Source organism: Daejeonella sp. JGW-45 (genome assembly GCF_029360805.1).
Classification (GTDB): domain Bacteria; phylum Bacteroidota; class Bacteroidia; order Sphingobacteriales; family Sphingobacteriaceae; genus Daejeonella.
In genome coordinates, this window is sequence record NZ_JARKNC010000008.1 from 402550 (window position 1) to 517892 (window position 115343).

At 42.7% G+C, this 115343-nt stretch carries 117 protein-coding genes, 1 tRNA gene and 1 other RNA gene (1 of these 119 running past the window's edge); 71 read left to right on the forward strand and 48 right to left on the reverse strand.

Annotation, left to right across the window (positions count from 1 at the left end; all coding sequences use genetic code 11):
• From P2W76_RS11270 to P2W76_RS11365, 20 genes are all read right to left on the reverse strand, one after another.
• On the reverse strand, window positions 1–256 hold the start of the coding sequence (locus tag P2W76_RS11270) for an RNA-directed DNA polymerase (protein WP_276347937.1). It extends 1418 nt beyond the left edge of the window; 256 of the gene's 1674 nt are visible here — the first part of the coding sequence; the start codon lies at window positions 254–256; its stop codon lies off the left edge, out of view.
• Between the two features lie 10 nt (window positions 257–266).
• Window positions 267–2021, reverse strand: a complete 1755-nt coding sequence (locus P2W76_RS11275) for an ATP-binding protein (RefSeq protein WP_276347938.1) — start codon at window positions 2019–2021, stop codon at window positions 267–269.
• A complete protein-coding gene (locus P2W76_RS11280) occupies window positions 2011–3249 on the reverse strand; it encodes an SIR2 family protein (protein WP_276347939.1) in 1239 nt (412 codons plus the stop codon). The genes P2W76_RS11275 and P2W76_RS11280 overlap by 11 nt, the downstream gene beginning before the upstream one ends.
• A gap of 129 nt (window positions 3250–3378) precedes the next feature.
• On the reverse strand, window positions 3379–4419 hold the full coding sequence (locus P2W76_RS11285) for a hypothetical protein (RefSeq protein WP_276347940.1): 1041 nt from the start codon (window positions 4417–4419) through the stop codon (window positions 3379–3381).
• Window positions 4420–4424: 5 nt separating this feature from the next.
• Complete coding sequence (locus P2W76_RS11290) at window positions 4425–4970, reverse strand: DUF4138 domain-containing protein (protein ID WP_276347941.1); 546 nt, start codon at window positions 4968–4970, stop codon at window positions 4425–4427.
• 10 nt (window positions 4971–4980) lie between these two features.
• On the reverse strand, window positions 4981–6114 hold the full coding sequence (gene traM, locus P2W76_RS11295; RefSeq protein ID WP_276347942.1) for a conjugative transposon protein TraM: 1134 nt from the start codon (window positions 6112–6114) through the stop codon (window positions 4981–4983).
• 11 nt (window positions 6115–6125) lie between these two features.
• Window positions 6126–6341: a hypothetical protein gene (locus tag P2W76_RS11300; protein WP_276347943.1), complete on the reverse strand. Its 216-nt coding sequence runs from the start codon at window positions 6339–6341 to the stop codon at window positions 6126–6128.
• Between the two features lie 11 nt (window positions 6342–6352).
• Window positions 6353–6976, reverse strand: a complete 624-nt coding sequence (gene traK, locus P2W76_RS11305) for a conjugative transposon protein TraK (RefSeq protein WP_276347944.1) — start codon at window positions 6974–6976, stop codon at window positions 6353–6355.
• A gap of 16 nt (window positions 6977–6992) precedes the next feature.
• Entirely contained in the window at window positions 6993–8201 is a 1209-nt protein-coding gene (gene traJ / locus P2W76_RS11310) for a conjugative transposon protein TraJ (protein ID WP_276347946.1), read from the reverse strand.
• Between the two features lie 11 nt (window positions 8202–8212).
• Window positions 8213–8842, reverse strand: coding sequence for a TerB family tellurite resistance protein (locus P2W76_RS11315; RefSeq protein WP_276347947.1), 630 nt, complete (start codon window positions 8840–8842; stop codon window positions 8213–8215).
• Window positions 8826–9443: a hypothetical protein gene (locus P2W76_RS11320; protein WP_276347948.1), complete on the reverse strand. Its 618-nt coding sequence runs from the start codon at window positions 9441–9443 to the stop codon at window positions 8826–8828. Before P2W76_RS11320 ends, P2W76_RS11315 begins: the two co-directional genes overlap by 17 nt.
• A gap of 31 nt (window positions 9444–9474) precedes the next feature.
• Window positions 9475–10155 (reverse strand): conjugal transfer protein TraI, encoded by a 681-nt coding sequence (locus P2W76_RS11325; RefSeq protein WP_276347949.1) that lies wholly within the window; start codon window positions 10153–10155, stop codon window positions 9475–9477.
• A gap of 10 nt (window positions 10156–10165) precedes the next feature.
• Window positions 10166–10531 carry a hypothetical protein gene (locus tag P2W76_RS11330; protein ID WP_276347950.1) on the reverse strand — a complete coding sequence of 122 codons (366 nt, stop codon included), beginning with the start codon at window positions 10529–10531 and terminating at the stop codon, window positions 10166–10168.
• A 2-nt stretch (window positions 10532–10533) separates the two neighbouring features.
• A complete protein-coding gene (locus P2W76_RS11335; protein ID WP_276347951.1) occupies window positions 10534–13011 on the reverse strand; it encodes a TraG family conjugative transposon ATPase in 2478 nt (825 codons plus the stop codon).
• A 1-nt stretch (window position 13012) separates the two neighbouring features.
• Window positions 13013–13333: a DUF4133 domain-containing protein gene (locus tag P2W76_RS11340; protein ID WP_276347952.1), complete on the reverse strand. Its 321-nt coding sequence runs from the start codon at window positions 13331–13333 to the stop codon at window positions 13013–13015.
• 1 nt (window position 13334) lies between these two features.
• Window positions 13335–13652, reverse strand: coding sequence for a DUF4134 domain-containing protein (locus P2W76_RS11345; protein WP_276348373.1), 318 nt, complete (start codon window positions 13650–13652; stop codon window positions 13335–13337).
• A gap of 47 nt (window positions 13653–13699) precedes the next feature.
• Entirely contained in the window at window positions 13700–14248 is a 549-nt protein-coding gene (locus P2W76_RS11350) for a hypothetical protein (RefSeq protein ID WP_276347953.1), read from the reverse strand.
• A gap of 32 nt (window positions 14249–14280) precedes the next feature.
• On the reverse strand, window positions 14281–15156 hold the full coding sequence (locus P2W76_RS11355; RefSeq protein WP_276347955.1) for an RteC domain-containing protein: 876 nt from the start codon (window positions 15154–15156) through the stop codon (window positions 14281–14283).
• A gap of 223 nt (window positions 15157–15379) precedes the next feature.
• On the reverse strand, window positions 15380–16306 hold the full coding sequence (locus P2W76_RS11360; RefSeq protein WP_276347956.1) for a helix-turn-helix transcriptional regulator: 927 nt from the start codon (window positions 16304–16306) through the stop codon (window positions 15380–15382).
• 22 nt (window positions 16307–16328) lie between these two features.
• Window positions 16329–16931, reverse strand: coding sequence for a GNAT family N-acetyltransferase (locus P2W76_RS11365; protein WP_276347957.1), 603 nt, complete (start codon window positions 16929–16931; stop codon window positions 16329–16331).
• A 91-nt stretch (window positions 16932–17022) separates the two neighbouring features.
• On the opposite strand from P2W76_RS11365, the gene P2W76_RS11370 reads away from it, so the two are divergent.
• From P2W76_RS11370 to P2W76_RS11385, 4 genes are all read left to right on the forward strand, one after another.
• Window positions 17023–17334: a DUF6660 family protein gene (locus P2W76_RS11370; protein ID WP_276347958.1), complete on the forward strand. Its 312-nt coding sequence runs from the start codon at window positions 17023–17025 to the stop codon at window positions 17332–17334.
• 65 nt (window positions 17335–17399) lie between these two features.
• Window positions 17400–21734 (forward strand): CusA/CzcA family heavy metal efflux RND transporter, encoded by a 4335-nt coding sequence (locus P2W76_RS11375; RefSeq protein ID WP_276347959.1) that lies wholly within the window; start codon window positions 17400–17402, stop codon window positions 21732–21734.
• 8 nt (window positions 21735–21742) lie between these two features.
• Window positions 21743–22951, forward strand: a complete 1209-nt coding sequence (locus P2W76_RS11380; protein WP_276347960.1) for an efflux RND transporter periplasmic adaptor subunit — start codon at window positions 21743–21745, stop codon at window positions 22949–22951.
• Between the two features lie 81 nt (window positions 22952–23032).
• The gene (locus tag P2W76_RS11385; protein WP_276347961.1) at window positions 23033–25006 is read left to right on the forward strand and encodes a heavy metal translocating P-type ATPase; all 1974 of its coding nucleotides are present in this window, start codon (window positions 23033–23035) and stop codon (window positions 25004–25006) included.
• A 213-nt stretch (window positions 25007–25219) separates the two neighbouring features.
• Here P2W76_RS11385 and P2W76_RS11390 read toward each other — a convergent pair whose 3' ends face one another.
• A complete protein-coding gene (locus P2W76_RS11390) occupies window positions 25220–25807 on the reverse strand; it encodes a metal-dependent transcriptional regulator (protein WP_276348374.1) in 588 nt (195 codons plus the stop codon).
• A gap of 81 nt (window positions 25808–25888) precedes the next feature.
• On the opposite strand from P2W76_RS11390, the gene P2W76_RS11395 reads away from it, so the two are divergent.
• From P2W76_RS11395 to P2W76_RS11600, 42 genes are all read left to right on the forward strand, one after another.
• Window positions 25889–26197 carry a hypothetical protein gene (locus tag P2W76_RS11395; RefSeq protein WP_276347962.1) on the forward strand — a complete coding sequence of 103 codons (309 nt, stop codon included), beginning with the start codon at window positions 25889–25891 and terminating at the stop codon, window positions 26195–26197.
• A gap of 218 nt (window positions 26198–26415) precedes the next feature.
• Window positions 26416–26847: a hypothetical protein gene (locus P2W76_RS11400; protein WP_276347963.1), complete on the forward strand. Its 432-nt coding sequence runs from the start codon at window positions 26416–26418 to the stop codon at window positions 26845–26847.
• 173 nt (window positions 26848–27020) lie between these two features.
• The gene (locus P2W76_RS11405) at window positions 27021–27686 is read left to right on the forward strand and encodes a DUF305 domain-containing protein (protein WP_276347964.1); all 666 of its coding nucleotides are present in this window, start codon (window positions 27021–27023) and stop codon (window positions 27684–27686) included.
• A gap of 32 nt (window positions 27687–27718) precedes the next feature.
• Window positions 27719–28711 carry a DUF2231 domain-containing protein gene (locus P2W76_RS11410; protein WP_276347965.1) on the forward strand — a complete coding sequence of 331 codons (993 nt, stop codon included), beginning with the start codon at window positions 27719–27721 and terminating at the stop codon, window positions 28709–28711.
• Window positions 28712–28737: 26 nt separating this feature from the next.
• The gene (locus P2W76_RS11415) at window positions 28738–31020 is read left to right on the forward strand and encodes a multicopper oxidase domain-containing protein (protein WP_276347966.1); all 2283 of its coding nucleotides are present in this window, start codon (window positions 28738–28740) and stop codon (window positions 31018–31020) included.
• 45 nt (window positions 31021–31065) lie between these two features.
• The gene (locus tag P2W76_RS11420; RefSeq protein WP_276347967.1) at window positions 31066–31683 is read left to right on the forward strand and encodes a DUF305 domain-containing protein; all 618 of its coding nucleotides are present in this window, start codon (window positions 31066–31068) and stop codon (window positions 31681–31683) included.
• Between the two features lie 31 nt (window positions 31684–31714).
• Entirely contained in the window at window positions 31715–32059 is a 345-nt protein-coding gene (locus P2W76_RS11425; protein ID WP_276347968.1) for a four-helix bundle copper-binding protein, read from the forward strand.
• Window positions 32060–32131: 72 nt separating this feature from the next.
• Window positions 32132–32590 (forward strand): DUF305 domain-containing protein, encoded by a 459-nt coding sequence (locus P2W76_RS11430; protein WP_276347969.1) that lies wholly within the window; start codon window positions 32132–32134, stop codon window positions 32588–32590.
• 220 nt (window positions 32591–32810) lie between these two features.
• A complete protein-coding gene (locus P2W76_RS11435; protein WP_276347970.1) occupies window positions 32811–33296 on the forward strand; it encodes a hypothetical protein in 486 nt (161 codons plus the stop codon).
• Window positions 33297–33518: 222 nt separating this feature from the next.
• Entirely contained in the window at window positions 33519–34091 is a 573-nt protein-coding gene (locus tag P2W76_RS11440) for a DUF3347 domain-containing protein (protein ID WP_276347971.1), read from the forward strand.
• A gap of 1 nt (window position 34092) precedes the next feature.
• Entirely contained in the window at window positions 34093–34557 is a 465-nt protein-coding gene (locus P2W76_RS11445; RefSeq protein ID WP_276347972.1) for a heme-binding domain-containing protein, read from the forward strand.
• Between the two features lie 9 nt (window positions 34558–34566).
• On the forward strand, window positions 34567–34860 hold the full coding sequence (locus P2W76_RS11450) for a DUF6122 family protein (RefSeq protein ID WP_276347973.1): 294 nt from the start codon (window positions 34567–34569) through the stop codon (window positions 34858–34860).
• Window positions 34861–34961: 101 nt separating this feature from the next.
• Window positions 34962–35354 (forward strand): hypothetical protein, encoded by a 393-nt coding sequence (locus P2W76_RS11455; RefSeq protein ID WP_276347974.1) that lies wholly within the window; start codon window positions 34962–34964, stop codon window positions 35352–35354.
• A gap of 94 nt (window positions 35355–35448) precedes the next feature.
• Entirely contained in the window at window positions 35449–35805 is a 357-nt protein-coding gene (locus tag P2W76_RS11460; protein WP_276347975.1) for a heavy-metal-associated domain-containing protein, read from the forward strand.
• A gap of 13 nt (window positions 35806–35818) precedes the next feature.
• Window positions 35819–36889 (forward strand): YncE family protein, encoded by a 1071-nt coding sequence (locus P2W76_RS11465; RefSeq protein ID WP_276347976.1) that lies wholly within the window; start codon window positions 35819–35821, stop codon window positions 36887–36889.
• A gap of 14 nt (window positions 36890–36903) precedes the next feature.
• Window positions 36904–37146, forward strand: coding sequence for a heavy metal-binding domain-containing protein (locus P2W76_RS11470; protein ID WP_276347977.1), 243 nt, complete (start codon window positions 36904–36906; stop codon window positions 37144–37146).
• Between the two features lie 5 nt (window positions 37147–37151).
• Window positions 37152–38456 (forward strand): efflux RND transporter permease subunit, encoded by a 1305-nt coding sequence (locus P2W76_RS11475; RefSeq protein WP_276347978.1) that lies wholly within the window; start codon window positions 37152–37154, stop codon window positions 38454–38456.
• Complete coding sequence (locus P2W76_RS11480) at window positions 38446–40395, forward strand: efflux RND transporter permease subunit (RefSeq protein WP_276347979.1); 1950 nt, start codon at window positions 38446–38448, stop codon at window positions 40393–40395. Before P2W76_RS11475 ends, P2W76_RS11480 begins: the two co-directional genes overlap by 11 nt.
• Window positions 40382–41629: a TolC family protein gene (locus P2W76_RS11485; RefSeq protein ID WP_276347980.1), complete on the forward strand. Its 1248-nt coding sequence runs from the start codon at window positions 40382–40384 to the stop codon at window positions 41627–41629. Before P2W76_RS11480 ends, P2W76_RS11485 begins: the two co-directional genes overlap by 14 nt.
• On the forward strand, window positions 41607–42962 hold the full coding sequence (locus tag P2W76_RS11490) for an efflux RND transporter periplasmic adaptor subunit (protein ID WP_276347981.1): 1356 nt from the start codon (window positions 41607–41609) through the stop codon (window positions 42960–42962). Before P2W76_RS11485 ends, P2W76_RS11490 begins: the two co-directional genes overlap by 23 nt.
• 2 nt (window positions 42963–42964) lie before the next feature.
• A complete protein-coding gene (locus tag P2W76_RS11495; protein ID WP_276347982.1) occupies window positions 42965–44173 on the forward strand; it encodes an efflux RND transporter periplasmic adaptor subunit in 1209 nt (402 codons plus the stop codon).
• Window positions 44174–44218: 45 nt separating this feature from the next.
• Window positions 44219–44386, forward strand: coding sequence for an AraC family transcriptional regulator (locus P2W76_RS11500; protein ID WP_276347983.1), 168 nt, complete (start codon window positions 44219–44221; stop codon window positions 44384–44386).
• An 80-nt stretch (window positions 44387–44466) separates the two neighbouring features.
• Window positions 44467–44679, forward strand: coding sequence for a hypothetical protein (locus P2W76_RS11505; RefSeq protein ID WP_276347984.1), 213 nt, complete (start codon window positions 44467–44469; stop codon window positions 44677–44679).
• 587 nt (window positions 44680–45266) lie between these two features.
• Window positions 45267–45578, forward strand: coding sequence for a hypothetical protein (locus P2W76_RS11510; protein ID WP_276347985.1), 312 nt, complete (start codon window positions 45267–45269; stop codon window positions 45576–45578).
• Window positions 45579–45910: 332 nt separating this feature from the next.
• Window positions 45911–47191, forward strand: a complete 1281-nt coding sequence (locus P2W76_RS11515; protein ID WP_276347986.1) for an efflux RND transporter permease subunit — start codon at window positions 45911–45913, stop codon at window positions 47189–47191.
• 1 nt (window position 47192) lies between these two features.
• The gene (locus P2W76_RS11520; protein WP_276347987.1) at window positions 47193–49139 is read left to right on the forward strand and encodes an efflux RND transporter permease subunit; all 1947 of its coding nucleotides are present in this window, start codon (window positions 47193–47195) and stop codon (window positions 49137–49139) included.
• A 9-nt stretch (window positions 49140–49148) separates the two neighbouring features.
• A complete protein-coding gene (locus P2W76_RS11525) occupies window positions 49149–50405 on the forward strand; it encodes a TolC family protein (protein WP_276347988.1) in 1257 nt (418 codons plus the stop codon).
• A gap of 3 nt (window positions 50406–50408) precedes the next feature.
• Window positions 50409–51746, forward strand: coding sequence for an efflux RND transporter periplasmic adaptor subunit (locus P2W76_RS11530; protein WP_276347989.1), 1338 nt, complete (start codon window positions 50409–50411; stop codon window positions 51744–51746).
• Between the two features lie 3 nt (window positions 51747–51749).
• On the forward strand, window positions 51750–52898 hold the full coding sequence (locus P2W76_RS11535; protein ID WP_090699823.1) for an efflux RND transporter periplasmic adaptor subunit: 1149 nt from the start codon (window positions 51750–51752) through the stop codon (window positions 52896–52898).
• A 38-nt stretch (window positions 52899–52936) separates the two neighbouring features.
• Window positions 52937–55636 (forward strand): cation-transporting P-type ATPase, encoded by a 2700-nt coding sequence (locus tag P2W76_RS11540; protein ID WP_090699826.1) that lies wholly within the window; start codon window positions 52937–52939, stop codon window positions 55634–55636.
• Window positions 55637–55706: 70 nt separating this feature from the next.
• Window positions 55707–55925 (forward strand): hypothetical protein, encoded by a 219-nt coding sequence (locus P2W76_RS11545; RefSeq protein ID WP_090699830.1) that lies wholly within the window; start codon window positions 55707–55709, stop codon window positions 55923–55925.
• Window positions 55912–56187, forward strand: coding sequence for a DUF5676 family membrane protein (locus tag P2W76_RS11550; protein WP_090699833.1), 276 nt, complete (start codon window positions 55912–55914; stop codon window positions 56185–56187). Before P2W76_RS11545 ends, P2W76_RS11550 begins: the two co-directional genes overlap by 14 nt.
• A gap of 42 nt (window positions 56188–56229) precedes the next feature.
• Window positions 56230–57732, forward strand: coding sequence for a thymidine phosphorylase family protein (locus P2W76_RS11555; RefSeq protein ID WP_090699835.1), 1503 nt, complete (start codon window positions 56230–56232; stop codon window positions 57730–57732).
• A gap of 10 nt (window positions 57733–57742) precedes the next feature.
• Window positions 57743–58630: a ribose-phosphate pyrophosphokinase gene (locus tag P2W76_RS11560; RefSeq protein WP_090699838.1), complete on the forward strand. Its 888-nt coding sequence runs from the start codon at window positions 57743–57745 to the stop codon at window positions 58628–58630.
• An 88-nt stretch (window positions 58631–58718) separates the two neighbouring features.
• The gene (locus P2W76_RS11565; protein WP_090699842.1) at window positions 58719–59750 is read left to right on the forward strand and encodes a type II glyceraldehyde-3-phosphate dehydrogenase; all 1032 of its coding nucleotides are present in this window, start codon (window positions 58719–58721) and stop codon (window positions 59748–59750) included.
• A gap of 27 nt (window positions 59751–59777) precedes the next feature.
• Entirely contained in the window at window positions 59778–60449 is a 672-nt protein-coding gene (locus tag P2W76_RS11570; RefSeq protein ID WP_276347990.1) for a hypothetical protein, read from the forward strand.
• Window positions 60450–60461: 12 nt separating this feature from the next.
• Window positions 60462–61553, forward strand: a complete 1092-nt coding sequence (locus P2W76_RS11575; protein WP_090699847.1) for a class I fructose-bisphosphate aldolase — start codon at window positions 60462–60464, stop codon at window positions 61551–61553.
• A gap of 91 nt (window positions 61554–61644) precedes the next feature.
• Window positions 61645–62487: an ATP cone domain-containing protein gene (locus tag P2W76_RS11580; RefSeq protein WP_090699849.1), complete on the forward strand. Its 843-nt coding sequence runs from the start codon at window positions 61645–61647 to the stop codon at window positions 62485–62487.
• A gap of 81 nt (window positions 62488–62568) precedes the next feature.
• Window positions 62569–63948: an MBL fold metallo-hydrolase gene (locus P2W76_RS11585; RefSeq protein WP_090699851.1), complete on the forward strand. Its 1380-nt coding sequence runs from the start codon at window positions 62569–62571 to the stop codon at window positions 63946–63948.
• A 57-nt stretch (window positions 63949–64005) separates the two neighbouring features.
• Entirely contained in the window at window positions 64006–66174 is a 2169-nt protein-coding gene (locus tag P2W76_RS11590; protein ID WP_090699854.1) for a copper-translocating P-type ATPase, read from the forward strand.
• Between the two features lie 29 nt (window positions 66175–66203).
• On the forward strand, window positions 66204–66509 hold the full coding sequence (locus P2W76_RS11595; RefSeq protein WP_090699859.1) for a phosphoribosylpyrophosphate synthetase: 306 nt from the start codon (window positions 66204–66206) through the stop codon (window positions 66507–66509).
• A gap of 175 nt (window positions 66510–66684) precedes the next feature.
• A complete protein-coding gene (locus P2W76_RS11600; RefSeq protein WP_276347991.1) occupies window positions 66685–67713 on the forward strand; it encodes a hypothetical protein in 1029 nt (342 codons plus the stop codon).
• A 114-nt stretch (window positions 67714–67827) separates the two neighbouring features.
• On the opposite strand, the gene mobC is transcribed toward P2W76_RS11600, so the two are convergent.
• From mobC to P2W76_RS11635, 7 genes are all read right to left on the reverse strand, one after another.
• On the reverse strand, window positions 67828–69840 hold the full coding sequence (mobC, locus tag P2W76_RS11605) for a conjugal transfer protein MobC (protein WP_276348375.1): 2013 nt from the start codon (window positions 69838–69840) through the stop codon (window positions 67828–67830).
• 4 nt (window positions 69841–69844) lie between these two features.
• A complete protein-coding gene (locus tag P2W76_RS11610) occupies window positions 69845–71071 on the reverse strand; it encodes a relaxase/mobilization nuclease domain-containing protein (RefSeq protein ID WP_276347992.1) in 1227 nt (408 codons plus the stop codon).
• Window positions 71026–71448 carry a plasmid mobilization relaxosome protein MobC gene (locus P2W76_RS11615; protein ID WP_276347993.1) on the reverse strand — a complete coding sequence of 141 codons (423 nt, stop codon included), beginning with the start codon at window positions 71446–71448 and terminating at the stop codon, window positions 71026–71028. The genes P2W76_RS11610 and P2W76_RS11615 overlap by 46 nt, the downstream gene beginning before the upstream one ends.
• Window positions 71449–71623: 175 nt before the next feature.
• The gene (locus tag P2W76_RS11620) at window positions 71624–71881 is read right to left on the reverse strand and encodes a hypothetical protein (protein ID WP_276347994.1); all 258 of its coding nucleotides are present in this window, start codon (window positions 71879–71881) and stop codon (window positions 71624–71626) included.
• A 72-nt stretch (window positions 71882–71953) separates the two neighbouring features.
• A complete protein-coding gene (locus P2W76_RS11625) occupies window positions 71954–72559 on the reverse strand; it encodes a ParA family protein (RefSeq protein ID WP_276347995.1) in 606 nt (201 codons plus the stop codon).
• A gap of 370 nt (window positions 72560–72929) precedes the next feature.
• Entirely contained in the window at window positions 72930–73262 is a 333-nt protein-coding gene (locus P2W76_RS11630) for a helix-turn-helix domain-containing protein (RefSeq protein WP_276347996.1), read from the reverse strand.
• Window positions 73263–73347: 85 nt separating this feature from the next.
• Entirely contained in the window at window positions 73348–73527 is a 180-nt protein-coding gene (locus tag P2W76_RS11635; protein ID WP_276347997.1) for a hypothetical protein, read from the reverse strand.
• Between the two features lie 240 nt (window positions 73528–73767).
• Here P2W76_RS11635 and P2W76_RS11640 point away from each other — a divergent pair, with 240 nt between their 5' ends.
• Window positions 73768–74553: a hypothetical protein gene (locus P2W76_RS11640; protein ID WP_276347998.1), complete on the forward strand. Its 786-nt coding sequence runs from the start codon at window positions 73768–73770 to the stop codon at window positions 74551–74553.
• 61 nt (window positions 74554–74614) lie between these two features.
• Here the strand turns inward: P2W76_RS11640 and P2W76_RS11645 are convergent, their stop codons facing one another.
• The 3 genes from P2W76_RS11645 to P2W76_RS11655 all read right to left on the reverse strand — a co-directional run bounded on the left by P2W76_RS11645 (window position 74615) and on the right by P2W76_RS11655 (window position 77203).
• Entirely contained in the window at window positions 74615–75607 is a 993-nt protein-coding gene (locus P2W76_RS11645) for a PDDEXK nuclease domain-containing protein (RefSeq protein ID WP_276347999.1), read from the reverse strand.
• Window positions 75608–75646: 39 nt separating this feature from the next.
• Entirely contained in the window at window positions 75647–76867 is a 1221-nt protein-coding gene (locus tag P2W76_RS11650; protein WP_276348000.1) for a site-specific integrase, read from the reverse strand.
• Between the two features lie 262 nt (window positions 76868–77129).
• A tRNA-Ile gene (locus P2W76_RS11655) sits at window positions 77130–77203 on the reverse strand.
• Window positions 77204–77449: 246 nt separating this feature from the next.
• Between P2W76_RS11655 and P2W76_RS11660 the strand changes: the two genes are divergently transcribed.
• The 4 genes from P2W76_RS11660 to P2W76_RS11675 all read left to right on the forward strand — a co-directional run bounded on the left by P2W76_RS11660 (window position 77450) and on the right by P2W76_RS11675 (window position 79540).
• A complete protein-coding gene (locus P2W76_RS11660) occupies window positions 77450–77980 on the forward strand; it encodes a hypothetical protein (protein WP_276348001.1) in 531 nt (176 codons plus the stop codon).
• 65 nt (window positions 77981–78045) lie between these two features.
• Window positions 78046–78297 (forward strand): hypothetical protein, encoded by a 252-nt coding sequence (locus P2W76_RS11665; protein WP_276348002.1) that lies wholly within the window; start codon window positions 78046–78048, stop codon window positions 78295–78297.
• A 106-nt stretch (window positions 78298–78403) separates the two neighbouring features.
• On the forward strand, window positions 78404–79051 hold the full coding sequence (locus P2W76_RS11670; protein ID WP_276348003.1) for an HAD family phosphatase: 648 nt from the start codon (window positions 78404–78406) through the stop codon (window positions 79049–79051).
• 174 nt (window positions 79052–79225) lie between these two features.
• Window positions 79226–79540, forward strand: coding sequence for a phosphoribosylpyrophosphate synthetase (locus P2W76_RS11675; RefSeq protein ID WP_276348004.1), 315 nt, complete (start codon window positions 79226–79228; stop codon window positions 79538–79540).
• A gap of 48 nt (window positions 79541–79588) precedes the next feature.
• On the opposite strand, the gene P2W76_RS11680 is transcribed toward P2W76_RS11675, so the two are convergent.
• Complete coding sequence (locus tag P2W76_RS11680) at window positions 79589–80824, reverse strand: proline dehydrogenase family protein (protein ID WP_276348005.1); 1236 nt, start codon at window positions 80822–80824, stop codon at window positions 79589–79591.
• 230 nt (window positions 80825–81054) lie between these two features.
• Here P2W76_RS11680 and P2W76_RS11685 point away from each other — a divergent pair, with 230 nt between their 5' ends.
• The 6 genes from P2W76_RS11685 to aroC all read left to right on the forward strand — a co-directional run bounded on the left by P2W76_RS11685 (window position 81055) and on the right by aroC (window position 87267).
• The gene (locus P2W76_RS11685; RefSeq protein ID WP_276348006.1) at window positions 81055–81261 is read left to right on the forward strand and encodes an RNA-binding S4 domain-containing protein; all 207 of its coding nucleotides are present in this window, start codon (window positions 81055–81057) and stop codon (window positions 81259–81261) included.
• A complete protein-coding gene (gene aroB, locus P2W76_RS11690) occupies window positions 81258–82313 on the forward strand; it encodes a 3-dehydroquinate synthase (RefSeq protein ID WP_276348007.1) in 1056 nt (351 codons plus the stop codon). Before P2W76_RS11685 ends, aroB begins: the two co-directional genes overlap by 4 nt.
• A gap of 484 nt (window positions 82314–82797) precedes the next feature.
• On the forward strand, window positions 82798–83625 hold the full coding sequence (locus P2W76_RS11695; protein WP_276348008.1) for a prephenate dehydratase: 828 nt from the start codon (window positions 82798–82800) through the stop codon (window positions 83623–83625).
• A gap of 57 nt (window positions 83626–83682) precedes the next feature.
• Entirely contained in the window at window positions 83683–84792 is a 1110-nt protein-coding gene (locus tag P2W76_RS11700) for a chorismate mutase (protein ID WP_276348009.1), read from the forward strand.
• On the forward strand, window positions 84789–86102 hold the full coding sequence (gene aroA / locus P2W76_RS11705) for a 3-phosphoshikimate 1-carboxyvinyltransferase (RefSeq protein ID WP_276348010.1): 1314 nt from the start codon (window positions 84789–84791) through the stop codon (window positions 86100–86102). Before P2W76_RS11700 ends, aroA begins: the two co-directional genes overlap by 4 nt.
• A gap of 52 nt (window positions 86103–86154) precedes the next feature.
• Complete coding sequence (gene aroC, locus P2W76_RS11710; protein WP_276348011.1) at window positions 86155–87267, forward strand: chorismate synthase; 1113 nt, start codon at window positions 86155–86157, stop codon at window positions 87265–87267.
• Between the two features lie 203 nt (window positions 87268–87470).
• Here aroC and P2W76_RS11715 read toward each other — a convergent pair whose 3' ends face one another.
• A complete protein-coding gene (locus tag P2W76_RS11715; RefSeq protein ID WP_276348012.1) occupies window positions 87471–89888 on the reverse strand; it encodes an alpha-ketoacid dehydrogenase subunit alpha/beta in 2418 nt (805 codons plus the stop codon).
• A gap of 193 nt (window positions 89889–90081) precedes the next feature.
• Between P2W76_RS11715 and P2W76_RS11720 the strand changes: the two genes are divergently transcribed.
• The 6 genes from P2W76_RS11720 to P2W76_RS11745 all read left to right on the forward strand — a co-directional run bounded on the left by P2W76_RS11720 (window position 90082) and on the right by P2W76_RS11745 (window position 94894).
• Window positions 90082–90477 (forward strand): DUF1573 domain-containing protein, encoded by a 396-nt coding sequence (locus P2W76_RS11720; RefSeq protein WP_276348013.1) that lies wholly within the window; start codon window positions 90082–90084, stop codon window positions 90475–90477.
• A 61-nt stretch (window positions 90478–90538) separates the two neighbouring features.
• Window positions 90539–91738, forward strand: coding sequence for a pyridoxal phosphate-dependent aminotransferase (locus tag P2W76_RS11725; protein WP_276348014.1), 1200 nt, complete (start codon window positions 90539–90541; stop codon window positions 91736–91738).
• A gap of 62 nt (window positions 91739–91800) precedes the next feature.
• Window positions 91801–92168: a transfer-messenger RNA gene (ssrA, locus tag P2W76_RS11730) on the forward strand.
• A 562-nt stretch (window positions 92169–92730) separates the two neighbouring features.
• Window positions 92731–92895, forward strand: coding sequence for a hypothetical protein (locus tag P2W76_RS11735; RefSeq protein ID WP_276348015.1), 165 nt, complete (start codon window positions 92731–92733; stop codon window positions 92893–92895).
• A 24-nt stretch (window positions 92896–92919) separates the two neighbouring features.
• Complete coding sequence (locus P2W76_RS11740) at window positions 92920–93285, forward strand: dihydrofolate reductase family protein (protein WP_276348016.1); 366 nt, start codon at window positions 92920–92922, stop codon at window positions 93283–93285.
• 127 nt (window positions 93286–93412) lie between these two features.
• The gene (locus P2W76_RS11745) at window positions 93413–94894 is read left to right on the forward strand and encodes a tetratricopeptide repeat protein (RefSeq protein ID WP_276348017.1); all 1482 of its coding nucleotides are present in this window, start codon (window positions 93413–93415) and stop codon (window positions 94892–94894) included.
• Window positions 94895–95020: 126 nt separating this feature from the next.
• Here P2W76_RS11745 and P2W76_RS11750 read toward each other — a convergent pair whose 3' ends face one another.
• The 9 genes from P2W76_RS11750 to xth form a co-directional block, all read right to left on the reverse strand.
• Window positions 95021–95668 (reverse strand): 1-acyl-sn-glycerol-3-phosphate acyltransferase, encoded by a 648-nt coding sequence (locus tag P2W76_RS11750; protein WP_276348018.1) that lies wholly within the window; start codon window positions 95666–95668, stop codon window positions 95021–95023.
• A complete protein-coding gene (locus tag P2W76_RS11755) occupies window positions 95665–96483 on the reverse strand; it encodes an alpha/beta hydrolase (protein ID WP_276348019.1) in 819 nt (272 codons plus the stop codon). Before P2W76_RS11755 ends, P2W76_RS11750 begins: the two co-directional genes overlap by 4 nt.
• Window positions 96476–96877 carry a holo-ACP synthase gene (locus P2W76_RS11760; RefSeq protein ID WP_276348020.1) on the reverse strand — a complete coding sequence of 134 codons (402 nt, stop codon included), beginning with the start codon at window positions 96875–96877 and terminating at the stop codon, window positions 96476–96478. The genes P2W76_RS11755 and P2W76_RS11760 overlap by 8 nt, the downstream gene beginning before the upstream one ends.
• Window positions 96867–97679, reverse strand: coding sequence for an SDR family oxidoreductase (locus P2W76_RS11765; RefSeq protein ID WP_276348021.1), 813 nt, complete (start codon window positions 97677–97679; stop codon window positions 96867–96869). The genes P2W76_RS11760 and P2W76_RS11765 overlap by 11 nt, the downstream gene beginning before the upstream one ends.
• Window positions 97676–99028, reverse strand: coding sequence for a beta-ketoacyl-[acyl-carrier-protein] synthase family protein (locus tag P2W76_RS11770; RefSeq protein WP_276348022.1), 1353 nt, complete (start codon window positions 99026–99028; stop codon window positions 97676–97678). Before P2W76_RS11770 ends, P2W76_RS11765 begins: the two co-directional genes overlap by 4 nt.
• Window positions 99029–99289: an acyl carrier protein gene (locus P2W76_RS11775; protein ID WP_276348023.1), complete on the reverse strand. Its 261-nt coding sequence runs from the start codon at window positions 99287–99289 to the stop codon at window positions 99029–99031.
• Window positions 99289–99861 carry a hypothetical protein gene (locus P2W76_RS11780; protein WP_276348024.1) on the reverse strand — a complete coding sequence of 191 codons (573 nt, stop codon included), beginning with the start codon at window positions 99859–99861 and terminating at the stop codon, window positions 99289–99291. The genes P2W76_RS11775 and P2W76_RS11780 overlap by 1 nt, the downstream gene beginning before the upstream one ends.
• Entirely contained in the window at window positions 99845–100567 is a 723-nt protein-coding gene (locus P2W76_RS11785; RefSeq protein ID WP_276348025.1) for an SDR family oxidoreductase, read from the reverse strand. The genes P2W76_RS11780 and P2W76_RS11785 overlap by 17 nt, the downstream gene beginning before the upstream one ends.
• An 87-nt stretch (window positions 100568–100654) precedes the next feature.
• The gene (xth, locus tag P2W76_RS11790; RefSeq protein WP_276348026.1) at window positions 100655–101434 is read right to left on the reverse strand and encodes an exodeoxyribonuclease III; all 780 of its coding nucleotides are present in this window, start codon (window positions 101432–101434) and stop codon (window positions 100655–100657) included.
• A gap of 163 nt (window positions 101435–101597) precedes the next feature.
• Here xth and P2W76_RS11795 point away from each other — a divergent pair, with 163 nt between their 5' ends.
• On the forward strand, window positions 101598–102680 hold the full coding sequence (locus tag P2W76_RS11795; RefSeq protein ID WP_276348027.1) for an alkene reductase: 1083 nt from the start codon (window positions 101598–101600) through the stop codon (window positions 102678–102680).
• A 169-nt stretch (window positions 102681–102849) separates the two neighbouring features.
• Window positions 102850–103776, forward strand: a complete 927-nt coding sequence (locus tag P2W76_RS11800; RefSeq protein ID WP_276348028.1) for a metallophosphoesterase — start codon at window positions 102850–102852, stop codon at window positions 103774–103776.
• Window positions 103777–103799: 23 nt separating this feature from the next.
• Here the strand turns inward: P2W76_RS11800 and P2W76_RS11805 are convergent, their stop codons facing one another.
• A complete protein-coding gene (locus tag P2W76_RS11805; protein WP_276348029.1) occupies window positions 103800–104285 on the reverse strand; it encodes a hypothetical protein in 486 nt (161 codons plus the stop codon).
• A gap of 23 nt (window positions 104286–104308) precedes the next feature.
• The gene (locus P2W76_RS11810) at window positions 104309–105736 is read right to left on the reverse strand and encodes an AAA family ATPase (protein WP_276348030.1); all 1428 of its coding nucleotides are present in this window, start codon (window positions 105734–105736) and stop codon (window positions 104309–104311) included.
• Between the two features lie 117 nt (window positions 105737–105853).
• Here P2W76_RS11810 and P2W76_RS11815 point away from each other — a divergent pair, with 117 nt between their 5' ends.
• The 3 genes from P2W76_RS11815 to coaD are packed head-to-tail and all read left to right on the forward strand — an operon-like array spanning window position 105854 to window position 107743.
• Window positions 105854–106705: a DUF3822 family protein gene (locus P2W76_RS11815; RefSeq protein WP_276348031.1), complete on the forward strand. Its 852-nt coding sequence runs from the start codon at window positions 105854–105856 to the stop codon at window positions 106703–106705.
• Entirely contained in the window at window positions 106696–107232 is a 537-nt protein-coding gene (locus P2W76_RS11820; protein ID WP_276348032.1) for an RsmD family RNA methyltransferase, read from the forward strand. Before P2W76_RS11815 ends, P2W76_RS11820 begins: the two co-directional genes overlap by 10 nt.
• 46 nt (window positions 107233–107278) lie before the next feature.
• Entirely contained in the window at window positions 107279–107743 is a 465-nt protein-coding gene (gene coaD, locus P2W76_RS11825) for a pantetheine-phosphate adenylyltransferase (RefSeq protein ID WP_276348033.1), read from the forward strand.
• A gap of 55 nt (window positions 107744–107798) precedes the next feature.
• Here the strand turns inward: coaD and P2W76_RS11830 are convergent, their stop codons facing one another.
• Window positions 107799–108410, reverse strand: a complete 612-nt coding sequence (locus P2W76_RS11830; RefSeq protein ID WP_276348034.1) for an NUDIX domain-containing protein — start codon at window positions 108408–108410, stop codon at window positions 107799–107801.
• On the opposite strand from P2W76_RS11830, the gene pyrE reads away from it, so the two are divergent.
• The 3 genes from pyrE (at window position 108409) to clpB (ending at window position 112321) form a co-directional block, all read left to right on the forward strand.
• Window positions 108409–109062 carry an orotate phosphoribosyltransferase gene (pyrE, locus tag P2W76_RS11835; RefSeq protein WP_276348035.1) on the forward strand — a complete coding sequence of 218 codons (654 nt, stop codon included), beginning with the start codon at window positions 108409–108411 and terminating at the stop codon, window positions 109060–109062. The genes P2W76_RS11830 and pyrE overlap by 2 nt on opposite strands.
• A 3-nt stretch (window positions 109063–109065) precedes the next feature.
• Entirely contained in the window at window positions 109066–109464 is a 399-nt protein-coding gene (locus P2W76_RS11840; protein WP_276348036.1) for an SRPBCC family protein, read from the forward strand.
• Window positions 109465–109705: 241 nt separating this feature from the next.
• Window positions 109706–112321 (forward strand): ATP-dependent chaperone ClpB, encoded by a 2616-nt coding sequence (gene clpB, locus P2W76_RS11845; protein ID WP_276348037.1) that lies wholly within the window; start codon window positions 109706–109708, stop codon window positions 112319–112321.
• Between the two features lie 94 nt (window positions 112322–112415).
• Here the strand turns inward: clpB and P2W76_RS11850 are convergent, their stop codons facing one another.
• The 3 genes from P2W76_RS11850 to P2W76_RS11860 form a co-directional block, all read right to left on the reverse strand.
• Window positions 112416–112604 carry a cold-shock protein gene (locus P2W76_RS11850; RefSeq protein ID WP_079703939.1) on the reverse strand — a complete coding sequence of 63 codons (189 nt, stop codon included), beginning with the start codon at window positions 112602–112604 and terminating at the stop codon, window positions 112416–112418.
• Between the two features lie 162 nt (window positions 112605–112766).
• Entirely contained in the window at window positions 112767–113843 is a 1077-nt protein-coding gene (locus P2W76_RS11855) for an aminoglycoside phosphotransferase family protein (RefSeq protein WP_276348038.1), read from the reverse strand.
• Window positions 113844–113896: 53 nt separating this feature from the next.
• The gene (locus P2W76_RS11860; protein WP_276348039.1) at window positions 113897–115099 is read right to left on the reverse strand and encodes a DUF5690 family protein; all 1203 of its coding nucleotides are present in this window, start codon (window positions 115097–115099) and stop codon (window positions 113897–113899) included.
• Window positions 115100–115343: the final 244 nt, after the last annotated feature.

Below are 115343 nucleotides of genomic sequence, written 5' to 3' on the forward strand. Positions count from 1 at the left end.
CATTTACAATTGTATTTGAAAGCCTTATGTAATGAAGTGGGTGTGGAATAGCTAAGTTTCGACGATATCCTTTAATTTTAGGAGTTGAAAATGGAAGAAGCTTTGTAATTAGTTTCTTTTTACGCTTTTCTACCGGATCAAAAGCATCTAAGTTTAAGATGACCTCATCAACAACAATTAATAAGTCATCACTTGTGAAAGGAGGCAAAATCTCTTCCGGAAAATATCCCTTTTTAATTAAATCATTTATTTCCATCAGGTAGAGCCTAAAATTGCGGAGTTTTAGAATTTGGCTCGATGCTAGGCCGATTCACCTTCAAAATCACAGGCATAGGAAAGTCAACTCCCATTAAAATTGCTTCTCCTTCACCCAATATTGGTAAAAATGATAATGAGTTTCTGCTTGCAGACGAACACGCATTCTCAATCGCTTCCTTGTCATAAGGATTTATTAGCCGGTGGACGATAAACGTCCCCATTTGACTCAGTGTGCCAGCGGGAATATCTCTAGGCATTTGGGTTGCCAAGCATAAAAACAATCCATACTTTCTGCATTCTTTGGCTATTTGATCGAAAGCACTCAAACGGGTCAATTCAAAATACTCATCCTTGACATATTTATTTAAATACTGGTGTGCTTCATCAATAAATAAAACTAAAGGCTTAGTCTTGAATTTACCAGATCGCGAAGTCATTAGCAAATATTTACCTATAGCATTGGCTAAAATCTCTCTGATTTGGAAGTCGAATCCAACTGATTCGAATCCTATCCTAAAAAGACAATCGTCGCTGTCTATAAACTTGTTTATATTTTTTATAAGTTCATTATTGTCTGATTTATCTTTGTTCATCCCAAAAATTTTATCAAAACTTTGGTTATGAAGCAGACTATTAGCCCGTAATATTAAGCTTATGCAGTTATTTAAATGGGTATCTTGCTTACCTCCCCATGCCAAATTTTCATTATCCCAAACACATTCTGCTGTAATTTGATCGGATAACTGCCTGATATCAAAATCAGCCAAATCACCTTCGATAACGCTGATAAATCTTCTATAAATACGATTGTATGGTCGCTTTTTTTCTCCTGATTTCTTTATTATACCATTGTGAACTTTAATTTCTTCATAGTTCCCATCGCTAATTTTAATACTAAAAGAACCTGATTCTAATTGCTTAATATTATCATCATCAACGTTCTTTCTTAAAACATCAAGTATTTTTAATGATTTTATTGCATCAAGCAGTTTTGGCGCCTGAACTTGGCCACTTGGTCTAAGTAATACGAAAATATCTTCGATGCTAAGATTGGAATAATGGAAAAAGTTATTCTCCCCGATTATTGAGCTTTCTGCAATTTTCTCTTTGCCATCGAATGAAGCATATTCACCCGTAGCATCTATTAAAATGGCTTTTCCGTTGTGCCTAATAGTTTCCTCTAAACACTTACTGAGGGTCCAGCTTTTACCACCTCCGGTTGTTCCAACGATTGCACAATGACGTCCAAATAGCGCTTGTTGCGCCACCTCTATCGAGGTTGTATTATCAGATGTTAATTTGCCGAAATCAAATAAGGGAGCATTTGCAGCGCTATCCTCTTTTAATCCAAATCTCTTAAAATAGGTTTGGATAAATTCGGATGTACAAACGAATACCTTTGAACCAATATTCGGGTAACAGCTTAAGCCCTTATTTACCTTTTCAACATTAAAGTAGTCGAACGAAAGCAGGATTTCGATTTTACCCGCTGGATGAAAGTCTTTTCGCTGAAAATCGTTTTCATTTAACACCAACCGTTCCTTTTCAGGAAGGGATAACTCCAATATTTTTCCGAGAAAGCCATGATTTTCCCCTTCAATCGTAACATAATTACCTACTAACCCCGCATTAAATTCCTCTCCGGAAAAAATAAATTTATTAAGTAGCACAGAAGAGGGGAAATGAACCCTGACGAAGTCAGGAAAGACCTGGCTGATATAGCCAATAAAATAATTATGGTCAAAAGGCTTTCTAAAGTCCATTTTTAGCAGGTGCCGGATTAAACGCTTCAGTATATACTTTGGAAGTAGGATAGTTCTGAGCGAAATCTTTAAATTCCTCAGCAACTATAGTAACATTAAATTGCTTATTTGCCTTGTCGATAAACCACTGCATTTCTTCTGAATCTCGTATCGACCGGTTTACAATTAGCACTCTGAAACTTGGATTTTGGCTGACGGCTTCCTTAATGGCCGTTACAATATGTTTATCATTTAAGCTAAATCCCACACAGATCAATAATACATTGTCCTTCCGCAGGTTATGCTGAAACCTTGACATCATTTCAAAAAACGGTTGATCATATGAGTTTTCATATTTACTATCCTTAGGATAGATCATCAAAGGGGTTTCGGTTAAATCATTTATAACGATCCTTTCCTCGTTTGTTAGCTCCCAATTAATAGAACCGTGTGGTTTGTATAAATGAAAAACCTTTGGTACAAAGCTCTCTTCTTCCTTAATCCTGCTTTTTTCCCGGTACACTATATCATAATCGAAATTTCTTCCGCTTAAGGTTCTTGGCGACGAAAATGAAAACCCATCAATGACAGTAAAGTTGCCTTTAACTGCGGCCTGTTCAAATAAAGTGTCATAGTTGAGTGTGAACACTTTTACTCGGGGGTCTTTGAGCTTTCGATTGGTAATCTTATTTAAGAAAGATTCGTGCGGAGAGTCATCCTGCAAATCTATTTTGCAATTAGTGCAAATCTCCTTCTCACATATTTTAATGGTATCTGTTATATCAAAGTCTGTCTCAACAAAGCTTTTGGCAGTACTTGCTCTAGAAAGCAGCCTTTCTAAATCTTTGTCCGCATCAGTAAGATTCGCAAATACTGTATCTTCCGGAATGAATTTTACAGCTTTACAAAACTTCTCGAGTACCGGGCTAGTTAACTTTGCTTCTACCTTCTCCCACAACTCTTTCATAGTTTTACCTCCCCAACCTACGGATGATCCAGCACCGGTCAACACAATCAAATTTTCGAAATGAGATTTTAAGAAGGATGAGTAAGCTGCACGTTTTAGCTTATCTGCAAATGCAATTTTTTCTTCGTTAGTCGCTGGAGCTTCATCAACAAACTCGTAAGGTAACCCATTAACCAGAATAGTCGATTGTACAATATCATCATGATCTTTAGTCACCTCGATAGAAATTTCCTGTTGTGCAGAAATAAAAAACTTTGTTACTATTTTATCTGGTACAGGCATAAGTTTTAATTGATTTCTCTAATTTACTATTAAAGTATATGATTCTCTTACGCACAAGATATTTTTCAAAGCCCGGGTATGTTATGCTTCGAAGCGCAAAAAAGCCCGCTTTTCGCGGGCTCCCCAATCCTAAACTTTAACACCTTTCTTTTTGCTCCGCTTATTCTGCACCAGCGGATCTTCTTTCTGGTCGGCGTTCTGTTTTCTGTCCACCGACGCCTTCGGCTCCTGACCTTGCGAAACACTCTCCGACTTCTTAACCTCCTTAATCGTGTCCCGCTTAACCGGATTCATCTTGTGATCGTACACATTCACATTCTTATACTGCGGTGACGCCTCTATGAAATATCGCGCTTCCTTGCCGCCATCACGAACCACAGTCACAGATTGTACATTGCCTCGCTCCAGCGAGCGCATCAGGTCGACCTTCTGATTCGGATCCGCAAGTTCTTTGATCGTAAAACCATCCAGCGCCTTCTCCAGGTCATAGCCGTACTTTTCACCGAACTGCTTGATCTTATGATTACCCGAATCAGTTTTGGTGTCAAAATCCAGCTTTATCCACGCTTTGTATTTAACCTGCTCCTGCGTCTTCAGCTCTTTATGAACGGCACGGCCTTCCAGCAGGTTAAACGCCTCCTTCGCCGTAATAGACGAGCCGTTGTTCACGTAGAAGGTTTGGGATTTGTCTAGCGACGCGTCGCTATGCTTCAACGAAGCATCATACCGGTTAATAAAGTACATATCCGTAGTATCGGATTTACGCAGGTGCAGGGTATAGTCCATGCGGTTATTGAAATGCGGGATCTCGGTTTGAAGCTGAAATTCTTTCAGGCCTTTCTGGATACCTGACGCTAAATCCTTGTTTAGCGTCTCGCCGAAGCCAAAGTTCTTTAGCTGCGATTGTAAAAACTCAACATTTTGTGTATTCATAGCTTTATTGTTTAATTGATTAATAATATCCGGGATGTATTGGTACGTCATCCGGTCATAGTCTGACGTGTTGTCGTGGGCAAACTGGGCCGCATCAAACCGGTCGCTGAAAGTGTGTAGCTGATCAGCGCTCGTTATCGGCATACACTCTTCATAGGCTACCCATTGCTTACCCTGATCGGCCTTGCTTTTTAATAGTTTGCCTATTTCAGTCTGTATATCTTTCTGCAATTTCATGATCGCTATCTTACAGTTCGTGCATCTTCGATATCGGAGCGCGATACCTCTAAGCTCATGTGGCGAGCGCCGTCTTTCTCATACAATTCGATGAAAAGGGCTTTATCATCCGGCAGGGTGAACTTGTTCAATCGGAAGATTTTCATTAGGCGACCCGCCGGTGCTATAGAGGCGGATTCTTGTCCGAAAACCGCATCGGGATAAACTTCTTCTTCCTGGGTGACCGTTCGCTTTGCTGCTTTAAGATCGCGGATGTAAAAGCGAATGAAGTCGATGTCGTAAGGAATGGACGACCGATTACTTAGCCGGAGCTTAAAGTAAAAGCTCCCTTCGTTAATGAGTACGTTGTTCAATTCGGCCTTAGTGTTTCCTTCCTTGTCTCTGGCGAGGCGGGAAAATTTCAGGTCGGCGATTGTGCTGGGTACCTTCGCCGATTGTACAACTTTCGGGTCATTAGGCTCGTTAGCCGGGTGGCCGTAGCTTGCGCCCTGCGCAAATGCACGCCCTGCCAATAGCAGAATGAGCAGCGTAATTAAATGATACGTTTTCATAATGGATAGATTAGTTGTTCCGTTGGTTATTGTCGCGAAGCAGGAGTTTGTATCCCGCCTTTACCTTCACACGTACTTGTTTGGCTTTCTTACTGAACAGCCCCTTTGCAGCCTGAATACCGGCACCGGCCACTTGTGCAGAAACCGACGGATCCATGGATAAAACCTGCAAGCTTTGAATGGCCTCTTCCGTTCCGCTTTTGATGGCATCGCGTGTTATAGCACCGGGTATGTATAGCCCTTCGAGCCCGTCTAAGTCATAGGCTGATAATGCCACCGGCAAAATCGCATTCCGATAGCGCAGGGTAGCTATATTGATTTTCAGTCTTTCGCCCTCAACGGCTGCGATGCCGAACAGGAATTCATTTTTAGGGATCAGTCTTCCTGCAACGTAAATGCTGTCAGAAAGCCGCAATTTTATGACGGAGCCTGATACAATATCTTGGTCTTGATGAATGACGGCATTGACGGCGTTTCCGGCAACGCTCTCCAGCGTGTTCTGATTACTGGCACCCTGTGTGGCTTGCTGGACCGCGAATACCTGCCCTTTACTCTTTGCGGAAGTTAATTTTAACCGCTCTTTAGCAAGACCGGGGTTCTGAATATCCATGATTTTTTCGAGTACTGCGTTGAGCTGCTTCATCTCTGGGTCATCCCCGCCGGTCTGGATAGATTGCATGAGGCTTTCAAGCCGGTTAACATCACCCGAAATGGAAGAACTTCTCGACACATTGCGCGAGGGTGAAGATGTTGGCGCTTGTGGTCGGTTGATCTCTTGTTGCAGCAAAGCAAGGCGCTGCCTGATCTCTGCTTCCTGTTGATCGGCGGGATTGCTTGTCAAAGCATCGAAGCCTGGCTGTGACGAATATTCTCCGACTGAATCCCCCCAGCTCGAATTGTTTAGTTCCTTAAGCGACGCCTCGTAGGCGCTAAGCTTATCATCTTTTTCGTTCCCGGTGAATTTGGCTTCTGGTAGTGCAGTGTTGATCCCACGAGTTTCTAGACTCGCACCGTGCTCGGCATTTCTTGTCTGACCACCGCCCAGCGCCCAAAACGCCATGGTTAAAAACGGAGTGATCAAAAGAGGAAGAACCAATAGGAATTTTCGATGCCTTAAATAGGCTTGTGAATGAATCGTTTTCATAGTCATATTTGTTAAGTGAAAAAAAGCGATGTCACGATCAGGTATATGCAAGTGCCGCCACCAAGAAGACAGACCAGAAACAGCCAGAATTTAAGCTGCTGTGCAGGCAGGCTATTGATCGTTGTATTCATTTTCATTGCAAGACGCCGCTGCCAATGCACGAGGGAATAGGATATCCGCATGGCTAGTTTCTCCTGCCCGCTCGTAAGCTTTACTGATGTCTTCATGCTTCGGAAAATCATGGTCTTGCGTTTTGGAGGGTGGTATCCCGGTTAGTGATAATTTCCCACCGTTCGATCAAAAAACCGTGGGGGTTGTTGTCTGAGCGACTTACGTTTCGCAGTGTTCCTTCAGTTATCAGGTTCCTGCTGGTCGTGGAAGTAGCGCGGATGAGTTTTTGCATCGCGTAGCAACGGAACTGATATGGGTATTCATCCATATTCAATGCGACGCTGTCTACCACTATTTCCTGGCTGATGTTCGCAGAGATCAGGTTCGTATAGTATCCTCCTTCTTTAAGGTTGTCGTATTGAGCCTTAATTGATTGATCGCCGAGGTAGAGTGCCTTCGAGATATTTGTCTGAATGACTTTATCGTCCGGATCGAGCGTGAAGAAAAACTGGTGGAATGTGCGAACGTGATCACGTGCTTCAACCGGAATGTTGTCTTTCCTGCCGGAAGCGAAAGCCTCCAGCGCTTTTCCGCCTGCTAAAATGTATACACGGTCCTGCGCCACTTGTACTGCCTGGTAACTTTTAATTAGTGCGAAGCCTGAGATTAGCACGCAGGCCAGAATGAGCAAAAAGCTGAACAGGCGGATATGCTTAAATGCTTTGTCGATATTTCTTAATTGGCTGAACATATTAGTAGAATTTAGATTAGTTGCCGCTGAGGCGATTTTTATGATAGTCGTTCGTGCTGCCGTTTGCGAAGTATCCGTCTGATACGGAACGTTCGGCCATTCCCTGGCTAGTAGTGGATCGGCCTCCAAAAACGTCTTGCGCCATTCCGGTTGCAGTTCCTGTGATTGTTTGTGTACTGCTGGACACCAGGGTGTTCACCTTTTGCAGCAACGCATTGCCGCCTCCAGCGTGAACGATGTAGTTTGCCACGCTCGGAACGGTGAAATAGCCGACAATGCCGATCACCAGGAAAATGAGATATGCCGTATCCGTGGAACTAAAAAAGGTATCTCCTGACGATTGGACCTGAGAAATGTCCAGCTTGAGCATATTCTCCTGCACCTTGCCTATAATGCTTCCAAAGATGTTGGAGACCGGCAGCCATAAAAAAATGTTAATGTAGCGGCCTAACCAAACCGTTAGCGTATGCTGAAAGCCATCAAAAACAGCAAAACCAAATACAAGCGGGCCCAATATGGCCAGTACGATCAGGTAGAATGTCCGGATGGTGTTAATGCAAAGCGATGCTGCCTGGAAAAGAATCTCTAATACTTCGCTCATCCACTCTTTTATCGAGTTTCGGAAATTGTACGACGCCTTGGCCATTGCGAACTTCATGTCGTTGCCAACGCTCTCGAACATTCCCTCATCGTCGCCGGTGGGATCATCAGGATGCGTATATTTGTACCATTTATCGCGGTCGCCGCTGCCGTCGGTTCCTACATACATCTGCCAGGCATCTGACTTCTTAATGGCCTCTTCTTTCTTTTTTAAAAGTGTAGCGATTGCTTTGTTAGAGTCCTTAACCATTCCACCTGTTGCGGTGACTGTTGGCTGAAGCACCCCGTTTATTAAGGAAAGTACCGCAGGAAACATCAGTACAGCCAAACCTAGGGCGAACGGGCGAAGCAGCGGATAAAAGTCGATTGGTTCAGCGGCGGCGATCTGGCGCCAAACCCTTGAGGCGATATACCACAGGGCAGCGAATCCTGCTATCCCACGTCCAACACCGATCAAGCGGGAACATAACGGGATCATTTCCTGGTATACCCGATCCAGTTCCGCCTGCAATCCGTGGATGCTTCCGCCCAGGTTTTGCGCCTGTAAAAGGGTTGGAAATAAAAGTAATGGGATAATAAGGCCCCCTTTCCCCCGCGGACGGAGGTCATTTTTTTTTATTTTCATGGCTTTGGGATTTAGTAAAGAGATTCTACCCGTTCTATGCTTCGCCGCTCTTTATCACGCTGGATTGCGAGGATGATATTACGTTTGTTGAAGTCACGCAGAAAGCTGAGCTTGTCCTGCATACTGTCGAAGATCCGGTCGATGGACTGCAGCCGTTCATCGTCGCTCATCCGGAGGTCAGAAGAGCTGACCACGGTAGTGAGCTCGTCTAAGTTCTGTAGACTTTCTTTCGTCAGGCGGCTGTACACTTTCCCGAGGTAATCCAGTTCTGTCGGGCCAAAACTCCCCGACTCACGGAATCGATTATAAGCGCTCTTGTATTCGGTAAGCAGCTGTTTTTGAAGAACGATGATATCAGCGACCCTTCTGTATTTCTTAACCGCGGGGCTGGCTTTCATCATACCGTCGAGAAAGACTTCATGCAGATTGAAGTTGCCTTCTGAAATATCCTTTACAGCATTATAGCCTTTACTTACAACCTGGTACCCCTTTTTCATGTCCGTCAGGATATTTTTTAGCTGCGTTAGTTTTTCGGCATTCAGCAAAAGCTGCTCGATTTCATTCGATTGACCTAAGCTTGGAGATAAGTAAGCGATCATCAGAAAACTGGTTAGCCATGCTCGTTTATTTGTCGTTTTCATAAGCTTGATTTAACTGGTAGATAGACTTTTGTTCTTTTATCCGGTTGGCTCCAAGCATCCTAACATCGGCGGCGAAAGATCCACTGAACTGGTAAGTGCTTAAAACATTGGTGTGAAGACTATTGAGCCGGGCAATCCGTTCTTCGTCTTCCATTTGGTATGCCGATGGGGTCGTCAGGGAGATGAGATCGTCAAGATACCCTTCGAGGTCATTTACCACCCGCCGCTTTACTTCTGAAACATATTCAAGATCGTTCGGCTGGAGTCCTTTCGTTTTGCGCAGATTCGAGAACGTTGCTAAAACCTCGATCTGCATTACCAGTATCTCGGAGAGCTTTGCGTTTCGTTTCACGGCCGGACTTATTGCTTTCCGGGAGCCAAGAAAATCTCGATGCAGGGTAAACTCACCATCAGTGATGCTACGGATGGTACCGATCCCATCGCGAGCTACGGTATACCCCCTTTTCAGGTACCCGGAATATACTTTCAGCGCGGCTAGTTGCTCAACAAGGTATCGCCTTTGCGTTTTCTTCTGATTGAAAATTTCGCCAGCCGTTTGTGCTACAGCGATATTGGAAGCTACCAGGACAAGCAGAAACATAAAGTATGGTAAAGTTCTCAGGCAACGCTTTTTAATTTTCGATTCCATAAAACCTCCTCGTTTGTTGAATGTCCCGCTCAGATTTAGCCCTTGTAAGGCTAAGCATGATATTTTGATTATTGAATTGCCTCAGGTCGCTGTAGTTCTCGTCAATCCGGTCGGCAGCAGCATTGATCAGCTCCAGGCGCTTTGCGTCACTCATCTGTGTATTAAAGGAGTTGACAATAAGCAATATTTGGTCGAGGTTCTTTACGCTAGCAGTTAAGATGCCGGAGTAAACCTTCTCCATGTAGTCCAATTCACCTGGTTTGAAGTGCTGGTCTTTACGAAAAAGGTTGTAAGCATGCCGGTATTCCTCTACGAGTGCCCCTTGCTTTTTTGTGATGTCCCTGATCCGCTGGTAATAAGAAATAGCCGCTTTTACTTTCCAAAGCTCCTCGTAGTACTCCCGGTATAGTTCTCGCTGTTTTTCGGTCCAGCCGGCGATTTCAGTGAGTTTCAGCTTGGATAACTCATTTTCGAGAACCTTTTGGGCGTTCTGAAGCCAGATCGTTTCATTCTGCATCCGCTGTATCTTCAAGTCGACGGCTTTGATCGCTTTTTTTACCCCCGCGCGGATCACTTCAAGTATTCCGACTTGTGCGTTCGCCCGCTGTAGCGGAGAAAAGACTGTTAAAGCGGCCAGAACGACTATTATTTTTATGCTTTTCATAAGTAGGCGATTAAGGGAGTCTTCTGTATTCTGATGATTCCATCCGAAGTACGCTATCACCGTCTTTCATGGTGATGATTCTTCCGCGCTTGCTTTCCCGTAGTTGCTGACTTTGGGGATTATAAGTTGCGGTAAGCTCTTCGTGGCGCTGTTCCTTGGGCAGCAACTTTCCTTCACGTATTTTCTGATAACCCGTTGTTCGCGTAATGCTGTACGAGTTTTCGTTAATCTCACGTATTTCAAGCGTATCGTCGGCAATACTGTATTCGCCTTCGGCGTGTTTCACATAAGTCCCGCTGAACTCAGGCTTGTTGTCGTTGCCCCTGCAGGCGCAGAATAGGGAAACGACCATTAGGGCAATCATTTTCTGTTTCATAACTATGCTGATTTTTGGTTAAGTTCACTAGCGAGCGCCGCTATGCCACGCTCTATACCGCCATGCTTGCGGGCATATTCATGCACCTTGGCTTTCTCCGACGATTCCGTAGTATAGGCGAGGTATTCCTCGGTACTTACTTCCGTCCTGTACACTTTTGAGACCTGACCTCCCAAGCTGATAAATACTTCCTTATACTTTCGCCTGGGATCATTGGCTTTATTCATAGATAAAATGAGGGCCTTTTCTTTATCGCTCAATCCAAGCAGTTCCTGCACCATGTCGAACTTGATCTGGTATTTCGATTGGTCGAGCAGGATCTTACAATCGGAATTGTTAATGATCGCTTGCTTGATGATCGGCGAGCTGATAATGTCTTCGATGTCCTGTGTAACCACGATGGCTTCCCCGAAATGCTTCCGAACGGTCTTGAAAAGGTACTTGATGTATTCCGCCATACCGTCGCGTGCTATCGCTTTCCAGGCTTCTTCGATCAGGATGGTTTTTCGAACGTCTTTTGGCAGCTTTCTCATTTTGGAGATGAATGTCTCCATGATGATCAGCGTGACGACCGGGAAAAGGATGGGATGATCTTTTATGTTATCCAGTTCAAATACAATGAAACGCTGGTTCAGCAGATCAAGATTCTTATCTGCATTCAGCAGATAGTCGAACTCGCCGCCTTGATAGTAAGGGCCCAGTACATAAAGCAGGTTATCGAGATCAAAGTCCTTTTCCTTCACTTTGTCTTTCCGGACAACTTCCAGAAATGGGCCGCCCAGGTATTCGTAAAAAGAATTAAAGCATGGAAATATTTCGCAGTCGGCGTTAAGCAGCTCATAGTAGCCCTGAATGGCGTTGGAGAGCGCTACATATTCGGAACGGCCAAATGACTCATCCTCCTTTTTCCAAAGGGCAAGGATCAACGTTTTAAGGCTTTCCTTTTTCTCGGTGTCGAGGATGTCGCCTTGGGCGATATGAAAAGGATTGAAGCAGATCGGGCTTTGTTCATCGTAAGTAAAGTAATAGCCCTTAGAGATATCGCAAAGACCTTTGTATGAATGCCCGACATCTACGATCACAATATGAGCCCCCTGCTCAAAGTAGCTCCGCTCCATGTGGTTAGTGAAAAACGATTTTCCGCTTCCAGATGGACCGAGTATAAACTTGTTTCGATTGGTCGTAATTCCTTGCCGGATTGGCTCGTCTGATATATCTACGTGAACAGGATGGCCTGTGAGCCGGTCGCCGAGGCGTATTCCTATGGGAGATATACTGGAACGGTAGTTCGTTTCGACATTCAAGAAACAGCAAGCCTGTTCTAGAAACGTGTCGAACGTATCGTTCATCGGGAAATCGGCTGCGTTGCCAGGGAGACCTGCCCACCAGATTTGAGCAGCACCATCAGTTTCTTGCTTCGGACTTGCGTCAAGCTGCGCCATTGCAGATGAAACGCGGTTACGAACTTCTTTACGATTATCCGCATCATCCGTCCAGGCAAGTACGTTAAAGTGCGCTTTCACCGGTAACCGTGCCTGGCTGATCGCTTCATTCAGGAATTCCTGTGTTGCGTCACGTGCAATCGCATTTTCGCGAGAGTATGCGGAAAGTGATTGAAGCCGCAGGCGTTTTGCTTCAAGCCGCTTCATCGTCCGGCTAGCATCACCAATAAAGATATACTGGTTGAAAATGTGATTGCAATCCAGCAGCAACCCAAGTGGTGAAGAAAATCCGGTACTGAACTTAGTCCGGTCGGTTGAGTATTTATCATAGTTGACGCGGGATCCACATAACGCCGGAAGTTCTTCGGTGTTCCCAAGCGTAAACAACTGGCAATGCTCGCTTCCGATCCTGATTTCGTCCGCCAAATGGATGTCGCGAATCGCAGCTTTCTCGTTAGGGCCCAGCAGGAAGCAATATTTTTCCAGAATGCCAGGCTGTTTTGTAGTTCCGGACAACTCATCGTCAGTTAACCGTTCCAGTTTGGCCAGGCCGCTGTCATTCAATACGCGTTCGAATTGTCCGCACTTGTCCAGAAAACTGTTTAAGAAACCTACATTAAGGGAATCAGGTGGCACTACGCTCTTTCGGAAAAGCCCGGTGAACGCTGAACTTGCCGGCTTTCGTGCCTCCTGCTTTCTCGTAAGAAAAATATAGCACCGATGGTTCAGGAAAGCCCGTTCGTTAAAAAATCTTTCGCTCGACCTCGACAGAAAGGTCGCTGCATTTTTTTCAAATGCAGCTGCGTGCTGGTCCGCCACAAACCAGTCCTGCTTATGCAGAATAGAATGAGGCGGCAATAAACGGATAGCTTTCAACATCGTCTGGTGAAAGGCTTCGTACTCGGAATCTGACAGCGTAAAGATTTCGGGCAGTGTAACTTCGTACCCAATCGTAATGTCGCCCTGCACAGAAAGCATACAATCATGCTCTATGGCATGAATGGGCAACAACTTTTCAAGATTGATCTTTGCAGCCATGTCATTTGCGTTTTAAATCAGTGAATATTCTGCGTGAGCTTACCCGCAAGTATTGTGGTATGGCTGATTTAGCGGCTTTTTTCATTAATCCGTGCTCACCATATTTATGGCTTAGCCGATAAACCTGAGTGAAGAGGATGAACCCTGATCCACCTATAAGGAACAGGCACAGGTACAGGGACACGCCAATTAGGTAAAGTACCGCGAAGGCAATCAGCAGGAAAACCAGACCAATTGCGAGGTATGCAATGTATTGCGCCTTCAATCCCTTGAATTCAAGGGGCTTATTGATACCCTTATTGATATAGTATACCGACGCCATGTTAAATTCCGAAAAAGGATTGAAGAACAGTAGCTACGACCACTAAAAAGATACAGCTGCCGAACCAGGCGCTCGCAACCTTAGGAGTGTCGGGCTCGCCGCCATTCCATTTTTGATACACCTTAATTGCTCCAATCAGTCCTACTACCGCACCGATAGCATACATCAGATTGGTGCCGGTTTCGAAATAACTTTTGACTTTGTTAGTAGCTTCATTTATCCCGGCATTTCCATCCTGGGCCATTAAAGGCACGGTAATTAGTATAAAGGCGATTGACTGTATACCACGAATACTTAGTTCGAATACTCGCTGCTTCATTTTATCAAATCTTTGGTTTTTCATAACTCTTTATCTTAAGGTGAATACTAAGCAGCTTTTTGCCAGGCCGCTTCGATCTCGGCCTGATCAACGGTAAAGGAAAGGGCATGTGCGTTTTCCAAAACCTGCTCGATCAAAGAGAACCGATCAATTTCAGTTCCTGCGTACCTTGAAAAAATCAGGCTTAGGAGTGAAAGAAATTCATCTTTTTGGTCGAGTCCCTTAAAGGCATTGATCAGCCCCCGCATTTCGTTTATCAGTTCGTCCTGTGCAGTTGGCTCTCCATCGGGGAACTGAAGATCTTCTGCGTTAAGGGACGACTCGCCCGGTTCAGGTTTTATACTACCAATCACTTCACCACCGAACTTGGGGACTGTTGTTGCGGGGAAGGCGGGCTTTGGGTGGACAAACGCTAGCAATTCTCCCCGGTAGTATTTAACCAGCACAATGCCATAATAAGCAAGACCGATAATCACGACGGCCGCAAAATATTGCGGCCAGGAAATAAAGGATAACATAGCTTTGATTCTTAAACTGCCGCTCCATTGCTGCAGTTGCTGGGACAAAATTGAGCCGAACATTAATCTTTTATTCATGCCTCGTTACCGAGGGCTGAAAAGTTTTTCTTTTAATATTGGTTAAATCGTCTCGGACCACTACTTGTCGGTTTTGCTTCCTCGCGATCCTCCATACGACGGATCAGCGCCGCGGTCATCTTATCCATGAATATGGTCCGATTGTTCTTCCGGTTGCACATATCAGTATACTTATGGTAGTAGTTACCGAGATCAACCTGAAAAGCCTTCTCAAACCAAATTACAAAGTTCTTCACGTCGGCATTGCCGTTGTTAAGCACACCGGTGGCAATTAATGAGTAAATGAGTTCTACGGCATCCGTTTTACTGGATGTCCACCGGAAGGGAATATCGACCGGACTTTCACTGCTCACAACACTGCCATTTAGCTTCGCCAACTCGTGACTTAGATAATCCTGGTACCGCTCATTGGCAATAACTTTTGAAAGCTTGTAGTCGTGGCTAGTATTATAGGTGCCGTCCCGTTCGCAATCATCCAGTTCACCGCAGATACGAAAGGGGCCGCGTGTGAAGTATAGTTCGTCCAGGTGGGTGGCATCTGAACGATAATACTGGTAGAATGCATTGTTATGGTCGAAAAAGCGTTTGAGCCCCGACAGTTCGGCAGCAATATACTCCCGCTGCGCGTCATCACTGCCGATAGGCCGCTGAAGCATAAAATTATATACGCTGATGAAATAGATGTACTTGCTGTAAAATTTCGGTTTGATGGTTTTGAAGAAGAAAGCCTCTTCTTCGATGTCGGTAAAGCCGGATTCAATGACGTGTTGCCTAAGATTTCTCAGAGTTTCCTGAACTACCGCTAGGATCTCCGCAAACTTCTTCGTGCTGTTTTCATGTTTTAAGCCTATGATCTCTATGTCCTGTTCCAGACCCGCATAAAGCTTATCGGTAAATTCGATTAACATATACAGAAGTTAAGAAATCCTGCCTTGCCTGTTAACTGGCCACAACTACATCACTTCAGGCAGGAACAAGTAGATAATCTCCCATAGGCGGTAACTTATTACAGAGGCAAAGTTCGGGAGAATATAGGCGCATGTAAATACGCAAAATCAACTAAATCGCTCGAAATGAGGTACGTAAAAAGACGTATTTTGCCTTAAAACAGATGAAAAAGGGGTACGAATCTTATGAATTTAGTTGATCGAGCTTATGTAAGAGCTCAACCTTATTGGACGACTTGGTCTTCTCGAAGGCATTCTGAACGTGCGTGGAAACCGTCCTTTCGGATATAAATAATTTGTTGGCAATTTCTTTGTACTTCAATCCTTGACGGATAAATTGGATAATTTCTACCTCGCGGTTTGTTAGCTGGTATAGCTGGACGTTTTTATCGAACACATAAGGTTGCGTCACTGACGAACTCAGTTCGAGGAACTGTTCATACTCTTCCCTCGCCTTCTTTATGGACCGGGTAATGAATATTACCGTAATGATCACAAATCCACCATTAGTCATAATGACCTCCGCGAGCTGTCCTACGCGAAAATAAGCGAATATGGTTAGTGTTGCCCAGGGAAGTAGTGCACAATAAACGGCGGTCATTTCAAGAAAGTTTATTTTGCCGCGATCTTCAGTATACTTCAACTTTATCGCCCTTAATATGGCCCATAATAGTATAAACGAATAGAAAAATGGAATTATAATGCCATACTTGATGGCCCAGTCCAAATTACCATTGATAGAATAGGCAATGACGAAGAATATAATATAGGGGGCGATTAAGAAGAGTGGCACGCCGTATAAGGCGTGGAAGCGCAGTCTTTTAAGGTTAAATCCTTTGTAAAAGTAATATGGAAAGTACGCAGCGGCAAAAAATCCACTTCCATAGGCAATGATGTTCTGAGTAATAATCGGAATATTAAGTTTTGGATCAGGGAAAAGTCCACCGGTTATATTATAAATGATAAGAAGAAAAAGTAGAATCAAGTACCATTTTCTGCTCTCATCCTGAGGTCTGGACAGATAATAAATCAGCTGGTAAAAGAACATTATGATTTCGAGCAAAGCGAAAACAAATGTCACAATGTGCATTTCTGTACCGAATACCAGCATGTTTATACAAGATAGGTTTAATTTATTTTGTGGCTACTTCTCGTTTAAGAAAGAACAACTTATACCCTAGATCAAGTTCATTGTATATATCAAACCCAAATTTCTTATACCAGGGTAAATTTTTGAGAGTTGAGGTTTCAAGGAAAATTTGTCTTTTTTTACGACTGCTATCTTCGATTATTTCATTAAGTAGCTTGGTGCCAGCTCCTGTATTTTGATATTTCGGATCTACACCAATGAACCACAGGTAATACATTAACTCTTTTGGCTGAAGGTTTTTTATTTTTTCTTCCCTTGATAAGGCTTTCTGGATGTTACTTATTCCAACAGATGAGAGTATCAATTTCACATCCAATAAAATCGATTTAAAGCTTGTCCTTTTTTGATCCGGGAATAACACCAGTGCACAGGCCTTTTTATCGTCTGACAAAAAAACTTCACCAAAAGCATAGCACACTTCAAACGAATAATCCATTAAAGCCTTGATTCTTTTAGATCTATTTTGATCCTGTTGTACGATATAATTGACGCTCTGGTTATCATCAAAAGATTGGGCGAGAATATCCACCACTAGAGCTTTATCACTATAGGTTGCTTTCATCATAGCATAGGTTAGATTCTTCATAAAACGTTATTTTACAGCAATTTGTTTCATTAATAGGAGTCAAATATCAGATGCGCTCGTGGATAATAAAAACTTTGTACCTTTGTGCCGCATGAAGTATATCACCTTTATATTAGCCCTTATAGTCGTTGCTGCGAGCATTGCTCCATGCCTGGACGTAGAAGCAGCTTCATTGAGTGATATTAAAACAGAACTTATAAGTTCTGATACAAATCAGCACCAGGCTGTCGGCGACATATGCAGTCCTTTCTGTACGTGTTCTTGCTGTGTGACCTCTGCTGATGTATTTAGTTGTGTATATAAATTACATACTATTGCAAAAATTCCCATGGATATGCCTGTGTTTAATCAAAACATGATGAAAAATTCAGGTATTTCCTTCTGGCAACCTCCCAAAGTTTAAGTAAAACACTATTCAGGTTATCTCCTGAAGCATAAGCATCCTCGTTTTACTTAAAATCATTTTTCATGTTAGACAGAATTATACGGTTTAGTATCCGTAATAAACTTGTCATTGGCGTGTTTACCCTTGCCCTAATTGTTTGGGGAATTTGGAGTGCTACACAATTGCCGGTCGACGCCTTACCTGATATTACCAATAATCAGGTACAAATCCTTACAAAGGCACCCACTTTAGCTGCTCAGGAAGTGGAACAATTTATTACCTACCCAGTTGAAAAGTCAATGGGTAATCTACCAAATCTCACTGAGATGCGTTCATTCTCACGCTTCGGGATAAGCGTAATTACGCTGGTGTTTGACGAGCCCACAAATATCTATTTCGCACGTCAGCTCATAGCCGAGAAACTAAATGAAGTTCAGGAGAGCATACCCGCTAATTTAGGAAAACCGGAAATGGCACCAGTAACTACTGGCTTAGGTGAAATCTACCAATATATGATTCATCCTAAAAAAGGCAGTGAAGATAAGTATACAGCTATGGATCTTCGGACCCTTCAGGATTGGATCGTCTCGCGTCAATTATATGGTATTCCTGGAGTCGCTGAAATAACAGGCTTTGGGGGTATAACCAAACAATATGAGGTTGCCATTGATCCTGCCCGATTAAAGGCGTTCAATATTTCCGTTCCTGACATTTTCAACGCTCTTGAAAAAAATAATCAAAACACAGGAGGAGCCTATATCGATAAAAAACCGAATGCCTATTTTATTAGAGGTGTCGGACTGATGACTTCTATGGCAGACATCGAAAATACGGTAGTTAAACGATCTGTAAACGGCATCCCGGTGCTGATTAAAAATGTGGCTTCTGTACAGTTGGGATCGCCACCGCGATACGGCGCTCTTACTTATAATGGAGAAAAGGAAGTCGTAGGTGGTATCGTATTGATGACAAAGGGAGCTAACAGCGCCGAAGTTGCCGGAAGAGTAAAGGATCGGATGATCACGATTCAGAAATCACTTCCTGCTGATATAATTGTGGAGCCGTTCCTTGACAGGACGAACTTAATAGACAGGGCAATCTCAACTGTAGAAAGAAATCTAATTGAGGGAGCGTTGATTGTGATTTTTGTTCTGGTACTTTTCCTTGGTAACTGGAGAGCAGGGTTTGTTGTTGCCTCTGCCATACCTCTTTCCCTACTTTTTGCGCTTGCCATGATGAATCTTTTTGGCATTTCAGCCAACCTGATGTCATTAGGGGCTATCGACTTTGGATTAATCGTCGATGGAGCAGTTATTATAGTGGAAGCAACGATGCTCCATCTGGCCCTTAAGAAAAGTAGCGGCAGGTTTACTCAGCAGGAAATGGACGAAGAGGTTTATCAATCCGCATCAAAAATCCGAAATAGTGCAGCTTTTGGAGAGATAATTATCCTCATTGTCTATATACCTATCCTCACGCTTACAGGAGTCGAAGGAAAAATGTTCAGGCCTATGGCTCAGACTGTAGGATTTGCGATTCTTGGGGCATTGATCTTGTCCCTGACTTATATTCCAATGATGTCGGCATTATTTCTATCAAAAAACGCGACCCATAAAAGGAATATATCTGAGCGGATGATGGATTTTTTCCATTCTAAATACGAGCCTGTTTTGAAAGCGGCTATTCGACTCAAGTATGTAGTTATTGGGGCGGCTTTAGCCTTGATGTTAATTACTATTGTGATATTCAGCCGAATGGGCGGCGAGTTTATTCCGCAGTTGGAAGAGGGTGATTATGCGATAGAATTTGTTCTTCCTCAGGGAACTTCGCTTTCTCAAACCACCGAAACGGTTTTGAAAGCTGAAAAAATGCTCCTTAAATATCCGGAAGTTAAAATGGTCGTGGGTAAAACAGGGAGCGCTGATGTGGCGACCGATCCAATGCCTCCCGAAGCGACCGATCTGATGGTGATTTTGAACGATAAAAAGGAATGGACCACCACAGATGATTTCTATGAGCTGGCTGAAATGATGGGTGAAACGCTTGCAGATATTCCTGGTGTCATTGCAGAACCAAGTCAGCCAATACAGATGCGTTTTAATGAACTGATGACAGGTATTCGCCAGGATGTCGCAGTGAAAATTTTCGGAGAGAATTTAGATACGTTAAATTCCCTGGCTACCGAGGTAGCCAATGCAATAAGACCAATTGAAGGGATTACGCAACCCCAGGTTGAACGGGCAAGTGGTTTGCCTCAAATTACTATCCGCTATGACCGTGCCCGAATGGCTGGTTATGGTATGAATATCGAAGATGTCAATCAAATCATCAGTACTGCCTTTGCGGGTGGTGTGGCCGGAGCAATTTACGAGAATGAAAGGCGATTTGACCTGGTAGTAAGGCTGGACAGCACATACCGTAACTCTATTGAAAACGTTAGCGACCTATTTATTCCTACTCCCGATGGAAATCAGGTTCCGTTATCGCAAGTAGCAACAGTTGCTTATGAAACCGGGCCTGCACAAATTAGCCGTGAAGATGGTCGAAGAACTATGGCTGTAAGCTTTAATGTGAATGACCGCGACGTCGAAAGTGTAGTGGAGGATGTCCAGTCCACATTGGATGCCAAAGTGAAACTACCTCCCGGATATTACTTCACTTATGGAGGTACATTCGAAAATCTGCAGAAAGCTTCCAAACGCTTAATGATTGCTGTACCCGGCGCTCTTCTGTTAATTTTCATCCTGCTCTATTTTACATTCAAATCTTTTAAGCAGGCTGCCCTAGTATTTACAGCTATCCCAATGTCCGCTATTGGAGGAGTTTTTGCGTTACTAATTCGGGGAATGCCTTTTAGTATTTCTGCCGGAGTTGGATTTATTGCGCTCTTTGGAGTAGCAGTACTTAATGGTATTGTGTTGATAGGTACTTTTAATCAACTTGCTAAAGAAGGGATAACTAATATTAGAGACCGGATATTTCTTGGAACTAAAGAACGGTTAAGACCTGTATTAATGACAGCTACTGTAGCCTCCCTGGGTTTCTTACCCATGGCCTTATCCTCAAGTGCCGGAGCCGAAGTCCAAAAGCCACTTGCAACCGTGGTGATCGGTGGATTGATTACTGCTACAATTCTAACATTGATTTTATTACCTCTTTTATATATGATATTTAACAAGCCGCGTTCCAATCGTAAAAAAGTATTGCCAAAAGCATTCGTAGTGATGGCGCTTATGTTAGGAAGTCAGATCGCTGAAGCTCAAAGTCAGAACCCTTCTACTCCTATCTCCCTTGATGCAGCCTATAGTATGGCAATACAAAATAACCTCCAGCTTAAGGGCTCGGGAATTCAACTTGAACAAAGCCGCACTATGGCTAAAACAGGATTTGATATTCCCCGGACAGGACTGTTTGTTGAAAATGAGGACCTATCGCCGCTTGACTCAAAGGGAGTTTTAAAGATTGGGCTGAGTCAGAGCATTGATTGGCCTGGATTATATTCTGCCAGGAAAGACCTTCTAAAACAGCAGGTGACTTCGGTAGAACTAGCCGGGCAGATAAAAGCAGCCGAGATTAAAAGAGATCTTGAAAAGATCTATTACAACTTGTGGTACTTACAGAATAAGCAGCAACTCTGGAGGAGATTAGACAGTCTTTATTCTTCTTTTGCTGATGCCGCTGTTCTCAGAGTGCGGACTGGAGAAAGTGCAGGTCTTGACAGCATTTCAGCACAGGCCAAATCAAAGGAAACGAAACTCCAGTTGAAAATACTTGACAGAGATATCCAAACCGGACAGGAACAATTAAAAAGGCTTCTAAACACTGATAAGGCATATCTTCCTGAATCGACTGTATTACCGAAGATCAACATCATTAGTAATACCACCGATTTTACCGAGCATCCTGAAATCAAATGGCAGCAAAATAACGTGGCTCTTGCAGATGCTGAAATACAGCTAAGCAAGCAGAAAGGAATGCCATCTTTTGAAGGGCGATTCTTTTCACAGCGTCTTTATGGGGTTAGCCCAGGGTTCTCCGGCTTTTCGGTTAGCATGGGTATTCCAGTTTTTGGCAGAAGCATTTATAAGAATACCATTAAGGCGGCTGAATTAGAAAAAGATTATCAGCAATCAGTAACAGACTATAGTATTTTATCAATTAACTCAGCATACCTGCAAGCAATGCAACAATTGGAGAAAAACAATGAGCTGATAAACTATTATCAACAGACCGGTCTGACTCAAGCTGAAGCTATCATTAAGGCCGCCAACCTGTCTTATCGATCCGGAGAAATCAGTTTTTCTGAACTTTCACAATTCCTGACCCAGGCGATCGATATCCAAAGAAACTACCTGGACGTGCTGAATGACTATAACCAATCAGCCATACAACTGAACTATTTTATAAAACGAAATTAAACGAAACGATGAAACCATACGTGATATTTTTAAGTCTTGCCTTATTCGCAGCTTCCTGCGGCAGCCCCGCAGTAGTTACGGAAGAAGGAGAAGAGCATGAGGAGAGCGAAAGCTCCATAGTGTCCATTACCCAGCCACAAATAGAAACTGCTGATATAATCATCGGCAGTGTAGAAATGAAGAATCTAAAAACTTCTATTAAAGCCAATGGAACGCTGACAGTTCCTAATCAAAATAAGGCTTTGGTAACTTCTGTAAGTAATGGAGTAATTAAGACACTCCTAGTTCAACCCGGCACCTATGTAAATCAGGGCCAGACTATAGCAACCATCATTAATCCCGATGCCGCTCTAATACAGCAACAGCTCCAGGCCACTAATGCACAAATAAAGCTTTCTGAATTGGAGTATGCCCGTCAGAAGGAACTGGTGAGCGGCAATGCCGCGCCATTGAAGAATGTTCAGCGGGTTGAAGCGGAGCTGGCCACACTACGGTCAACTAAAAACTCACTTCAAAAACAACTCGCCGCACTAGGGATTTCAGCAACGCAGGTTAACAGGGGTAATATCGTCACTACTATTGCAGTACGAGCACCAATAAGCGGAACCATCAGTGAAGTTTCTGCCCAAATCGGATCGAATGTGGACGCTTCTACTCCAATTGCTCAAATCGTAAACAACTCAAGATTACACCTTGATCTGTTTGTTTATGAAAAGGATCTGCCAAGACTCAGTGCAAACCAGACAATACATTTTACACTAACTAATAATCCAGGTAAAGAGTACGATGCTGATATCTACTCTATAGGTACAGCTTTTGCTAATGAGACGAAAACAATTCCGGTACATGCGGTTGTAAAAGGGGATAAAACAGGTTTGATAGAAGGGATGAATATTACTGCTGTGATCAGCGTGGGTGCAGCGGTGGTGAGTGCGGTACCGTCATCTGCTATTGTAAGCTCTGGAGGACAGGACTTTATTTTTATAGTAACCGATCAAAAGCCTGAAGAGCATGCAGATGGTGAGGAAAAGAAAAGTGACAAGCCTGACGCTGGTGAGCCAGAATTGTATTTCGAAAGAGTACCGGTTCAAAAAGGCGTGTCTGATATTGGATATACTGAGATCATTCCTGTTAAAGAATTACCTAAGAATGCTAAAATAGTAACTAAGGGAGCCTTTTTTATCTTGGCCAAAATGACAAATACGGGGCACCACTAGTGGCAGCTAATTTGCCCTTGTTAATAATGAACTATGTGAAAATCATTCCAACCCCATATTTTAAACACTTATATATTATTCATGAAAACAACTAAAAGACACACGGAATGCTGTAGCACTGATGACGAGAAAAAGATAGACGATTCTAAGGATGAATTAGTCGAACACTCAGACGGGGATGGTCACGAGCACGGCGTTGAGAAAACTGGTTGGAGATCTCACTGGGATCTATTACTTTCTCTGGTAATACTTATTTTCATGTTAACCCTGGAATATGGGTTTGATATTGTATTCAACAACGCGATCAATTTAATCGTCTACGGTCTGGCTTATTTACTTGCCGGCTGGAAGGTCCTGGACCTTGCTTTCAGAAAGCTGAAACGCTTTGATATTTTCAACGAGTTCTTTCTGATGAGCGTGGCAACAATAGGTGCCTTTCTGATTGGTGAGTATAGCGAGGGTGTTGCAGTTATGGTATTTTATGCCATTGGCGAATGGTTCCAGGACTCGGCTGTTAACCGTGCGAAGCGGAGTATAAAAGCATTGCTGGATGTTCGGCCGGATGAGGTAACTGTTATAAGGGACGGCGTTGAACAGCGTGTTGATCCAGCAACCGTAGCGTTGAACGAAACGATTCAAATAAAGCCAGGCGAAAAAGTAGCCCTGGATGGACAGTTGATTTCAGAAAATGCATCTTTTAATACTGCAGCCCTCACGGGCGAGAGCAAGCCCGATACAAAATATGCTAAAGAGCCGATACTTGCGGGAATGATCAATCTTAATACCGTCGCGGAAGTTAAAGTTACGGCATTGTTCAGAGACAGCAAACTAAGTAAGATCCTTGAAATGGTTCAGGATGCTACGGCCCGAAAGTCGCAGACCCAATTATTTATCTCAAAATTTGCAAAAGTTTACACTCCCATAGTGTTTTTCCTGGCCGTGCTGGTGTGCTTTCTGCCTTATTTTTTTGTGGACGATTATGATTTTAACACCTGGTTCTATAGGTCACTTGTCTTTCTTGTGATCAGCTGTCCATGTGCACTGGTGGTATCAATCCCTCTGGGATATTTTGGAGGAATCGGACTCGCTTCCAGGAACGGTATTTTATTTAAAGGAGGAAATTTTCTCGACGTAATGACTAAAATTAACGCCGTGGTGATGGATAAGACGGGCACCTTAACCAAAGGTGTTTTTAAAGTTCAGGAAGTTGTTTCTAAAGATATAGCGGAAAAGGAACTGGTAAGGTTCGCGGCTATTCTTGAGAAAAATTCAACCCATCCGGTAGCTAAGGCAGTGGTGGACTATGCCGGGGAAACAGGCAGCACAAAAGCCGAAAAGGTAGAAGAGATAGCTGGCCATGGTTTAAAAGGAATGATTGATGGGAAAGATATTCTTGCCGGTAACCTTAAGCTTTTAAGGAAATTTTCAATCAGCTTCCCGGCCGAAGTGGAGAAGGTTGTGGACACAATTGTTGTCATTGCAATAGACAAAGCTTACGCTGGGTATATTACCATAGCAGACGAAATTAAAGAAGATGCAGCCCAGGCAATAAAGGACATGCATAATCTCAACATTAAAACGGTTATGTTATCCGGGGATAAACAAAGCGTGGTCGACCAGGTTGCAAAAAAGCTGGGTATTGACGAGGCTTTTGGGGATTTGCTTCCGGAAGGAAAAGTAGAAAGGGTTCAGACCTTAAAAGATGGAGGCTTTCGCCTGGCATTTGTAGGAGATGGGGTAAATGATGCTCCCGTAGTTGCTTTAGCTGATGCAGGTATTGCTATGGGTGGCTTGGGGAGTGACGCTACAATTGAAACTGCTGATGTGGTGATACAAAATGACCACCCTTCAAAAATTGTTTCAGCAATCCTCATCGGAAAAATAACCAGAAACGTAGTATGGCAGAATATTATTCTGGCTATGGTAGTTAAGGTTATTGTATTAGGGCTAGGCGCAGGTGGTGTCGCGACGCTATGGGAGGCAGTGATCGCGGATGTAGGAGTGGCCCTGCTTGCTATAGTAAATGCTGTCCGAATTCAAAAAATGCAACTATAGTGCGGTATGGCAAAATTGGCAAAATTTAAAGGCAAGTCAGTAAAAAACAGATTTGTAAAAAGCTAAAAAGCGCGCTTTGGATGAAAACGATTAGAATAGTATTCTTAATATTATTATGCGGGTTAGTTTTGTTAGCGATTATCGCAAAATTCGATCACACTCTGATCCATTGGCGAACTGATTAACAAGCCCTAACTCATTCTAAAAAATGAATCACTCCTCTATAACTAATATACTGTTCACAAATTTGCTGCTCACCACGATCTCCTTTTCATTCTTTAATTGCAACGTATAACTATTGTCGTACTCTTCGATTGATTTGACTCTGATAGGATCACCGAGGGCAAATTCAATCTTGTTCAAGTAAGAAAGAAAAGATGATGAATGATCTATTACCCCAAAAAACTTTGCCTGTTTACCTACAGGTAAGTTCGATAAAGGCCTTGCTTTAGATTTCGCGAACTCACCGTTTACGTTGGGTATCGGATCTCCATGCGGATCGGCATTTGGATGGCCTAAATACTTGTCAAGACGATTTACCAGATCTTCGCTTTGTATATGTTCCATTTGTTCAGCCATATCATGTACCTCATCCCATCCAAAGCCAAGATTATTGACAAGAAAAACCTTCCATATCCGATGGCTTCGGATAATGCTGATAGCTATCTTCTTACCCTTACCGGTAAGTTTAAAGCCTTTTGATTTTTCGTAGGTAATCAGTTTTTTTTGGGTCATCTTTTTAAGCATATCCGTCACGGTTTCTGAATGGATGGATAATGCCTTCGCCAGATCTGAATTTATTACAGTATCCCCTAAGCGCCTTTATTAACCGGAAAAGTAGCCCTACGAAACACCAAGATTGGTGAATTAGGCTTATCCTATATGGGGGGCATTTATAATAAATTTCAGGATGACGGACTCGTTCTTGATGAAAAAAGGCGCTTGAATGTGTTCGCAATAGATTTCAATACCGTTATACCCAAGTTAAACACGTTTATAAATGTCGATGTTCCGGCCACGTACACCGAGCAGTTTGGAAGTAAGCAGCAGGGCGGCTTTATTGATATCGTGCAGCCTTTAATAAAGAAACCCTTGTTCGGCTTTGAACGTGCCGTTTTGAACGCGGCTATCAGAATGGAATACGTCGACTGGAACAAAGGAAATTTTAGCTCCACGGGGGGCAACATTTAAGATCATATTTATTCAATAGTTCCGGTGGTGAGCTTCAGGCCGACCCCTCAAACTGTTATCAGGTTAAATTACCGCTATAATTGGCAAACAGATCTGTTGGGGAATCCAGCGTCTAAGTTAGCAGGAACCCAGTTCGGAATTTCAACTTATTTTCTGAATTAAAAAAAACAAGAACAAAAACAGTTGCTATCTGTATTCCTTTATATGCATAGTTAGGTATGAAAAAAAGCGCAGCAATATTTATGGCAGCATTTTACCTGTTATTAATAACAGGTGGGTATGCGTGCATTATAAGCTGCGGTTCCAACGATTTAATGGAGTTTGTGACATCAAATGATTCTTCTAATGACCATAGCCATAATGGTAAAGAGAAGCACAGCGAAGCTAAAAGTGAAAAACATTGTGATGGCGATGAAGATTGCTCATGCTGTAAGAAACATGGAAACTATTCTGTAAAAGAAAACATTAAGCCTGATACTAATTTCCAGATTCTTGAATTACCTGCCATAGCCATTAATTATAGATTTGGGACTTTTTCTACTATCTATTCTTTCCAACCAACTGCAAATGAATGGCCTAAAAATCATGCACCTCCACCACCTGGTACTTCAGCACCCATTTTTATAAAACTACATTCTCTCCTGATCTGATTCCTTTAGAGCTAACCTTAAGGTTATACCATTAATTTCTATGGTTTTGCCTTGCATTTTCTATTTATGGTTAGCCTCCCCTTTTCCTTTTCAGAATTACCGTAAGGGACAGCTTTTTCATTAAGCTTTTCCGAATATTTAAACCCATTTAATAACTATTAATCAATACAACTATGAAAATTAGCACCTTCTGTATAGGAACACTTGCGCTTGCATTAAGCTTTTCAGCATGTCAGAATAATGCTTCAAAATCAGACAATTCGTCTATGGACATGTCAGATAGCAGCCACATGAATATGGACAGAACAGCTACCAGTTCAGGAATTATGGGAGCTATGGATAAAATGATGAAAGACATGCATCAAATGGAAATGACAGGAAATGCAGACTACGATCTTATATCTATGCTTAAATCTCATCACCAGGGAGCTATAGACATGGCTAAAATTGAATTAGAATCAGGCACTGAACCCAAGCTCAAGCAAATAGCTCAAAATATAGTAGATAAACAGTCCAAAGAGATTCAGATGCTTGACGACATGCTAAAAAGTGCTGATAAATCGAAAAAGGACTACGAACCATCTGACAAGAACAGTGGATTAGGGAAGGACATGGACGCCAATATGATGAAAATGATGGAGATGGATCATGGTACGCCAGGTTCTCTAGACCATGAGTTCGCCAGTATGATGATTAAGCATCACAAGGATGGAATTGATATGGATAACATTATCGTCAAGCATTCAAAAATGGCCGAATTCAAATCCATGGCGCAAAAAATGATTGATGATCAAACAAAAGAAATTGCCGAATTGGAAACAGCAATGAGCCAACACTGAGTGATTTAATTCCACTATTTAAAGCTTCGACCATGTTTAGTGACTTTCCCAACTTACATCCCCTGGTAGTTCATTTCCCTATTGTGTTAATACTTTTAAGTGTTGTACTACAGGGTATACTGCTGTTTAAAGACTATTACCAAATAAAATGGGTAACACTTGCAGTCATGGGAGGAGCTTTTTTAGGTTCCGTTTTCGCAAGCTACGTATTCCATGCTCATATAGGAGAGCTAAACCCCAATGCTACTAGAATCTTTGAGCGGCATGAGCAATTTGCTTTTTATACCGTGTGGATGTCTGGATTAACCTTTCTACTACAAGGAATAGGACTGTTCTATAAATTAAATCAGCGATCATTTGGAGCTTTAGTATTTGTAGCTGCTTTAGCCTCCGCGATTTTGGTTTCCGTAACAGGACATCAGGGTGCTCAATTAGTTTATGTAGAAGGAGTTGGGCCGCAAGGCAAGAATCTAATGAAATTGCATTCCCATTCTGAAGGTATGGAAGATAGTCATGAAGGTATGGATATGAATTCTGGTGATACTACAAAAGGGATGAAAAATATGGATCATCATGGCAATATGAAGATGGATTCTGGAAATACCATGCCCGGCATGGATCATTCTAAAATGGATATGCCTGCTGGCAATAATAGTATGAAAGGCATGGATCACTCTAAAATGAACATGCCAAATAATAGAATCACTAACGAAGGAATGGAAGGGATGGATCATTCCAAAATGAATATGCCAAACAATAAAACCCCTAATAAAGGGATGGAAGGAATGGATCATTCTAAAATGGACATGCCATCCAATAAGACAGATATGTCTGGAATGGACCATTCTAAAATAAATATGCCTAACAGCACCACTAATAAAGGGATGGAAAGTATGGATCATTCTAAAATGGATATGGGTAGCGGTATGAAAGGTATGGGGCAGATGAAATATGACTACCTGATTGATCCAACGAAACCTTATGATAATAATCCTGCCAGGGAGCAAACTAAGCCGAAGCAATAGATACTGGAAATATTAATAAGCTATAAATGAAAAAGATTCCTATTTACATATTGTTGCTTTTACCCTTCGGGATAAATACTCTTTTTGCCCAGGGTAAAGTAGCAAATCCTGCTTCACCGTATAAAGGTAAGAGGGTTGTATATGATTTAACTGTTGCGGATACCATGGTAAATTTTACTGGCAAGCACCGGATGGCTATTGCTGTAAATGGTTCTATACCCGCACCAACGCTAAACTTTACTCAGGGTGATACAGCTGTGATTAGGGTTCATAATAAAATGAAACATGAGACTTCTGTCCATTGGCATGGAATCCTTTTGCCTAATCGTGAAGATGGAGTTCCTTATTTAACTACCGCTCCTATTAAACCCGGAACCACTTACACTTTTACTTTCCCCCTTATCCAAAGCGGAACTTATTGGTATCACTCACATACGATGCTTCAGGAGCAATCAGGACTGTATGGGTCAATTGTTATTAAACGCCCTGATGAACCTCCTATGAAGGATTATGTGCTGTTATTATCTGACTGGACGGATGAAAACCCGCATCAGGTACTTAGATACCTTAAGCGGGGTGCCGAATGGTATACCATTCGCAAAGGCGCCTTGCAGAGTTACGGTGAAGCAATTGCGGCTGGCTACTTTAAAGATAAAGTAAAGCAGGAATGGCAGCGGATGACGCCTATGGATGTTGCCGATGTCTACTACGATAAATTCCTGATAAATGGAAAAGAGAAGACTTACATTAAAGATGTAAAGCCAGGAGAAATCATAAAACTTCGAATAATCAATGGATCTTCATCTACTTACTTCACCACTCAATTTGCCGGAGGTCCCATGCAGGTAGCTTCTGCTGATGGTATAAATGTAAAGCCCTTAATGGTAGATAAAATCGAGTTGGGTACAGCTGAAACTTATGATGTTATTATAAAAATTCCGGAGAGTGGTGCATATGAATTTCGTGCTACATCCTGGGATATAACTGGCCACGGTTCGGTTTTTATTGGTAATGGCATTGAAGTAAAAGCACCCGATTTACCCAGGCTGAATTATTTCGCTATGATGCGGGAAATGAATCAAATGATGAGCAACATGGATATGAGCGGGGGAGGCATGGATATGGGTAATATGCATGGTATGCCAAGCATGAATATGGGCGGTAAAGCCGATTCTACAAAAAAGACATCACCCATGAATCATGAGGGGATGAACATGGAAAATCAAAATAATAACGACCCTAAGCCACAAGCAATGAATCATGGCGATATGAAGATGGATTCGGAAGGTAATATGCCTGGCATGTTCATGCCGCCAATGAATGGAACTGATGTGGTTCTAAACTATAATATGCTGAGCAGCATCAATCCATCAGTCCTAGATTCTACTAAGCAATTCAGGGAAGTAAAGCTCACCCTTACTGGGAATATGCTTCGTTATATCTGGTCTTTCGACAATAAAACTCTTTCACAGTCAGATAACATCCTTATACGGAAAGGAGAAAACGTACGCTTTGTATTAACCAATACTACCATGATGCGCCATCCAATGCACCTACATGGTCACTTTTTCAGGTTTGTAAATGCTAATGGAGCTTATTCACCCATGAAGCATACGTTTGATATAAAACCTATGGAGACAGTAACCATAGAATTTTATGCAAATGAAGAGAAAGATTGGTTTTTCCATTGCCACAACTTGTATCATATGATGAGTGGTATGGCCAGAATAGTCAGTTACGAGGGGAGTGAGAAAAATGAATTTGCCCGGAATGGGAATAAAGAACTGAAAAGAGAAGACACCAAACTATATTCCTGGCTTGACCTTTCCGCACATTCACAAGCCGCATTTGCTAACTATACGCTTTCAGGCAATAGAAGTGCTTTGGAGATAGAAGCCCGAGCGACCTACAAAGGTGATTTCGAAATTGAAAACCATTTTTTGAGATATATAGGAGAACAACAATACTTCGCTCCTTTTATAGGATATGACTTTAGGAGGAATAAAAATCTGGGAGGCTTTTCAAATCCTAATTCAAAAGATGATCGAAGTGTTTTTGATGCTGGCTTTTATTACCTGCTTCCGATGTTGGTCAGGTCTGAATGGCGTGTTGACCACACAGGAAAACTCAGACTCCAATTGGAACGGGAAGATCTTCCGCTTAGCAATAATTTTTTTGCAGACTTAAGAGTAAATACCGATAAAGAATACGCAATAGGGTTTCGATATATGTTCAGCCGCTATCTGTCCCTGAGCACGAATTATGACAGTGATTATAAATGGGGTGCAGGACTGACCTTAGTTTATTAACGCTAAAACTCGAATACATTAATTAACAACTTAAAAGTCGAATCTATGAAAACTACAATTAAAACACTTGCAATGGCAGGATTACTCCTGTTTACCCAGGCCTGCAGCAAAGACAACGATGACCTGATCAAAATTCAGAAGCATGACCAGAATTTGATGATGGGGATTATGCACGCCATGATGGCAAAAATGATGGTTATGCCAATGAGCAAAGACCCGGATGATGATTTTGCTATGATGATGAAAATGCATCATCAGGGAGCCATTGACATGTCTAATGCCGAATTGAAAGACGGAGACGATGCTAAAATGAAAGAAATGGCACAAAAAATCATAGCCGCTCAACAAGCTGAAATCGTACAGTTGGATGCTTTTCTAGCTGTTCATAATCCGCATATGATGTCCATGGAATTTAATGAACAAATGATGAAGGAAATGGGAAAAAACGAAAAACAGGCTGACCTGCAAATTATCAATGGTGATATTGACCACGATTTTGCGATGCTAATGATTGGGCATCATCATGCTGCTATCGAAAATTCCCGTTTGGAATTAATATACGGCCATGATGCAAGTATGAAAGCTATGGCACAAAAAATTATTGATGCACAGCAGGCAGAAATAAAAGAGTTACAAGAATGGCTGTTGTCAGACGGTAAATAATCATATCAATTCACCTATAAAACAATTAATTATGTCACATCAACAATTTAAAGACTGTATTGATGCTTGTGTAGCATGTGCAGTAGCTTGTAGCCATTGTGCTACCGAATGTCTTAAAGAAGACGATGTTAAAATGATGGCTCGCTGTATCCAACTGGATCTGGAATGCGCCTCAATTTGCAGGTCAGCAGCAGAGCTGATGAGTTTGGGAAGTGAATATAGTCACCATTTATGCCGTGTTTGCGCTGATGTTTGTAACGCATGTGCTGACGAATGTGAAAAACATGCTTCAATGGGTATGGAACACTGCCGTGAGTGTGCTGAAGCTTGCCGCAGATGTGCTGAAGCATGTGAGCAAATGGCTACCGCTGTTTGATTTAATTATTAACAGTAGCTATCTGTTACATACCAACGGATAGCTACTTTTTGAAACTTTTAATTTAAAAAAATGAACAACAACAACAACAACAATTATCGGACGTTTTTTATTATGATATTGGCCTCGTTTTTTATAATGTATGCAGTTATGTACTTGAATGTTGATAGTATTAATCATATTTATTTAAATACAACCCGTCTCTATATGACGTTAATGATGGTAGCTCTAATGTCATTGTTGATGTTAGCTTTAATGAGGATGATGTATCAAAATAAAAAGTCAAACTTAATTATAGTCTTTTCAAGTATCACCATATTTTTTCTGGCTCTAACAGGTGTTAGAACGCAAACGCCCATTGGTGACGTCCAATATATGAAAGGAATGATACCACATCACTCCATAGCTATTATGACCAGCAAAAACGCCAATCTAAAAGATCCTGAAGTTAAACAGCTGGCGCAGGAGATCATTACAGCGCAAGAAAAAGAGATAGCTCAGATGAAAAGGATAATAGCACGAATGAAATAATTATACTCGTTCGTACTATTTAATGCATACATCAGGCAACAGGTGGTGATTTTGGATAAAAAACTCTAAACCAATGATTCCCACCTCAAGGAACGATTTTAAATGGTGGATAGCTAACATACAAACTCAATCAGGAGCCACAGAGAGATATCATTTCAGGCCAGTATTAAGCTTAAGTTGGACGTTAAAAGTTAAAGTGACTATATTTGTTCAGATAAATATGAAATCTAAAGCATTATTTCTACTGGTAATTTTTCTGCTAAACACTTTAGTGGGTTTTGCCTGTGCTTTACAGATTGAATATAAATCTCAGGGGAGCAAGTCGGAAGAGCATGTCCACGATCATTCATCACACGCCCATGATTCTGCTTCCTCTGCTGATATAGCACATAACCATGGTTCTCATAAACATTCTGGCAACCGTGAAACCGCTCATAAAAAGCCTGAACTTAATCACTCTCAATCTGGTTCAGCTGAGGACGGTTCTTGTTGCCAGGATGAAGTTCGCAAATTTTATTCTTTAGATAAAATCGCACCACAATCCGGAAAAATAATCGCAAAACCTCCTGTTTTAGATATTACCGGATTTTATTACACTCCACTTGCTGTTTTACCTATAAAAAAGGGGTTTGATAAATATTTAGATAATCGACAGCGACCTCCTACAAATGATATCCGAATTGCAATTCAAAGTTTTCAAATCTGATCAATCTTCTCATATAAAGTGAGGTTGAATACGTTTTGCCTGAATATTAGAGACTTTCAGAATTAGTCACTCTTTTACAGTCAACTATTCAGCTTGCTTGACTTGCCAGTCTCTAATGCCTTATTAGCGGCAACGGTTCTAATAATAAGGTATCGACCTACAATTTAAATACAGCCTTTTTTTAAAGTTTGCTGTAATTATTAAAAACTTAACTCAAAAAAGATGAAAAAACTAATTTTTAGCATAGCCCTATTTACTATAATTTTGACCGCTTGTAATAATAATTCTACTTCAACAGCCGAAAACGATACCACTAAAAGCGATGAATCGGCAATAACTGCTGATGCTGGCACATCCACTTCCCCAATTAAGGGTATTGTTGACGGATATTTACAGCTATCTCAAGCCCTTGCGCAAGACAATGATAAAAATGCAGCTGAAGCCGGAAAGAATATCGTTGCAACAATGAACAGATTGGATAAATCATCATTTACAGCTGAGCAGACCAAAGTATACAATGAAATAGAAGTAGATGCCAAAGAGCATGCAGAGCATATTTCTGCGAACGTAGGTAACTTAAAACATCAAAGGGAACACTTTGATATGCTTAGTAATGATGTATATGATCTTGTAAAAACTTTTGGAGCAGGACAAACGCTTTATCAGGCTAATTGTCCAATGTATAATAATAACAAAGGTGCCAATTGGTTAACTGCATCTAAAGAGATAAAAAACCCGTATATGGGCACAGAAATGTCAAGTTGCGGGACAATTAAAGAAGAACTAAACAATTGAAATGAGGGGCTATAAGAGAATACTTCCAGTACTAATAATAGTATTTATCGGCCTTCAGTTTATACCATCTGTCCGCAATCAAAGCGGCCAGATGGCTATAAACGACATTTCCAGAATTTATAACGTTCCTAAGAATATTCATGCTGTTCTTGTAAAATCCTGCTATGATTGCCATAGTAATAATACAAACTATCCGTGGTATGCGAACGTTCAACCTTTTCGTTATTGGTTGGACCATCATGTAGAGGAAGGCAAGAAGGAGCTTAATTTTAATGACTATGGCACCTATTCTAAAAGGAGGCAGTCAAATAAATTGCGGGCCATAGGTAGCAGTATAACAGACGATACGATGCCTTTATCTTCCTATCTACTGTTACATCGGGAAGCTAAGCTCAGTGAAGAGGAGAAAAGCCAAATTTTAAAATGGGTTGAAGATACAAGGGGTAGTCTATTGGGATCCAGGTAAGAAATACTTATGCTTCATATCATACTTCACTTGGTCGTTCCAGCGTTAATCGCGGTTGTTTTTTATAAAAAGCAATTTGCGAAGGCATGGCTGATAATGATTGCAACTATGATAGTCGACCTTGACCATTTATTAGCTGTGCCTATTTATGATCCTAATAGGTGTAGTGTTGGCTTTCATCCATTACACTCTTATATAGCTATTGCTATCTATTTTATATTGTTATTTTTTCCAAAAGCGCGTTTGGTAGCCGTAGGTTTGATAATTCATATGGCGCTTGATTATATTGATTGTTATGTTTAATGCAATCCGTTGAATATTGCAATTCCAAGATTGGATATAAAATTTTCAAGGAATTATGTAAAAACATATCAGTTTTTTTCTCAATCTTTGTACAGGTTCAAATGAAAAAGTTCATTATCACCATATTAGCTGTTTTCTATCTGGGTATCTCATCCGGAGCGACTATGCATTTTCATTATTGCATGGGGCAGTTAATTGAGTCGGGATTAATTTCTAAAGAATTTAAAAAATGCAGTAAATGCGGCATGAAGGCTGACAGTGCCAAAAATTGCTGCAAGCATGACAGTAAGCTGGTTAAAGTTGACAATGCCCAAAAGCTTTCCGATAATTCTTATCACTTTAAAGCTTTCAGTTCAGATCTGGCTTGGAACAAATATTCAGTAATCCCTGAGGTGTATGCCTCTTCTATAACAGAAGAGCAACCTCTATCAAATGCACCTCCCACTACGGATAATACCCCTGTTTTTATCCGAAACTGCACCTTCCGCATATAATACCATTTCCATGATGTTCAAGCTAATTCGATAGTTTGACGTAGGCATCCATGCCAAATTCTTTACTTTTTTCTTAACTCTTATTAAAAAAATCATGAAAACCACTACGTTTTTTGGTGTGGCTTTTTCAATCCTTTTTAGTACTGCTGTACTCGCCCAGGATAAAAGCACATCCTTTAAAGTATCCGGGAATTGCAATATGTGCAAGAGGACGATTGAAAACGCCGCAAAAAGTGCCGGTGCAACCTCAATAACCTGGGATCCCAGTAAAAAAATCGCTTACGTCGTATTTGACTCTTCAAAAGTTTCAGTAGATGCTATTCAAAAGCAGATAGCCGGGGTTGGTTACGACACTGAGAAATTTACAGCAGATACTAAAGCCTATAATAGCCTTCCTGACTGCTGTCAGTATGAGCGGGTAAAATTGCAAGTAAATAAATCAAACCCTTAAACTGATCTGAATAATGAAAGCAATAACATTCGCAGTTCTGATTGTAGGCTCCCTAACTCTATTGAGCTGTAAGAAAATGAATCATGATATGGACGAAGATATGGGAATGAATCTTAATATCAATTATTCTGCAGCTTATGTAGTAAACGGTGAAGATGCATCTGTTTCAGTGATTGATATCACAAAGAACCTCGTAACTGAGACTATTCCTTTAATGGGAAACGATGGTAAAATGGTAATGTGGCCTCATCATATTTATAAATCTCCGACATCGAATAATCTTTCCATAGCAATTCCAGGAACAGATTTGAGCGCAGGACATGCTGGCGGCATGCCGAATATGAACGGAATGGTCATGGTACTTGATGGCCAAAAGGGTTCTATGATCAAAAATTTAGAGTTGCCAGCTATGAACCATAACGCTGTCTTTTCACCCGATGGGAAGGAAATCTGGACTTCACAGATGGAAATGGAAGGAAAAGTGCTGGTTTATGATGCCCAGTCATACATGCTTAAAAAAGTGATAAGTGTTGGAATGGAACCAGCCGAAGTTACTTTCTCAGCAAACGGAACAAAAGCTTATGTGGCAAATGGTGGCAACGATAACGTAATGGTTATCAATCCCATTACTAAAGAGAGGATAGCGACAATACCTGTTGGAGATAATCCTGTTGCAGCATGGGTAGGCCAGGATAACAAAATGTACGTGGATAATGAAGATGGACAGTCAGTGAGTGTCATCGATGTAATCTCAAATACCGTTGTCCAAACAATAGCTCTTGGATTTATGCCGGGAAGTGTGGCTCATAATGCGTTCAAAAACGAGTTGTGGGTAACTGATCCTGATAATGGTAGGGTCCACTACTGGACACTTAACAGCGGAACTAATACCTGGGTACATGGAAATGTATTTTCAACCGGTCTCGGAGCTCATGCCATTGCTTTCACTAAAGACGGTGAAACAGCTTATGTCACCAATCAGTTAGCGAAAAATGTTTCTGTTATCAACGCTTCAAACCATACCACAATAAAGGATATAACTGTAGGAGCAAAACCGAACGGCATATTAATAATTAACAATTAACAAAGACAACCACAATGAAAAGTTTAATTCTAACAGCTATAGCAGCAATTGCGTTATTTATTTCAGCTTGCAATTCAAACAGCACATCAGATAAAAATAAATCTGCTGACTCAACATCAGTTCATACAGCAGGTACGACATACACCTGTCCTATGCACCCTGAAGTAGTTAGTGATAAGCCTGGTAAATGTCCTAAATGCAAAATGGATCTTGTTGCAAAAGAACAAAAAGAAGACCACTCTGGCCATCAGCACTAAAAATTATGGTAGAGAAACTTATCGAATTTTCATTGCGAAACAGATTTCTGGTTTTGCTTTTAGCCGCAGGAATATTTGGCTGGGGTATCTATTCTGTTAAAACCAGCAAAATTGATGCAATACCAGATTTGTCAGAAAACCAGGTAATCGTATTCACTGAATGGATGGGGAGAAGTCCTCAGATTATCGAAGATCAAATTACCTATCCGTTGGTGACAAACCTTCAGGGTTTGCCAAAAGTGAAGTATGTAAGAGCCAATTCCATGTTCGGAATGAGCTTTATCTATATAATTTTTGAGGATAATATAGATGTTTACTGGGCTCGTTCACGAGTACTTGAACGGTTAAACTCCATTGGGAATGCCCTACCGGAAGGTGTTACGCCAACTATGGGTCCCGATGGAACAGGTGTCGGGCATGTATTATGGTATACGCTGGACGCTCCGGGAATGGATCTTGGCGAACAACGGGCTGTTCAGGATTGGTATATTAAATTCGCACTTCAAAATGTACCTGGAGTTAGTGAAATTGCATCTTTCGGTGGTTTTCAAAAGCAATATCAAATTAATATTGATCCAAATAAGCTCACTTACTACAAGCTCTCTGTATCTGATATAACCCGTGCTGTTAATACCAATAACAATGAAGCAGGCGGGCGCAAATTTGAGATGAATGATGTAGGATACATTATTAAAACTACCGGATATCTGAAGTCCATTGAGGAAATGGAAAACCTGGCTGTTCGTACTCAAAATTCAATTCCTGTTAAAATAAAAGATGTTGCAACTGTGCAAATGGCGGGTGAAAGCCGCCTTGGAATATTTGACTACAACGGAGAGGGTGAAGTAGTAGGCGGAATTGTGGTACTTCGATACGGCGAGAACGCAGATGAAGCTATACAAAAAGTAAAAGCAAAAATGACCGAGGTAAGCAAAGGTCTACCCGAAGGAATGAAATTCAATATTGTGTATGACAGAGGTGAATTGATTGAAGAGTCCATATCATCTATCAAGAATACGCTTATAGAGGAAATGATTGTGGTTTCTCTCATAGTCATTGCGTTTTTATTTCACTGGAGAAGCGCAGTTAGTATTATTATTCAAATCCCAATTACAATAGCTGCCAGCTTTATTATACTGAATGCTTTTGATATTTCATCAAATATTATGTCCCTCACCGGTATTGCACTTGCCATTGGAGTAATTGTCGACAATGGAATTATTATGGCTGAAAACGCCTATAAACATCTTGCCGTTAGGCAAGCTGAACTTAATGAATTAAGAAAAGGAGGACAAACAGATGCGCAATAAATTCAACACCTTTTTCAAAAGAAAGAACCGACAGGATGATTATGTAAAGCTTAATAATGAAGAGCGATTAAGCATTATTGAGAAAGCCTGTAAGCAGGTATCACGTGGTGTTTTTTACTCTACTGTAATTATAATAACTTCTTTTCTGCCAGTATTTCTTTTAACCGGACAAGAAGGAAAGCTTTTTCACCCGCTAGCTTATACCAAGACGTTTATATTAATTGTAGATGCTTTTCTGGTGGTAACCCTGGCTCCCGTTATTATTTCCTTCTTCATGAAAGGAAGATTCAGATCTGAACATGAAAACCCGATTAACCGATGGTTGGAAAAGAAGTATGAACCAATTATCCGGGCTTGTATGAAGTATCGGAAAACAACATTGGGAATAAATATCCTTGCTTTATTAATCAGCATTCCTTTAGTAATGAGCCTGGGCAGGGAGTTTATGCCTCCACTTGATGAACAATCTATTTTGTTCATGCCAGTTACTTTACCGGATGTTTCAAATGCAGAGGCCAAACGTATTTTACAGGTTCAGGACAAATTAATTAAATCAGTACCGGAAGTTGATAAGGTTTTAGGAAAAGCTGGGAGAGCGAATACAGCAACTGATAATTCGCCTATCAGCATGATTGAAACCATTGTATCCTTAAAACCGAAGAGCGAGTGGCGACCTGGAATAACTAAAAAGGATATCATAGCGGAATTGGATGCAAAACTTCAGATCCCCGGAGTAGTCAACGGATGGACACAGCCAATCATTAACCGGATTAATATGCTTTCGACAGGTATTCGTACCGATGTTGGGGTTAAAGTTTACGGCCAGGATTTAAATCAAATTGCTGCTGTCTCACAAAAAGTTCAAACATTATTGCAAAATATTGAAGGAGTTAAAGACTTATATGTTGAACCCGTTACCGGAGGAAAGTATCTTGAAATAGATATAAAACGAGACCAACTTGAGCGGTATGGCTTGACAGTAGATGATATTAACGCAACGGTTGAAACTGCTATTGGTGGTGCTCCATTCGGTACTACCATTGAAGGAAGACAACGGTTTAATATCCATTTAAGGCTTGGTCAGGATTACCGGAATAGCATTGACAGAATTAAGCGTATCCCTATAAATTCCCCGGATGCCGGCACCATTCCGCTTTCCGCAGTTACTGATATACGCTTTGCGGACGGCCCTCCAATGATCACTTCCGAAAATGCACTTTTAAGAGGGGCGGTAATGTTCAATGTAAGAGAGCGGGATCTGGGAAGCACTGTTCAGGAGGCAATAGATAAGTTGAACAAAGATCTAAAGCTGCCGAATGGATACTTTGTAGAATGGAGCGGACAATATGAAAACTTAATTCGCGGGCAACAGACTTTAATTTACATCCTGCCCATTGTATTGATCATTATTTTCATATCCCTATATCTGGCATTTAAATCTGCGAGAGAAGCATTTCTAAGTTTAGTAACCATTCCTTTTGCGCTAATCGGCGGTGCCTATCTTATTTACTTCTGGGGAGTTAATATGTCGGTGGCAGTTGCGGTTGGGTTTATCGCATTATTTGGTATTGCGGTGGAAACCGGGGTTGTTATGGTTATTTATCTGAATGATGCAATGAAACAACTGGTTGCTTTGAAAGGAAATTCAAGCGAAACTATTACAAAAGAAGATTTAAGGGAATATGTAATCAACGGGGCAGCAAAACGCCTGCGCCCAAAGATCATGACTGTCTGCGTGGCTCTTTTTGGTTTAATACCTGTGTTATGGTCGACAGGTGTGGGTAGCGACATGATGCAACCCATTGTCTTACCAATGATCGGAGGGGTTTTAACTTCATCTACGCATATCCTGCTGGTTACCCCGCTCATCTTTCTGATGACAAAAGAATATGAATTAAAAAAGTTTGGAAAATTGGAGGTGCACGATGTACATCATTAGAAATTTTATCCTGCTTGTATTGTTAGCTGTTTCTACCATTGCATACGGTCAGGAAGTATTAACCCTGGATAAAGTATTACAGGAAATTAACGCAAATAATCCAACCCTAAAGGCTTTTGACAGTCAGGTAAAAAGCCAGGACGCAAAGGTTGAAGGAGCCGGATCATGGATGGCTCCAATGGTTGGTGTAGGAACTTTTATGACGCCGTATCCCGGTTCAATGGTTATGGATGAAGCTGATAGAGGAGCCTGGATGTTGTCAGCGGAACAGGATATTCCTAATCCCGCTAAGACAAAAGCAAAGGCAAAATACCTTGCCGCCCAGTCGTCTATTACGAGAGCTGCACAGGCGGCACAAGCCAATCAATTAAGAGCGAGGGCGAAACAACTTTATTATGAACTATTGGTAGCTGATAAAAAGATTGCTTTCCAGAAGGAAAACCAGACTATTATGGGGACCATGAAAAAGCTTGCAGAAATTCGCTATCCATACAACCAAGGCTCATTAAGTCAGGTTTTTAAAGCTGAAGGGCGGCTTTATGAGTCAGAAAATATGATTTTAATGACTGAAAGTGAGATTAAGTCTAAAAAGATCGCTTTGAATGCATTAATGTACAGGCCTGTTAATTCAGATTTTACTGTAGATACAACTAAAAAGGTCGTTTTTACTCCACTTGCTGTTCTGGATACTTCTTATTTAGCAACGAACAGAAGTGATATTCAGCAAATGGATAGATCGATTCGTGCTATGGAACTTAACATTAATCAAATGCGGCAGGAGGCCAAGCCTGATTTCCGTATACGATTGGAACATATGTCCCCACGCGCGGAAATGATGCCAAATCAATATACGCTTATGGGAATGATATCTATTCCAATTGCTCCGTGGTCATCTAAAATGTATAAGTCTGAGATTAAGTCCATGAATTTTGAGCGTGAGGCCATGCGTCAGCAAAAGGAAGGTATGCTATCGGAGATGCTTGGAATGACTAAATCCATGGAAACTGAAGTGTTAAACATGCAAACCCAGTTAAGAAATTACGAAACTAAAATATTGCCTGCTCTAAATAAGAATTTAAAAGTATCTATGCTTTCTTATCAGGAGAATAAAGGTGATGTGAATACGGTAATTGATGGTTGGGAAGCCGTAAATATGTCTCAGATGAACTATTTGGAACAATTACAGAAATTTTATCAAATGATTGTTGAATATGAAAAGAATATTGAAAGGTAGTTTTCCAATAGTCGTTTTATTTGCTATTCTTTTACTATCAGCCTGTAAAGGAAAGAATAAGCAGGCAGAAACAACAGAGGCGACTAAATATACTTGTCCCATGCATCCTCAAATAGTTAAAGATGCGCCGGGATCATGTCCTATTTGCGGAATGGATTTAGTACCAATGAATTCATCGGGGAAAGATGGGGGTGTTAATGATACACTGGCAGCCCTGGTTAAACCAACGAATGAGGTTGTGCTTTCAGGAATAAAAACTATAAAGCCCCAAACGGGCTCGCGTTTTCAGGATATAAATGTAAAAGGAGTCATCAATTACAATACGAATAATCAAAATTCGGTTTCGTCGAGAGTAAGTGGAAGGATTGAGAAATTGTACGTAAAGTATAACTATCAGCCAGTATCCAAAGGTCAAAAGCTTATGGATATTTATAGTCCGGATTTAGCGAATGCCCAACAGGAGTTACTCTTTTTAAAAAATAACAATGAGCCTGCTCTTTTAGAACAGGCAAAAAGAAAACTTCGGCTCTTAGGAGCTACGGAACAACAGATCAAACAAGTTCTCAGCACTGGAAAAGTAGATTATACAGTAAGTATCTACAGCCCGTATTCAGGTTATGTATCAGAACTTCAAAATACTTCAGCCTCCGCTGGGGGGCTAAGTTCAGCAGGCAGTACAATGATTACATCTGAATCCTCGGGTGGTAGCTCTTCTATGGGGGGAATGGCGGGTTCTTCTGGGGCCTCTGCTTCCAACGCAACACCTTCAGTTCCTGATGTAGCCACTAATTCTCCTTTACAATTGAGAGAAGGACAATACGTATCTGTAGGACAAAAGCTGTTTAGCTTAGTTAATTCCAATGTGATCTGGGCTGAATTTTATGTAAATCCTTCTGATATAGATAAGTTTAAAAGAGGTACAATGATTGAGGTGCAATCAGTTGATGTGAAGACTAAAAGAAATAGAGTCCCGGTAAGCTTAATCCAACCATACTATAGTGAAGGAACAAACTATTCCCTTGTCCGAGCTACTGTTAACAATTCAGATAAATCATGGAAAGTTGGGGAACTGATCACTGTAAAAAGTGAAAGTACCCGGAAAATTGGCAACTGGCTGCCGCGTACCGCTGTACTTCAATTGGGTACCCGCTATGTTTCATTCATTAAGAAAAATAATGCATTTGTCCCTGTTTACGTAGCTGTAAAAAGTGTTTCAGGAGAATGGATAGATATAGGGAACAGCATAGATATGACACAGGATGTAGCTGTAAACGCATGGTTCCTGATAGATAGTGAAAGCTTTATTAATGTACAAAGTATAACCAGACAATAAATATGGAAAGGAAAAGATTTATAAAGAGTTTAGCAGTGCTTACGCTAGCTCCTTCTCTGTTTATTGCAGCTTGTAAAAATGAGAAAAAGGCCGCTTTATCTCAAAAATATACCTGCCCGATGCACCCTCAGGTGATAAAAGATGCTCCAGGCTCTTGCCCCATTTGCGGAATGGATTTGGTTCCTGTTAGTAATGGTAGCGATAAAAATGAGCTTATATTAATGGACAGCCAAATTCAGCTAGCCAATATTACAACAATGCAAATTGCAACAAGTAATTTTGGGACTTCTAAAGTATTAAATGCAAGGTTGGTTACAAATCCTGAACTTTCAGAAGTAATCTCAAGCAGGTACGCCGGGCGTATTGAACGGTTATTTGTCAAAGAAACGGGCCGTCAGGTTTCTAAAGGACAGCCCCTTTTTCAGATTTATAGTGAAGAACTTCAAACGCTTCAGCAAGACTACTTACTCCAGGTAAAACAAGCCGCTGCATTTCCTAACGAGAAGATTTATGTTACTCTTCGGGAAGCAGCTAAAAATAAACTCCGATTATTTGGATACTCAAATGCTCAGATCGAGAGCCTGGCTCGAGGCAATAAAACTTCACCGGTTGTAACCGTCAATGCCACTGCTTCAGGTGTCGTTAACGAAGTGAGTGTTTCAGAAGGTCAGTACGTTTCTGAGGGTTCCCCAATTATAAGATTAGAAAATTTTAGCCAGCTATGGGTAGAAGCAGATGTTTATCCGGGTGAAGCTAGTTCAATAAAAGCGGGCACTCCTATCAAAGTATCTGTTAATGGATTTCCTGAGTTAGAACAGACAGTAAAAATAAATTTCATTTCACCTCAAATTGATCCTTCAAGCCAAATATTAAAAGTTAGGGCACCTATACAAAGTCAGGGCAAATTGCAATCTGGAATGCAGGCCACTGTATTATTAAATACGGCAAAAATCAATAATGCAGTTGCGTTGCCTCTCAATGCAGTAATTCGGGATGGTAAAGGCGCCCACGTTTGGATTAAAACGGGCAAAAATACGTTCGCTCCAAAGATGGTTATAACCGGACAGGAAGACGAGAACCAAATTATCATCACCTCAGGATTAGAGAATGTTAAAGAAGTAGTGGTAAGTGGTGCTTATCTTTTATCAAGCGAATTTATCTTAAAGAAGGGTTCTGATCCTATGGCTGGCCACGATATGAGTCAAATGTAAATTAACGCGCAATCGACTTGCATACATGTAACCTAACACGTAAAAATGGAGCTTTTATTTTACCATAAATTTAACTTAGGGAAGATCGCTAATAAGTTAGGCTATAGCAGCATCGCTCATCTTTCAGCTCAGTTTAAAAAAGTTACAGGCTCAACTCCTTCTCTTTTCAAAAAAGCCAGAGCCCCTAGACAAGCGATAGATTCGATTATTTAACTGTTCCCTCAACCCAACTAATAATGACAGAACTGTATATAAAGAATATGGTTTGCCTATGCTGCATTCATATTGTTAAAATGGAGGTAGAGAAAGCTGGCTGTACGCCAATAGCCATTGACTTCGGTATTGTAAAAGTTAAGGAAGATTTAACTGATAAAGTCTTAGATGAAATTTCTAAAAAACTTCAAAAATATGGATTAGGCCTGATAAATACATTCAAAAGCATTATTGTCGAGAAGATAAAAACTATTGTAATACGATATATTCATTCAGCCGATATCCTCCCTTAAAAAATTGACTGGTATAATATAATTTCAGGGCAACTGAGTCAGAAATACTCGCCGTACCAAATAACTAAACTATTTCCTATTGTCGAGGGCGTTACGTTGGAGCATTTTATTATTATCCAAAAAACAAAGCGTGCAGAGGAATTGCTATTCCAAAACGAACTAACTCTTACCGAAATATCAAAAAAACTAGGTTATGCCAACTTACCTCATTTGTCCGGACAATTCAAAAAAGTTACTGGATTTACTCCCACACAATATAAAGCAAAAAGAGTAGAAAGGGCTCGAAAAACTAGTCGCTCTAAACAAGGCTCCACTGTCATGTAAACCAATATAATTCTTTGCCTGATTAAATATAAAAGTTTCTTATGTATTAGAAAGGTGATGATGCATTATAACTTTCCTGTATTTATTAATACAGAATTAGTGATAAGATTCACTGCTTTATGTGATCCTAATCATATAAAGCAGCTACTAGTATTTATACATTTACTAATAATTTTACTCTTGTGAAGAACTTTGCAGTTTTCATATTGGCTCTTTTATACATCACCACATCTTCTGGTGTAGTGATAAACATGCACTATTGCATGGGAAAATTGACTGATTGGAGCATATCACAAAGCAAAGATGTCGTTTGCTCAAATTGCGGCATGAAAGAAAGCGAAAGTAATGGCTGCTGCAAAGACCAACAACAGTTTCTTAAAATTGATAAAGATCAGAAAACTCCCAATACGTCTTATCAATTAGCACAGTTTGCATCTGATGCTCTAATCCACAATTATTTCGAATTAAGTGCTGCACATGTTCCTTCATTAATGGAAGAACACCCGCTTGTAAAAGCACCTCCCCGAGTTCAAAATTTACCTCTTTTCATTCGTAATTGCGTTTACAGGATATAATCCTTGCGACTAAAGGATAAAAGGGGAGCAATTTAGGTTTGTAGATAATAACAAATACAAGATACTTAATCCCGCCAACGGATTACTAATTTTTGCCTACAAGCATTCGCCCCACTCCCCCAAGAAACTGCAAAATATTTTCCAATGTACTATTCAGTATATATGGATTTTTCACACCACAGTCTCTGCCTAAAACAAAAATTAAAATAGCATTTCTGTGGTTATGATCCTTTTTAGATCGCACCAACCTTTTATAATATCAATAAACATAAAATGCTTTCGCGAATAGCCATTCAGGTATATGCTTACATCAAACATTAAATGCAGATGAAATGATCGAAAAAATTATCACCTGGTCAATTAATAACCGATTTTTTGTATGGTTAGGGATAGTCATGATTGCCATTGGCGGAATATATTCCATCAAGAACATGCCGGTTGATGCGATCCCTGATCTTTCTGAAAATCAGGTGATCGTTTACACAGAGTATATGGGCCGTAACCCGAAGATCATGGAAGATCAGATTACATATCCACTGGTTTCCAATTTACAGGGGATTCCGAAAATCAAATCTATCCGGGCCGCTTCCATGTTTGGTATGAGTTTCATCTTTGTCGTGTTTGATGATGGAGTTGATGAGTACTGGGCCCGTACCCGTGTTCTTGAGCGACTAAATTATGCTCAGCGATTTTTGCCGCAAGGTGTTACCCCTACGCTGGGACCGGATGGAACTGGCTTAGGCCATGTATTTTGGTATACATTAGATGGAGATGGTTATAATCTTGGAGAGTTGCGGGCATTACAGGACTGGTATGTAAAGTTTGCACTGCAGAATGTGGATGGGGTAAGTGAAGTAGCCTCTTTTGGTGGGTTTCAAAAGCTTTACCAGGTAACCATTGATCCTCATAAGCTAATCTATTATGGGGTACCTTTAATGGATATTACCCGGGCTGTAACTGCAAATAACCGGGATGTGGGCGGAAGTCTTTACGAAATGAATTCCACCGGCTACCTGATCCGGGGACAAGGTTATATAACCGGCCTTGAAGATATAAGAGATATTTCCATCGGTACATATAAGTCAATTCCTGTTCTGCTCAGTGACGTTGCCGATGTTCAAATGTCAGCTGATTTAAGATTAGGGATAGTGGATGAAAATGGTGAAGGTGAGGTAGTAGGCGGCATTGTAGTCATGCGTTTTGGTGAGAATGCAAAGGATGTAATAGAGCGGACGAAAGTAAAGATGCAGGAGGTAGAAAAAGGTCTACCTGTCGGTGTAAAATTCAAAACTGCTTATGATCGAAGTGATTTGATTTTGGCATCTATAGATACCTTGTCCGAGTCGTTGTGGCAAATGATCGTGATTGTTTCCATTGTAGTAATTGTTTTCTTATTCAGCATCCGTAGTGGTTTGATTGCCATTGTCTGCATCATTTTATCTGTACTTATAGGATTTATCTTGATGCAATTTTTTGGGGTGACCTCTAACATCATGTCATTGGGTGGAATTGCCCTTGCTATCGGAGATGTAGTAGACCCTGGGATAGTAATGGCCGAGAATGCCTACCGTTCGCTAACAAACCGTGTTTTAAAAACTCAAACCGAAGATTAGTATGTCAGCAGTTAAAATAGAAAAAGTAAAGGAGCGGATCGGCAATACAAATGAAATTTCCGATGAAGAACGTGTGGAAATTATAAGGGAATCTTCAAAAATGATAGGGCGCTCTGTGTTCTTTTCAGTCCTCATTATGATTATTTCATTCGCACCAATTTTATTCCTTACCGGGCAGGAGTTTAAAATGTTTAGCCCCCTTGTTCTGACCAAGACATTTTCACTTATTGGTGCCGCTATCCTTGCAATTACTGTTGCTCCCATGTTAACGCGGACGTTTATGAAAGGAAAGCTTATACCGGAGAGCCGTAACCCGGTCTCTAACTTATTTATCACCCTTTATAAACCCGTTGCCCGTTTTTGTCTTAGCTGGCGCAAAACAATTCTAGCTGCATGCCTGGCATTGCTGATTGGAAGTATTCCATTAGTAACTAACCTGGGGTCAGAATTTATGCCCCCTCTCGATGAAGGTTCTTTACTGTTTATGCCTGTAACACTTCCCGATGTTTCCAATTCTGAGGCCAAAAGAATTATTCAGTTACAGGATAAAATTATTAAAAGTTTCCCGGAAGTAGAGAATGTACTGGGAAAAGCAGGCAGGGCCAATACAGCTACTGATAACTCACCGATAAGCATGATTGAGACCATAGTGATCTTAAAACCAAAGGATCAGTGGCGGAAGGGAATGACCAAAGCAAAGCTGATTTCAGAAATGAATGAAAGAGTTCAGATACCCGGTGTCAGTGTTGGATGGACCATGCCTATAATAAATCGGATAAACATGCTATCTACTGGTATCCGGACAGATGTTGGGATAAAAATATACGGCAAAAACCTCGATAGCATATACAATCTTAGCCGCCGGGTCGAAAGCACTATTAAGGGAATAGAAGGTTTGGCAGATTTGTATGTAGAGCAGCTTACGGGAGGCAAATATCTCGATATAAAAATACGCAGGCGTGACATAGCCCGCTATGGCCTCAACGTAGACGATGTAAATATGGTCATTGAGAGCGCCCTGGGTGGGATGATCCTGACCACAACCGTTGAGGGAAGGGAACGCTTTAATGTTAACCTTCGGTTAGCGCAGGAATACAGAAATGATATTCATGAAATTGAACGAATTCCAATTCAAACCACGAATTATGGAGTAGTTCCCATTTCTGCCGTTGCCGATGTAAAAATTACGGAAGGCCCGCCTATGATCAGTTCTGAAAACGCTATGCTGAGAGGAACCGTGCTGTTTAACGTCCGCGGACGGGATATGGGAAGTGTAGTAAAAGATGCGAAAGAACGGATTGATGAGGCTTTTAAAAGGCTGCCGCAGGGTTATTATATCGAATGGAGTGGACAGTATGAAAATCAGGTGCGAGCCAACCAACGCTTAAGCATCATCATACCCATCGTTTTTCTGATTATTGCTTTTATCTTATTTATTACTTTTCATTCCTATAAGGCTGTACTCATGGTCTTTGTGAGTATTCCAGTGGCTCTGATCGGGGGTGTCTACTCTTTATACTTTTACAATGTCAATTTCTCTGTGGCAGTTGCTGTAGGGTTTATTGCCCTCTTTGGTGTGGCCGTAAGTACCGGTGTACTCATGATCTCTTATCTCAATGATACCGTTAAAAAATTGGTGCAGGAAAAAGGGAACAATCCACAAGCCATCAGTCTTCGGGCGCTTAAGGAAGCTATTTTGTTTGGAGCTACCCAGAGAGTGCGGCCACTCCTCATGACAGTTCTGGCGAATATCCTGGGTTTGATACCCGTGCTGGTATCAACAGGCACAGGAAGTGACGTAATGAAACCCATAACCATTCCCTTTGTATTTGGGTTAATTACGGCAACTCTTTTTGTATTGATTGTTCTGCCGGTCATTTTCAATCTGGTAAAAGAGTGGGAATTAAAAAAGAGTGGGAAACTCGAAATTATGCAAATAAGTGAATAAACAGCTTATATGAAACCTATATTATCCATATTACTTAGCCTGGTGCTTACAGTAAGTTCTATCAAAGCACAGGATACCGTTCGTCTTTCTCTGCCGGAGATATTCAAAGAAGTTGATAAATCCTATCCGCTATTACGAGTTTATCAAAACCGGATCAATAGTATAAGAGCTCTTGCCGAAGGTGCCAAAAGTTGGATGCCGCCCACTCTTTCCGTGGCAATTGACAAGTTTCCCTATCAGTTAAGTATGATCAGGGAAAAATCCCCTATGAACCAGGCCGGCTTCATGTTTTCAGCTCAACAAATGATTCCAAACGCTGCGAAACTCAATGCAAAAAGAGACTTTATTCTTTCGCAGCAGGACATATCCAGCAATGAAGCCGAATGGGAAAAAAATGTTCTTCATTATTCTGCCCGGCTTTACTACTATCGCCGTTTCACTGCTGAAAGGAAATTAAAGCTGGTGAATGATTATGAAGGGCTATTAAAGATGCTTATCAAAACAGCAAGGGATAAATACGTTTATAACCAGTCTGACCTGCCTTCCATCTTTAAAGCAGAAGCTTCTCTTAGTGAGTTGAAAAATATGGAAACCATGTTACTTTCACAGGTTGCCGAAAGTACTATCGGGATTAATACGCTATTGAACAGGGATGTAAATACCCCGTTTGCAATTGATTCACTTTTACAGCCAACAGATTATCAGGCCGATTTTGTGAATACTGGTGATACGACGTCTCTAAACCGCAGCGATATTCTTGCAACTGAAAGCCGGATACGTTCCATGCAAAGCAGCCTTCGGTTGGCTGCCACAGGTTTGAAGCCTGACTTTGGCATCCAGTTCTCTCACGGGCAGATGTTTGGTATGCCTAACCAATTTTCCCTAATGGGCATGGTTACGATCCCCATTGTTCCCTGGTCGTCGCGAATGTATAAGTCCGAAGTTCGTTCCATGAATTTCGATATTGAAGCCATGCAAAACGAACGGTCAACCATGCGTTTAATGACGAGGCAAATGATCCGCGAAAAAATCACTATGCTCAACTTTGAGAATCAGCAGCTGAGAAATTTCGATATCAGCATTTTACCCGCTTACCGAAAAAATCTTGAAAGTAACCTCCTCGCCTATCGTCAGAATACCGGTAATTTTTTTGTGTTACTGGATGCCTGGACCATGCTGATGATGAAAGAAATGGAACGCATTGATAAACTCGCGCAGGTGTTTGCCATTCAATCAGAATACGAATACCAACGGGAAAAAAAATAAGCCATGAAAAAAAATATTCTATATACGATCAGGCAGTATTCACTTGCTGCATCTGGTTTCATCATGTTGCTGCTTTTGGCTTCCTGTAGTTCAAACGGGAATCAGCAGGAACATGAAGGAAGCCATACAACTGAAACCGATACCGTGGCCGGAATGAATAAAGATTCACAGATGAAAGACCATTCTAATATGGACCATTCAAATGAAAAAGCCGAAGATCATCAACAGATGGAAATGCAGCCAGCCCGGGATACACTGGATGAACTTTACCTGAGTGCGCTGCCCGCCAATCAAAGCGTTATTTCAAAACAATCGGCCGTACCAGTGAAAGACAGTATCCAGCAATTTACAATTACCGGACAAGGTTACATCACGTTCGACCCAAGGAGAAACCGGAAAATTTCTGTGCGCTTCGGCGGACGAATAGAACGCCTTTACGCAAAATACAATTACCAGTACGTACGTAAAGGAGAAAAGATCATGGAAATATATAGCCCTGACTTAAACACATATGTTTCTGAATACATTTATATACGCCAGAAAAGCAATGATCTGGAATTGATGAAAAAAGCAAAGCAAAAGTTATTACTTCTCGGCCTTTCCGATGCCCAGATTGCCCAAATTGATAAAAACCCTGCTGCCCCATTTACCATATCCATTTACAGTCCTTTTGAGGGCTATGTGCTATTTAATCCTTCGGCGTCCAGTAGCGGTATGACTTCTTCTGGTCCGCAGGGAGGCATGGGTGGCGGAATGAATAGCGGAGCGGCCGAATCCACAGGTACCGCCAGTACTTCGTTAGACGATAATTCTATCAGGGAAGGAATGTATGTCAGTAAAGATCAAACGGTTTTTTGGATCAATGATTTCCAAACCGTATTGGGCGTCGTCGCCTTTTCACATGAAAACGAAAAGATTGCAAAACCCGGATTAGATGTTGTAGTAAAAAGTGAACTTTTTCCAGACCAAACCTTTCGGTCAGTTGTCCGGATGGTAGAGCCGGTTTACAGGGGTGCTCAGAAGTTTACACAAGCCCGCCTATATTTTTCCAACCCAAATCGAAAGCTCAAACAAAACTCTCTCATCAGGGCCAGTGCTTTAGTTAATTCGGGCTCTCTGATTGTTCCTGCAAGCAGTGTTTATCATGTGGGAAGCACCGCAATCGTTTGGGTCTTAAAAACAAAAACTAAAGATGGGAGCAACGTTTTTCAGGCAAGAGCAATAAGAACCGGCAACCGAAGTAACGAATACATTGAAGTATTAAAAGGATTGAACAGTAGCGAATTTGTTGCTAAAGATGCTGGCTACCTGGCAGATAGTGAAACCATAATACAATATTAAATTATGAAACGGAACAATATAATAATCATAGCGATTGGGGTGATGGTTTTGTGGGGAATATTTTTAACGGCTGCATGTACGAATGACAAAAAGGTGGCTGAGCAGGAGGAACATACAGAGGCACATGCCGCTCCTGACTCCTCTGGTAAAGAGATCTTATCTCTTACCGACCAGGATGAAAGGCATGCAAATATTAGGATTGATACCGTCAGGACAAAATCAATGGCGGAATTTTCTACGGTATTGGGAACTGCTAATTTTGATCAACGAAAACTCACTGTAATTACTTCGCGGATTCGTGGCAGGCTTGATAAATTATTTGTAAGAAATCCGCAGCAATACGTAAGGGAAGGAGAGCCAATTTATGCCATTTATAGTGAGGAACTCATAGCATACGAAAATGAATTGCTGACTGCCATTCAAATGAAAGCGAACCCGAGTGATTTAAAGGTATCATTTGACCAGCTTATTGAGGCAGCCAGGAAAAAATTGTTTCTGCTGGGACTAACCAACTTTCAAATTGAGCAAATAGAGAAATCTGGTGTTGCCTCAGCCCTGGTTACCTTTTACAGCCCGGTTTCCGGCACCTTAACGGACTTGCCTGTAAGCGAAGGGCAATATGTGGAGGAAGGTACAGCCATGTTCAGTATTGCTGATATGTCGCGACTTTGGATAGAGGCCCAAATGTATGTTAATGAATTGAAGTGGTTAGATGGCGGGGCAGCCATACAGGCAGAATTTGACGCGTTGCCAGGAGAAATATTTACGGTTGTGCCGGTATTTGATAACCCAAGCTTAGAAGCAGACAGTAAAATAAGCCTCGTGAGATTTCAGGTCGAAAATCCTACTAATAAATTGAGGCCTGGAATGATGGCATATATCAGCATCAAAAGGAATGAGAAAAAGACTATGGTGATTCCAAAGAGCTCGATAGTGGTTGGCGAAATGATTTCTGCCTGGGTAAAGACCGCAAAAGGAACGTACGAAAACCGGATGATCCAGTTGGGCATTCAGAATAAAAAAGAAGTAGAAGTGCTTAGCGGTTTAAAAGAAGGCGAATTAATAGTAACCAATGGCGCTTACTTGCTCAACAGTGAGTTAATACTAAAAAAAGGAACTGGAATGCCGGGCATGGAAGGAATGGATATGTAGGGATTAATAGTCTCTAATCAATCAGCTAGCATAATATTATGTCAATCCCTGAAATTATAACGACAGAAACACCTTGGACTTCAAACTATGAAGCAGCGTTGAAGCAGCTTCACGCTGATCCTGAACATGGACTGTCAGCAGCAGAAGCTGTCCGCCGTCTTGACCTTTATGGATATAACAGGATTGAATCCGGAAAAAAGATTAACCCGTTAATGATCATGGTTAATCAGTTTATCAGTCCTTTTATGTTGTTGCTGGCAATTGCGGCAGGGCTTTCGTTCTTCTTTCAGGAGTGGCTGGATGGTATCGCCATTATGGCTGTTATTGTGATCAACGCAGTCATCGGGTTTTTTATGGAATTCCAGGCTGAACGTTCTATGGAGGCGCTGAAAAAACTTACAATAGTTCCTGCGAGGGTACTAAGAGATGGCAGGTTATCTGAAATACCTTCGGAAGAATTGGTGTCCGGTGATATCATATTTATAGAAGGTGGAGATATGGTGACTGCGGATGCCAGGGTCATAAAATCAACTCAGTTACAAACCGATGAATCTGCTTTAACCGGCGAGTCTCTGCCCATTGAAAAGAATGTGTCTGTGCTGCCGGAAAAAACTCCACTTGCCGAACGTTATAACATGCTTTACAAAGGCACGTTTGTTACCAATGGCAATGCCTATGCACTTGTGGTCCAAACAGGCATGCATACAGAATTGGGCACGATTGCCAGCATGGTTCAAAAGGCCGGCCAGGCAGCAACACCGCTGGAGAAAAAGATCCGGTCGTTTAGTAAAAAACTGATCTGGATGACGGTGATCCTGCTGGTTATCATCTTTATCGCTGGGATTATAAACGGTCAAAATTTAGTGCAAATGATGGAAACGTCCATTGCACTGGCTGTTGCAGCTATTCCGGAGGGCTTGCCTATTGTGTCAACATTAGCCCTGGCGTTTGGCATGTTGCGTATGGCAAGGCACAATGTACTTGTTAAAAAATTATCATCAGTGGAAACGCTGGGAGGCACCAATGTAATTTGTACAGACAAGACAGGAACGCTGACTCAAAATAAGATCGAGGCTGCCTTTATTCAAATCAACGAAGGCGCATCAAGAATCAATCTGGATATTGCCGGCGCTTCCATTAAATGGATGGATGGTAATGAAATTGAAGATAGAGCAGCTTATGATCAGCTATGTTGTATTGCCGCTTTATGCAACACGGCTACTTATTATTCTGAAGGTGGTACTGAAAAAGAGTCGGGTGACCCTATGGAAGTAGGATTACTAAAAATGGTCTATTGCGGACACACCAAACAGCTGGACTATATTAAAGAATATCCCAAGCTGGATGAAGTTCCATTTTCTTCTGACACCAAAGTAATGGCCACATTTCATGGTAGTAAACAAGGATATTATATCGCGGCGAAGGGAGCAGTAGAAGAATTGCTGCATTCCTGCACATCGGTATTAGAGGGTAGTGAAGTGGTAGCTCTTGATGAGTCGAAAAGAAACAACTGGCTAAATTATGCCGAACAAAGGGCACAATCAGGTTTGCGAATGCTTGCTTTTGCCTACCGTAATACCAGCGAAAAGGAAAGCTATTTCCTGCATCAACTAACCCTGGCAGGTTTAATTGGTTTCATTGACCCTCCCAGACCCGAAGTTTCACAGGCCATTGCGGAATGTAAATCTGCGGGAATTAAAGTTGTAATGATAACCGGTGATCATCCTGCCACCGCAAAGAATATTGCGCTGCAGTTAGGTCTGGCTAATCAGGAAGATGAAGTGATGCATGGCAACGCTATGAAACCCTATGCGGAGCTTACAGCAGAAGATAAAACGAAGTGGCTGAACACATCGGTCTTTGCAAGAGTTAGTCCGGCACAGAAATTAGACCTGGTGTCCTTGTATCAGGAAAAGAAAATGGTGGTTGGCATGACTGGAGATGGTGTAAACGATGCACCCGCCCTGAAGAAAGCAGATATAGGAATTGCCATGGGACAAAGAGGCACACAGGTAGCTCAGGAAGTGGCCGATATGGTGTTAAAAGATGATGCCTTTTCATCCATTGTACTTGCAATAAAACAAGGGCGGACCATATTCGACAATATCCGGAAGTTCATCATTTTCCTGCTTTCATGCAATATGAGTGAACTTTTTGTTATTGCAACGGCAGCTATCCTAAACTTGCACTTTCAGCTTTTTCCGATACAAATACTTTATATAAATCTTATAACGGATGTATTGCCGGCGCTTGCCCTGGGTGTTACCAAAGCCGCTCCGCACATCATGGAGCGTAAGCCGTTTTCCTCTTCTGAACCCATTATTGACAGGGAACGATGGAAGGCTCTTTTTGTTTATTCGTCTGTAATTGCTATTGCTACAATAAGCGCAGTGTTTGCAAGCCATGGATTATTGCACGCTGATGAAGCCTGGAATACGGATTTATGCAATAACATCCTGTTTTATACCCTTATTTTTTCACAGGTACTACATGTGTTTAATATGTATTTCGAAAGAGGTGTGTCCTTCTTTAAATCAGAGGTGTTTACAAACCGTTACGTGTGGTACGCTGTGTTTGCCTGTACGATTCTGGCCCTTTCAGCATACTGGATCCCAGCGATCCGCGATGTTTTGAAAATAACCATTCATGGCTGGAAAGACTGGAGCATCATCATTGTATTCGCATTCCTCTCACTTTTGATTAATCAACTTCTGAAACGGTTAAAAGTTATTATTTAACCCGTGAATATATGTCAAAATTAACAGAAACATTAAATGCTTAAATTAACAATAACAAATTCTCGAAATTATGAAACACTTTCTTTGGATGATTATCGGATGCGGTATTCCTTTACTGCTCATTTTTTTTGCGCCGGCGCTGGGCCTTGGTTCCGACACTTCGCTGTTCATTTTTATCATCTTTATGTTTGCCTGCCACTTATTGATGCCTATGCATTCTCACGGCAATCACAACCAAAAGCAACAGAATTCAGAAACTACTAAACCAGAAAATCATGAACACCATTAATGTAAGAAAGTTTGGCTTTGCAACAGGATCTACCGCTGCCCTGCTGTATGTGGGTTGTATTTTGGTAATGACCACCGTAGGTCAAAGTGGAACCGTGAAATTTTTTAATAGCATTCTTCATGGGATAGACACGACGTCTATTATCCGGATGAACGTTTCTTTTTGGGAAGCATGTATGGGGGTCATTGAAGTTTTTATTATCGGCTGGCTGGTAGGAGCCTGCATTGCTGCTATTTATAATATCAGTTCAAAATCAGTATGATTTAATAATTAATGGCAGATACTTAAAATATGGAAAGGAAAAATGGAAAACCAATCTAACGTTGTAAAATATAGATATCTCGGAATCAACACACAAAATGAAAGGGTGGTATATATGCATGAGAACTGCCACATTTGTATTTCAGAAGGCTTTGAAGCACTTACCCGAATTAGAATATCGACTCTGGCCGGCTCAATCGTAGCAAGCCTTAATGTGATAACATCAAATCTTTTATTGCATGATGAAATTGGGTTGTCTGATGCCGCGGCAAAGGAACTGAATGTTTCCCCAAATGAAACCCTGTATGTTTCACACTTGGAACCTATTGAATCTTTGGGCCACGTACGGGCAAAAATCTACAATCAGAAGCTGGGCTATAGGGCGTACAATGAAATCATAACGGATATCGTTCAGGGCAATTATTCCAATATCGACCTGACAGCATTTATCACCGCCTGTGCGGGAAACAGGATGGATCTTGATGAAATCACAAGTCTTACCAAAGCCATGATTACTTCAGGTACGCAATTGCACTGGAACCAGGAGATTGTAGTCGATAAGCATTGCATTGGGGGCTTGCCGGGCAATAGAACAACGCCCCTGGTAGTTGCCATTGTTGCTGCTTTTGGCCTTACTATGCCCAAAACCTCTTCCCGGGCTATTACCTCGCCTGCCGGCACTGCAGATACCATGGAAGTTTTTACCAATGTGACACTTTCTCCCGAAGAAATAAAAAAAGTAGTAGCGCAAGAAGGAGGATGTATAGTTTGGGGAGGAACCGCTCAGTTAAGCCCTGCAGATGATTTATTAATAAAAATCGAGAAAGCGCTGGATATTGATAGCGAAGGGCAATTGATTGCTTCGGTACTCTCAAAAAAAGCAGCGGCGGGATCCACGCACGTTGTGATAGATATTCCGGTAGGTGAAACTGCAAAAGTGAGAAGTACAAAAATGGCGCAGGAATTACAGAATCACATGGAAACCATAGGGAATGCAATTGGATTGAATGTCAAAGTAGTAATCACAGATGGTACGCAACCTGTGGGAAGAGGAATTGGTCCTGCTCTTGAAGCCCTCGATATCTTAAAGGTGCTGAAAAATGAAGCGGATGCACCTAAAGACTTGACAGAAAGATCATTGCTTTTAGCTGGAGAACTGTTGGAGCTGTCTGGAAAAGTCGACTCTGGAACTGGATATCAAACAGCGAGGGAGCTGTTGGAATCTGGTAAAGCCTATAAAAAATTTATTGCTATTTGCGAAGCGCAGGGTCACTTTTCACAACCTGTTTTAGCACCTTATAAATTCGAAGTCAGGGCCAAAAAGTCAGGTATTTTAAAAATAATCGACAACAGAAAAATTGCAAAACTCGCCAAGCTTTCGGGCGCGCCTACTGCTAAATCTGCAGGGATCCTTTTAAATGCCCGTCTGGGAGAAAATATTGAAAAGGGCCAGTTGCTATTCACTATCTATGCGGAATCCAAAGGCGAGCTAAACTATGCTCTGGAATATAAGAACTATCACGACAATATTATAACCGTAATCTAAAAACCGTATTATGAACACGATATTATTAAGCCTTCCGGGAAACGAAAATCTCACAGTGCTTTTAGCAAAAAAACTGAATGCCGAAGTTGGCGAAGTAACCTTTCGTAAATTTCCAGACGGAGAAACCTATACTCGTATCTTGTCTGACGTAAAAGACAAATGTGTGGTACTGATCTGTACTTTGCATGAACCAGACGAAAAATTGTTGCCGCTTTACTTTTTAAGCCATACAGCAAAATCACTGGGTGCGAAATGTACCTGTTTGGTAGTCCCATATCTGGCCTATATGCGACAAGACAAAGTTTTCAATGAAGGTGAAGGGATAACCTCTGGTTTTTTCGGAAAATTGATTTCAGGTTTTGCCGATAGCATTATTACAGTTGATCCTCACTTGCATCGGATAAGCTCTCTGGAAGAAGTTTATGACATTCCAAACAAGGTTGTCCGTGCAGCAGATGCTATTTCAGAATGGTTAAAGCAAAACATCGAAAACCCGGTTCTTATCGGTCCCGATTCTGAAAGCGAGCAATGGGTTTCAGAGGTTGCCAGGAATGCGGGAGTCCCATTTACGGTCCTGCAAAAGGTACGTCACGGCGACCGCGAAGTGGAGGTTTCTGTCCCCGAGGTTGATAAATACAAGGATCATACCCCTATTTTGGTAGATGACATCATCTCAACCGCCCGTACAATGATTAAAACAGTGGAGCATTTAAAAAATGCTGGAATGAAACCCCCGATATGCATAGGTATACACGCGGTTTTTGCGGGCAATGCCTATCAGGAATTACTGGATAGCGGAGTGAAAAAGATAGTAACCTGTAATACCATTCCACATCCTTCCAATGAAATTGATTTGAGCGATCTTTTGGCTATTGGAATAAAGAAACTAATGCACTAATAGAGAACTAGCCTTCTTGATGGGGTAACGTTCAAAATCAGTCCGATCTAAACATCTTTATTATGGACAATTAAAACCACTTATTAATATGGAAAGAATTAAAGTAGCCATCAATGGGTATGGCGTAATAGGCAAACGGGTTGCCGATGCGGTAAAGCTGCAGGATGACATGGAGCTAATGGGTGTTTGTGATGTTGTTACTGACTGGCGCATCAAAATGGCTGTAAGAAAAGGTTATCCTGTTTATGGTTTTGACCTGTCATTCAGTGCCAGAATGAAAGAAGCCAGTATTCCAGTGATAGGGAACCTGGATGAAATGTTGCATGCGGCAGATATTGTAATAGACTGTACGCCAAAAAAGATTGCGGCGCAAAACATTCCGAAATACAGGCTAATGGGCAAAAAATTCATTGTTCACGGAGGAGAAAAACATGAAACCACGGGTCACTCTTTTGGTGCTGAAAACAATTATGAAACTGCCATCGGACGTGAAAGCACCCGTGTAGTTTCGTGCAATACCACTTCTATTGTGCGTACGCTTACAGCATTAAAAAACGCCGGATTACTAGTAAAAGCAAGAGGTACATTGCTTCGAAGGGCGACCGACCCCTGGGAAAGTCATTTAAGTGGTATAATGAATACGCTGGTTCCTGAAAAAGACATACCCAGTCACCAGGGGCCGGATGCACAAACTATTGACCCTTCTCTTGATGTAATAACGGTTGCTATTAAGGTGCCCGAAACGCTAAGCCACCTGCACTACTGGAATGTGCAGCTAACCCGTCAGGCGTCAAAAGAAGAAGTATTACGGGCTTTCGGTAATTCCACAAGGATAGCGTTGATCAATTACAGCGACGGGCTGCCTGCCAACAATACCTTGAAAGAACTGATGCTGGAAATGGGCCGACCGTATGGCGATATGTACGAAGTAGCAGTTTGGAAAGATATGCTGAAAGTACAGGGTGACGAATTGTTTTATGCTTACATAGTGGACAATCAGGCTATCGTAATCCCTGAAACCATCGACGCTATCCGTGCATTGACAGGAATAGAAACAGAGGCTGAAAAGTCAATACTAAAGACGAATGAAAGCCTGGGCATAAAACAAAGTTTCTATTAACCAGCGCACTTTTAAAGAAAACGCGACATGAAAAACTCATTTTACCGCATATTATTTTTCGCGCTGCTTTTAATTCCATTCGCTTCAATGAAAGCTCAGGACAAAGCAATGTTGATTGCGCAAATAGAAGGCAAAAAGATAACAAGAGAGAGCTTTGACAATAAAGGAAAACTTACCGGGAAGCAAATATTCACCGCCGGCAAAATGACCAAAAGGGGGGAGAGTTTCTTTATAAATATCAAATCGGAACTTTATGACGAAGCACAGAAGTTAGAAGAAACCTATACGACCAGTTACGAGTGCCGCGCGGGAGAAGCCGACGTGCTTTTATCGGTCTTTGCAATCAATCCCAAAAAGAGGAAGGTTAGGGTATCTGTAAAATCCGGAGATTTTAAAAAGTTATATGCTTTAACGGCTAACGATATGATACGAAGTATGAGCCTGACGATGTATGTGGAATCAGGGATTCTTAATTTTCTTGGTTCAAAAAACAATGTAGATATTACGAATCGAGTGCTGACAAAAGAAAACAATAACCTGAAGATTACAGAAAAGATTTCCATTAAGGCTTATTTGATGGGCCTGCGGGTAAGAACAATTAATTATAATGTAACGGAATATTTAACACTTTCAGGTTCATTACAGAAGCAGGTGTTTAGGCAAACAACTGGAGATTATTTTACTGTCACCTATAAATAAAATAAACTTATAATGGCAAATGAAAAAACATCAAACCTTGAGAGAAAGTACTGGCAGAATATTCCGGAACTATTAGGGACAAATGCATCTTTCTATTTAGATCACGTTTGTGAAAAAATACCCAAGAATGAATTGCAAACCCCCGGTATGGATGGTCTTGACCATGTATTTGGAAATAGCAATAGAAATCCACAAGTCCTGCGGAGCCTTGCCCAGCTGTACAATAACGGGAATCTTGGGGGGACGGGTTACTTAAGCATTCTGCCTGTCGATCAAGGTATTGAGCATAGTGCCGCTTTTTCATTCTATAAAAACCGGGACTATTTCGACCCCGAGAATATAATTAAACTTGCCCTTGAGGCAGGTTGTAACGGTGTGGCATCTACGTTTGGAGTATTGGGGTTGAACGCCCGTAAATATGCCCACAAAATTCCGTTTATTGTAAAAATCAATCACAATGAACTACTTAGCTACCCAAATACCTATGACCAAACACTATTTGGAAAGGTAAAATCGGCCTGGGATATGGGAGCTGTTGCCGTGGGTGCAACCATTTATTTTGGTTCAAAAGAAAGCAACAGACAGCTTAATGAAATAGCAGAAGCCTTCGAAGAAGCACATAATTTAGGAATGATAACTATCTTATGGTGCTATACCCGCAATAATGCTTTTGAGACTGAAACGGAAGATTATCACGCGGCAGCAGATTTAACAGGACAGGCCAACCATTTGGGCGTGACCATCCAGGCGGATATCATCAAACAAAAACTGCCGACCAACAATTTCGGATTTAGAGAAATAGGATTTGGAAAGTATGACGATGCCATGTATAAAGCGCTTACCACCGACCATCCTGTTGACTTATGCAGATTACAGGTGGCCAATTGCTATATGGGCAAAATAGGATTGATCAATTCAGGAGGCGGATCTAAAGGTGAGTCTGATTTAGTTGAAGCAGTTACCACAGCCGTTATCAATAAACGAGCAGGGGGGATTGGGTTGATTATGGGGAGAAAGGCATTTCAAAAACCATTCGCTGAAGGGATTAAATTAGTCAATGCGGTTCAAAGCGTTTATTTGGACGGCAAAATTACAATAGCGTAAAGTATGCAGCTTCTTAAGCTATTTTTAAAAAGCATTGCCGAGGTCAAAACCAATTCATTCAGCATTACCAGTAATGACAATACATATAAAAATGAAACCCCCAATTAACATAGTAAAGTATTCTGGCGACGTCGTATCTTTTGACGTGAATAAGCTTCGTAGTTCCTTAAGACGTTCCCATGCAAGTGAAGAACTGATCCAGCAAATAGTAACGCAAGTTGAAAACCAATTATATGATGGTATTTCCACTCAAAAAATTTATCAGATGGCGTTTAAAATACTCAAGGCACAATCAAGGGTTAGTGCCTCAAAGTACACGCTCAAAAAAGCCCTGATGGAATTGGGCCCATCCGGTTTTCCCTTTGAAAAATTGGTTGGTAAATTATTGGCTCACGAAGGATTTGAGGCAGAGGTTGGTGTAATTGTAAAAGGCAATTGTGTACAGCATGAAGTAGACGTGATAGCAAAAAAAGATAATACTCATTTCATGATAGAATGCAAATACCATAGTGATCAGGGACGATTTTGTAATGTAAAGATTCCCTTATATATCCATTCAAGATTTTTGGATATAGAAAAACAATGGCTGCAATTAAAAGATCACGAGGCTAAAATTCATAAAGGAGGCCTGTACACCAATACCCGGTTTACAACTGATGCCATTCAATATGGAAAATGTGTTGGATTATTATTGACAAGTTGGGATTACCCCAGAGGAAATGGTTTAAAAGATAGAATAGACAAATCCGGGCTACATCCGTTAACCGCTTTAACAACACTCACAAAGGTTGAAAAAACAAAATTACTCGATGAAGGCATTGTACTCTGCAAAGAACTTCATGGAAGCCCTGGTTTATTAGATAAAATTGGAGTGCCTGAAGCAAGACATAGATCTATTCTTGAAGATTCAGAAGAATTATGTTCCACACATTAAAAATGTGAATTCATAATAATAAACAAACATTAATTTTAAATACCGACACCTTATTAGGTGGATACTAAAAATGCATGACACATGAAAAATAATAATATAGACATCCATTTTTTGGGCGCGGCAGGGACCGTAACCGGCTCAAAATATTTAGTAGACACAGGAGATCGTAAAATTCTTATAGACTGCGGTCTTTTTCAGGGATTGAAGGAATTACGCATTAAAAACTGGGAGTATCCGCCTGTGAAAGTGTCAGAAATTGATGTAGTATTGCTTACCCACGGCCATTTAGACCATATTGGTTATCTGCCCCGATTGGTGAAACAAGGGTTTAATGGCCCAATCTATGGAACACATCCAACATTGGATATAGCAAAAATCATACTGAACGACAGTGCAAAAATACAAGAACAGGAAGCCGGGCGTGCCAATAAGGAAGAATATTCCAAACACAGTCCGGCAGAACCACTTTACGATTTAATGGATGTAGAAAAAACTATTCCACATTTTAAGGGTGTTCCGCAATCACAATGGATTCCATTGTTTGATGGTATTAGAGCCCGATTTAAGTATAACGGACATATTTTGGGCGCTACCTTCATAGAATTAGAAGTACACGGAAAACGCTTTGTTTTTTCGGGAGATATTGGAAGAACAAATGACTTACTACTGTACCCACCCCTGAAACCAAATATGGCCGATGTTCTTTTCATAGAATCGACCTACGGAGGAAGGTTTCATCCTGATGAACAGGAAGCCATTCCCCAAATTGAAAAACTAGTTAACGACACCATCAATAGAGGTGGCAGTCTATTTATCCCAAGTTTTGCGGTTGAACGTGCGCAACTAATGATGCTTATTTTCTGGAAATTGCTTAAGGAAGGAAAAATACCCAAAGTACAAATGATAATGGACAGCCCAATGGGAGCCAATGTATTGGAACTGTTCCACCGAACAAGGGACTGGCATCGACTAACAGCCAAAGAATGTGATGAAATGTGTTCGAATTTCACGGTTGTAAACAGTTATAGTGAAACGATGGAATTGCGAACAGATAATAAACCTAAAATAGTAATTGCTGGTAGTGGAATGCTCACAGGTGGTAGGATGCTCAACTATCTTGAAACACAGGCACAGAACTCCAAAAATGTCTTATTGTTTATAGGCTATCAAGCCGAGGGCACCCGTGGAAGAAAATTATTGGAGGGCAGTAAAGAACTTAAAGTCTACGGAAAATGGGTGCCATTTGATATGGAAGTAGTTGAAATAAAAGGACTCTCGGGCCATGCAGACCACGCCGAACTTATCGATTGGATGGGCAAAATAAAAAATAAACCAGAGCGAATCTTTATTGTACACGGCGAAAAAGAAAGTGCAGAAGCTCTACAAAAAGGTATAAAGGAAACCTACGGATGGGACGCTGAAATCCCGCAACTTTACAACATTGAAAATATTTCAGTGTAAAAGTTCTATCTTATACTTAATTAAGGATAAATAATATAAGAATCTTTAACCCTTGTTATGAAGAAATATACATGTCCAATGCATCCCCAGATACTCACAGATGAGCCTGGAAAATGCCCGTTATGCGGGATGGATTTAATTCCTTTTGGAGAAACCGGCAATCACGACCACAAACATCATGAGCATGCGGAACATCAGCATCACCATGCTGCACCCGACGATCACGCCAGACCTGATTCTAAAGAGCATGATGATCATTCGGGTCATGATAAGCATGCAGGCCATCATACCCATGATTTTTTAAAACGCTTTTGGATCTGTTTAATATTAACCATCCCTGTGCTCCTGCTTTCGCACATGGTACAGGATTGGTTTAATTTCAGCATCCGCTTTCAGGGCGATAAATATGTTTTGCTTTCCCTGGGCACGATAATCTATTTCTATGGCGGGATGCCTTTTTTGAAAGGGATGGTAGCCGAGATCAGAAACAATGCCATTGGCATGATGACCCTGGTGGCGCTGGCTATCACCGTTGCTTTTGTTTACAGTGTTGCCATAGTATTTGGTTTGCAGGGGATGGATTTCTTTTGGGAATTGGCAACGCTGATTGACATTATGCTGCTGGGGCACTGGATAGAAATGAAGTCGTCAATGGCAGCTTCAAACGCCTTGCAATCCCTTGTGGCCTTGCTTCCTTCCAATGTGCATGTAGAACGAAACGGGGAAGTATCAGACATAGACATACAGGACTTGCAGAAAGGAGATACAGTTATCATCAAGCCCGGTGAAAAAATACCGGCAGACGGTTTAGTAATAGACGGCAGTTCATTTGTAGATGAAAGCATGCTTACCGGCGAAAGTGTGCCCGTGAAGAAAGAGAACGGTGCTAAAGTAATCGCCGGTGCAGTTAATGGTGGTGGCGCTTTAAGGGTAAACGTTACAGGCGCAGGAAAAGAAAGCTATCTGAACAAAGTAATAACCATGGTGGAAAATGCACAGAATGCCAAATCCAAAACACAAAACCTTGCTGATAAAGCTGCTAAATGGCTTACAATTGTTGCTATTGTTGCAGGCGTTGCCACGTTCATAATTTGGTATATCAACAATGATTTGGCTTTTGCACTGGAAAGAATGGTGACGGTAATGGTTATATCCTGTCCGCACGCTTTAGGCGTTGCAATTCCCCTGGTAGCGGCAATTTCTACCACGGCAGCAGCAACGAATGGTTTGCTCATCAGAAACAGAACAGCGTTTGAGGATGCAAGAAAGCTTACTACGATCATTTTTGATAAGACCGGGACACTAACCAAAGGTTCACATGAAGTTCAGAAGGTGTTCAGCATTTCAGATAAATACAGCAGCGATGAAATATTGCAGTACGCTGCCGCTATCCAGCAGCATTCTGAGCACTACATTGCCAGGGGCATGTTGAAAAAATTGAAGGAAAAGAACATGGAGTTATGGCAGTCGTCCGCTTTCACCTACATGCCGGGTATCGGGGTGTCCGGTTCAGTCAATGGTAAGGTCGTTGTTGCGGCGGGCCCTAATTATTTTGCACAACAGAATATGGAGCTTCCGGCTATACCTACAGAAATTGATCAGAACACGGAGACAGTCAATTTCCTGATGATTGATGGCGAACCGGTGGGTATCGTTACGCTGGCAGATACAATCAGGGAAACTTCAGCCGAAGCCATTGAGCAGTTAAAGAACATGCATATCAAATCATTTCTGCTTACGGGTGACAATGAAAAGATTGCCGCTGCTGTTTCCAATAAGTTAGGGATGGATGGTTATTTAGCCAATGTACTGCCGCACCAAAAGCAGGAGAAAGTAGCCGAGTTTCAGGCCAAAGGCGAAGTAGTGGCTATGACTGGTGATGGCGTAAACGATGCACCGGCCCTGGCAGCAGCAGACGTAGGCATTGCTGTAGGCAGCGGAACAGATGTAGCAGCTGAAACAGCGGATATAATTCTGGTAAACAGCGATCCAAAAGATGTTGTGCAGATGATCGACTTCGGCAGAAAGACATATAGGAAGATGATGCAGAACCTTGCCTGGGCAGTTGGTTATAACGTCATTGCGATTCCGTTGGCAGCAGGTGTTCTTTATCCCAATTTTATGCTAAGTCCTGCAATGGGTGCTGTACTGATGAGCTTAAGCACTGTTGTGGTGGCATTAAACGCACAGTTACTACGTACGCAGTTTAAAAAATCATTCAAATAAAAATCAATTTTACAGTCAAATTATTATTTATGTTAAACTACGATACGCTTTCGCAGGCAATAAATAGCCTGACAAGCCGGGGCTATACTGAGAATTTGAATCTCAAACCTTTTTGCATCGAATGTCCTTCTTTAGCTTTACAGCTTTATCCCGAAGATTTTACTATAGATGAGTATTATCGTTTTGAAGGTGCTAGTGACCCTGCTGATAACAGCATTGTATATGCGATTTCAGCAATCGATAACAGCCTGAAAGGCATGCTGGTAGATGCATATGGTGTGTATGCAGAAAATATTACACCTGAAATGGCTAGAAAACTAAGAGTTGAAAAGTAATTTCGCCGATTTGGAGAAAGGAAGGTCAGGCTTGTGAAGCGCAGAAGTTTAGATTTAGTTGATTGAGTGTAAGTAAAGCCCTCCTTTTGAGGGCTTACTTCTGCTTAAAATTCAGAAATTATAACATTAACAATCTATAAGAAGTTATCTTTAAAACGGATCTAATAAACAAGCTATGATAAGATTAGTACTTTCCCTTCTTTTAATTATTCCGTTTAAAATAAGTGCTGCGGATATTAAGGGTCAGCAACCCAATGTTGCAATTGATACCAAAGGCACTGTAAGGCTTGCCTATGGCGAGGGAGAAAAAATTTATTGCATTACCTCTGCAAATAACGGTGCATCCTTCTCAAAGCCGGTGCTAGTTGGTCAACTAACGGGCATGCATTTAGGCCACACTAGAGGCCCGCAAATCGCTTCTTCAAAAAACTACAGTTTGATAGTTGCAATTGATAAACAGGGCAATATTCATTCTTATAAACTTAATCATTTAAATAAAACCTGGACCAAGTTGGCTAATGTGAATGACAAAAGCGGGTCAGCTGCCGAAGGGCTTATGGCTCTTACTGCCGATAAAGATGATAGTTTTTATGCCACTTGGCTTGATATAAGATCTGAAAAAAAGAATAATATCTTTTTTTCCTCTCTGAGCGGCAAATCATCCAAATGGACAGAAAATTTAATGGTATATAAATCACCAGATGAACATGTATGCGAGTGTTGCAAGCCCAATATTTCGTATAATAACAACAAACTGGTAATTGGCTTCCGCAACTGGCTGATGGGTTCAAGGGATATTTATTATACAGTTTCAACCAACAAGGGTAAGACATTTGCAATCCCAAAAAAATCCGGAACCGGTACATGGCGTCTTAACGCATGCCCGATGGATGGAGGCGGTTTAACAATTAGCGACAACGGAATAACCTCAACAGCATGGAGACGCAATAGTGATGTATATTATTGGTCTGAAGACCAGCCTGAACAAAAACTGGGGCCAGGGCGGGATGTTAGTATGGCTCAAAGCAAAGCGACAACAATAGTAGCGTGGCAAGATAAGAACAGTATCAAAATCATGGATTTAAAAAAAAATACGACAGCTGAGATCGGAACCGGAATTTCTCCCAGAGTATATTTATTAAATAACGGTAAGGTGATTTGTGTTTGGGAAGATGACAAAATGGTGAGATATAAATTGATCTGACACCGAAGCTTGAATTAAAAGGATTGATCGAATTTCCCCATTTCCTTCTTCTCGTTTGAAAAGGCTGTCGCCCTTAGCGACGATCGTCGGGTTATGTCCCGCACCAGTAACCCCTTATCTCTGCACACGTTTCGAAGATTTGGCAGCCTCTGTCGGCTTTTGCGATAACTCAGAACAAGCATGTTCAAGACCGCCTTCTAATTCTGCCTGAAGTAACTCGCGTATGTCCTGCTTTATCTCCTGGTAACTCAGTTGGATTATCTCTGGGTCGATTTCGCGGATTTTAGGAATTGGCTGATAGGCGGCTTCTTCACTCTTCATAGCCTGATGATCGTTCTGTATCCTACAGTGAAAAACTTTTAAGTCGATGGCTGTATCAGGATCATCTGATACCAAGCCAACAAATTCCCCTGAAGAAAGGGCGGATATTTTCGAGCCCGGAACGGCGTAATCGAGCTGCGTAGAATGACTAACGGAGGTATCTGAACTGTTAATAGACACACTTTGCCGCTGTTGCATAATTTTACCGAAACGTTCTGAAAGTTGTTTAGCCGTATCACCACTCACTTGCCCTGCAATGATGTTTCCCACGATATTCATGATAACCTCGGCCTGTTCGCGTCCGTAATCCTTTTTTAGCTGGCTATAATCCTGGACTGCCAAAGTAGTGGCAACCTTATTTGAGCGAGCGGTTGCAATCAGGCTGTCAATGTTATTAAAATAAATGGTTGGGAATTCATCGAAGATCAGGTTGCTTTTTAGTTTTCCTTTCTGATTCACAAGCTTGATTGTTCGGGAAATATACAGGCTGAGCACCGCCCCGTACACCTGCTGTTTCATAGGGTTGTTACCCATACAGATAATTTTTGGCTCGTTCGGGTTATTCAGGTCCAGCGTAAAATCGTTACCGGACAAGACATAATAAAGCTGCGGCGAAGCAAGGCGAGCCATGGAAATCTTGGCACTCGCCACCTGGCCTTCTAGCTGATCATAGGCTTCATTTCTCCAGGCAGAAATAAAGGGATTAATCAGTACCTCTATCTCCGGCTCTTTCCTAAGTACGGCAAATAGATATTTATACTCTGCCTGCATTAGTTCTATCACATGCGGCAGGGTGCAATATCGGCCGTCCCGGTATCGACGCAAATACCAGATGATAGCCGTTACGAAATTGATTGGTGACTCTACAAAGAAATCTCCTTGCTTTTTGATCCATTCACGGTTTAGCCCGAGCATGATTGTCCGGCTGGCTTCCGTGGCGTCGGTAATGTCCGTCATGCTCGCAGGATCTAACGGATTGCATCGGTGAGTACGAGAAAGATCCTCGAAGTTGACCATATAAAATCTCGGTTTCACTGGGTACTTGCCGGAATATTTGAGCAGTGTGTTGTAGGCAATTTTCGTAAGGTCGTCGTATTTGAAGTCGTAGATCAGCATACTGAAACCTTTCTGGATGTGCTGGGTGATCACGTGCCGGATGGCAAAATAAGATTTTCCTGACCCCGGCGTACCGAGTATTAGGTTTCCGCGAAAGGGGTTAATAATGTTGATCCAGCTGTCGCGGACTCTTTCTTTTAGGTTGTACTTGGCGGGCAGGTTGATCGAATACTCATTTTCCAGTAACCGCTCTTCCTGTGGAAATGTCTCGTTTTCCTTGTTAAAAATATCGCCAGCAAGATTCAGCTTTAACAAACGGGTCACTTGTGTACCGCCAGTGAGGATAAGAATGTACCCAATTGCCACACTTATCATATACGCTAGTGCGGCGACATCGCTCCGTCTGGAGGATGGCGGCATTAGTTCGCTTAATCCGTAAAGGGCGAGCCCACAGATACAATAAGCTGTTACACTGCGAGGGCTGATTTTCTCGTTTTTCTTTCCCTTCACACCAAATAAGGATACCACCAGTAAAAGCAATGCAGCGGCTTTTGAAGCGACCGATGTTTTAAATATGCTCAGCCTGACGACCGTTGCTATCACCTTGTCTACAATCTCCGCGGTTAATCCCCAGGCCGCGAATGCGGTATGACAGAAAAAGTAAAAATGGATGGCTAATATGGCGATGCTTAATAGCCTCGTGAAATCGGTGATCTTACGCAAGGCCTGTTCGTTTTCTCCTGTGTGCATGGCTTTATAGATTAAATCGTTTGCGTTTCTTCCTCCGCTTATATGCGGCAAGCCCATCTCCTCCGGCATGTTCGGTTTTTAGCAGATCTGTTATTATTGAATCTTCTTTGGTTTCATCAGGTTCGTGGTTGGATTGTGATCTAACAGGCTGCAGCCTTTCGAACCTTTCGGCGGTCTCCGACGGATATGGCTGCCGGAACTTGCCTGATAGAGCAGACGCACTATATTCTTTTCCCAAATCACTACCGTTGAATACGCATTTGCTTCGGTGGTCTACAAAAGTGATCCCGTAAAGCCGGCCTTCATCATTCGCCCGAAATACTACGTAAACTCCCTCACGTCCCAAGTCTATGCTGAATTGCTTTTTGGTGGGTTTAGAAGCAATCACCTTGTCGATGCGGACTTTCATTTGTTCCCGCATCGGTTTCCTCATCGCCTGATTGAGTTGGAAACGTTCGTCTAACTTCTTCAAGGTTGGCTTACCATAGATACTGCTGGCCTTGATCGGCACACCAAGCTTTCGTCCGCGATCGTCGGTGATCCAATACACCAAGCCATTTTTCTGAAACATCCTTGAGTCCTTCGATCCCTGATCTGCTGTCACGTTGTATTGATTCAGCACGGCGTTTAGCTCCGGGATACTGGTAAAACGATAGGTGTGGATTACCTCATTTACGATGTTGGTGATTGCCCGCTTGGTATCGATCTTCCCATATTCTGCCTTTTGCAACTGTGCGCGTTCAGGCCGGAGGTTCCGGGTTTTACTTTCGGCCTGTACTAACCCGTACTCCTTTTCAATTGCCTGGCGCGCTTCTTCGGATTTCGTTCGGCCCAAATTGTGGAGGCTGATCCGCTCACCTCTCGTCGTAATATTAGTGGTCACGATATGGATATGAGGATGCCCAGCATCGTTATGCTGATATACTAAGAAAGGTTGATGGCCAAAACCGATCCGCTGCATATAATCTTGTGAAATTGCGGTAAGCCGATTAGTATCTATTCGTTCCCCCGGATCAAAGTTCAGGGAGATATGAACTGTATTGGTTACTACTCGCGCATTCCGTTCGGCCAGGTCCGTTAACCGAAGCAGCTTGTCGTAAAAGTTCATTTTATCAATGTCTTTTGCATACCCATTCTCGGAGATAAGCCGGGCCTTTCCCTGCGTCACCTTCTTTTCATTGTAGTTCAATGCACCGATGAGGCTTTTGCCACTGATAATTTTTGCGACCATTGTTCCGAGAATTGGGTGATCCGTTCTTTAATGGCTCCGACCTGCGGCTCAAGATTGTCTCTCAACGTACTGATCATCGACAGCCAGAATTTAGCCTCCGGCAGGTCTTGCGCAGCATTCAGCTTATGAACTGCTTGATTAAAGTTGTTGCCGACGGCGTTGAGTTCTCGCCGAAGAAGAATGAGTTCTTCAAGTAGTTCGTCCATTGATCGGTCCCTATAAGTGACCATTTGCGGCTTGTTCAAAAGTGTAGCCCTGACATATTCACTCAGCTTCCGGAAGGTGGTTTTCTTGTATCGGCTTTCGACCTGATCGAACTCTTCAGGGCCGAATCGTACCGTTATTTTCCTGGTCTTGTTAATTGATCGCTCGTTCATAACTGTAGTTTAAAAAATCCGACTTCGGAGGATTTTCAGTGGCCCCGACTGACTTTGGAAGGTAGGGCAAGATTCGATTGTCCGACAATCGTACATCTTGCTGACTGCTTCGAAGAGGCGGTCTGATCTGACCTATAACTCATTTCCGTAGTCTCGGGGAGTTGCTGCTAAGTATTCACTTTCCTTTATTTTCATACTCCAGGAATAGCTCAAGCGCCTGGATGTTGATCTCCTTCAGTGAAAGATCCTGCTCTAGTCCATATGCCTTAATCCTCTTCAATAAGGACTTGGGTATCCAGGTATTGAGTTGCACTTCGACGCTCTTAATAGGTGTGGTTGCTTTCACCGGATGAACCTCCTGAATAGGTGTTTTCGGCTGATCGTTTTTCAGCTTGTCTGCCAGACTGCCCAACTTACTTTTGTAATCCTGCATGTCTTTATTTATGTAATTACAGCTATCTAGAAAACTGTATTTCTGTAAAGCTGCATGTCTAGATGTCTATATTTATGTAGTAATGCGTCCGACGATCTCCTCCGCCAGGGAAGTGATCTCGTCTTTGGCTTTTTGGTCGGTGCTTCGCAAGATGCCAGAGGTGATTGAAGATCGGGCGATGCTCACGCGGTCGTGAATTCGGGTACTTAAAAGCGGTGTCCCCAATGTTTCAATCAAAGTGGCTACGTCGGCGGTTATGCCAGATCGTGGCTTGATCATATTGAGCACTACCCCTGCTTTTAGATTTCGGTTTCGCGCCTGCGCGTCCTGAACAAGCGCCAGGGTAGAACGGATGGCCATGACATCAAAAAAGCCAGCTTTGGTGGGCACTAAGATGAAGCTGGAATGCATGAACAAATCAGGCAGTTTATTCGACAGGTACGGCGGTGTGTCTACGAGAACCAGATCATGAGGCAGGTCAGCAATGTCCCGCAGGTGATCGGCACCAATAATGTGTAAACCGGGAAACTCTTCACGACTATGATAAAGGCTTCCCTGAAGGTCCGTGTCCACCAAAGCCACATTGAGCTGATCCTGAAAGCACAGAGCGAGGTTTACTGCCAGGGTGCTTTTTCCGACGCCACCTTTTTGGTGAGCGATTGTGATGATACTTGCCATAATTATAGATTTTTAGATTTATGGAATTGTAGATTACTGTATTTACATAAGTATTTGGCACGAATTCCCCCGACTGATAATTTTTAAAAAAATAATGATTGGCGCTGCCGCAATTTTTTCTCCTGCCGTCTGTCGAAAATCCAATCGGAGGCCAGCACTTTCCAGTTCCGTACCGGCGTTCCGCGAGCGGTCTTCCAACGACGTGAGTGGTATTCGCTAAAAAATACTTCGGCTTCCGAATCCGTTAGGCCTTTCTGTGAAAAGTAAATCATGATGTGCGTAACTAGAGGCGGCATGTCAGTCCCGAATCCCGGAGACGATTGCCTCTCCGAAATCATAGTTTCCAATGGCCGCCGTTTCGCCTTGCGTCTCACACCAACTTCATTTGGTTGTTACCTGGACGCTTCATGATCTCGTCGATCTCTTCAGAATCGTAATAAGTAACTCCGCCCAGTTTGGTAAACGGGATCACACCCGTGTCCCGTAAGTATTGAAGCTTGCCTGCCGATATCCGGAGAAGATCCTGCACTTCAGCTGCCTTCAACCATTTCTTCGCTTTGCCTCCAGAACTAGCAGCGATAAGCTTTCGCAAGTCATTCAATAAAGCGTCACGGAAATCAAGAAGGTCCTCAACCGTTACCAATTGTTCGCGAAAGAATCGTGGCTTTCTTTCATCGGTTCTTTTGTTGTCTGTTGCTCCCATAGTAATAGAGTTTGGAAGACAAAGTTGAGAAGCGGGCGTTACTGTATTTCATGCCTCGTTACCGAGGGCTGAAAAATTTTTATCATTAGGATGATGAATTGGGCAGGCCGGAATGATAGACCGGGGCAGGGATGGGAAGAGAGTAGCCCACAGGTGGCGCTGCCACCAGGACTACTCGTGTACAGCCCGGTGCGGCTACCGACGCAGCCCCCAGATAGATGATCTGAGGAAGAGCTATGCTATTATGATTAACAAGTCTTAGCAAGATATGAGTTAAACGAGGTGCTCTTTAGGGCACTTATCTCGAACGGCTTTGCAGACCTGCATGAGAACTTTGAAATAGAATTTTATGCTTATAATTGTATATGCTTATTGGCAAGCTTGCCCGTTCGTGCAAAGATTTCATCAGCCAATAGTTTAATAATGCAAACCTACCTGCTTATTATCCAAACAAGATTACGAACGCAAAACTCTGGATAATTAGTTGGTATAACAGGAATGTATTATGAAAACAATTGAGTACTTCAAACTCCAAGCAAAAAATCTTCACAAAGATTTTAAAACCCAAAAGTCTTATTTCGATCACGCTTATGGCCACGACCTTTATGAGTATACGCCAAAGTTTTTCGATGTAGATGCATTAGCTCTCGATTACGATATCGATGAAGAAAATTTTACCCTTATGAACGCTCAGCACTACATTGCGCAATTGGCGGGATTTAGAAAATGGACAGATATGCTGAAAGCTTCTCCTTCAGCATTAGAATTGTCGAAACTTCTATTTGACAACATGCATAAGATCAGTGTTATGGAATGGGATATTTATATTTCGGGTGAAGAACGTGATAAAGGTTTTCAATTTGATGACGACTTTAAACTGGATATTTTCAAAGCGGTCTTTGCCAACGTGGATGGCCATCAAAGTGATAGCATAGATTACCGACTAGGGAAAGAAAACGAACATCTTTCAAAGGAAAATCAAATAATCAAGACAAAAAAAAAGAAAATTACTGTGCAAATTTCTGCCTTACCATTGGTTGGAACAGATCGTAACGCCGCAATTAAAGTAGCAAACGAAAAATTCGAGGATTTACTGCAAATGATGGAACCCAGACATCCTGGATTAGTGCGCAAATTATGGAACCCTGAACAGTACATTGATGAAGTTCTAAAACCCGATATGTTGCCAATCGATCGGGACTACGCACTTTCTTTAATTGAGGCTTTTTTAGTGCATCGTTTTATTACGTTAGACAGCGATGCTGACAAGCTGGGGCTGAACCTCAACTAGAGGGAGAGTATAGCGCAAAAACTCGGCAGGCCACGCGCCGCCGAGTTCAAATGTTCTCATCTTATTTTTTATCTATTTCCCTTTCAAGCTCTTTCAAAAGTTGCTCTTCGGACGGGAGGTATAACTCGTATTTGCTGGCAATGATGTGCCGGTTATCTTCCGGTAGGGAAAACTTTACGACCGAGTTATTCTTATCCGCACATAACAATATGCCTATCGTCGGATTTTCGTGCGGCATCTTTTCCATCCGATCGTAGTAGTTCACGTACATCTGCAACTGGCCGATATCCTGATGCGTCAATTTCCCGGTTTTGATCTCCACGATGACAAAACATTGGAGGAGACGGTTGTAAAGTACCAGGTCGACAAAGAAATCGTCGCCATCCAGGTGGATACGTTTTTGCCTGGCGATGAAGGCGAACCCGTTGCCAAGCTCCAGAAGAAAATCCTGTAGATGGGTAATCAGGGCGCTCTCCAGATCACGTTCATAGTAGGAAGATTCCCGTTTCAAACCCAGGAATTCCAGCACCATCGGATCCTTTATAATTTCCTTAGCATCAGACGGGTTCTTTTCTTTCCGGGCTACAGCAAGCACACTTTCTTTGTCATTGCTCAACAGCAGTCGTTCATATAAATGGCTGTCTACCTGTCGCTCTAATTGTCGCGCCGACCAGTTGTTTTTTTCCGTTTCAGCTATGTAAAAGCTCCTTTGGTCTTCGGATTCAAGGCTGATTAATTTCCTGTAATGGGTCCAGGTCAATTGTGAACGCAGTGCGTGCACAATTGGGAATGTGCGGTAAAATTGCCGGAACAAGTTGAGGTTCCTCGTTGAAAACCCCGATCCGAACTCAGGTTGAAGTGCTGAGGACAGGAATTTGATCAGCTGATCACCGTAAGTTGCGCGGTCTTTACCTCCCTGCTCTTCTTCGAAGATCCGCTGTCCAAGGTTCCAGTACATCACAACACGTTCCTGATCTACCGCTTGTACCGCCCTCTGGCGTGAGGAAGCTATGATAGACTTGATATCCTCTATAATTTTGTTGTCGAACTGCATAACTATTCGCTTTAAAAGTCCTTACTCAATTAGTATAGTTCAGGCCAACCTTCGCTTTAGGGCAGCCATGTCTTCACTGATCTTCTTTTCCAATACCTTTGCATAAATCTGTGTGGTCGCTATTTTAGTGTGCCCAAGCATTTTACTGACGGTTTCAATAGGAACGCCGTTAGAAAGCGTGACGGTCGTAGCGAACGTGTGCCTGGCCAGATGAAAGGTGACGTTCTTTTTTATCCCACACAGGTCGGCGATTTCTTTCAGGTAGCTATTCACTTTCTGGTTAGAGATCACAGGGAAAATACTATTGTTCGCCAATGAACGCACATGTCCTTTATACTTTTTTAATATCCGTATCGCCTCTGGGAGTATAGGGGTATTGACCGGGATATCGGTCTTTTGCCGGCAGGTACGAATCCAAAGTTCACCGTCCGACGCCTCTACGATATTATCCGGTGTTAAATTGATGACATCGACATAGGTCAAGCCAGTATAGCAGCAGAACACAAATAGATCCCGGACCATATCAATACGTTCGATCAAAAATTCTTTCTCTGTTATCACGGCAAGCTCTCGTTCAGAAAGATGCTCACGGTTAACCTTCAGGATTTTCAACCGGTAATTAGTAAAAGGATCTTTAGTCATCCATTCCAGTCTGATAGCCATATGAACCATCTTCTTTAGCCGGATGATATGCTTCATCACACCGTTATTATTCAGCGGCTTTTGATGATCCTTTGGCTTGTGGTTACGCAGGTATGTCTCAAAGTCCTGGATGAACTTGTAGTTGAGTTCATGGAGATAGATATCGGTGGATTTGTGCTGAGCCTGAAGGAATTTCACTAAATACCGCTGCGTAACGTAATAGTGTTTTAAGGTGCTCCATTTCAGCGTACTCGTCGCACTGTGATTGTGATATTCAACCAATTCGCTCAGGCTATGCGCCTCCTCGGACGTTCCAAGAAACCCATCCTTCACCATATCCGCAGACACCATCTTTCCCTTAAGGACGAGATTTTGATAACAGTTGCCTAATGCGAGGCGAACCTCTTCCAGATAACTGTTTAAGGATTTAATTTCTCCACGAACTCCCTTTGCATGACCCCGTGCTGCATCCCAACTGGAAAGTTCAACTGTTTTCTTCAAGGCCATGGAGATCCGCTGACCATTCACGGTAATCCTCGCATAAATCGGGGCTTTCCCATCTTTCACTTTATCTGCTCTGACTGTAAAGTGCACTCCAAACGACTGTGATGTTTTCATAAAATTCAATTTTTCAGGTTTTCAAATTCTTTTGTTCCATCCTGATTGACAGCGTTTTCCCTGAAAGTATTTGGCGTAATTATCTGTATATTAGATCATTAAACCACTTTTTGGTACCTCAAAGGTAAAAACCGAAAACAGGTATCCGAATAGGTACCGAGAACCTTGAATTTCTTTGTAGTTGTTTGAAAGGGAATTAAATAAAAAACCCTGTAAATCAAGTAGTTTACAGGGTTTCGTACGACTTTGAATTCGTACTAGGTGCGCCCACCTGGGCTCGAACCAGGGACCAAAAGATTATGAGTCTTCTACTCTAACCAACTGAGCTATGGGCGCCTTTGCCCGGCGTGGCTGAAGCAAAGCCGGGTTGTTGATTAAGGCTGCAATTTTACACAAATCCCCCGTAATTCTAAAATAGAATTTGCAAAAGTTTGAATTCGTTCCAGGGAGGGGCCATATAGCCTAGTGACAATCGAAATGTCGTTCTTGTGTCAGAATTCACAACAGGGAAACAGCCGTTGAAAATCTTCACCTTCTCTTCATCTTGCCTTCCTACCTTTATATTAAACTAAAAAATAAACTATGAAAAAGTTAATTCTTTCAGCTGCAATCGCATTATTTACAGTAACTGCTTTTGCACAAACGAACAATGGCAAGAATAAAAACAAGCAGCACGAGCCTATGGAACAGAATTCCGACCGTGAGGCGAAAGATAAAACCAGGAAAGATAAGTCTGATAAAGACGATGCTGATCACAGTGTATATGACGTAAATCAGGACGGGGTTTTTTCTCCGGAGGAAAAGGAAGCCCGCAAAGCTGATAAAATGGCGCGCAAAGAAGCCCGTAAAGCTGAGCGCGACATGGACCGTAATGACGACGGCTTGCTGAACGGATCAACCGGGAAGGATAACCATGGCGGCAATGTAAGCGGTACCACGAGAGGTACTGATCTTCAGGGAAGGGAGAAAGGTGAGGCAGTGAGCGGAGTGGCCCGCACAAATGGAAGAGGCGGTGACAGGATCCAGCGCGGTGGTTACACAGGCAATCCTGGTAAAGCTGCCAGACCAGCCGGGTCCGGCAAACCTACTGCCGTTGGTCGCAAAATGAAATAATGATTGTTTAGGTTGATAGTGAAGGCCGCCCCCTAGTCAGGGGCGGCTTTTTTATTGTTAAATTATTGGTAACTTATAGGATCAAACCTTCTCATGAAGAAGCAATTACCATGGTGTGCTACCTATGTGTCACTCATGATACCCTGACAAACCGGGGGCAAGCTTACGAGGCGAGCCAGGTGAAGATTCAGCTAATTTCTGCCGAAGCCTGGATCTTATTTAAGCAAGGTAAAATCGAGCAGAGATTAATAAATATCTCCACTCAAAAGGCATCAGACCGGCCTGAGATCTCAAAAGCAATCGCTGCTCTGAATTGATATAAATAACAATCCTTATGGGATTGACAGAGCTGGCACATGCTGGTTCAAATCCATAACTTAGCGCCTCTGCAGTGATATAAGCACAGTTATACTAAGATATAGAATGAACCTAAAGGAAATTAAAAACATCATCTTCGACTACGGCAATGTGATCTTCATGATCGACTTTAAACGCACTCAGCACAGCTTTACTGAACTTGGAATAAAAAACGTCGAACGTTTTTTCGCGCATACGGGTCACGACCCACTTTTTGACAAATTCGAACAAGGGCTTATTTCCTCTGCGGAATTCAGAGACGGCATTCGCCGGATCACCGAAAAACCTGACCTGACTGATGAGCAGATCGACCGGGCCTGGAATACGCTGTTAATCGGTATAACTCCCGGGAATCACGATCTTTTACTTTCAGCAAAGAAGAAATACCGTACTTTTTTACTCAGCAACAACAACGAGATCCATTATAAATGGATTATGGAATACCTCAAGAACGAATTTCACCTGCCTTCAAATGAGGTTTTCTTTGAGAAGGACTATTACTCGCATCTCATGAAAATGCGTAAACCAAATGCTGACATATTTCAGTTCGTTCTGGATGCCCATGATCTTAAACCGGCAGAAACCTTGTTTATTGACGACAGTCCGCAGCATATCCGGACGGCCGCAAGCCTGGGACTGAACACGCATTTATTAACTGCTGACGAGACATTGGAGGAGTATATGTATTCGTCAGGGCTTTTAAGCAGGGAGTAATGCAAAGGATAAGAAGCAGGAAGCATGGACGCGGGAGGCAAGAACCAAGCTCCGTCGACTATTACACGGGCAACAAGGGTCAATATACCCCGCCGGAGCGGGCGGACTGAGGATAGAGAATTGTTCTTTTGGGATCTAAAACATTTCTCCAACGAGTCCTGTTATCCAGGTATTATGGCAAATCCAATAGAACAACCGACACTTGTGGGAACCTTAAATAAGTTGAAAGCCGAGGGTTATACCCATGATTTCAACATCCACAATAACGAACTTAAAAGTGGTGATATCACCTTAAGCCCGAAAGAATTCGAGATAGTAAAAGTATACCGCTTTGAAGGTGCCAGCGACCCTGACGATAACTCAATCTTGTATGCCATCAGGGCACTGCATCACGATGTAAAGGGGACACTCATCAATGCTTACGGCACTTATGCAGACGAGAATGCGGATGACCTGTTAAGAAAGCTCGATACTCCGGTACCGGAGTAGGTATCGGGTATGAGGATTCGAATTTAAATTTTGAATTGCGCTGCAATTTTACGGGCGTGGTATAGAGGTCCCCCGCTTTCGCGGGGATCTTCGCCTCTGTTCCTTCACAATAAGCTTCAACTCGCGCCCCATTTGCCCGGCGACTGAAGTATTCTCTTCCGCCCGGCGGAACAAATAGGGCATAACTGCTTTCACAGGGCCGTAAGGCACGTATTTTGCGACGTTGTACCCGGAGGCGGCGAGGTTAAAGCTCAAATTATCGCTCATGCCTAACAGCTGAGAGAAATAAACGTGATCGTGATCATGCTTGATCTTCTTTTTATCCAGAAGCTCAGCAAGTAAGCGGCAGCTCTCTTCATTATGAGTGCCCGCTACGAAAGCAAGGGTATTGAGATGGCTTACGCAGAATCTCAGGGCGTCATTATAATCCTGGTCCGTTTCTTCTTTCGTAGCGTTTATGGGAGATGGATAAGCCATTTCAATTGCTCTCTTCCTCTCCTTTTCCATGTATGCCCCGCGAACTAATTTTGCTCCTAAAATAAACCCTTCGGTAAAAGCCAGCTTGGTGTCTTCCTTGAGACATTCCAGTACGTTACTGCGGTATAGCTGGTAGGTATTGTAAACGATTGGTTGATTCTGGTTATACCGCCGCATCATTTCCAGTGCCAGCTCATCGATACTATCCTGGATCCAGGTTTCTTCCGCATCGATCATCACTCTTACACTTTTTTCATGGGCCAGGGAACATATCCTGTTTATCCGGTTTGAAACTCTCCCGAACTCAGCTTTCTCAGCTTCATTAAGTGCTCCCCTGGCATCCCGTTTCGCTATAAGGTCGAACCTGCCCAGGCCTGTAACTTTAAATACGGTAAGCGGAATACGGGCATCGCCGTCGGCACGGTTTATAGTATTTACGATCTCTTCGCAGGTAGCCTCAAAAGCCTTTTCATCGTCTTCCCCTTCCACAGAATAATCCAGGATCGAACCTACCCTTCCCTTATGCAGCTGACTAATGGTCGCTTCACATTCTTCAATGGTTTCACCGCCGCAAAAATGCTTGAATATGGTAGCTTTAATCAGGGGCTTTATTGGTAAATGGATGAACATCGCAAACCTCGTCAGCGGCGGACCGATCGTGGTAAGCAGCCTCACGCTGATGATCTTAAACAGCCAATAGGCACGCCGCAGATCGGAATTTGATTTCCCTCTGAAGGCAATTTCTGTATTATCGAAGTCGGGCGACCCGTTGGATGGTCTTAATTGGTTAGCATCAGGATTGTGCATTGGACAAAGATAGCAATGGAAGCGAGAAACGAGAAACGAGATGCGAAAGACGAGAAGCAAGAGATGGGATTTGAGGCGGGAACAAAGATTAAAGAGCAAAGACGTCTACAAGACGTCAAAACTGGCCGTACGATAGTTCTTCTTTTCCATCCAGCCTCGTTCGATTGGTATTTATGCAGTCTTTGTTCTTTGTTCCTTATTCTTTACTCCTATTTCCTAACTTTGCCCCCATGCTTGATTTCAAATTAGAGGGAGAATTTATCCAGCTTATCCAACTGCTCAAGGCAACAAACCTTGTCGCAAGCGGCGGCGAAGCCCAGATGGTTGTTTTAGATGGATTGGTGAAATGTAACGGTGAGGTGGATTATCGTAAACGGTTAAAAGTACGTCGCGGGGATATCATTGAATTCAATGGCACAAAAATAAATGTACAATGAAGCCTATCAGCAGTATAAGTTACCCTATCTATTTTCAGGACAGTCTCGGAGAGTTAAACAATTTCATTTCTGAGAACAATTACTCTAAAGTTTTTATACTGGCCGACAGCAATACAGAGATTCACTGCCTGCCCGCAGTCCAGGATGTTTTAAAGGACATTGATTACGACCTGATCGAGGTAACTCCCGGTGAAGAAAATAAAAATATAGACTTCTGTATAGGCATCTGGAGGATGCTTCTTGATTTTGGTGCCGAGCGGAGCAGTCTGATGATAAATCTGGGTGGAGGGGTAATAACCGACATGGGAGGATTTGCTGCGTCTACATTTAAACGGGGAATTGATTTTGTGCAGGTTCCTACTACCTTGCTTTCGCAGGTTGACGCCTCGGTAGGCGGAAAGACGGGCATTGACATGGACAGTGTAAAAAATATCATAGGCACATTCACCCAGCCTAAAGCAGTTTTTATACACACCGGTTTCCTTAGTACCCTTGACGAGCGAGAGATCCGGTCGGGATTCGCAGAGGTAATTAAACATGGCTTAATCTATGACCGTTCGCTCTTCGAAAAAGTAAGAACCGCGGGACCTGAAGGCCTGAATGACGACATTATCTACAGGTCTGTTGAAATAAAGAACGAAGTTGTTAAAGAAGATCCCTTCGAAAAAGGATTGCGCAAGATCCTCAATTTCGGCCATACCATCGGGCACGCGGTTGAAAGCTATTCATTAAGCCATGGTCATTCTCCGCTTTTACACGGAGAAGCTATAGCTATTGGTTTTATATGCGAAGCTTATCTTTCATTTAAGAAAAATGGGCTGAGCCAGGCAGACCTGGATGAAACTGTAGCCGCGATAAGGGCAGTGTACCCTGTGTACAATCTTAAAAAAGAAACCTACCCCGCCCTGCTCGACATCATGAAGAATGATAAGAAGAATAGCGGGGGGAATATCAGTTTTTCTTTATTGAGTGAAATCGGAACGTGTGGGTTTGATGTTTTTTGTACGGAAGAGGAGATATTCGAGAGCCTGGACTATTATAGTTCTAAGTGATACGTTGTACGTTTTACGTCTGGGCGGATAACAGAGCGTTTAGAAACGTACAACGTATAACGTAAAACTTATCACTTTCCCCCGGGCGGATAACAGAGCGTTTAGAAACGTACAACGTATCACGTAAAACTTATCACTTTCCCCGGGCGGATAACAGAGCGTTTAGAAACGTACAACGTATCACGTAAAACTTATCACTTTCCCCCGGGCGGATAACACAGCGTTTAGAAACGTACAACGTATCACGTAGAACGTATAACTCCCCCGGGGCGGCCGCAGTAGCAAATAATATTTTCATTTTTATCTTGACAAAGAGAAATAACTTTGTACATTTGGCACACAGAACAAAAAATGAACATTAACAACACATATTACTTCGCTTATTTTTACTATCCACAGTAAGAGCGGGGAGAATATGCAATAATCTATAAAGAAATTAGCACAAAGTCCCTGCCGCAAGCAGGGACTTTTTTTATGAAATAAAATGCAGAAGAAACGCGTAGCAATTCAGGGTACAAGGGCGTCTTTCCACGAAGAGGCAGCATTCAAGTTTTTCGGTACAGATATCGAAACAGTAGAATGCGACTCATTCAAGAGAACCTGTGATGTTCTTAAACAAAAGCAGGCCGATTATGTCGTTATGGCTATTGAAAACTCAATAGCTGGAAGTTTACTTCCTAATTATACCCTGCTTCGCGAATACAACTTCCCTATTGTCGGCGAAGTTTACCTGCCCATACAATTACATTTACTGGCATTGCCAGGGGTGAAATTCGAGGATATTAAGTACGTAACCTCGCACCCGATCGCGATTCGCCAGTGCAGCGACTTCCTGGACGAGTATCCTCAGCTGAAGGTAATTGAAAGCTCAGATACCGCGGCCTGTGCTAAAAAGATCCGTGAAGAAAACCTGACAGATACCGTGGCCATTGCAAACAGCCTCGCTGCAAAACTGTACGACCTGGAAGTTATGGAAAGGAGGATCGAGTCTAATAAAAAGAATTATACGCGTTTCCTGATCCTGACGGATAAGGCAGTAGAAAATGCTTCATTTAACAAAGCATCCCTGAGCTTTCAGGTTGGTAACTCGGTTGGCTCGCTGGCAGAAGTCCTAAATATACTTTCGGATCATCAGATCAACCTGAGCAAGATCCAGTCGATGCCGGTGCTGGGAAAACGAAATGAATATAATTTCTATGTCGATGTGGAGTGGAAAAGCCAGCCCGATTATGATGCTGCCATCCGCAAGGTTTTGAAGCATACAGTGAACTTTACGATTATGGGCGAGTACGTCAAGAATGATAAAGTTTAAAAGGAACTTAAAATTTACTGCTTATAACTTACTACTTACAACTTATACAAAAATAAAATGAAACTTAATTTAAAACTACAGCCAATTAGTACATGGCTTAATCAAACAAGTGAGCCATTATTAATCGCGGGGCCTTGTAGTGCAGAAACAGAAGATCAATTACTGGCAACAGCACACTTAATTGCGAAAACAGGAAAAGCATCAGTTCTTAGAGCTGGTATATGGAAACCGCGCACCCGTCCGGGAGAGTTTGAAGGTATTGGAAGTATTGGATTAGAATGGTTAAAACGCGCTAAGGCAGAAACCGGATTACCTACAGCCGTTGAAGTTGCCACGGCAAAACATGTTGAAGAAGCGCTGGCTGCTGGCGTGGATATCCTTTGGGTTGGAGCACGTTCTACGGTAAATCCTTTTACTGTTCAGGAAATTGCTGATGCCCTGAAAGGCGTTGACATCCCGGTGATGGTGAAGAACCCGGTAAACCCTGACCTGCAATTATGGATCGGTGCTTTAGAGCGTATTAACAACGCAGGCATCACTAAGCTGGCGGCTATTCATCGCGGCTTCTCATCGTTTGAGAAAACTGCCTTCCGTAACGAGCCGATGTGGGAACTTGCTATCCAGCTTAAAACCCTTTGCCCGGAGCTTCCAATCATTAATGATCCCAGCCACATTTGCGGTAACCGCGAACTGATCCCATACATTTCTCAAAAAGCACTTGATATGGACATGCAGGGATTGATGATCGAATCACACCTTGACCCTTCAGTGGCGTGGACAGATGCGAAACAACAGCTAACTCCTGCTGCCCTGGCTGAATTAATGGACCACCTTACATTGCGTAAACCAGAGATCAGGGATAAAGAATTTACCGATAAACTGGCTTCTCTAAGAGAAAGCATTGATAGAATAGACGACCAGATCATCCAAAAAATTGCTGAACGGATGCAGGTCGTTCAAAAGATCGGCGAATACAAGAGAGATAATGGCGTAACCATTCTTCAGGTTAACCGCTGGGACCAGATCATGCACAAGAGGAGCGCTTTTGCAAGTGCATTAAAGCTTGATCTTAACTTTACAGGAAAATTCCTTGAGCTGATCCATAGCGAATCTATTCGCAAGCAAACTGAGATCATGAACGACAAACCGGTTGTTGAAGAAAAATGAGTTCAGCAAGCGTAAAGATTTCAGCTGCAGAAAAGAAGCCGTCAGGTACGATATACCTGACGGGCTCGAAAAGTGAAAGCAATCGGGCGCTGATCATGCAGGCAATAAGTAAGTCGGCCGTTCACGTGAAGAATGTTTCAGAAGCTGCCGATACGGTTACTTTACTCGGCATCTTACAGGGAAAAGCTCAAAGCTCAAAGCTCAAAGCTCAAAGCTCAGGGCTCCAAGCTCAAAGCTCAGGGCTCCAAGCTCAAAGCCCAAAGCTCATCGACATTGGCCCGGCAGGTACGGCTATGCGCTTCCTGACTGCCTATTATACTTTGCAGGATGGCGAAATTATACTTACCGGTTCTGCCAGGATGAAAGAACGCCCTATCGGGATCCTGGTAGATGCGTTGCGTGAACTTGGCGCTGAGATAGCGTATACTGAAAAGGATGGTTACCCGCCGATCAGGATCAAAGGGCCGCTGAAACAAAAGTCTGGAAGTGTTTCCATAAAAGGGAATATCAGCAGCCAGTATATTTCTTCGCTCCTGCTCGTTGGCCCCTTGCTCGAACAGGGGCTTGAATTGGTGATCGAAGGGGAGCTGACTTCGAAGCCATATGTGGAAATGACCCTGGCTATGTTATCCCAGGCCGGGATAAAATATACATGGAAGGATAATGTTATCAGCATTCCTAATCAACCCTACGCTGATTCAGTGATCAGTGTAGAACCAGACTGGAGCGCCGCATCTTATTGGTATGCGATAGCTGCACTTTCTGAAGAAGCTGAGCTTTTTCTTCCCGGATTGAACGCTTATAGCCTGCAGGGCGACAGCAAGATCACGGAGATCATGGCTAATTTCGGGATCACCTCACAATTTAAGGATGGTGGTGTGTGCCTGAAAAAAGAACCAAAAAAGGTGGAACGCAAGATCTTTGATTTCAAAGAATGCCCGGATCTGGCGCAGACTGTAATTGTGGTTTGTGCTGCTTTAGGGCACGAAGCAACCTTTACCGGCCTTGAAACACTGAAGATCAAGGAAACCGACCGGGTAAATGCCCTCCAGGTAGAACTTGCCAAAATCGGGGTCAAACTTATTGAGAAGAATCAGACTTATAAACTGGATTGTTCAGAAAGGGACCTAAGCAAAAGCATTAAAGTCAACACCTATGATGACCACCGCATGGCGATGGCATTTGCGCCACTGGCCATGGTTTTAACTGAGCTTGAGATTGAAGACCACCGCGTAGTGGACAAGTCATACCCTCATTTCTGGAGCGATCTGGAAAGTATTGGTTATGAAGTAAATACCGTAAATAATTAAATACCCCGACTTCAGGTAGGGGAATGTAGAATTCTTATTTTAATTGACAATCATGGCAGGCAATTCATTCGGGCAATTATTCCGCATCACAACCTTTGGAGAATCACATGGTGAGGCTATCGGTGTAATAATTGACGGCTGCCCTTCAAATCTCGAGATCGACATGGATTTTATCCAGTCGGAATTGGATAAACGCAAACCCGGACAATCGAAAATAACAACCCAGCGGAAAGAAAGCGATACGGTTAAAGTCCTTTCAGGGATCTTTGAAGGCAAAAGCACCGGAACGCCTATTGCTATGGTCATTCCGAATGAAGACCAGCGTTCGAAAGACTACTCTCATATTAAAGATGCGTACCGCCCTTCACATGCAGACTATACCTATGATGCAAAATACGGGCACAGGGATCATCGCGGCGGGGGCAGGTCATCGGCCCGCGAAACCGCGGCGAGGGTTGCTTCGGGTGCAATTGCAAAATTGCTGCTTAAACAGGCGGGTATAGAGATCTTTGCACATGTGTCGTCTGTCGGAACTATCGAATCGCCTAATGTTGACCTGAATTCACTCAGTGAGCTTTTGGAGATCCGGGAAAGTAATATCGTACGTTGTGCTGATCCGGCAACAGCAAATCAAATGATCGACCTGATCGATTCCATAAGAAAAGACGGCGATACTGTAGGCGGGAAAATTTCCTGTGTGATCCGGAATTGCCCCGTAGGATTGGGTGATCCGGTGTTTGATAAGCTTCATGCTGACCTTGGAAAAGCGATGCTAAGTATCAATGCGGTCCATGGTTTTGATTACGGCTCTGGTTTTGACGGTTCGGAAATGCGCGGGTCGGAACATAATGATCTTTTTGTGCCGCCGGGTACAGATGAGAATAACAGGTTTAAAACCCTCACTAATTTCTCAGGCGGAATCCAGGGCGGTATTTCTAATGGCATGGACATCACCTTCAGGGTGGCCTTTAAGCCTGTAGCTACCATTATGCAGAACCAGGAGAGCCTCGACTCAGCCGGTAACGCAGCAAGCGTACAGGGAAAAGGCAGGCACGATCCATGCGTAGTGCCCCGCGCTGTTGCTATCGTAGAATCGATGGCAGCGCTCGTACTGGCAGATCATTATTTAAGGAATAAGGTGGTTCGAGGCCCTTCCCCGATTTAATCGGGGATCTCCTCCAGACGCGGCGCAGCTCGCGTCCTCTATACATTTGGATGTAGCAGAGTTTAAAATCCAGCGTAGCTTTAATTTAGTTTGAAAAGCTAGATTTAGTTTGAAAAGTTAGATTGCAGGCGTAATTTCGAAGTAGACACGGCGGCTTGGGCCGCGTGTCATCCGGAGATCCCCGGCCAAGTCGGGAAAGAGTCTTAATACAACCCCGGAAACTTCTCCGGGTTACTATCATTCATCATCTCATAAATGATTTCAATCACATCGTCTATAGATGGTTTGGTAAAATAATCTCCATCAGAACCATAAGGCGCACGATGAGCTTTAGCCGTCAGCGTACGTGGTTTGCCATCTAAATATTGATAGCCATTCTGCACCTCCAGGATCTGCTGTAAAATAAAAGCTGAAGAGCCTCCCGGAACATCCTCCCCTACAATAAGCAATTTATTGGTTCGGCGTAATGATTCAACGCAAAGCTTATCGAGGTCAAAGGGTAAGAAAGTCTGAGGGTCTACTATTTCAACCGAAATACCCATCTTATCCAGTTCCTCCGCTGCTTCCTGAACCACCCTTAATGTCGAACCATAAGACACCACAGTAATATCAGATCCCTGCCTGAGAATTTCAGCTTTGCCCAGTTGAACAGTAAATTCACCGACATTCGACGGCAACCTTTCTTTAAGGCGGTAACCATTAAGGCATTCTATTACTAAAGCCGGCTCATCGCCTCTTAATAATGTATTATACATACCTGCCGCCTGGGTCATATTCCGCGGCACACATATATGTATTCCCCGGAGGGCATTAATTATAACACCCATCGGAGATCCTGAATGCCAGATACCCTCCAGGCGGTGCCCTCTTGTACGGACGATAAGCGGTGCCTTTTGCCGGCCTTTTGTCCGGTAGCTAAGCGTAGCCAGGTCATCACTCAATATATTTAATGCATAAAGCAGGTAGTCCAGGTATTGGATCTCAGCAATGGGGCGCAAGCCACGCATCGCCAGGCCTATCCCCTGACCCACAATGGTCATTTCACGGATACCGGTGTCTGAAATGCGCATTTTACCAAACTTAGCCTGCAAACCTGCGAAGCCCTGGTTTACATCACCAATGGCTCCAACGTCCTCGCCAAACGCTACCACCCGTGCATCACGGCTAAAATTAGCTTCGAAGCAGGCATTTAATATCTCACGTCCGTCTACAGACCTGGCACCCTCGTTATATTCAGGCGCAACAGCAGCGATATTTGACGGCGACTCGGCGGTACCTGTAAAAAGCTTGGAATTATACCTCTCAAAATTACTCTCATGCTGCTCTTTATACCAGGCTAAAAGCTTCTCCTTAGCTTCTGATCTTTCGCTCCTTAAGGTGCGTGCCGCATTCCGCACCAGCCCGATCACGTCCTTACGGGATAGATCTGAACTGCTCAATAATGCTTCTGCATCGGCTATAAGGCTCTCGTTTCCGGTCTCCGCAATTAACTTCGCAGCTACCTTAAGCTCGGTTTTCATAACAGCATTAAAATCTGCCCATGCGGCTTTCTGACAATCCCTGATATAGGATTTTGCCGTATTTTCAAGCTCTGTTAACTCTTCATCAGAAGCAACAGCAGATTCAATCATCCACTTTCGCATCTGAAGCATGCAATCGTATTCATTTTCCCAGTCGATCCGGGCCTTATCTTTATAACGTTCATGAGAACCCGAGGTAGAGTGGCCTTGCGGCTGCGTCATTTCGGTTACATGAATCATCACCGGAATATGCTGTTCACGGCAAATTCGAATCGCTTTCTCATACGTCTCGCAGAGGCCCGGATAATCCCACCCCCTGACTTTGAAAATCTCGTAGCCTTCACCCGCTTCATCCCGTTGAAATCCTTTTAATATTTCTGATATATCCTGCTTTGTGGTCTGATACTCAGCCGGTACCGAAATTCCATAGGCATCATCCCAAATGGAAATGGCCATTGGTATCTGCAATACGCCAGCGGCGTTTATGGCTTCGAAAAATATCCCTTCAGATGTGGATGCATTGCCGATAGTGCCAAAAGCAACTTCATTGCCGTCAAGGGAAAACTTATGAAGATCTTTTAATGCCTTGTTATTCCGGTACATCTTGGATGCCAGGGCCAGACCCACCAAACGTCCCATCTGTCCGCCTGTAGGCGATATGTCGGCTGATGAATTTTTACTTGCAGTAAGGTCAACCCAATCACCTTCTTCGTCTAGTGTACGTGTTGCAAAGTGACAATTCATTTGCCTGCCGCCCGATGCAGGATCGGCATCAGGATCAGTATTAGCATATAGCTGGGCAAAGAATTGAGGCATGGTGAGCATCCCCGCAGCGAACATGAAGGTCTGATCCCGGTAATAGCCTGAACGCCAGTCGCCCGCTTTAAACACCTTTGCCATAGCTAGCTGGGCTATTTCCTTCCCGTCACCGAAGATGCCAAATTTGGCCTTCCCGGTAAGAACTTCCTTGCGTCCTAAAAGACTTGCCTGGCGACTTTCATAAGCAATTTTGTAATCGTTTATAATAATGCTTCTGAAATCGTCAAAGCTTAATTCTTCCTGATCCGGGAAATTGTTCTCTATCACCTGGGTTCCTTTCATAGCCTAGCTTGTGGCTCAAAAATAACAAAAGAGTGCAGGAAAAGATAATCGGTGCGCAAAATATTAGTTTGAAATCTACGAGTTATGCCAAATTTTAAATTATTGCCAAACCTAAACAAGTGATATTCCGCTTGTTGGAATGATTTTTGAAATATGTAAATTAGTTTATATTTGTTTTAAACCAAATCATGATATGAAACATTTTATGAAATTATGTGCAGTAATCATTGCCTTTATTGGTTTTACTGCCATGCAGGACGATACAAAAGCAGATTTTAAGTTTGAGAAAGAAACGCACGACTTTGGGAAGATAGCCCAGGGGAAACCAGTGAGCATAGATTTTGTCTTCACAAATGTGGGCGAAGAGCCGCTTATAATTTCAAATGTGGAGTCAACCTGCGGCTGTACTGTACCTAAATATACAACGGCACCAGTCCCGAAAGGGGGAAAAGGTACCATCACGGTAACCTTTAACGCAGCCGCTGTACAACCCGGCTTCACAAAGGCCGTCACAATTAAATCGAACGCCCGGACACCTGTTAAGGTGCTTTATATTAAAGGGGAAGTTGTGGCTTCCAGCACCCGGTAAGGATCAAAATATTTATGTGCAAACCTCTCCCTAAGCGGAGAGGTTTTTTTATTTTTGCGCCATGCCGCAAATATCAAATAAAGGCAGGCAGATGCCAGCCTCCCCTATCCGTAAGCTTACGCCGTTTGCCGATAAAGCAAAACGCGATGGCAAGAAAGTATTTCACTTAAATATCGGCCAGCCGGATATCGAAACCCCTGAGGGTATGCTGAATGCAATCAAGGATATCGACTTTAAGGTATGGGCGTATACGCCGTCGGAAGGCACCCTGGTTTACCGGACTAAGCTTACTGAATACTACAATAAACTAAACTATAATATTGATCCGTCACAAATATTGGTAACCGTTGGCGGGTCTGAAGCCATTACGATAGCCATGCAGGCATGTGTGAATGAAGGGGACGAGATCATTATACCCGAACCGTTCTATGCAAACTACAATGGATTTGCATGCATGAGTAATGTAGTAGTAAAACCTATACTCTCTTTTATTGAGAATGGCTTTGCACTACCTGCAATCAGTGAATTTGAAAAGCTGATCACCCCTAAGACCAAAGCGATCATTATTTGTAATCCAAATAACCCGACCGGGTACTTATACTCGAGGGAAGAGCTTGAAGCGCTGAAAGTATTGTGTTTGAAATACAACCTCTTCCTGTTCTCTGATGAGGCTTATCGCGAATTTTGTTATGATGGCAGAGAATTCATCTCGCCAATGCACCTCGAAGGACTTGAAGAACATGTAGTCGTATTGGATACAGTTTCAAAAAGATACAGCGCCTGTGGCGCGCGTCTGGGATGCTTAATCACCAAAAACAAAGAAGTTATCGCTGCAGGTTTAAAATTCGCACAGGCCAGGTTAAGCCCGGGAATGGTGGAACAAATTGCTGCAGCAGCCGCGGTTGATACGCCTGACAGCTATTTCGAAAAGGTGAACAAGGAGTATACCCTGCGCCGGGATACCCTGGTAAAACGATTGAATAATATCGCGGGAGTATTCTGTCCTAACCCGGGTGGTGCCTTCTATGTGGTGGCGAAGTTCCCGATCGACAATGCTGATAAATTCTGCCAATGGATGCTGGAAGAGTTCGAGTATGACAATCAGACAGTAATGATGGCTCCTGCGACAGGATTTTATAGTTCTGCCGGTACCGGAACGAATGAAGTACGATTGGCATACGTTTTGAATATTGAAGATCTGGAGTCGGCAATGACATGCCTGGAGAAAGCTTTACAGGTTTATCCCGGGCGGTCAAACTGATTCCAACAGGGATATCGCCGATTTTTCGTATCTTTGTATGATACTTTACCCCCCAAATAGACGGGCCCGACCGGAATTGACAGGATGGAGATAGGTATGTAAGCATGCAGCGCGTTGTGAGACTAGCGCTTAAATCTGAACTCTCAAAACACAATTGGCGAAAATAACTACGCCTTAGCTGCCTAATTTAGAATTAGCATAGCTTTTGTCCCGCTAAGTTCCGCTTTGTAGCTTAGCACCAGGGGCATCGAACAACAAAGCTGGCCAGGGCTTAATGGTGTGATAGCCCGGCAAGATAAGACATCTAAGGAAGAAGGTACAGGCGAGCGATTGGCCTTCCCCTTCCCGACAATAAAATAATTGCTAAGCACGTAGAAAGCATAATTTGTCCCATGTTTGGACGAGAGTTCGAATCTCTCCGGGTCCACTTGATGATCAAAAAAGCAGGCAGCAGCCTGAACGAAGCAAAAAAGCCAAGCCCCGCAGGGTTTGGCTTTTTTTGCGTAGTGAGGGATGCCCGAGCGCAGCGAGGCTGCTTTTTGATCCACTGCACGGGTTAGGAGATGATCAGCGCAGCTAATCTCAAATACACTTCACCCAATTCCCAAAGGGCTTGTTTTTTGCATAGCGAAAGATGCCCGAGCGCAGCGAGGCTGCTTTTTGATCCACTGCACGGGTTAGAGATGATCAGCGCAAGCTAATCACAAATACTTCACCCAATTCCCAAAGGGCTTGGTTTTTTTGCATAGCGAAAGATGCCCGAGCGCAGCGAGGCTGCTTTTTGATCCACTGCACGGGTTAGGAGATGATCAGCGCAGCTAAGCTCTCCGGGTCCACAGCATCCGCCCTGGCTTCAGCGATGGCGGGCTTTCTTTTAGCTCCCTAGGGAGGACGCAATCCACCAAAGGCAATTGCCCGGCTCAAAAGCTAAGCCTTCAGCAAGAAATCCTATTTCATCAAAACTTCCTAATTTTAACGAAAAAAACACAGTTATGAGAAAGCTTATCTACGGCATTAATATCAGTTTGGACGGTTGCTGTGACCATACTAAATTTAGTGGTGGCGACGATATCCAGGACTATTTCCGGCAACTGCTGCAAGAGGTTGATCTGCTTGTTTACGGACGTAAAACTTACGAATTAATGGTACCGTTCTAGCCGGAAGTGGCTAAAACGCAGACATTGAACGAAGCAGGCAATGCATTTGCAAAAGTTTTCACCGGTATTCCGCGAATAGTTGTATCCCGGACCCTGACGGACCTCGATGATGAACAAACAAGAATTATCAACGAAAACCTGAAAGAAGAGATCCTGAAGCTCAAGCAACAACCCGGAAAAGCGATCTCCACAGGAGGCGTGGAATTACCTGCACGATTGATAGAACTCGGCTTGGTGGATGAATTCCACATGATAGTTCATCCCACGATCGTGGGCGAAGGACGACGCCTGTTTGCTGAAATGCGCTTACCCGAAAGCCTGGGTTTAAAATTAACTTCATCGGAAACGCTGAGTTCCGGCTGTGTGGCACTGCGATATAAGAAGAACTAAGAGCAATTTAAAAGTAAGCCCCCGATAATAAAAGCCCCCCGTCAATAATATTTTGGTATTTTTATTGCTCCCTGGGAATCAGTCCTGAAAAGCTCAGGATGTTTTTGTTATCCGCATACCAGACCAAATGATAAAAAGATTACTGCTGACTTCACTGCTATTCCTCGGGCTGACCCAACATTCTAAAGCGAACTTCGACTTCAACAACAACTGCATCAGGGCCTACCAGGCTATTTTTGACCTTCGGCTTAACGATGCAAAAACACTTATACAGAACGAGAAAAAACAAAACCCAAATAACGGAATTACTATCCTTCTGGATAACTATATTGATTACTTTACCCTCCTCGCATCAGAGAATAAAGCAGATTACGAACGTCTGAAAAACGTTAAATCAACCCGGCTCAGTGCGCTTGAGAAGCAGGATAAAAATTCCCCTTATTATCTTTTCGCTCAGGCGGAAGTGAATCTGCAGTGGGGAATGCTAAAAAGCCGGTTCCAGGATTACATGTCCTCGGCCATGGATATCCGGAGAGCAGATAATTTACTTTCGGATAATGCGGCAAAGTACCCTTCATTCCTGCCAAACAGGAAAAGTGCTGGCTTAATCGACGTGATCTTCGGTTCGATTCCTTCAAACCTGAAAGGTGTAGTTGCGGCACTGGGGATCAAGGGAAACGCAGGTTCGGGAATCAGGACCTTAGAATCTCTTGCATCCAGTTTACCCAAGTCTCCTTACAGCTTTTACAAGGATGAAGTAGTGTTCTTTCTGTGTTACATAGAAACCGACCTGGTTCACAACAAGGCTAATTACGGTAAAATAATGGGCCTGACCTCAACCATGGACGATACGAGTCTTTTGAAAACTTACCTGCAGGGCTACGTCTCCGCAAGAAATGCACGTAATGACAGCGCGATACAATACCTGTTAAAAAGGCCAAAGGGAAGCGATTATATTAATTTCCCGGTGCTAAACTATCACTTGGGAAATGCCAAGCTTAACCGTATGGACAACGACGCTAACGTTTACCTGGTGAATTACCTGAAAGAATATAAAGGAATCAATTACATCAAGGATGCATACCTCAAACTGGCCTATTACTTTTATTTGAGGGGCGATAATGCTAAGTACAACACGTTCCTGAAGATGGTGAAAACCCAGGGAAGCCTGTATGACGAAAAAGATAAACAGGCGCTTAAAGAGGCAAACGATACTCCTCCGGATATGGATCTGCTAAAAGCGAGGCTTTATTTTGACGGTGGATATTATCCTAAAGCGCTGGCTGAACTCGCGGGCAAAGATGCAAGTGATTTTAAGTTAAAAAGAGACCAGATCGAATTTTATTATCGGCTGGGCAGGATATACGATGAGTCGGGAAGGGATGCCGATGCAATAGCGCACTACCAGAAAGCTATAAATGCTGGAAAACTCAGTTCTTATTATTATGCAGCGAACGCAGCCCTTAGCATCGGGAATATCTATGAAAAGAGAAACGATAAAGCTAAAGCATCTTCATTCTATAAGCAGGCGATCGCTATGAAAAACCATGAGTATGAAAATAGTATTGAGACTAAGGCAAAGGATGGGTTAAGACGACTCGAATATTAGTTTAATACTTGCTTTATTGAGCCAAGAACCAGGAGCCAAGAATCAAGATTATCCACGTCCTTATATCTTTATTCCCAGTTCTTATCTCCTGGCTCTACGCTTAGCGTCTTGGTTCTTGATTCTTGACTATTCTTCGGTGGTGAACCGAAATTGCTTTTGAACGGCAGCTCTATGATGAACATTGATCTCCCGTCCCAACCTACCAAAATCGAAATCGTGATTAGTACCGCAGTCGAGCATATGGAAATAAACTGAGGGTCTTAGGCTTTCAAAATATTCGATCAGGTTACTGCTCCAGAGCAACTGGCATTTACCTTCGATTTGAGGGACGATATGATTAATTCCGTCTTTCATCACAATCTCACGCACATGATTAGATTCCAGGTTTCCCTGCGGGTACATCAATAACAGGTTTCCTGGCTTATTCAGCAATTGGGCCGCGTAAGCGAGGCTTTCATTTACCGTAGCTGTGCCCGGAGCAATAGAGAAACAGCCAAAATACTTCAGCCAGGGGTTCATCTGCATCTGCTTCTTTAGGACCATAATGTAAAACCCTTCTAACCCTCGCTTCTTGTGGATCACATTCCAGCAAAGGTATGCTGCCCAGAATCCATCCCAAAAACTAAAATGATTACACATCAAAAGGTAAGAGTGGTTCGACTTAATATCCACTCCATTGACAATCATTTTGTTAAATCTCTTCCTTAAAAACCAATTCAGGAAAGTACCGGCAACCTTTATCAGCCAGGGGAGTTGCTTTGCTTTGATGATCATAATAAACCGGATAAAACTTTTGCAAAATTACGGTTGATCATATCATGATTTTCGTCAATGATTACCTGCCTTGCCAACTTTATTTTTGGGATAAGGATCCGGCCGATTGCTGGGGGATAGCTTTTATCGCGCGCACCAAATATGAACGCGCTTCTGATCTGATGCCGGTTAAGCATGCTAACGAATTTATCAGCATCCAGCTTCATAAAACGCATGTAGCTGGCACACGCATAAAAGCTAAAACGCAGCTCCGGACTTGATATCTCCCGCCAAAGAATATCGTATGCTTTCTGATCAATGATCCTTGCCTTCTTTAAGGCCGATAAAAATCCGGTCATACCTTTATCGCTGAGTGCCATCCGCTCGAGCACTTTATTGCCCAGGCGGTTTGCACTGAAGAAAGTAAGGATCCTGCCGGGCTTCATGCTCGAGGGAGCAGCAATAAAAAGCTCTTCAATACGCTCAGGTATCTCCTCAACAAGACTGGTAGCGTAATGTGAGCCCATAGAATAAGCGAGAATTGAAAACCGTTCCACTCTAACTGATTCGCAGAAATCCATAAAGAGAGCTGCCAACTGAGACTTTGAGATCCCTTGCTTAACGGCTGCGACACTTTGATCTTTCAACTTGGTTTCTTTGTGGAAGAACAGATCAAAACCATAAAAGGTGTACTGATCGCCCATACTTTCCTCAAGGATCTTAAACTGTCTGCCATGCATGCCATAACCATGGAAGCAAAACATCTTTTTAGCCCCACTGCCGAATTTATAGTAGTGCATAACAACAAGGTCATTTGAAAAGTAATGATCAGTCATGCTTCAGTTTTGCGAGGGCAATAGCGCAGGCATAATCACCATCATGACTAATGCTAAGGCTAATTTCCATATCTGTATAATCTTCCGGCAGATTTACTTTTGGGATTCCGGCAATTCCGGATCGTATTATCTCTATATTCTTGAATCCAAGAGGCTGATGATTAAGCTGCTTGACAGCTTTATATACCGCTTCCTTGGCAGCCCAGGTTGAGGCGAATCTTAAAAGCGGCTGGTTGAAACTTTCGCAATATTCTATTTCGTTTGAAGTGTAAACTTTTTTCTGAAAAAGTGTACTGAAAGAAGCATTGAAATCCGGAAGGAAGACAATATCGTTTCCAACGCTAAACTTCCGCAATTGCAGCTCAAATACCGCTTCGTCAATGCTATTCTTCATCAATCCCAATTCCCATAATATTAAACCCTCCATCCACGAAGTGAATGTTTCCTGTAACCTTCAGAGACAGGTCGGAAAAATAATATAGCGCTGTGTCAGCTACATTTTCAGCCGTTACGTTTCCCAGCGGAGCAGTTACTTTCCCTATTTTTCGAAGTTTTCTCACACCATTTATACCGCCTGAAGATGTCGTCATGACCAGGCCGGCTGAAACGGCATTCACCCTGACGCCACTTTTGCGAAAATAGCTTGCAAGGTACAACATGATATTTTCGAGAGCAGCCTTGTTTACCGACATACCCCCATAGCCAGGGAAAACCCGTTGTGATGCATTGTAAGTCAGGGTTAGGACTGAGGCATTCTTCGCAAGCAAGGGGCCGGCAACCCGGCATATCCTTAGTAAGGAATATGCACTGATGTTAAATGAATCCATCAAGTCTTCGAAAGGAATATCAATATAGGATGGAGCTGGTTCATCGCTACCCGGCAAACTGTAGCACATTACGTTCTGACTTCCAAATGCTACTCCGTGCAGTATGTAATCAATTGGACCTAAACCGCTATAGACCTTATTTAAAAACTGTGCAATAGCCTGCTCGTCGCGAACGTCGACATCGGAGGCGTAAGCAGTGTCCATACCGTGTGATTCCATAAGGAATAGCACTTCGTCCCTTGTTTCAGGAACGTAATTCAGCGCTACTTTACATCCGGATCGATGTAATTTCAATGCAACGTGGAAGGCAATAGAACTATCATTCCTTACTCCGAACACCGTCGCTATCTTATTTTTATTATCTATCATGCATCATCCTTTGAAACCAGGACTGCGCTGTTTGTTCCGCCGAATCCATAGTTTAAACATGCAATAGTATTTATTTTCTTCTTGAAACTTTCCTGGGGAAGCAAATGCCTGTAGCTTTTCAAAGCCACAGACGGTCCGTCCCATGTTTCAGCCTTCTGGATATTCTCGAGCTCCGGGTTCAGATCAACCGAATTAAGGCATGGCAATACAGCCTGCTCCCTAAGCATAAGCAGCGCAGTAATAAACTCAACAGCACCAGCAGCACCGAGCATATGCCCAAACTGAGATTTTGGTGCCGAAATATGATACCCCGAGTCGCCTAAGACGTCAACCACACTTAACAGTTCAATCGGATCTCCTGCAGGGGTGGATGTACCGTGAACCTTCACAACGTCCGGCTTGATTCCGGTATTCGCCAGCAAGCCTTTCCAAAGTCTGCGCTGGCCGCCAAACGAAGGATAAAACATATCTCCATCACCGTCGGAATTGTTGTAATAACTATCAATTACACCAAGTATGTTTGCTCCGCGGCCTTTAGCCAATTCATATTCCTCCAGGCAGACGATCCCTGCGCCAAACGAGCATACGAAGCCATTCCTGTTCATATCAAACGGCCTGGAGCTTTCCTCGGGCGCAAATCCACGGCTCAGTACCTGCATGGAATCAAATCCAATAAGAGATTCGAGAGAAGTAGTTTCCACTCCGCCAGCTATCACGCGATCCTGCATCCCAAACTTAATCAGGCGGTAAGCATGGCCGATATTACCAAGCCCGGTTGCACAGGCTGAAACTATCCCTTCACAAACGCCCCTGTTTCTTATAAGACAGGAAACATTTGCCGCCTCACGGTAAACCATTGCCCTGTCTACAGTATGTGCACCTGGGGAACGTGACTTTCCCCCTTTTTGGAAGAAATGATGCCATGCCGGCCGTAATAGTGCATGTCCGCAACCTCCCGAGCCTATAACAACGCCTGTAGCTTCTGACTGAGTGTCCTCAGTTGACCACCCAGCCATGCTGATCGCATCCATGGTTCCGAGCATCGCCCATATACTTCCCATATCTGCCGTAGCCAGATTAGCCGGAGGTATTCTCTTTAGCAGATCAACGTATACCTCAGGGTAGTTCTCCACGATAGTGGAATAAACGGTATCCAGGTTCACCTCGGCATCCGTAATATAACCCGCGACTTTCGACCGCACTTGCTTATCACAGGCAACTGCCTCGTCCCAGGTCCTGATAAGACTCTTATTAGAAAACAGCTTATCTGAAAAGTCGTTCAAGTCTGAACAGGTCGGAAAAACCCCTCCCATTCCTACAACAGCAACTTTTCTTCCCTGCAGCTCCATCTAAGCTCTTTCCTTAGCCCTGATTACCAGATCTACGATATCTTTTACCTTCGAGCCCATATCGTCGATATCATCGTCCTCAAATTCAACTTCAAACTTCTGCTCGGCTTTCGCAGCAATGTTGATCAGTTCAGTTGAGGGTGTATTTAAGTCGGCTATAAAATCTGTTTCCTCGGTAACGTTTGTCAGCTTTTCCGGGTCTATGGTACGCACCGTTCGCAAAATTTCTACAAGGCCGTCGATTATTTCCTGTCTTTCCATTATGTACTTGTTGTAAATGTGTCTTTTTTTAACGCTCTGCCGGTAATATCAAATAGCTCCGCGACCAGGCTGAATCCATCCCCAATCTGGTAGTTTTCCAGCCGGGATGCCTTAAAATCGCTAAAGTATTTTGTCAAATCTAAACCTTTCGGCACTTTATATATCCTCCCGTCACTTATCATTTGCCTGAATTTATAGAACTTAATGTTCCCGATGCTTATAAATGTCTCTCCTTCCGCCACATAGTTATGAAAATTGACCGCACCTACGCTGATAAATGCGGGCACGAATCTTTCCTTTAGCTCCAAAGGTGTGCAGTTTAATTTTTTACACTCGAGGAAAGTGCCGCATGATACAATAGTTGCCTGGGCAAACGCCTCGATTTGATCGACTCCCCGAAAAACTCCAAAGTGATCATGCACATCCCGCGGCTTAGGTGTATAGCTTGCTATTATCCCTGTATGAGGCTCATGCCAGTGAAAAGCATCCACAAGCCGCTTGGTCGGCCCATGCAAAAGCATATCCCCCGGCTCAACTCCTACCAGATCATTCATGTTAAAAGAGTCCGCCATTCACCTCAATATTACTGCCGTTTATGTAGGATGCTTTGTCTGAAAGTAAAAAAGCGATGGTTTCGGCAATTTCGTCGGCCCTACCGAAGCGTTGAGCGGGAATCATCTTTAAATATTTTTCCTTTTCAGACTCCGGAACGGCATCTGTCATGGGCGTCTTAATAAAACCTGGCGAAATACTTAGCACCCTGATCTGATGTCCCTGGTACAATTGCCCCGCTTCTTTAGCGAGTGATTTTGAAAAAGCGATCAGACCGGCCTTGGCAGCCGCATAGACCGACTGAAAAGCGTTTCCTGTTTCTGCCACACAGGAACTTACGTTAATTATAATTCCCTTGTTTTTTAATCCGAACAGCTTGATAACAGTCTTCGATATCATTATTGGAGCCTTCAGATTCACCATGAGCATAGAATCGATGTCTTTCTCGGGCTGAAATGCCAGCGGCTTGTCAAGTGACATGCCAGCATTATTAATCACTGCAAAGAGATCATCGCCATGCTCTGATTTAAGTTTTTTACAAAACTCTTTTAATTCGTCAGGGTCGCCAAGATCAGCGGCGAGGACAAAGTTTCCTTCCCTTAACTCCCTGATGTTTTCATCACGCGAAGCATGCAGGATCAGGCAATAATCCTGATTGAGGCGCCTGGCCATTGCCAGCCCTAAACCTTTACTTGCCCCGGTAATTAAAACTTTTGGCTGACTCACAAATTTGGGATTAGGTTATTCGGTAATATCTCCAAAAATATAAATATCCTTAGAAACTTCAGTTATCGGTCCAGTCCTAATTGTTTTCTAAATATGGTCTGCCAGTTCGATCCACACCGGACCATGGTCACTGCTCTTCTCCCATCCTCTAACGTGCCTGTCCACACCCGCAGCTTTTAATCGCCCTTCAACAGCAGGGCTTAACAGAAAGTGATCTATCCTTAATCCGGCATCCCGTCCGTACGCGTTCCTGAAGTAGTCCCAAAAGGTATAGATTGTTTGATCAGGATAGAGCTTACGTATGGCATCCGTCCAGCCCTGGCTAACCAGCTTATGAAAAGCAGCACGTGTTTCGGGCCTGAAAAGTGCGTCATCTACCCATCGCTCCGGTTTATAAACATCCAGTTCGGTTGGCATTACATTGTAATCACCGGTTAGAACAACAGGCAATCCGGAAGCGATCAGTTCAGCGCCATGCAGCGTTAAGCGATCAAACCATTTCAATTTATAATCAAATTTAGGACCCGGAGCAGGGTTACCATTAGGCAGGTACAAACAACCCACAACTATACCGTTGACCTGAGCTTCAATATAGCGGCTATGAACATCCTCAGGATCGCCCGGCAAAACCCGTCGCAGCTCCTTAATTTCCATTCCCCTGGCCAGTATAGCCACTCCATTCCAGCTCTTTTGCCCATGCCAGATCGCATTGTATCCCGCATCATTGATAGCTTGCAGAGGAAATTTTTCTTCGGGGGCTTTAAGCTCCTGCAGGCAGACAACATCAGGTTTAGTTTCTTCAAGCCAGCGGAGCAGAACAGGTAAACGCCCATTTACTCCATTAACGTTATAAGTAGCTATTCTCATTTTAAGACTCTATTGTATAAGCCAATATCGGGATAAAAAACAAAATCCCACCGCGTGAACTTAACCGTCGACTGAAAGTCATAAATTCCTGATATGGCTTTAGCATGACCAACAACTGCTTCTCTTTATTGTTATTTGTTTAAACATTTAATCTTAATAACGCATGAGTAATAAACTTCTTTTACCATACAATTCAGGTTCGCTAGACCTTAAAAACAGGACCGTAATGGCTCCCATGACCCGCAGCCGCGCCACATCTGATAATATACCTGTAGATCTTATGACCGAGTATTATCGCCAGCGGGCAACCGCAGGCTTAATAATTACAGAGGGAACGTCCCCCTCACCAAACGGTCTGGGATATTCAAACATTCCCGGCATTTTTAACCAAAAGCAGGTTGAGGGTTGGAAAAAGATCACGGATGCAGTACACCATGAAGGTGGAAAAATCTTCGTTCAGTTAATGCATACCGGCCGCATCGGGCATCAGTTAAATCTTCCTGAAGGCGCAGAAGTATTTGCACCTTCGGCTATAGCAGCAGCAGGGCAAATGTACACCGTCAAGGGGGGCATGCAGGATCATCCCGAACCACGGGCCTTTACAACGGCAGAGGTGAAAACTACGATTAAAGAATTCGTTGATGCCGCCAGGAATGCTGTCGAAGCTGGTTTCGATGGTGTAGAGTTGCATGGCGCAAATGGTTACCTGATCGAGCAATTCATAAATCCCAAAACTAATATCCGGACCGATGAATATGGCGGCAGCATTGAAAACAGAAGCCGTTTCCTCCTTGAAATAGCCGGGCAGGTTAGACAAGCTATCGGCAAGGACAAAGTAGGTGTCCGGTTCTCACCACATGGAGCTTTTAACGACATGCCGGCTTATGATGAAGTCGATGAGACTTATACTTATCTTGCTGAAAAGCTGAATGAGATGGAGATACTCTATATTCACGTACTCGATCATTCATCAGGAAATAACTCACCGGAAATAACTCATGTCAAAGGCATAATCCGTTCAAGGTTTCAAAATATCATTATTTTTTGCGGTGGTTTCAATAAGGAGAAAGCAGAGAGCGAACTGGACAAAGGAATAGCAGATCTTATTGCTTTCGGGGTGCCATTTCTTACTAACCCTGACCTGATTGAACGTATGAAAATTGGTGCAGAGTTAAACCAGCCTGATTTTGGAACATTTTATACTCCGGGAGAAAAGGGATATACGGATTATCCGTTTCTTTCATAGAATTGGGCTTACGGCCCAATCTCTTTTTAACCGCAAAGGCCGCAGAGGTCTGCGCAAAGGTCGCGGAGTTAGAACGCGTTGATTAGTCACCTGGTCTCTGTGACCTTTTCGAAAAACTTTGCGCCCTTTGCGGTTAAACTAAGAAAGTCATAAATTGCCGCTTATTGCTATGAAAAGAAAAGATTTCCTTAAAACTTCAGTTGCAGCGGCAGGCCTTTCCGTTCTTCCGCACCTGGCATCAGCCAAATCTCCTGCCCCAGGGAAGTCTTTCCGTTTCGCCTTTATTTCTGATATACATATTAAGCCGGAGAAAATTGCCGAGGAGGGCATGACCCGCTCACTTCAGCATATCCAAAAATTAAGACCTGAAGCGGAGTTTATTATAATGGGTGGCGATGCTATCTATGATTCGCTGAAGGCTACGAAGGAATACACGAAAGTACAATGGGATCTTTATCAATCGATCTTAAAGAAAGAGAACGTGCTTCCTGTTTACAACTGTATCGGGAACCATGATATTTTTGGCTGGTATAACACACCACAGGTCACCGCAGACCCTTTGTATGGTAAAGCCTGGGCTTTAAAGGAACTTGGTTTATCTGCTCCCTACTATCATTTCAATAAGGGAAAATGGGATTTTATCGTTCTCGACAGTACCCAGCAGCGTCCTGAAGGCGGCTATATTGCAAAACTTGATGAAGACCAGTTCCAATGGCTGGAGAAAAAACTGGCTGAGATCCCATCTGATCATTTTATAAGCATCATTTCCCATATCCCAATATTGTCCATCTGTGCAGGATTGTATTTTGGGAAGAACGACCCGAACGGCGATCTGAGGATCCAGTATATGCTCATGCATACCGATTTCTTCAGGATCAAAGAACTATTTAATAAATACCCCAACATTAAAAACTGCCTGAGCGGCCATATTCATTTAGAGGACGAAGTTGATTACAACAACGTCCGATATTTCTGTAATGGAGCCGTGAGCGGTAATCTCTGGAAGGGCCCATACTACGAATTTGGTCCGGCATATGCCCTCTTTGATTTTTATGAGGATGGAAGCTGTAAGAGGGAAATGGTTTCTTACTACTGATCCATACCCGCTGATGCATACTATTAATTTCTGCAATCTATCTTGTCGAACTCTATATTAAATACTGATGCTTCAGAAAACACCTCCCGTCCGGTTTTAGGATCAACAGTATAATTTTTCTGAACGAGCTTATCGCCATCCAGCTTAAACTCAACCTGCAGGGTATCGTTCATTCCCTCCTGCATGTATATCCACTGGCCTTTAATAAGTTCACCGTCTTTTATTGCGCTTATCGTGCCTACACGTTTATCCTTTTCTTTCGGATAATGGCCGAAATCTCCGGTAACTTTATCACCATCAATGATAAGTTTCAGGGATGTGGTATCCTGATTAGCAGTACCAGCAAGCTTTTGGAAGCACATGGTCTGGTTCACAGGCAGATCGGCAGGTTCGACAGCCGTATTTGCCGCTACTGCTGTATCGCTTACTTTTGAACTTGTTTTATCCGGGGTTGAGGTGCAGGCTGCAATGCTAACCATTGCCGCAAATACTATCATTAGACGTTTCATAATTCTTTTCGGAACTTTAGCAATTACCCTGCCTGTTCTTTTGAAACGCCGAAAAACTTATCGCTAAAATTTACGAGAAAAAGCTCGTTCGTAGAACGGGTAATGCCTGTGTACAGCCATCTTAAAAACTCCGTATTCAGCATTTCGTCTGTGAGGTAGCCCTGATCGACAAATACCGCAGGCCATTGCCCCCCCTGGGCTTTGTGGCAGGTAATCGCAAAAGCAAATTTGATCTGGAGGGCGTTATAGTAGGGATCTTTCTTCATCTCCTCCATACGGATCTGCTTATTTTCAAAATGCATATAATCTTCCTGAACTGCCTCAAATAAGCGTTTACTATCGGCAGGGGATAAACTGGGGGTTTCGGCATATAAAGTATCCAGCAGCACTTTGCATGTTAATGGCTCTTCATCAGGATAATCAAGCAGCTCGATAACAACATCCGCGAAGCGGAAACCATATTGTTCGTCTACCCGCCTTACCTTTCTGATCTTTGCTATATCACCGTTAGCAATAAAGCCATTGCTATTATCCTCGTTTTGAAGCCAGAAATAATTGTTGCGCACTACCATAATAAAGTCGCCGCCGGTTATTTCCTCATCACGGAACAGTATCCTGTTCCGGATATTCTGATTATATGCGTTTGCGCTCTTATTCGACCTGCAGATCACAATAGAGTTTTCCATCCCATATTTATCGTAGGCATAACTCAGTCCCTCGACCAGCTTCTCGCCGGTCATTTTAAAAATATCCCTGAAGCCTTTTAGATGGAATTTAGGGAAAGTGCTCCTGCCCTTTCTCACGAGCTCCCGCAAAGCAGTAGCATTATACAATATGCCCGATTCCTTTTCCTGCCTGACCACGTCTGTGAGCTCATAGGTAAATACATTTAATCCAAAATTACTTTCAAGCACCTTATGGTCAAGGGCCGGGCTCTGCTCAGATCCTACCGGCGGGAGCTGAGCAGTATCTCCTACCAGCATTAGTTTACAATTCTTTGTATTGTAAACGTAACTGATCAGATCCTGAAGAAGGCTGTGCTTGCTGTAATCATGAACCTGGTCGGAGATCATCGATGCTTCATCAACGATAAAGACCGTGTTTTCTGCAAGATTGTCTGCCAGCACAAAGTTTATATCAGGGCTTGCTGCCACCTTTTTGCGGTATATTCTTTTGTGAACTGTAAAAGCCTTTCTGCCAGAATAAGCACTTATAACTTTTGCAGCCCTGCCGGTCGGAGCCAGTAAGACTGATTTTAACTTAACGCGGGGAAGCACTTTAACTAAAGCACTTATCATAGTAGTTTTTCCCGTCCCCGCATAACCTTTGAGCAGAAAGCATTCTTCGCCAGAACCCATTGGAAGAAATTTCTCAAGCAAAGCGAAAACGTCCCGCTGTTGCTGAGTAGGCACCATACCAAAATTCTGTTCGAGAATATCCTTTATATTCATGCTACAATTTGCAAATTCTTCCCAACCTCAGTTCCACGAAGAGCAAACATCCAAATAATTATAAAGTATTCCGCAGGAAACAACAAATATGGCGCAGAAACTTTACTTTTGTATAAGATGAATAAACTGCTTTATCTTTCAACCAGCGAGGTTCAGTCGCAGCTTGCGGTCAAGTGCAATCTGCTTGTGCATATCGGAATGGATACAATTCGTTATGCTATTACTGATGCTTTCGGGACAGATCTGCAGGTTCTGGCAGAGTATGATACCGGTAAACCTGAGTCACCGTCTGAACTGATAAAGGTAATTGAAAGCCTGCCTGAGAGTAGTAAACAATTCAAATACAGTTTTAATAAGGTGAAAGTTTCTTATGATACTTTTAACTACACTTTTATTCCGGCCGACCTGTATGAACAGGACGACGAAGAAGTCTATGCGAAGTTCATACGAAGTGAAGAAAACACAGAAGTATTGGTTACGAATATCCGTACAGCAGACATAAAGAATGTAAGTGCCATCGATTCGAAACTCCACCAGTCAATAAGCAGGATATTCCACAATCCGAAAATATTTAACCAGGCGAGTCCGTTTGTGGAGGGAACTAAGAAAACACTAGGCACCGATCGGGATTCTGCACTATTCATTGATTTCAGCGCTGGTCAATTCCAGGTCGCATATCTAAAAACGTCAAAACTTGAGTTCTACAATATTTTTGAATTTGCCAACCCCGATGAATTCAATTATTATCTGCTGCATATCATTGAATCACTGTCTCTGGAAACCGGGGAAACCAAGGTGATAGTCTCAGGTAAGGTTTCCGATACGGACGAGGTTTATAAACGGACACAAAAATATTTCCCTTCCATGGGATTTGCCGATGCGAATTTACTTATGAAACATTCTGAAAGGTTTGAAGATGTGCCGTTGCATACTTACTTCTCGTTAATCGCTTTGGACCTATGCGAGTAATTGGGGGTAAGCTAAAAGGAATACGGCTAAATCCACCAGCAAAATTACCAGTCAGACCCACTACTGATATCGCTAAGGAAGCCCTTTTTAATATTCTATATAACCAGTTTGATTTTGACAGCATTCATGTCCTGGACCTGTTCAGCGGAACCGGCAACATTTCTATTGAGTTTGCTTCGCGTGGTGTTTCCTCAATAACTTCGGTCGACCGGAATTTTGGATGTTATAATTACCTTAAAAGCGTGGCAAAACAGTATGATTTGCATGCGATTCAAGTCAATAAAGCAGATGTTTTTAAGTTCCTGGAAATGGAAACAGAGAAATATGACCTCATATTTGCCGACCCTCCTTACGACCTGCCCCAGATGAACCTGCTTGCTCCAGCTATATTCACCAAAGCGCTTCTTAAACCGGAAGGTTTTCTGATCATCGAGCATCCGAGCATGAAAAAAATTGATAATGATCCGCATTTTGTAGAACAAAGGATTTACGGATCATCTTCTTTCAGCTTTTTTAGCAATAAATAATCGCCATTACTCCTTTAATCGTCCATTTATCCCTTAACTTTACATTATGAAGATCGCCTTATTTCCAGGTTCATTTGATCCAGTGACTAAAGCCCACGTAGACATTCTGCGCCGTGCAGTTCCTTTATTTGATAAGGTAGTTATAGGGATCGGCCTTAATAGCACCAAAGCGGCATTTCTGGATATAGAAACTCGTAAGAAGATGCTTTTAGCTGTGTTTTCGGACGAAGCCAGGGTGGAAGTAGCAACCTATGAAGGCCTGACCGTAGAGTTCTGCAAGAAGATCGGGGCTGCATACATGATCAGGGGAATTCGTACTGTATCGGATTTTGAATACGAGAAAGCTATCGCACAGATGAATCATGCTTTAGAACCTGAAATAGAAAGTATCTTTATTGTAAGCAAACCAGGATATTCATCTATCAGTTCCACTATCGTGCGCGATATACTGAGATACAATGGTGACGTTAAACAGTTCGTTCCTAAGGAAGCTTTTGAACTGCTGCCCTGACTGAAGGTAATATCGACTCGCCTGACGGCTTTTGGCGGTTAAACTATAGTAATTATTACCACTCAATGACCCGGATTACGTCTTTGATTAAGGGATAGGTGTTTTCCTTTACCAACATAAAATCTCCGGGAGCAAGCCATTTCGCATCGGTTATACCCTCCTCCAGCTGAGGTGTAAGGTGAGTTTGATTGTCGGCCCGCATCCAGTACCAAACAGTCTTCTTCATAACCGTCGCATTGTTCTCCTCATAAACGTGGTAGGTTTTACAGATCCTGTCACCGGTACTGCTTATTACTATCCCGCACTCTTCCTCAACTTCTCTAATGGCTGCTGTGCGGAAGCCTTCCCCTTTGTCGAGCTTGCCCTTTGGAAGGTCCCATTTGTCTTTGCGATAAATAAACAGATATTTATTCTCTTCATTACTTACTAAACCTCCGGCGGCTTCGATGAGTTCCATAGATTTCCTGATCTTTTTAAAGATATCCTTAAACTTACCGGACCTGATCAAAAAGGCTTTTGGAGTTTCCTGAGTCTTCACCTTTTGATAAAACTTGGCAAACTTAAACCCTTTAGTATCAATTTCCTGATAGTCTTCGAGATCAGAAGGAATGGATTCCGTAAGTATTAAAACCGATTCATTAATATATATTTTATAAATTTGCGGCATGAGTAACAAGGGTGAGATTGAACAAAAAGTAGCTGAGTTTCTTCTGCAAATTAAAGCAATTAAATTACAACCAAATAATCCATTTACCTGGGCATCCGGATGGAAATCTCCAATTTATTGTGACAACCGCATTACGCTGTCGCATCCGGCAATCCGGACTTACATCCGCCAGAAACTATCGACCCTTATACAGGAAGCGTTCGGATCTGTATCGGTTATAGCTGGCGTGGCTACGGCTGGGATACCTCAGGGTGTATTGGTTGCCCAAGATTTAGGACTTCCGTTCATTTACGTCCGCTCCAAGGCTAAAGAGCACGGAACGGGCAGCCTGATAGAAGGTGAGTTTTCGCCAGGCCAGCGAGTTGTGGTGGTAGAAGACCTGATTTCTACTGGTAAAAGCAGCCTCCAGGCAGTTAATGTACTGCGCGACGCCGGATGCGAGGTAGCAGGCCTGGTTGGGATCTTCAGCTATGGATTCGATGCCGCAGAAGAGAACTTCAAGGAGGCAAAGTGTCCGTTTTATACGCTTTCTAATTATAATGCATTGATCAATTATGCACAGGAGCATAACTTTGTTATGGAAGATGATCTTAAATTGCTGAGGAAATGGCGGGAAGACCCGCAGACTTGGGGAAATACAATTAATACTTAAGAGATGACTGTTATAGAAAGTAAGGCTACTATTAACAAACCTGCACATGAGGTTTACAAGTTTCTTGCCGACCTGAATAACCATCAGCAACTCATGCCTGAAAATATCTATAATTGGTCTTCCACAGAAGATGAAGCCCGGTTTACCATTCAAAATATGGCAAAACTGGCGCTCAAGGTTTCTTCACGAAGCAAGGATAAAGAAATTGTTGCCGTTCCTTCAGAGGAAGCACCCTTTGCACTGGAGCTTAAATGGTCAATAAATGAAACTGACGGCAAAACTGAAGTCTTATACGCGATATCAGCTGAGTTGAATATGATGATGAAAATGCTTGCTTCAGCACCATTACAAAAACTAGCCGATCATGAAACGAGTGCGTTGAAGAAGGTTTTGGAAGGTTGAGCAATTTGCTGATTAGAGAATCATTTTGTGGCGGTTAAAGGATATTGCTTCTCGACCCCGTCCGAACAGCCTTCATCCGGCCGGGCACCTTCGGGGTCAATGTCTGCTTCACAAAGACAAATTTTCATACTATATCACTTAATATCAGACATTTAGTCTGTTGAGGCCAATGTGAAGCGACAAAATTTCAGGCCATTCAGAACTAAAAGCAAGTGGTCTTTGTTTTGATGATAAAGATCGTATGAATCTTAACAATTTCACAATCAAAGCACAGGAGGCCATACAAAAGGCTTCCGAAATAACTGCAGGCAATCAGCAGCAAGCTATTGAAACTGCACATATACTAAAAGGGTTGTTAACTGTCGACGAGAATGTTGTCAGTTACCTCCTTAAGAAGCTTAATGTTAATATAAACCGCGTTACTGAAATACTGGATGCTCAAATACAGAGCTTCCCCAAGGTTAGCGGCAGTGATATTTATCTCTCATCGGGCGGCAACAGCGCACTGCAAAAAGCACAATCTTATCTCAAAGAATTTAAAGATGAGTTTGTATCCGTTGAGCATATCCTGATGGGGTTATTAACTACAGGCGACAAGGTAAGCTCAATCTTAAAAGACGCGGGAGTAAACGAAAAAGACCTTAAGAAAGCCGTGCTGGAGTTGCGTGGAAACACCCGGGTAACGGATCAGAACGCAGAGGCAACTTACAATGCGCTGAATAAATACGCCCGGAACCTGAACGAGTACGCTGAATCCGGCAAACTGGATCCGGTTATTGGCCGCGACGAGGAGATCAGGCGGGTGATCCAGATCCTTTCGCGAAGGACAAAGAATAATCCGATCCTTATCGGTGAGCCTGGAGTAGGTAAAACTGCCATAGCTGAGGGAATTGCCTTCAGGATTATCCAGGGAGACGTGCCGGAAAACCTAAAATCAAAAACTGTTTACTCACTGGATATGGGTGCCCTGATCGCCGGAGCCAAGTACAAGGGCGAGTTTGAAGAGCGTCTAAAGGCCGTAATTAAAGAAGTTACTCAAAGCGACGGGGAGATCGTTCTCTTCATTGACGAGATTCACACACTTGTAGGGGCCGGCGGTGGTGAGGGTGCGATGGACGCGGCAAACATTCTTAAGCCTGCGTTGGCAAGAGGAGAGCTGCGGGCTATCGGAGCCACCACGCTTAACGAGTACCAGAAATACTTTGAAAAAGACAAGGCCCTGGAACGCCGTTTCCAGAAAGTTTTGGTAGATGAACCAAGCACGCAGGACGCCATTTCGATTCTCCGCGGGTTAAAGGAGCGTTATGAAACGCATCACAAGGTCAGAATTAAAGACGAGGCGATCATTGCAGCGGTAGAACTGTCGCAAAGGTATATTTCAGACCGTTTCCTTCCTGATAAGGCCATAGACCTGATGGACGAAGCTGCATCTAAACTTCGTTTAGAGATGGATTCTGTACCAGAGGCTGTTGATGAGCTTAACCGTAAGATCATGCAGCTTGAGATCGAACGTGAGGCTATAAAGCGCGAGAACGACGAGAAAAAAGTGAATGAACTTTCAGAAGAGATCGCCAACTTATCAGGTGAGCGGGATTCATTTAAGGCCAGGTGGCAATCTGAAAAAGATCTCGTGGACTCGATCAACACTCAAAGCGAAATGATCGAAAATTATAAGCTTGAGGCTGATCAGGCTGAGCGGGCTGGCGATTATGGCAAAGTAGCTGAGTTGCGTTACGGTAAGATCAAGGAAGCGCAGGATAAAACCGCAGAGCTTAAAAAGCAATTGGAAGAGACGCAGTCAGACAACCGGATGCTTAAAGAGGAAGTAACTTCAGACGATATTGCCGGGGTTGTGTCAAGATGGACGGGGATCCCGATCACCAAGATGATCCAGAGTGAACGCGAGAAGCTTCTTCAAATGGAGAAGGAACTGCACAAACGCGTTGCTGGTCAGGATGAAGCTATTGAAGCCATCTCTGACGCAATCAGACGGTCAAGAGCGGGCCTGCAGGATAAACGCAAGCCCATCGGCTCATTTATCTTCCTGGGTACCACGGGCGTAGGCAAAACCGAACTTGCCAAAGCGCTTGCCGACTATCTCTTTAATGATGAGCACGCCATGATCAGAATTGATATGAGCGAGTACCAGGAACGGCATGCAGTTTCCAGGTTAATTGGTGCGCCTCCCGGATACGTTGGCTACGATGAGGGCGGACAATTAACAGAAGCCGTACGCAGAAAGCCGTATTCGGTTATTCTTCTCGATGAGATTGAAAAAGCCCATCCTGATGTATTCAATATCCTTCTTCAGGTTCTCGACGATGGAAGGCTGACTGACAATAAAGGCCGTGTGGTAGATTTCAAGAACACAATCATCATTATGACCTCTAATATTGGCTCGCATCTGATCCAGGAAAACTTCAAAGAACTGGATGAGTTAAACCGTGAGGGAATTATTGCTAAGACCAAGAGCGAGCTATTTGAATTGCTTAAGCAGACAATCCGCCCTGAGTTTTTAAACAGGATCGATGAACTCATCATGTTTACACCGCTAAACCGCGAAGAGTTAAGGGATATTGTATCGCTCCAGTTCAGAGGCGTGCAGGACACGTTAGCCGAAATGGGTATAGAGATAGAAGCATCCGAAGAGGCCCTTGACTGGCTTGCGCAGTTGGGCTATGATCCGCAATTCGGGGCGCGGCCACTGAAACGGGTTATCCAGAAACGAATTCTGAATGAACTTTCAAAAGACATTCTATCTGGCAAAGTGGACAAGGAAAGCAAGATCAAACTGGATATGTTCGATAATCAGTTCGTCTTCCTTAACACTGATAAGACTACGGCAGAAGGCGAATAACCTTGCACTGCCGGAAAAATTGGCTAAATAAAAAAGCAGCTTTGACTGGTCAAAGCTGCTTTTTTATTAGGATGTGTTTTTAAAGTATGTGAAATTAAGCCAATCTCACGTTAACAGCGCTCAGGCCTTTTTTGCCTTCTTCTACTTCGAATTCTACTTTATCATTTTGTCTTATATCCTGTTTAAGTCCACTTACGTGAACGAAGATTTCTTTGCCATCCTCTTGGGTGATAAATCCGAATCCTTTAGACTCGTTGAAAAATTTTACTGTACCAGTTTCCATTAAATTAATTGTTTAGTTACTAAAATAGTTTAAGTGTTTCTGCAAATTAGTGATTTAATTGCAATAATTAAATATATAAAAATGATATTTATTATCTGATACCGATTTAGTTCCATGTCACTAAAACATAGATCTGCCGGTCTCTGTCACTGACTACCCGCCTCAATTACTTAAGCATTCATCAACGATACTTTGAAGTACCTTCTCCTTATTGAAGAACTCTGAAAGTAATTTAAACTGATTTATTGTCCGATCCAGGTTCTGTTCCGGATAAGCCACCGGATAATAAACACTTCCGTTCAGATAGTCGGCCAGAAATCTAAGTGCCTGCATATAGATCAGATACTTCCCTGAGAAGAGAATAAGATCTTTTTCAATTGGGGTCAGTATTGATCCCATCTCCTTCAAATACCCCTTAATGATTGCCTCGAAATACTCCTGCCTGATGAATATCTTATCAGTGTCGGGTTCATTTTCAGAAAACGGACATAGATATGTACGCATCATATCGCCCAGGTCTGAAATGAATTTTCCAGCCATCAGCGTATCCAGATCGATGACGCAAATACCCTCGTTGGTATCTTTGTCAAACAGCATATTACTGATCTTTGTATCATGGTGCATTACCCGGTCAGGAAATTCGGGAGAGTCTTTATATGAATTGAAATAGTCGACAATAAAACTATGCCTTAATGCCTGTTCAATTTGCACGGATGCTTTTGATCTAAGTTCAGCATGTGCGTTCTGCAGTGCTTCCTTAAACTGATCGTATCTGAGATTCAGGTCATGAAAACCCGGTATGCTGGGCTTTAGCAGTGAGGTTTCAAACCCGTCGAGCAGCTTACTGAGCCTTCCGAATTGCACTGCAGCTTCGAAGGCTTGACGCGGATCGTTCAGTGTTTCATATGCGATAGAATTAGGAATATACTTTGTCAGGCGCCAGTAAGTCTCGTCCACGAATGCCATCTCCTCCCCCCTAATCGTAGGGATACAGCTAACAAAAAGATATGACGGGTAATGGTCTTTGAGATATTTAGCGACCAAACGAACGTTCTCAGCAATTATCAGAGGCTCCCTGAAAACATTTTGATTAATACTTTGAAGGATAAGTCGGTCTGTTTCTCCAGCGATGGAGATGAGATAAGTAGAATTTATATGCCCTGTCCCGAACTTCTTCGAGGTAATCTCGTCGGCACTATAGCCGTATTCAGCTAATACTTTCTTTGTTACACTATTCATTCAATAAATTTCGGTGAATCTAAGAAACTTCGTTAATGTTATTCTAAAATAAGCTAAGCTGATTTGGGCTTCAATATAATTGCACGGTATTTATTCATGAAATAAATTGTGGAGAATATGGTTAATGCCAGTCCTGCTGCGGACAAAATCATTACGCTGTTGGAAAAGAACGTTACCCAGTTAAGCTTCACTTTAAATATTTCCTTAGTCATGAGCACCCCTACGCTGCCTGTATAACCGAAAGAATCTGCAAGATAAATCAGAAAACCGACATTCCCGGCATGCTTAAAAGTAGCAATAAGGCGATCGAAAAAGACAGAATTAAACGGAATATATACCATGTACAGCCCCAATCCCACAAGAGTCATCCACCAGAAGGGGGAAAGAAGCCCGACGATAAATATATAAGAAGAGAGACCCGCCATTATAAAACCGATCGATATAAAAAGATGTGATAACATAAAAGCTTTGAAACTGTCTTTAATGAGCACCATACTTCCCACCAGGATAAGAACAACAATTGTGATTGGGATCTCGGTTTGGGCAAACAACTCGGGTTTATCAAAGAAGCCCATCTCCTTCCACATTTCAGCGCCAAAATTGTCGCGGATATCCCTGAAGATCGTGGCAAAACAATAGATAAGAATACATGCAATCAGGCCCGGCAGAAACAATTTAAGAAAGGCCCGTCTGTCTTCAGCGGCCATTGGTTCGCGATGAGTTCTGGCTGCAATGTCCTGCTGGTCGGGTTGAGGGATCTTTTCCATCATATAAACAAACACAAGCAGAGGCCCGGCGAAAACCAGTCCGGTGTAAAAAGGAACCCAAAACTCCGAAATCCCAAAAGTAACGAGGAGCCAGGCGCCAACAGTTTTAACAAAACCGGAAGCAAAAATAAAACTTACCGCAAGGGTTGCCCCGATGAAGTCGGTGCTGCGGCGCCCTTCTACATACGAAAAGACAACACCCCAGAGCATGCCTAAAGGAAAGCCGTTTATAAATAGAAATGCAATATTATATGGTGGCGGGACCATCGCGAAAAACAACCAGCTTAACCAGGAAATGGCAGTAAGCAGGATTATGATCTTACCCCTGCCGCTTCGCTTTAATTCTGATATATATTTAATGCCGTAAAACTTTGCGAGCATATAACCCAGCATCTGGCTCAACACAAGGATTGTCTTATAACTGTAACCGCCGATTAGGATACCGTCGAAAGTTGCTACAGTGAACGACTTTCTGAAACCGAAAACCATTGTGTAGGTTAGGAAAACTGTTATTGCTGAGTAAATACCAATTTGCAGACCCGTTCCTTTAATGTGTTTGGGATTAAATAGAATCACGATACAGGTAATAGTTAAACATCAATCTCCATTGATTGAAAAAGGAAGGTAATAAACCTTTTTCAATTGTATCTCCTCAATGAGTTGTTCAAGCTCCAGAAAATAAAAGCCTATTCTTTATCTGCCTGTTTCTAAGCTCAATAGACTTGAAAGCACA

Bases quoted from the DNA above. Each gene is read 5' to 3' on its own strand.
- P2W76_RS11275 (WP_276347938.1), bottom strand. From the start codon at position 2,021: ATGGACTTTAGAAAGCCTTTTGACCATAATTATTTTATTGGCTATATC.
- P2W76_RS11280 (WP_276347939.1), bottom strand. From the start codon at position 3,249: ATGCCTGTACCAGATAAAATAGTAACAAAGTTTTTTATTTCTGCACAA.
- P2W76_RS11285 (WP_276347940.1), bottom strand. From the start codon at position 4,419: ATGAAATTGCAGAAAGATATACAGACTGAAATAGGCAAACTATTAAAA.
- P2W76_RS11290 (WP_276347941.1), bottom strand. From the start codon at position 4,970: ATGAAAACGTATCATTTAATTACGCTGCTCATTCTGCTATTGGCAGGG.
- traM (WP_276347942.1), bottom strand. From the start codon at position 6,114: ATGAAAACGATTCATTCACAAGCCTATTTAAGGCATCGAAAATTCCTA.
- P2W76_RS11300 (WP_276347943.1), bottom strand. From the start codon at position 6,341: ATGAAGACATCAGTAAAGCTTACGAGCGGGCAGGAGAAACTAGCCATG.
- traK (WP_276347944.1), bottom strand. From the start codon at position 6,976: ATGTTCAGCCAATTAAGAAATATCGACAAAGCATTTAAGCATATCCGC.
- traJ (WP_276347946.1), bottom strand. From the start codon at position 8,201: ATGAAAATAAAAAAAAATGACCTCCGTCCGCGGGGGAAAGGGGGCCTT.
- P2W76_RS11315 (WP_276347947.1), bottom strand. From the start codon at position 8,842: ATGAAAACGACAAATAAACGAGCATGGCTAACCAGTTTTCTGATGATC.
- P2W76_RS11320 (WP_276347948.1), bottom strand. From the start codon at position 9,443: ATGTTTCTGCTTGTCCTGGTAGCTTCCAATATCGCTGTAGCACAAACG.
- P2W76_RS11325 (WP_276347949.1), bottom strand. From the start codon at position 10,155: ATGAAAAGCATAAAAATAATAGTCGTTCTGGCCGCTTTAACAGTCTTT.
- P2W76_RS11330 (WP_276347950.1), bottom strand. From the start codon at position 10,531: ATGAAACAGAAAATGATTGCCCTAATGGTCGTTTCCCTATTCTGCGCC.
- P2W76_RS11335 (WP_276347951.1), bottom strand. From the start codon at position 13,011: ATGGCTGCAAAGATCAATCTTGAAAAGTTGTTGCCCATTCATGCCATA.
- P2W76_RS11340 (WP_276347952.1), bottom strand. From the start codon at position 13,333: ATGGCGTCGGTATACTATATCAATAAGGGTATCAATAAGCCCCTTGAA.
- P2W76_RS11345 (WP_276348373.1), bottom strand. From the start codon at position 13,652: ATGAAGCAGCGAGTATTCGAACTAAGTATTCGTGGTATACAGTCAATC.
- P2W76_RS11350 (WP_276347953.1), bottom strand. From the start codon at position 14,248: ATGAATAAAAGATTAATGTTCGGCTCAATTTTGTCCCAGCAACTGCAG.
- P2W76_RS11355 (WP_276347955.1), bottom strand. From the start codon at position 15,156: ATGTTAATCGAATTTACCGATAAGCTTTATGCGGGTCTGGAACAGGAC.
- P2W76_RS11360 (WP_276347956.1), bottom strand. From the start codon at position 16,306: ATGCTGGTATTCGGTACAGAAATGCACATTGTGACATTTGTTTTCGCT.
- P2W76_RS11365 (WP_276347957.1), bottom strand. From the start codon at position 16,931: ATGAAGAATCTAACCTATGCTATGATGAAAGCAACCTATAGTGATAAA.
- P2W76_RS11370 (WP_276347958.1), top strand. From the start codon at position 17,023: ATGAAGTATATCACCTTTATATTAGCCCTTATAGTCGTTGCTGCGAGC.
- P2W76_RS11375 (WP_276347959.1), top strand. From the start codon at position 17,400: ATGTTAGACAGAATTATACGGTTTAGTATCCGTAATAAACTTGTCATT.
- P2W76_RS11380 (WP_276347960.1), top strand. From the start codon at position 21,743: ATGAAACCATACGTGATATTTTTAAGTCTTGCCTTATTCGCAGCTTCC.
- P2W76_RS11385 (WP_276347961.1), top strand. From the start codon at position 23,033: ATGAAAACAACTAAAAGACACACGGAATGCTGTAGCACTGATGACGAG.
- P2W76_RS11395 (WP_276347962.1), top strand. From the start codon at position 25,889: ATGGGGGGCATTTATAATAAATTTCAGGATGACGGACTCGTTCTTGAT.
- P2W76_RS11400 (WP_276347963.1), top strand. From the start codon at position 26,416: ATGAAAAAAAGCGCAGCAATATTTATGGCAGCATTTTACCTGTTATTA.
- P2W76_RS11405 (WP_276347964.1), top strand. From the start codon at position 27,021: ATGAAAATTAGCACCTTCTGTATAGGAACACTTGCGCTTGCATTAAGC.
- P2W76_RS11410 (WP_276347965.1), top strand. From the start codon at position 27,719: ATGTTTAGTGACTTTCCCAACTTACATCCCCTGGTAGTTCATTTCCCT.
- P2W76_RS11415 (WP_276347966.1), top strand. From the start codon at position 28,738: ATGAAAAAGATTCCTATTTACATATTGTTGCTTTTACCCTTCGGGATA.
- P2W76_RS11420 (WP_276347967.1), top strand. From the start codon at position 31,066: ATGAAAACTACAATTAAAACACTTGCAATGGCAGGATTACTCCTGTTT.
- P2W76_RS11425 (WP_276347968.1), top strand. From the start codon at position 31,715: ATGTCACATCAACAATTTAAAGACTGTATTGATGCTTGTGTAGCATGT.
- P2W76_RS11430 (WP_276347969.1), top strand. From the start codon at position 32,132: ATGAACAACAACAACAACAACAATTATCGGACGTTTTTTATTATGATA.
- P2W76_RS11435 (WP_276347970.1), top strand. From the start codon at position 32,811: ATGAAATCTAAAGCATTATTTCTACTGGTAATTTTTCTGCTAAACACT.
- P2W76_RS11440 (WP_276347971.1), top strand. From the start codon at position 33,519: ATGAAAAAACTAATTTTTAGCATAGCCCTATTTACTATAATTTTGACC.
- P2W76_RS11445 (WP_276347972.1), top strand. From the start codon at position 34,093: ATGAGGGGCTATAAGAGAATACTTCCAGTACTAATAATAGTATTTATC.
- P2W76_RS11450 (WP_276347973.1), top strand. From the start codon at position 34,567: ATGCTTCATATCATACTTCACTTGGTCGTTCCAGCGTTAATCGCGGTT.
- P2W76_RS11455 (WP_276347974.1), top strand. From the start codon at position 34,962: ATGAAAAAGTTCATTATCACCATATTAGCTGTTTTCTATCTGGGTATC.
- P2W76_RS11460 (WP_276347975.1), top strand. From the start codon at position 35,449: ATGAAAACCACTACGTTTTTTGGTGTGGCTTTTTCAATCCTTTTTAGT.
- P2W76_RS11465 (WP_276347976.1), top strand. From the start codon at position 35,819: ATGAAAGCAATAACATTCGCAGTTCTGATTGTAGGCTCCCTAACTCTA.
- P2W76_RS11470 (WP_276347977.1), top strand. From the start codon at position 36,904: ATGAAAAGTTTAATTCTAACAGCTATAGCAGCAATTGCGTTATTTATT.
- P2W76_RS11475 (WP_276347978.1), top strand. From the start codon at position 37,152: ATGGTAGAGAAACTTATCGAATTTTCATTGCGAAACAGATTTCTGGTT.
- P2W76_RS11480 (WP_276347979.1), top strand. From the start codon at position 38,446: ATGCGCAATAAATTCAACACCTTTTTCAAAAGAAAGAACCGACAGGAT.
- P2W76_RS11485 (WP_276347980.1), top strand. From the start codon at position 40,382: ATGTACATCATTAGAAATTTTATCCTGCTTGTATTGTTAGCTGTTTCT.
- P2W76_RS11490 (WP_276347981.1), top strand. From the start codon at position 41,607: ATGAAAAGAATATTGAAAGGTAGTTTTCCAATAGTCGTTTTATTTGCT.
- P2W76_RS11495 (WP_276347982.1), top strand. From the start codon at position 42,965: ATGGAAAGGAAAAGATTTATAAAGAGTTTAGCAGTGCTTACGCTAGCT.
- P2W76_RS11500 (WP_276347983.1), top strand. From the start codon at position 44,219: ATGGAGCTTTTATTTTACCATAAATTTAACTTAGGGAAGATCGCTAAT.
- P2W76_RS11505 (WP_276347984.1), top strand. From the start codon at position 44,467: ATGGAGGTAGAGAAAGCTGGCTGTACGCCAATAGCCATTGACTTCGGT.
- P2W76_RS11510 (WP_276347985.1), top strand. From the start codon at position 45,267: ATGGGAAAATTGACTGATTGGAGCATATCACAAAGCAAAGATGTCGTT.
- P2W76_RS11515 (WP_276347986.1), top strand. From the start codon at position 45,911: ATGATCGAAAAAATTATCACCTGGTCAATTAATAACCGATTTTTTGTA.
- P2W76_RS11520 (WP_276347987.1), top strand. From the start codon at position 47,193: ATGTCAGCAGTTAAAATAGAAAAAGTAAAGGAGCGGATCGGCAATACA.
- P2W76_RS11525 (WP_276347988.1), top strand. From the start codon at position 49,149: ATGAAACCTATATTATCCATATTACTTAGCCTGGTGCTTACAGTAAGT.
- P2W76_RS11530 (WP_276347989.1), top strand. From the start codon at position 50,409: ATGAAAAAAAATATTCTATATACGATCAGGCAGTATTCACTTGCTGCA.
- P2W76_RS11535 (WP_090699823.1), top strand. From the start codon at position 51,750: ATGAAACGGAACAATATAATAATCATAGCGATTGGGGTGATGGTTTTG.
- P2W76_RS11540 (WP_090699826.1), top strand. From the start codon at position 52,937: ATGTCAATCCCTGAAATTATAACGACAGAAACACCTTGGACTTCAAAC.
- P2W76_RS11545 (WP_090699830.1), top strand. From the start codon at position 55,707: ATGAAACACTTTCTTTGGATGATTATCGGATGCGGTATTCCTTTACTG.
- P2W76_RS11550 (WP_090699833.1), top strand. From the start codon at position 55,912: ATGAACACCATTAATGTAAGAAAGTTTGGCTTTGCAACAGGATCTACC.
- P2W76_RS11555 (WP_090699835.1), top strand. From the start codon at position 56,230: ATGGAAAACCAATCTAACGTTGTAAAATATAGATATCTCGGAATCAAC.
- P2W76_RS11560 (WP_090699838.1), top strand. From the start codon at position 57,743: ATGAACACGATATTATTAAGCCTTCCGGGAAACGAAAATCTCACAGTG.
- P2W76_RS11565 (WP_090699842.1), top strand. From the start codon at position 58,719: ATGGAAAGAATTAAAGTAGCCATCAATGGGTATGGCGTAATAGGCAAA.
- P2W76_RS11570 (WP_276347990.1), top strand. From the start codon at position 59,778: ATGAAAAACTCATTTTACCGCATATTATTTTTCGCGCTGCTTTTAATT.
- P2W76_RS11575 (WP_090699847.1), top strand. From the start codon at position 60,462: ATGGCAAATGAAAAAACATCAAACCTTGAGAGAAAGTACTGGCAGAAT.
- P2W76_RS11580 (WP_090699849.1), top strand. From the start codon at position 61,645: ATGAAACCCCCAATTAACATAGTAAAGTATTCTGGCGACGTCGTATCT.
- P2W76_RS11585 (WP_090699851.1), top strand. From the start codon at position 62,569: ATGAAAAATAATAATATAGACATCCATTTTTTGGGCGCGGCAGGGACC.
- P2W76_RS11590 (WP_090699854.1), top strand. From the start codon at position 64,006: ATGAAGAAATATACATGTCCAATGCATCCCCAGATACTCACAGATGAG.
- P2W76_RS11595 (WP_090699859.1), top strand. From the start codon at position 66,204: ATGTTAAACTACGATACGCTTTCGCAGGCAATAAATAGCCTGACAAGC.
- P2W76_RS11600 (WP_276347991.1), top strand. From the start codon at position 66,685: ATGATAAGATTAGTACTTTCCCTTCTTTTAATTATTCCGTTTAAAATA.
- mobC (WP_276348375.1), bottom strand. From the start codon at position 69,840: ATGCACACAGGAGAAAACGAACAGGCCTTGCGTAAGATCACCGATTTC.
- P2W76_RS11610 (WP_276347992.1), bottom strand. From the start codon at position 71,071: ATGGTCGCAAAAATTATCAGTGGCAAAAGCCTCATCGGTGCATTGAAC.
- P2W76_RS11615 (WP_276347993.1), bottom strand. From the start codon at position 71,448: ATGAACGAGCGATCAATTAACAAGACCAGGAAAATAACGGTACGATTC.
- P2W76_RS11620 (WP_276347994.1), bottom strand. From the start codon at position 71,881: ATGCAGGATTACAAAAGTAAGTTGGGCAGTCTGGCAGACAAGCTGAAA.
- P2W76_RS11625 (WP_276347995.1), bottom strand. From the start codon at position 72,559: ATGGCAAGTATCATCACAATCGCTCACCAAAAAGGTGGCGTCGGAAAA.
- P2W76_RS11630 (WP_276347996.1), bottom strand. From the start codon at position 73,262: ATGGGAGCAACAGACAACAAAAGAACCGATGAAAGAAAGCCACGATTC.
- P2W76_RS11640 (WP_276347998.1), top strand. From the start codon at position 73,768: ATGAAAACAATTGAGTACTTCAAACTCCAAGCAAAAAATCTTCACAAA.
- P2W76_RS11645 (WP_276347999.1), bottom strand. From the start codon at position 75,607: ATGCAGTTCGACAACAAAATTATAGAGGATATCAAGTCTATCATAGCT.
- P2W76_RS11650 (WP_276348000.1), bottom strand. From the start codon at position 76,867: ATGAAAACATCACAGTCGTTTGGAGTGCACTTTACAGTCAGAGCAGAT.
- P2W76_RS11660 (WP_276348001.1), top strand. From the start codon at position 77,450: ATGAAAAAGTTAATTCTTTCAGCTGCAATCGCATTATTTACAGTAACT.
- P2W76_RS11670 (WP_276348003.1), top strand. From the start codon at position 78,404: ATGAACCTAAAGGAAATTAAAAACATCATCTTCGACTACGGCAATGTG.
- P2W76_RS11675 (WP_276348004.1), top strand. From the start codon at position 79,226: ATGGCAAATCCAATAGAACAACCGACACTTGTGGGAACCTTAAATAAG.
- P2W76_RS11680 (WP_276348005.1), bottom strand. From the start codon at position 80,824: ATGCACAATCCTGATGCTAACCAATTAAGACCATCCAACGGGTCGCCC.
- P2W76_RS11685 (WP_276348006.1), top strand. From the start codon at position 81,055: ATGCTTGATTTCAAATTAGAGGGAGAATTTATCCAGCTTATCCAACTG.
- aroB (WP_276348007.1), top strand. From the start codon at position 81,258: ATGAAGCCTATCAGCAGTATAAGTTACCCTATCTATTTTCAGGACAGT.
- P2W76_RS11695 (WP_276348008.1), top strand. From the start codon at position 82,798: ATGCAGAAGAAACGCGTAGCAATTCAGGGTACAAGGGCGTCTTTCCAC.
- P2W76_RS11700 (WP_276348009.1), top strand. From the start codon at position 83,683: ATGAAACTTAATTTAAAACTACAGCCAATTAGTACATGGCTTAATCAA.
- aroA (WP_276348010.1), top strand. From the start codon at position 84,789: ATGAGTTCAGCAAGCGTAAAGATTTCAGCTGCAGAAAAGAAGCCGTCA.
- aroC (WP_276348011.1), top strand. From the start codon at position 86,155: ATGGCAGGCAATTCATTCGGGCAATTATTCCGCATCACAACCTTTGGA.
- P2W76_RS11715 (WP_276348012.1), bottom strand. From the start codon at position 89,888: ATGAAAGGAACCCAGGTGATAGAGAACAATTTCCCGGATCAGGAAGAA.
- P2W76_RS11720 (WP_276348013.1), top strand. From the start codon at position 90,082: ATGAAACATTTTATGAAATTATGTGCAGTAATCATTGCCTTTATTGGT.
- P2W76_RS11725 (WP_276348014.1), top strand. From the start codon at position 90,539: ATGCCGCAAATATCAAATAAAGGCAGGCAGATGCCAGCCTCCCCTATC.
- P2W76_RS11735 (WP_276348015.1), top strand. From the start codon at position 92,731: ATGAGAAAGCTTATCTACGGCATTAATATCAGTTTGGACGGTTGCTGT.
- P2W76_RS11745 (WP_276348017.1), top strand. From the start codon at position 93,413: ATGATAAAAAGATTACTGCTGACTTCACTGCTATTCCTCGGGCTGACC.
- P2W76_RS11750 (WP_276348018.1), bottom strand. From the start codon at position 95,668: ATGATCATCAAAGCAAAGCAACTCCCCTGGCTGATAAAGGTTGCCGGT.
- P2W76_RS11755 (WP_276348019.1), bottom strand. From the start codon at position 96,483: ATGACTGATCATTACTTTTCAAATGACCTTGTTGTTATGCACTACTAT.
- P2W76_RS11760 (WP_276348020.1), bottom strand. From the start codon at position 96,877: ATGAAGAATAGCATTGACGAAGCGGTATTTGAGCTGCAATTGCGGAAG.
- P2W76_RS11765 (WP_276348021.1), bottom strand. From the start codon at position 97,679: ATGATAGATAATAAAAATAAGATAGCGACGGTGTTCGGAGTAAGGAAT.
- P2W76_RS11770 (WP_276348022.1), bottom strand. From the start codon at position 99,028: ATGGAGCTGCAGGGAAGAAAAGTTGCTGTTGTAGGAATGGGAGGGGTT.
- P2W76_RS11775 (WP_276348023.1), bottom strand. From the start codon at position 99,289: ATGGAAAGACAGGAAATAATCGACGGCCTTGTAGAAATTTTGCGAACG.
- P2W76_RS11780 (WP_276348024.1), bottom strand. From the start codon at position 99,861: ATGGCGGACTCTTTTAACATGAATGATCTGGTAGGAGTTGAGCCGGGG.
- xth (WP_276348026.1), bottom strand. From the start codon at position 101,434: ATGAGAATAGCTACTTATAACGTTAATGGAGTAAATGGGCGTTTACCT.
- P2W76_RS11795 (WP_276348027.1), top strand. From the start codon at position 101,598: ATGAGTAATAAACTTCTTTTACCATACAATTCAGGTTCGCTAGACCTT.
- P2W76_RS11800 (WP_276348028.1), top strand. From the start codon at position 102,850: ATGAAAAGAAAAGATTTCCTTAAAACTTCAGTTGCAGCGGCAGGCCTT.
- P2W76_RS11805 (WP_276348029.1), bottom strand. From the start codon at position 104,285: ATGAAACGTCTAATGATAGTATTTGCGGCAATGGTTAGCATTGCAGCC.
- P2W76_RS11810 (WP_276348030.1), bottom strand. From the start codon at position 105,736: ATGAATATAAAGGATATTCTCGAACAGAATTTTGGTATGGTGCCTACT.
- P2W76_RS11815 (WP_276348031.1), top strand. From the start codon at position 105,854: ATGAATAAACTGCTTTATCTTTCAACCAGCGAGGTTCAGTCGCAGCTT.
- P2W76_RS11820 (WP_276348032.1), top strand. From the start codon at position 106,696: ATGCGAGTAATTGGGGGTAAGCTAAAAGGAATACGGCTAAATCCACCA.
- coaD (WP_276348033.1), top strand. From the start codon at position 107,279: ATGAAGATCGCCTTATTTCCAGGTTCATTTGATCCAGTGACTAAAGCC.
- pyrE (WP_276348035.1), top strand. From the start codon at position 108,409: ATGAGTAACAAGGGTGAGATTGAACAAAAAGTAGCTGAGTTTCTTCTG.
- P2W76_RS11830 (WP_276348034.1), bottom strand. From the start codon at position 108,410: ATGCCGCAAATTTATAAAATATATATTAATGAATCGGTTTTAATACTT.
- P2W76_RS11840 (WP_276348036.1), top strand. From the start codon at position 109,066: ATGACTGTTATAGAAAGTAAGGCTACTATTAACAAACCTGCACATGAG.
- clpB (WP_276348037.1), top strand. From the start codon at position 109,706: ATGAATCTTAACAATTTCACAATCAAAGCACAGGAGGCCATACAAAAG.
- P2W76_RS11850 (WP_079703939.1), bottom strand. From the start codon at position 112,604: ATGGAAACTGGTACAGTAAAATTTTTCAACGAGTCTAAAGGATTCGGA.
- P2W76_RS11855 (WP_276348038.1), bottom strand. From the start codon at position 113,843: ATGAATAGTGTAACAAAGAAAGTATTAGCTGAATACGGCTATAGTGCC.
- P2W76_RS11860 (WP_276348039.1), bottom strand. From the start codon at position 115,099: ATGGTTTTCGGTTTCAGAAAGTCGTTCACTGTAGCAACTTTCGACGGT.